The sequence below is a fragment of the Agrobacterium sp. SOY23 genome, from assembly GCF_027212525.1.
Taxonomy (GTDB): Bacteria; Pseudomonadota; Alphaproteobacteria; order Rhizobiales; family Rhizobiaceae; genus Agrobacterium; species Agrobacterium tumefaciens_I.
Genome location: NZ_JAPWDT010000003.1, coordinates 458,321 through 573,663, shown reverse-complemented (window position 1 = coordinate 573,663; position 115,343 = coordinate 458,321). Strand labels below are relative to the sequence as shown.

The following is a 115,343-nucleotide window of genomic DNA, read 5'->3' as shown; positions in this document are numbered from 1 at the left end:
TGCGATATCGGCGTGTCCCCAAAAATAGGCGCGAAAAGTTCGACGGTCCTTGGCTCGATTGTGCTTCCTTGATTGTGCGTTTGGGACACCCAAATTGGGATGGCCCCTTCTCCATCACCAAGCGCGCAGCCATAACCAGTAAACCGAGGGTCTTTTATGGCTTCTATTCTTGCGTACAGGGTTGGAACAGCCTCGAACGCGTGCACATGCGAGGCCCCGGCATCCAGCAGTTCTGCGATGGTTATTCCGATATTGCAACCGGCATCGAGGGCTACGTCCCCCCGCCTGACAAAACGTTGAAAAATGAAGCGATCGATATCGGCTTGTGGATGTGGCGAATTCAAGAAATGGCGAGCGAAGTAGCTTCGTTCATGCCTGTTCCTTAAATCTAATGGCACCGTTAAACCAGCAATTTCAATTGAGGCCCCCCGCGCATCGTGGCTAACCAGCTCAGCCAACCCAAACTGTTTTGAGGCTGGAGCAGGTTGAACTGCCACAGGCTCAGGCTTAGGCTGTTGTTGGCTAACCGCCGCTTTTTCGACTTTCTTACGCCAGAAACTCAACATGGATATCCAATCGTTCTAATATTCAAACCCTGAAGCGGGATTACATCCGCATCTTACCCCTACCGGACGCCGAAATAGCGCTCCGGCTCATCGATGGATGAATCGGGGATTATAATGAAATCTATCCCCATTCCGCGCTCAAGATGGCTTCGCCCCGACAGTTTATCAGGGCTGCGCTTGTGCTAGGACGGTCTGGAGTTCACTCTAACCAAAAACGATCCAGGGTTCAGATCGAGATCATCGCAAATCTCTAGCGGGCAATTCAAGGCCTATAACCGCCTTCCTGACTTTCTCCTTGAAATTCTGTACCGATAGATGTGCTTCAGCGAATTTTAATCCGTTTAACGATAGTCGCTCCCAAAGTTCCTTATCGTTATGAACACGACGAATCTGCTCAGCGAACTCGGCAGACGTACCTGCAAGGAGCATGTTCTCACCTGGCAGAAGCCCCATTCCTTCGGCTGCTATTGTGCTTATTACGCACGGAACGCCGTTACATAGGCTGGACGCAACTTTTCCTTTTGCACCGGCACCAATTCGAAGTGGCGCAACACTTAGTTTGAGCGAGTCGAACCATTCGTCAATTTCCGGCATGGTCCCGAGGTAGGCCACCTCACCTTTAACGTTTTCCAATAGCTCTGTTGGAAAATGTGAGCCTACTATTTCAAATTTTATCGTTGGATCGAGACGTTGAAGCTCTGGCCAAATTTCGCGCAGGAAATACACTACCGCGTCGATATTTGGTTGATGCTCGAAGCCACCAACAAAACCGACGCCAGAACGTCCCTCAAAGCCAGCCTTTGGCCACCTAATTTTCCGCGCTAACGGCAAAACGATCGTATTACTGCCAGGGACGGACGCTTGGACTATCTCTTCCTCAACGCTCGACACAAGAAATGTCGCGTCAGCGTTACCTATTATCAGCTCTTCTCTGTCTCTCGTCCCTTCAGCGCGAGCCATCGCGTCGCGATCGCCGGTAAGAATTGCGGAGCGAGATTCGCGCACATAGTGAAGATCAACCGTGTTAAATATTATCTTCGCATCTGGGCAATTATAACGTATTAACTCCAAGTATTGACCACCAGCGCCTACTCTGCTTAACACAAAAAGATCAATACGCTTCCCCTCATTTTCTATGAATGATTGAATGGATGAAGCGTCATCATCCGTAACGGGGTAAGCTCCTAACCCTCGCAGATTTTGTATGTAACGATCGGGCTGCGGTCGCGTTGATTGTTTGCACACTACAACATGGTATCCGCATTCAACGAAACTAGTGATGAGATTAACGGCGTCAATCGAGCCTGAGTCTCGATCCGGCTCTGGCCATCTATCATCGATTATGGCGACGATTGGCTTTCCGATTCCAGCAAACATTTTCCTTTCGGAAAAGCCGGCGGCGTGCTGCCGTGGTATACCAGTTCGACTGTTATCGTGAACTGATCCATCGCTAACTGCCTTACGCGTGCTCCACTTTGAGGACTTTCTCCGCCAATAGGAAACTGTGAATGGTCGCCTTAGTTCACGCACAATCTTGGATGCGAATGGAGTCGAGGGCTTTAACGATTCATTGCCAAGCGTCGAAATTGCGCGCTCAATCCGCGCTATTCGTGCTTCCCAGACAGCATCTAACCGAGCTGAGTTATCAACACCATGAGAACTCGACGGCGCGTGCTCTGGAGCTCTATTCCAACAAGCTAACTCCGCACTTACTTTTTCTAAGGTTTCCGCAACCTCTTTCTGCTGGCCGACTAGCTGCTCAACTTGAAGCACGGCTCCCGTCAAACTCTCTATTTCATGCTTTATTGACGCGATATTACGAGCAATTGCGGCAGGATTTCTTTCGTCGATCACTGCCGCCGGAAGATTGGTAGCTCTATCTACAGGCCTACCATTGCGTAATTGAAAAACTTTGTTTTCTGCTGACGCCACCAAATTTACGAAGAAACCGTCTTCGTTTGATCCGCTCGGCAAACTTTCAACCAATTTACCAGGGCCATCTGGGGTTAGCTCGAATATGCGATAGCCGATATCCCTTAATTTAGAAAGATATAGCTCCGGCTCGACGCCACTCACATCCCGGAGCCATCTCGGGAAAAACTCTGTTACTATCAATGGTTTGTCGCGCCGCAACAATTCGTTCGCGCCCGCCACCACGACCGCCTCAGCGCCCTCAACATCGATCTTTATAAGATCGACTTTCCGACCAACATTTATATCGTCTAATCGTTTCACAGGGACTTTATGAAGCAATTTTCCGGTCGAGGTGCTTTCATCTCTCACAAGATAGCTATGACCCGGATTTAGCTCCTCGGGGTTTACTGCGATTGACATCATCGCTTCAATTTGACCCAGCGCAATATTGTAAAGCTCACAGCGGGCCTGCAGCCCGTTTGCCGCAACGGAGTCCCTAAGACGTGCGAACAAATCTGGTCTCGGCTCGAAAGCAAGTACATGACCTGTGTTACCGACCCTGTGAGCGCCGAGGATTGTGAACCAACCAATATTTGCCCCAACATCGATAAAACAGTCTCCTGATGAAAGATGCTCGAGTACGAATTTCGTTTCATCAGGTTCCCAGTTATCGCGTAATGCCCCGGCCCCGACCCCCATGTCCATCAAATCCAACCATAAGCGTAATCCGTCGCGAATTTCTGCGCATACCCATCGCTCGGCCGTCACCGGAAGTTCACCCAGAACAGCTCTGCGCCGGAACTCTTCTGATGCGATTAGAGCTAAGCCAAGAGCATCTACCGTCGGAAAATTCCTCATGTGCTCTAGGTTTGCTTCGCTCTCCGGTTCTCGTCCGAGAAGCAATCGATAAGCCGTTATCACTTCGTTACGATCAAGCATGCTTTTTCCCATCCAGAAGCGCCCTTAGCGTAGGTTCGCGTCTCATCCATTCTGCGGTCTGCAATATAGCGTTACGCCACGATGTATTGGGCTGCCAGCCCAACTCCGACCTCGCTCGAGATATATCCAGTACATTCGATGGAACATCAGCCTTTTGTCCAGGCCGATAAACTTTCTTGGGCGACCTAATACCGAGAATATCAGCGACGGAGTCGACGACCGCGTCCACTGATTTCCCCTCACCTGAGCCAATATTGAACGACGTCAGCGCACCACGGTAATTTGCTGCACTAATAAATGCATCAGCAACGTCATCGACATAGATATAGTCACGCCTGACCAAACCGTTTCCCCAAATTTCAATAGGATCGTCGGCCAACAATTTGAAGATCGATGCCGCAACAAGTCCCTGGCGTCCAAACGGGTCCTGATTAGGACCAAATGGGTTCGCAATTCTTAAACTCACATGCTCGATTTTGGTTTGGACACCAAAAAGATAGAGGTATTTTTCAACAGCGAGCTTGTTGATGCCGTACGCACTTATAGGATTGGTCGCGTCGTCCTCCGAAATCGGTATTTGCGCGGAAACGCCGTATACGGTGCCGCCTGAAGAAGCAAAAATAACTCGCCGCACTCCTTCCGCGTTACACACATTCAACAGTTGCACTGTCGCAACAAGACTCGCCTCGATATCCCCGATTAGGGACGCATTAGAACGTTGAGGCGTACTGCCACCTGCCAAATGAAAAACAATTTGAGCGCCTTCGACGGCTCGCGCCAGAGCCGTCTGATCTTGAAAGTCTCCATAAATCCAAGGTAGACTCGTGTCAGGTAATCCGAAACGGCTTACTCGCCCAAATCCGCGCACTATTGCTCCCTCTTGCAATAAGGCCCGGATAATCGCGCGACCGATAAAACCGCCGCCGCCGATTACGACGCAATTGACACCCTCGAGGTTACTAGGCATCGACTAGGCCCGCGCGCGCGTGCAAGTGCGTTAACATGCCTTCGACCATCCTTTCAGCGGAAAATTCCTTCGCTCGTCGAGCTCCGTTTATCTTAACTTCATATATGTGGCTCGGCTGATCGACAAACTCTATTACGGATCTAGCCAAACTCCGGGCGTCTTTCGCTTTGAACAGCAATCCTGTGTCTCTATCTGAGACAATCTCTGTATTACCGCCTATGTCGGATGCGACGGTAGGGATGCCCGCGCCGAGCGCGTGAATTAGCGTTAGGGAAAATGGCTCATAAAGGGACGGAAAAAGATAAATGTCTTTGCTACGAAACAGCTCGTTCAGCTGGTCAGGGGCAACACGGCCGCGCAACGACACGCATTCAAATACCTCTAGATTCTTGGCGAGGCGCATAACTTCTTCAACATAGTTTTTGTCGCTACAGTCGCCGACCAATTCAAGGTTCCAACTGATGTCGGGACGCTCATCTTTAAGAATAGAAAGAGCCTCGACAGCGAGATGAGCACCTTTGATCTCAACCATACGACTTGCAAAAAGCAGGTCAACTTTTTTGGCTTCTCTGGGGCTCAGACTGGGTGCGAGCGAATTTTCCTCTAGAGATACGCCATTATGGACAACAACATCATTCGCAAAATGTATTCCGCTAGCGGAATAAAACCGCTTCATGAAGCGCGAGCCGAATACGGCAGATATATTAGGACTAATATTAAATAATGCTCGGCTTGGCGTGCTTAAGTAGGCGCTTTCGTCAACTGATCCATAGACGGATTCGCGAAAAAAGGTTCCGACATATTCGGGGTTAAGCATAGAAGCTAACCAGTTGTCGGTCAACATCATCACAACTGGAATACCCAAGTCACCAAGGAACTCTAAGACATCTGATTGTAGGCCAAAAAGGTTCCAACAAAAAATGACATCAGGCTTCCGAGCAGAGACGCAGTCTTTTAACGCATGAATGTTCTGATCGACTAGCGCCCGTCGGCGACTTTCGTCGCCGCCAAAATGGTCGTATATCGTTTTTCCAATCAACAGCCTGAGAGTTTGATCCACTTTTTGCCCAGGCCACGACGCAACCTTTCCTCCGTACGCGCTCGTAACAATAGAGACTTCATTACCCAATTCAACAAATCGAGAAGCAACCTGCCAACAAAGCTCCTCATACCCGCCAACCTGATTTGGAGGGTACAAGTTCGTAATAAATGTGACTTTCATTGGGCAGCCTTCGTAATTTGATCGAGAATTTTGCTTTCCACCATAAACTCGTCTGTTAATTGAAAAATGCCAGCGCGTTTGAATGCATCGAGCGCTATCTCAACCATGTCAGACAAACCATGAAGGGAAATAACATCTTTGATATCTGCGTACGCGCTGTCCTCGCTGCGAACCCGATACCTTTGACGCAAGTAGCTAGCGGCACAAAGTGCCCACTCCGCTCGTACTTTGGCATGATTCTCTGAAATCGTATTTGAGCTATGAAAGCGGTATTTGAGCAACGTTTTGTTAATGAAGCAAAACCGTATGCCCTGGGCTCTACACCTGAGGGCGAATTCTAAATCGTGGGCGTACCGCAAATCAGCAAAGAAGCCCACTTTTTCTAAGAGTGAGGCGCGCATGAGGAAGTTCGATGTCGTCATGAGGTAGTTGGCGTCTACAAGTGAGACCGCGATGTCGCGTCTCAAAATGAACTTCTCCAACGCTTTGTCAAACCACTCATTTTGAATATCATCTCCATCTCCGTTAAAAAAACCGATAGATGAAGAAGCCAAATCGGATCCCGCATCTAGATCTAACGCACGTACGAGAGCCACTAATCTACCGGGAACGAAACAATCGTCAGAGTTCAGAATCGCTACAAACTCACCGGTCGCCAAAGCCAAACCCCGGTTTATTGTCGCGTGGGCTCCACAATTCTCCTGCTTGGAGAATTTAATTCTAGAATCGCGAGACGATAGCCCATCCATTATGGACGCAGATCTGTCGGTCGATCCATCGTCGATAACGATTAGCTCTTTAAGCAACTCGCCCTGAACGAGTACGCTCTCTACGGCTTGAGCTATATATTTCTCGTGATTATAGAGGGGTATAATCACAGAAACTCTTCCCACACCTACAGATTCTCTCAATTATCCACTCCAAGTCGCAATGTTGGGTTGATAAGCGGAGGGTCGTTGATAGTCAATTCCCTCGTGCCATAGATGGCAATTCAAACTACTCCGAATTCCAAAGGAACGCTGATTTTTTGAAGCATCAACCTGCTCTGAGCCCCAAGTTTGGAGCGCCGGGAATTGGAGTTTTCCGGCTGTTACCACGATGACGGGCTGGTTGCGCCACCAGGATTATGCATCGCAATCGGGACCTTATACCCGATTGCCGAATGAGGGCGATCCTCATTGTAGTATCGACGCCAAGTCTCCAACTTTTCGCGCGAATCCGCAAGGGTCAGGAACCAATGCGCGTTCAGGCACTCTGCCCGAAGCTTGCTGTTGAAGGCCTCGATGAAGCCGTTATCGGTCGGTTTTCCGGGCCGAGAGAAGTCCAGAGTGACGTTGTTGGCGTAGGCCCAAAGGTCGAGGTCGCGAGAGATGAACTCGCTGCCATAACACCTTCGGAAGTTTGCGCTGATGCGGCTTTGACCAGTTGCGTAGCCCCATCAGGCGAAGCAGGTAGTCATAGCCGGGCCTCAGGTCTCACAGTGGTTTTGCGAAACCACACTGTAAAGGAGACCGGCTATGACCGTTTATGACACTACCGCATCCGCTCCCGTCCTGGCAGCTATCGATGTTTCCAAAGAGCGCCATGAAGTTCTGATCGAAGCGCCGCGCAAAAACCGCCGCCGCGGGTAAGCGTTCTCAATAATCTCGATGAATTTAATCGCCTCATCGGCTTACTCCGCAACTATCAACGTCCTGTTCGCGTTGCCTTTGAGGCAACGGGAAACTATCACCGCGCATTGGCATACCAGCTCGGCTCCGCCGGCTTCGACGTCAAACTGATCTCGTCGATCGCGCTGGCCCGAACCAGAGAGGCATTGTATAATTCCTGGGATAAAAATGATCCCAAGGATGCCCAGGTTATCCTCCACATGATGACCATTGGCGCCGAACAATTTTACCATGACCCATTGATGCGCGGCACCAATGACATTCAGGAACTGTCGAAGACCCACGATATGGTCTCCAGGTCGAAGACCGAACTGTGGCATCGGATCCTGACACATTACCTGCCATTGTATTTTCCTGAAGCGGATCGCTTTCATCGCAGTTCACGCAGCGACTGGTTCTTCCCCTTCCTCGAACTGTTTCCGTCTCCGCACTTCATCGCGGCCATGAGCAAGGAGGCTTTCATCGAAGCTGCCTGGGATGTCGTGGGACGTAAGGTTGGCAAAGAGCGTTTGCTGGCAGATATTTACGCCACGTCCGCCCGTTCAATCGGCCTTCCGGTTGCACCTGACTCCGACGCAATCGGCATGTTCCGTATGGTTTTGGCCCAGGGCAGAAGCCTGATCGCCCACCGTAATCAAATCGAGGCGCGTGCGGTCGCCATGCTGAAGGACAATCCTGATTACCAACTCTTATGCACAATCCCCGGTATCGGCCCGATCAATGCTTTGACGATTTTGGCAGAGGCCGGAGACCTGCGCCGTTTTCAACACCATCGCCAGTTCCTGAAGTTTTGCGGCACGGATCTTTCGACAATCCAGTCAGGAATGTTTCGAGGCCAGACGAAGTTGTCCAAGTACGGCAATGCTCGCCTGAGGCGGACCTTATGGATGGCAACTCAAGTCGCGATTTTGCAGCGCGCCAACAGCTTCCGCGACAAATTCGAGCGATACATCACCAAGGACCGCCACAATCCCCATTTGCGTCGCAAGGCGTCAACAGCAATCGCCGCCAAGATAGCTCGCACCGTGCATGCGGTTGTCAAAAGTGGTGAACCCTATCGCCCCTTCTTTGAAGGGACGATCCACAGCGGAAGGACCCTTCTCTGACAGGGCCGTGGAGGCGCTGAGTGGCTCAGCGACCTCGTAGATAATGTTCAGGCCTTCCGCTCGACGGCAAAAGGATCTCGTCTTAAGGACGGTGAGAGCCGCGATTATGCGTACTCTGTGTTTGTTATGGGAGAGACCGTTCGTTGACGATCGGCCGGGCCTACATCATAATCCAAACGCATAGGGAGACCGATGCGATAACGACCTGCTGCCAAAACGGCGCTTTATTCCGAATATAGGATGTTGTCGACCCTGATCGTTTTGGGATAGCCCGTGCCCTTGCAGATACGCTCCAGCGTCTGAACCACATCCTCACCGCGATAGGTGAACCGTGCGTCGGTGGCGGGGCAGTAGCGCGAGTGCGTGTCGACCACAGTCAGGATGCGTAGCTTCTTGCCGGCCGCGAGCTGGTCGTGAACAAAGTCCATCGCCCAGACATCGTTCGGCCCGACCGCCTCCTGGCGATCGTCTCTGAGCTTTGCCTTCACCCGACGCTTGGGATGCCTGTTGCGCAGCTGAAGGCCTAACTCGCTGTAAATCCTGCGCGTCTTCTTCATATTGATCTTCCATCCATCGCGGCGCAAGTGGACATGGACACGTCGGTAGCCATAGCGCACGCGTGTCTCGCAAATCTCCTTGATGCGTCTCTCGAGTGGGGCCTGTTCGGTGCGACGGGACTTGTAGTGGTAGGTCGACGTGTCGAACTTCAGCGCCTGGCAGGCCCGTCGGATCGATATGCCCCAATCCACCAACATCCCGTCGATCAGCTTGCGCCTCCGGACAGGCCTCAGAGCTTTCGGCGGATGACGTCCTGCAACATCTCGCGGTCCAGTGTCAGATCCGCGACGATCTTCTTGAGCCTGGAATTCTCATCTTCCAGAGCCTTTAATCGGCGCATCTCGTCGGGCAGTAGACCCGCATACTTCTTGCGCCAATTAAAATAGGTCGCCTGGCTAATTCCAGCTTTCCGGCAAATCTCAGCCACCGGCACGCCATCATCACCCTGCTTGAGAATGAACGCCTTCTGCGCGTCCGAAAAATTCGATGCTTTCATTGCTTCCGCTCCTGTTCCCAGCCGGGAATCTAGCGCGAAAAACTCCAATCAAAAACGATCCAGTTTTTGGGGATCAGAGCAAGGAACCAATGTTGGTTCAGGCATTCTGCCCGGAAGCGGCCGTTGAACGCCTCGATGAATGCATTATCGGTCGGTTTGCTAGGGCGTGAGAAGTCAAGTGTGACGGCTTTTGGTTAAGCAGTTTCGCATTAGCCACCCTGGAAGATTCAATGTGATTTGACGTGCGTGCCCTGACATCTTCTAAGAAAGGTCAGCTCGTCATCTCGCTTCGGTTGTCAGTAACGATGGTCTTTGGGGTTGTCGCGCGACGCGATGATGGTATCGAACCCTGCGGCAAGTCGCGGCTTCATTGTTTCACGGGAATTCGCGTCCGCACACTCGACATTGACACGCAAGCGCGACATGACTATTTGCTTCCATGATAAGCTCCCTGCAGCGCACCATAATGGAGCGATGACAAATTGTTGACCTATCACGTCTGCCTTAAAAGCGTTGAATGAGCGGCAAAGATATTAGGCAGAGTTATGTCAGATGGGCGACACTAAGAAGTTTCAGCAAATAAGCGAACAACAACACAATGCGATTTGTTACGACTTCTCTGATTTGTGCAGATGTAACCTGAGCATCGAATTCTTAAGGACGACCCAGTGATTGGATCTTTTTTGTCGCCAGACGACAAAAAGTTGCTTGTGCGACTTTTCAAAGAAAACTTCAAAAAGCACGTCGGATGGTATTCTTTCGCCATTTTGGCGATGCTGGTGGTAGCCGCAACGACCTCGCTCAGCGCTTGGATAATGCGTGATATTGTAAATAGCGTGTATCTAAAGCAAGGATTTGACGTTGTTCTGGAGATAGCATTCGCGGTCGCAGCTATATTCATTGTCAAAGGCATCGCGACATTCGTTCAAAGTTTTTACCTTAGCAAAGCAGGCAACAGCATCGTTGCCGAGCAACAACGTAAGATTTACGATCGATTACTTCTTCAAGGGGTTTCTTTTTTTCAAAATTTACCGTCATCCGAGCTATTGGTGCGCGTTACTTATAACGCGCAAGCGGCTCGAAGCGTTATCGATACGATCGTTACATCGTTCGTCCGTGATCTATTCTCCCTTATCGGGCTCGTTATCGTGATGTTCGCACAAAATTTTCTTCTAAGTGCGATTTCTATGATTATTGGCCCGATCGCTATATTCAGCGTTCGGATCCTCTTGCGTCGCGTTCGGAAAATTATGGAAGCCGAACTTGCTTCTCTCGGTGAGATCGTAAACGTCGTTCAAGAAACGAGCATCGGTGTACGTGTCATCAAGGCTTTCTCCCTAGAGAGATTGATGCGTCAACGCATGAACAAAGCAGTGTCCGATGTGGAGCAACGTTCCAATGGAATCGCAAAACTCGAGGCAGCGACAAGCCCTATCATGGAGACTTTGTCAGGCCTCGCTATTGCCGTTGTCATTGCTGTTTCCGGATATACGGTGCTTGAAAAAGGCGGATCGCCAGGGGATCTAATGGCCTTCATCACAGCACTTCTGCTCGCTTATGAACCCGCGAAACGCCTTGCACGGATGCGCGTACAAATTGAAGGAGGCATGATCGGCGTGCGTATGATGTTCGAAGTGCTGGATGCCCCTCTTACGTTGACCGAGAAGAAAGACGCAGTCGCCCTTCCGAAGGCAAGCGGCGATGTCGAACTCAAAAACGTCAGCTTCGAATATGTTTCGGGCCAACCGGTACTGAAGGATGTGAGTGTTCTTTTCGAAGGCGGTAAGATGACGGCGCTGGTCGGCCCCTCCGGCAGCGGCAAATCAACCATCATCAACCTCATGATGCGTCTTTACGATCCGCAAAACGGCTACGTCGAAATCAACGGTATGGACCTGCGCGATGTCTCCTTCGCGAGCCTGCGGGAACATGTCTCCTATGTCGGGCAGGAAACTTTCCTGTTCTCTGGGACGATCAAGCACAATATCGCCGTTGGTCGTGACGGCGCCACTGAGGAAGAGATCATTGCCGCAGCTAAGGCTGCAAATGCGCATGATTTCATCATGAAGATGCAGGACGGATATGACACAAAGCTGGGCGAAAACGGTTCTGGACTGTCGGGCGGCCAGCGCCAGCGTGTGGCGATTGCGCGGGCAATGCTTCGGGACGCGGATATCTTGATCCTAGATGAAGCGACGAGTGCGCTGGATTCCGAATCCGAGTCTCTCGTGCGCGATGCACTGGAGCGATTGACGCTGAACAAGACTTCAATAGTCATCGCCCATCGCCTCTCCACCATCAATCGCGCCGACAAGATCGTCGTTATGGACAATGGCGAAGTGGTCGAGCAGGGAAGCCGCCGTGAATTGCTGGCGAATGATGGTCTCTACAAGCGGCTTCACAGCATCCAGTTCGACGCGGATGTCGCGTGATCACCAAACCCAAGTGACAACGCGACGCCACTAGCGGCGTCGGTGGATCGCTTGATTGCGGCACAGTGACGGGTGATTATCTGGTTGCTCGGTGGTCCAGTATTAATTAGCCGTCGCCAGCACGGCCTCGGCCTCATAGATGGCGCAGACGATGTGATAAAACGTGCTTGCCGGTGCCGGCTCGTCGAGCATCGGCCTGTCGGCCGGCCATTTGTCGAACCACAGACCCTTGACCGGCGTGTCGAGGAAAGGCTGCAGCGCGCCGATGGCCCTAAGGCCGGAGGTGAGGTAACGCTGTCGCTCCTCGCCATTCGTGACGCTCGCCAGCCGCACCGCCGCCTTCAGCCATTCCGTCTGCGGCCACAGCCGCGCCTGCCCGTCATGCACCGAAAAATCGTCAAAGAGGCTCATCACCGCCACCTTGCGGCGCGGGCAGATGCCATGCCCTTCGCCGATTTCGAACAGTCTCTTGGCCTTTTCAATCGCCTCGCCATTACCGCGCAGGCTGCCCCAGCGCACCAGAAGCCAGGCCCATTCGAACTGGTGGCCCGGCTCCATGATGCGGCCCTTCTCGCCCTCGTAGGGTTTCCAGTCATGGCCGAAGAATTCGCGCAGGCCACCATTGCCGCCATCGATGAAGCGGGTGAGCGCCAGGTCGGCGATCTCGTCGGCCAGCGCCGACCACGGACCATCCGGATCCTGTTCTTCCCATGCCAGCATCGCCTCGAAAAGATGCATGTGCGGATTAGAACAGAGCGGTGCGCGCGGCGGGTTTTCCTCCTCGAAGCCTGCAATGGGGTGTCTGTAGTCGCGCTCGAGAATGGCGAGGATATCAAGTGCCCTGACACGCATCTCGTCCCGGCGTTCAGGAAGGCTCGCGGCCGCCTGTGCTGCGGCGAACAGCGCGAAAGCCTGATTGTAGAGATCGAAGGAGGGATCGATCAGCCGGCCCGTCTGGTCGGCAAGGTTGCCGTAAAGGCCGTTATCGAGGCGGTAGACCTTCTCGAACCAAGTTAAGCCATGCAGGAGTGCGTCTTTCCACGGCCCCTGCCAGCCATGCTGGCCGGCGGCGGCGAAACAATAGGCCTGGCGCGGCTGCACGCGGGCGCGGCGATCGTCGGAAAAGACCGGTTTCGCATCCTGGCCGAGGCGCTCGTAAAATCCGCCATCCGGGCGGGCCGCTCCCGCCTCCCACCACAAAGGCAGGGCGTCCTTGTCCAGCCATTTACGTAATGCTCCGATCTCTCCAGCAAGTGTCTGCGCGATATTCGGAAATTGCACGGTCATGCGGTACTCTCTGTTTGGGTCTTTCCGTGGCACCCATACGACAAGAAACACTGAAAACAAAGGTTCAAACCGTCATTTTGGAGCGGCATCGCTATCCCTCTGTGGAAACGCGGTCATCTGCGCGAACTGCTGGCGAACAGCTACAGATCGTGCCACCATTAGCGACGTAGACAGCAGGGACATATCTGAGAATGACGTCAATCGAAAAACTAGCACGGCGCTTCGCGGAAACAGCTCATGAAGACGCGAAAATTCCTCTTGCAATGCTTGAGGCGGAGAGCCTTATTCCCGGCACCCTTTCAGAGGCTATGGCGGTCCAGCGGGCTTTTGCCGGATCTTGGGGAAAACCGGTTGCCGGATGGAAGCTGGCAATCCGCCCGGATGGCGAGGCCGTCGCGGCACCTATGCTCGATTGCTGCCGTGTCGATGATGCCAATATCGCTTCTTTTCCCCTTGAGGGCACCGAAGGCATCGAGGTCGAGATCTGCTTTACGCTCTCCGCCGATATCCCTGCCTCGGCCGAAGCTCCGCTGAGCAGAGCCGACCTGATGCGCTATATCGACAAGGTGTATCTGGGTGTCGAACTTCTCCGCTACAGATTGGTGGAGAAAAACCAGGTGCCGTTTCCGCTGTTTCTCGCAGACCGCCTTGCCAACCATGGCTTCGTCATCGGCCCGCAGGTCGACAAAAGCATAGTGGAGGTTTTTGCCGGCAACGGCGAGGCCCTGCCGCAGCTCATCGTCACCGAGGGATCACTGGAACTCTTTAATGCCACGGTAAAACACCCGAATGTCGATCCGCTGGCGCCGCTGTTGGCCTTTGCCAATGCGGCACTCAACACGGGCGACATGCTGAAAGCCGGCAACGTGGTGACAACCGGCAGCCTCTGCGGTGCGATACCGGGCACACTTTCTGGCAAGACGCACATAAGGCTGGAATCGGTTGGCGCTCTCACCCTGTCGGGCCCCAAAGAATAGATTTCCTGCCACCGGGTTGCACAATCCCATTTCCCGGATGACCGGGCGTGATACGGAAAACAGGCGCGTCTTTAACCGGCGCCTGTTTTGCGATGCATCATTTCACCCGCCCATATTCACCGAGAAAATCGAGCAATGCCCGGATGCGTGCGGGAAGTGGCCCCCGCTGGCCGACATAAACCGCATGAAACGTCTCCTTTTCACCTGCATCGAGATGATCGAGGACAGATACGAGCCGGCCGGCGGCAATATCCTCCCGCACGGTGAAAGCGGCAAGGCGCACCAGCCCGACACCGGCGAGAGCAAGACGGCGAAGGCCCTCGCCGTCACTGACCTGCACGCGTCCCGTCGCGGGAATGACAACGGTCTTGCCGCCTTCCCGCAAAGGCCATCCGTCGATCGACCGGCTATAACCAAACCCGAGACGATTATGCCCTTCGAGATCGGCTATGCTCTGCGGTACACCGCAGCGCTCCAGATAATCCGGCGCGGCGGCAATGATCATCCCAGTGTCGCCGAGTTTCCGGGCAACGAGACTTGAGCTTTTCAGGGGCCCGGCGCGAACTGCGACGTCCATGCGCTCTGCGAGAAGGTCGACCACCAGATCCGTCTGGACGATATCGAGCGTGATGCCCGGATAAAGCGCCAGGAACCGCGGCAATATGGGCGCAAGAATATGCGTCGCATAGGACGCGCTCGTGTTGATGCGCACGCGGCCAACGGGCTGTTCTCCCTCACCGGCGGCGCGTTCGGCCTCTTCGAGATCAGCGAGAATGCGGGTGGCCCGCTCATAAAAGGCGCAGCCCTCCGGCGTTATCTGCAACTGCCGGGTGGAACGGTTGAGCAGACGCGCCCCAAGGCGTGTTTCCAGCCGCGCGATCAGCTTGCTCACTGCCGAGGGCGTCATGTTTGCCGCCGCGGCCGCGCGCGAAAAACCCCCAAGTTCGATGACCCGCACGAAGATTTCCATCTCCCCTGCCCGGTTGATCTCAAGTCGCGCCATGATGACTTCATCTCACAAGTGATATTATTTTCGGCATTCTATTTCATGTAAGAACGGGCGTCTATCTTCAGATGGCGGTTCAGGACCATAGCAATCCCTCACCTGCCGCACCATGATGGAATGGACGGACTGGCGCAGCCGTGTGCGCGGCGCCGGACCACTCCCGAAGCAAGAAAGGAATGCCCCATGGAATATCGCTCTCTCGGCAAATCCGGCCTGAAAGTGCCGGTCCTGAGTTTCGGCACGGGAACCTTCGGCGGTTCCGGCCCACTCTTCAGCAATTGGGGCACATCGGACGCCACGGAAGCCCGCCGCCTTGTCGACATCTGCCTGGGAGCCGGCGTCAACCTGTTCGACACGGCAGATGTCTATTCCAACGGGGCGTCGGAAGAGGTCCTCGGCGAAGCCATCAGGGGACAGCGGGATGGCGTTCTGATCTCGACCAAAACCAGCCTGCCGATGGGTGATGGGCCAAACGAGGCCGGCTCCTCCCGTTTCCGGCTGGTGCGTGCGGTAGAGGACGCGCTGCGACGACTCCAGACCGATTATATCGATATTCTCCAGCTCCATGCCTTCGATGCCTTTACGCCGGTTGAAGAGGTGTTGTCGACGCTCGATACGCTCGTCCGGTCCGGCAAGGTGCGCTATACCGGCGTGTCGAATTTTTCCGGCTGGCAGGTCATGAAATCGCTCGCGGTGGCCGATCGATACGGTTGGCCGCGTTATGTGGTCAACCAGGTTTATTATTCCCTGATCGGCCGTGACTATGAATGGGACCTGATGCCGCTCGGCGCGGATCAGGGCCTCGGCGCCATGGTCTGGAGCCCGCTGGGATGGGGGCGACTGACCGGAAAAATCCGCCGTAACGCCCCCCTGCCCGAAGGCAGCCGCCTGCATGAAACCGCGAGTTTCGGCCCGCCCGTGGATGAAGACCGGCTCTACCGTGTCATCGACGCACTGGATGCAATCGCGGAAGAAACCGGCAGGACCGTGCCGCAGATCGCCCTCAACTGGCTGCTCAGGCGACCCACTGTTTCCACCGTGATCATCGGCGCACGCAATGAGGAACAGCTTCGCCAGAACCTCGATGCCGTGGGATGGGAGTTGACGCCCGCACATGTGGCAAGGCTGGATGAGGCCAGTGAAACGACGGCCCCCTATCCGCATTTCCCGTATCAGCGGCAGGCTGGTTTTGCGCGGCTTAACCCGCCGGCGGTCACCGGCTAGGGCTTTTTAAGACTGGCGGGTGGCGGTGCTTCGAGCTGCCCCAGCCGCCAGAAACCAACGGGGGGGCGGCCGGTCGTGCAACTGTCGCGGTCAAAAGCGATCGTACAGCGCTTGGTCGCCGTCTCGCTCCCGAGAATGAAAGAGCGGCTCGGATGGCAGATGGCCGCCGTGTGGCAAGACGCGCATACATGGTGAGCATTTGTCCGCAGGGAAGATGCGGGCTCGGCAATCATGAGGGCACTCGAAGAATGGGTCGCCATGGTGAAGGTTGGCGAGCGGTAATCCGCGCCATCGAGGCGCATGTTTTATAGGCCCGCCAGCTGGTGATTTTATCCCTCAAAAACCGCTTGACCTCGACCGTGATTGAGGTCCTAGAAGTATTGTCACCTTGTTTTCGCAAGGCTCTTTCCATGCTCTTGAGCGAACAGTTGACAAAGGATACCCCATGGCTTTCCAGCTTCCCGACCTCCCCTATGCCCATGATGCGCTCGCCTCTTCGGGCATGTCCGAGGAGACGCTGAAGTTCCATCACGATCTTCACCACAAGGCCTATGTTGATAATCTCAACAAGGCGATTACCGGCACAGAATGGGAAAAAAGCAGCCTCGAGGACATCGTGCGGGGCACCTATGAGAAGGGCGCGGTGGCGCAATCCGGCATATTCAACAATGCCTCCCAGCACTGGAACCACAATCTCTTCTGGGAAATCATGGGACCACAAAAACACGCGATGCCCCGGCCGCTGGAAGACGCGCTGACGCAGTCCTTCGGCTCAGTGGCGCTGTTCAAGCAGAATTTCGCCCTTGCCGGCGCATCGCAGTTCGGCTCGGGCTGGGCGTGGCTGGTGATGGATACCGATGGCACACTGAAGATCACCCGCACGGAAAACGGCGTCAATCCGCTATGCTTCGGCCAGAAGGCACTTCTCGGCTGCGATGTGTGGGAACACAGCTATTACATCGACTTCCGCAACAAGCGTCCAGCCTATGTCGAGAACTTCCTCGACAATCTGGTGAACTGGCAGGCAGTGGCAGCCCGTCTCTGATTTGAGCCCCACCGACCCGGCCTGCGCCGCTGCCCTGAGCGGCTGGCCGGGTCAGGCGCAGCCGGACAGCCGCCGTCCGGCTGCAACTCCATTCGAGCATCCCATGCCCTATGTCGTCACCGAAAACTGCATCGCCTGCAAATACATGGACTGCGTGGAAGTCTGCCCGGTCGAGTGTTTTTATGAAGGCGAGAACATGCTCGTCATTCACCCCGATCAATGTATCGATTGCGGCATCTGCGAGCGGGAATGTCCTGCCGCCGCAATCAGACCGGATACCGAGGCAGGGCTGCATGTCTGGCTCGACCTCAATCGCCACTATTCCGGCATCTGGCCGCGCGTGCACCAGAAAAGGACGCCGCCGGACAATGCCGACATCATGAATGGCGCTGCGGCCAAATTTTCCATTTTTTCGAAAAATCCGGGAGCGGGCGGTTAGCCCGGCACTGCATGTCTCATAATCTCAGGCTGATCGATGGCGGTGTGGTCACGCACGCGCATGTTCCGCTGAAAACCTCTGCCGCACCGATGGTCTCGCCACGAGAATTCAAGGACGCGATGGCAGGTCTCGCATTCACCGTGGCCGTGGCCACGGCCTGCCATGCCGGAGAGCGCATCGGACGCACGATCACCTCTTTCATGCCACTCAGCGCCGAGCCGCCGCTTTTGATGATCTCCATCGATGCCTGCAGCCGCATGGTCGATCTCATCGCCGCAAGCCGGGGATTTTCCGTTGCAGCGCTGGCCAGAGGGCAGGAAGATATTGCCGACATGTTTGCAGGAAAGGGAAGCCTGCCGGACCGGTTCTGCCTTGGCGACTGGAGCACATGGCCCTCGGGCAATCCGAAGCTTGCCGATACGCTGCTGTCCATGGACTGCGAACTCGTCGGCTCCATCGATGCCGCAGACCATATCCTCTTCGTCGGCGCCATCACCGAATCGACCTCGAATCCCTCACGCAAGGCCCTGCTCTGGAGCAGCCGCTCCTATACTGGCACAGAGATAAGGAGCTAGCTCGATCCAAGAATTTCCCGTCTGCGAGCTCAGATATACAGCGTCTTTTCATCGGCTTTTAGCGCTTCCACAAAGTGGCGATAACAGCCTGCCCTTGCCGGCAATCGGTTATGGGAGTTTTCGCAACCGGCGGAAGACCGACAGCGACGAAATACCTGTCGCCGCGGATGCTTTACCGAGCCTTCAGGCATATTACCGTCCTGTCGTCGCTGAATTCGCTCGTTGTCGATCCCTTCACCGATGGGTAGTCGCTGAGCTTGTGAAAATCTGCTGCCTCGACGCGGGCAAATTCCGCTTCCCAGTCTGTGACGTCGATGCCGGTGGGCAATGACAGATAACCATCGGAGAAGATTTCGAGGCTGGTGACCGTATCCTTGGCAAGGGACAGATCCACCGTGCCCTCCCCTATCACCTCCCCGCCATTGACCGAAGCGTATCCGAGAACATGGCCCTGTCTGTTTGCATAGTGTGGCTGGACACGAATGCCACCCATCAGAAACTCTTCGACGGCTTCGATATCGTTTTGAAGACCGCTTGCCGCAGCAGCGGCGGCAATGACATTTTCTGCGTCGGGCATAGTCATGATGCCGGCTTTCACAGCCGCGCGCAGGCCGGAAAATATGGTGGCTCGCGTTTTCGCCTCCGCCGCGTCACCGTCTTCGAGTAGAGCGAATAGCTGTTTGAAGACGTGAATGCGGGCCGACGTGCTGACGCGGTCTATGAGCTTGCCATGTTGCAGCAACCGGGTGCCATTGATACGCACGCCGGAATCGCCAGCCAAAAGCAGCCGAAAGCTGTCGCCCATATCGACCACGATTGCGAGAGTAGTGGACGGCGGGTGGTTCGCATTGATGCGCTGTGCCTCCCTTTTCAGTATATCGCTGATGGTCTGGAATAGCGCGGTTGCCTCGCAATTTTGCAAAGTACCTTGGATGCTCATCTCCGCCACTGCATTTGCGGCGGCAAGGGCTGCGATGCGGCCGGAACTCAGCCCGCCGTAATTTGCCCCGGTCGGGTCGGTAGCACCGTCGAAAACGGCCAGAACCTTTCCGGGAAGAAGAATTGCCACGTCGTCCCCCGGCGTTGCCGCGTTCTTGTATTTCGATTGCGAAAAGCTCGCGATATTCATCGTGTCTGTTCCTTGCAGAGGGGAGCAGGCGACGACACGCCGGTCGCCGCTGCTGTGGTCTTTTATGATATGGTCAAGCGGTCAGACGAAGGATGCTTCCTTGTCTTCCGACAGACGGAAAACAAGGAAGACGCAGATACCTGTACTGACCAAAAGAACGGTCGACAGCGCCGCTGCCGTGCCAAATTCCCCGTCAATCACCTGAATGTAGATGAGGACCGGCATGGTAATCGTGCGCGCGGTATAAAGGATGAGCGTCGAGGACAGCTCGTTGATGGCGGTGATGAAGCTCATCAGCGAACCGATGATCAGGCCGGGCATCATCAATGGCACCGTCACAGAGAGGAAGGTCTTTGCAGGTGAAGCCCCAAGATTAACCGCTGCCTCCTCGATCGAAGGCTTGATCTGCCGGAGGATCGATGTTGTGGATCGGACGCCGTAGGGTAGTCGGCGGATAAACACCAGAAGGATGATGATGAGCGCCGTACCGGTAATATCAAAAGGAGGATAGCGGAACGTCGTGACGTAACCGATCGCCATGACGACGCCCGGAATGAGATAGGGTACCATCAATAGCAGATCCAGCGAACCGGAGACGGCGTTGTCGCGCCGAACGACAATGAAGGACAGCAGGCCCGACACGATCGCAATAAGGACTACGGCAGCCAGGGCAAAGGTGAAGCTGTTGGCAATGGCCTGCGGGGAATCCCGCAGAATGCGGGCATAACTGTCCAATCCGAAGCCGCCGGTAAAGACTGGGCCGTTGGTTGCGAGGAACGAGGTGTATATTACAGTGAGCGACGGCAACATGGCGATGAACACCACCAGATAGCAGAAGCCGTGCACCAGGAATGATTTCAGCGGACGCATTGACTGCTTGACCGGTCGGTTGGTCAGTGAACTGGCGTAACGGCGCTTGGCAAGAATGTGCCGCTGCAACAGAAGTGCGGCCATGGAAATCGCGATCATTACCATCGAAATCGTCACGGCCATGGTCGGCGTACCGGCCATCTCTGAAGTGTATTGCGCATACGCTATGGTGGAGAGCGTTCGGATCCCTTTGCCGAGGATTGCCGGCGTTCCGAAGTCGGCGATCGATAGCACGAAGCAGATGATCGCCCCGGTGCTGACTGCCGGAAAGACCAAGGGCAAGGTGATTTTGCAGAAACGCTCGAATGATGTGCAGCCAAGGTTTTCGGCTGCATCCTCATAGGATTTGTTAATGGTGTTCAAAGCGTTCTCCGTCATCAAATAGATGTACGGGAAGAACTTCAGGCTAAAGACCATCACGATGCCCGGGACCCCATAGATCGTCGGCAAAGAAATGCCGGCGAAGGACAACAGGTTGGTGACCGCACCATTGGCACCGAACAGCATGATCCAGGCATAAGCACCAATGAAGGGCGGCGCGCAAAGGACCAGTACCGCAAAGGTGGCGATGAATGTGCGTCCCTTGATGCGATAACGGGACGTGCAAAAGGCAAGCGGGATACCGAGAAGACACGCACCAAGCATGCCCAGCACGCCGATCAGCAGCGTATTCCAGAGTGCGACGGTATAAAAACGCCGCGTGAACACCTCCGCATAGTTGCTGAACCCGAATGCACCGGTTTTGGCGTCGAAGAAACTGATGAAGAACACGCTGAAGATCGGCAGGATCAGGAAGATCGCCAGCAGGATGACGGCAAGTACCGTCACACTGGTCCAGAAACCCGGCAGTCGCAGCTGGAAACTTCGTGGGGTTGAAGTCACAGTCATATTCGTCATGACAGGCGCTCCCCGGTTACACCCTCACCGAACAACTGTGAAACGCTCGCACACCAGGAGAACGTCGTTTTCTCATTCGGTTGAAGGGCGATGATCTCTGGCGATGGCTTGGCGATTGCCTCGATCTCCTCACCCGACGAGAGTACGGCCGCGACATTCATTTCCCGACCGGTGAAACTGACCTGGCGTATGGTCACCGGCAGTTCGATGCGCTCGTCAACAGCGTTCGCGGAAGGACCGACGGAAATCGCCTCGGGGCGGATCGCAGCGACGATCTTCCGTTCCGGCGAAATCGCATCCGCTTGCGGCATTGCAACCTTGTGGCCGGAGATGGATGTCTGCCCGCCCGTGCGATCGAGCGTCAGGAAATTATTGGCTCCAACGAAAGACGCGACGAAACGATTGGCGGGATTGTTATAGACTTCCCATGGTGGTGCGGCCTGCTGAATGACACCGCCATACATGACACAAACCAGATCGGACATGGCAAGCGCCTCTTCCTGATCATGGGTGACATAGACGGTGGTGATGTTCATGGCTTGCTGGATTTCGCGCAGTTCGCGCCGCAGGTCCACGCGGAGTTTGGCGTCGAGGTTGGACAGCGGCTCGTCCATCAAAAGCACTTTGGGATTGATGACGAGTGCGCGCGCCAGGCCTACACGCTGCTGCTGGCCGCCGGAAAGTTCGTGCGGCATACGCTTGGCATAAGGAGCAAGCTGGACGATATCGAGGATCTTGCCGACGCGTTCCCGGATTTCGGCGGACGACGCCTTGCGTTGCTTCAGACCGAAGGCAACATTGTCGAATACGGAAATATGCGGAAAAACCGCATAGTCCTGAAACACCATGCCGACATCGCGCTTATGGGCGGGCACATGCTCGATCGCCTGTCTTTCGATGCTGATGCTGCCGCTGTCCTGCTGGTGAAACCCGGCGATCGTTCGCAAAAGAGTGGTCTTTCCACAACCGCTCGGACCAAGCAGCGTAAAAAATGATCCCGAAGGAATGGAGATGTTGATGTCGGATAGGGCAACGACATCCCGGTAACTTTTCTTGATGCTGGTAATCTCAACGGCGGCCATGTGCTGCTCCATGACAAATCCTGCGCGGCACGCGACCACGGTGGACGGAACGAAAATGCGGATGTGAACGAGGGAAGCGGGGACGGTGCCTGACGCGCCGCCCTCCTATGCTCTTACTGGACGTCGAGAAGGATCTCGTTCCATTTTTCCATCAGGCGCGAGCGGTTGTCCGAAGCCCACTTGAAATCGTATTTCGCATCAGGAACATCCGAAAGCGGAACAAGTGCCACGTTCGCCGGAACATCGGTTCGCACCGAGCGACGGCCGGCTTTCACCACCACTTCCTGCGCTTCCTTGGACACGATGAAGTCGATAAAGGCCTTGCCGTTTTCGGTGTTCGGCGCGCCCTTGACGAGTGCCATGCCGTCAGGCGCAATTGCCGTGCCTTCTTTTGGGTAGACAATCTCGACCGGAGCGCTGCCGAGCTTGTAACGTAGCGCGGCGTCTTCAAGCGTGATGCCGACGGCCTGCTCGCCGTCATTGACAAAACGCGGCACGGCGCCGGAAGAGGTGGATAGGACTGAGTTGCCAAGGATGCCGGTATAAATCTCCCAGCCCTTCTCCTCACTGTCGAAGTCCTGCAAAACAGTTGCCATCTGGATATAGGCGGAACCGGACTGATCAGCACGGGCCGAGGAGATCAGGCCCTTGTATTCAGGCTTGGCGAGATCGGCCCAGGATGTCGGAACCGGTGCGCCTTTCAGAGCGTCCTTGTTGACGATGAAGGCTGTCACGACAGCTGTGAAAGGCACCCAGTTCGCACTTGGCGAAAAAGCTGGGTTGATCGCGGCGGCTTCGACAGGCTTGTAAGGTTCGAAAAGATTCGCGGAGAAATCGATCACCGTTCCATCAACACTCCAGATCACATCACCTGCCGCCTTGCCGCTTTCGGCCTTGATGCGGTTCATCAGCTCGCCGGATCCGGCTTTGACAAGCTCGACCTTGGTGCCGGTCTTCTTTTCAAACAGGGGCAGCAACTCGTCCATGAGCTGCTGCGGCGCTGCCGAATAGACCACGACAGTACCTTCCGCGTGGGCGAGAGCGGCACTGGCCATGAATGCCGCGCCAGCAAAAAGGCGCGCGAAAATAGTGCATGATTGACGCATAAGGGGGCTCCGTTTTTTTGTTCCCTGACAAACGAGACGCTGCGACATGATTTTTTTGCTGTTTTTCCCGTCGCGGCTCGTTGCCTAATATTTATTTTCTTTACGTAAATTAATAAGTCAAGCGTGAATTTTCCACCGAAGTCGGAATACGCTAGATCGCTGATAAACAACGGCATTATAACGAACGTGAGGCTTCGCCCCGAACACTTGGTTTCGCTTAGGCTGGGAAATTTGCTGTACAATCGCGCAGTTTACGCTATTCATCCGGCGTAACGTCTCCCGGGAGAATGGTTTGATCGACCTCGGCTATAATGAGCGACGCCTGCTTGAAATCTTGCGTGGCAAGGGAGGCATGTCGCGCATTGAACTCGCGCGCGAGATGGACGTCTCCGCGCCAACCCTCACCCGCCTGACCGCCAATCTTCTGGAATCCGGCCTGATCCTCGAAGCAGAAGAAGCGCGCAGTGACGGCAAACGGGGCAAACCGTCCACTGCTATCGAAATCAATCCAAACGGGCTTTTCACGCTCGGGGTCTATTTCAATCCAGACGATCTGCGTGTCTGTATCGCCGATCTCAACGGCACGATCAGGCAGGAAATTCGGTCCGAGCTTGAAGGGTACAGTTTCGAGCACATTATGGAAATGGCCGAGACGGCTGCCCACCAAGTGCTGGAAAAGGCTAAAATCAGAAAGAAGGATGTCCTCGGCTGCGGCATCAGCTTTCCGGGCCACTTCAAGCGCGATCGAGGCCATGTCTTTCGCATCAAACAGTTCGAGAACTGGCGCGACATCGACGTCGACAAGGACTTCCAGCCCTATTTCGATTTCCCGGTCTTTCATGAAAACGACGGCAACACCGTCATTCTCTCCGAGCTTTATTACGGAGCGGGCCGCAGTATCCGTAACTTTGCGATGATCTGGCTGACATATGGCATCGGCGGCGCCGTCGTGGTGCAGCGTCATCTCTATCGCGGCACGAATGGTAATGCTGGCGAGTTTGGTGGCCTGTTTCCAAAATCAAATCCGCGTCCCTCCGGACAGGATCTTTGCGACACGCTGGCCGCCCACGGGTTGGATATCCGGCGTTTGAAGGATATCGATGAAAGCTATTGCGACCATCCCGCCGTGGTTACCTGGCTGGAAAGGGCAACGGACCAGCTTCGGTTGCTGGCTCTGACCGTCGCCCGAACGATGGATCCCGGCGCCATCATTTTTGGCGGATCACTGCCCGACTGGATTCTTGACCATATCGTACAGCGCATCGGGTCGCTAGAAATGCTTGGCGAGGATTTCTTCGTAGAGCCCCCGGAAATACGCAAATCGATGATGAGCGACCTGCCGCATCTCGGTGCCGCCAGCATACCGATCTACCGTGCCACGACGCCCAGCTATTATTCAGGCAGGGCCCTGAAGGGATGGGCTTAGCCGCTGTTAGTCGTTAGCCTCTTGCCCAATGACGGATTAAGTTGCCGGATGCCTGCACCCCTGACCCGACAACAGTTTTTATGGGAGTTTTATGCAGGCTGAACCGGTGCAGGTCCCGTGACTTCTTCCGCTGAAAGCCTGCGCGTCTCCGATGATCTCCCCGCGTGAACTCAAGGATTCAATGGCCGGCCTTGTCCTCACGTGGCCATGGCCACGGCCGCCCACGCCGCAGAGCGGGTCGGGCGAACAATCACCTCCCTCATGTCGCGCAGCGCAGAGCCGCCGCTGCTGATGATCTCCATCGACGCCAGCAGCCGCATGGTCGATATCATCGCCGCGAGCAGGCGATTTTCCGTTGCGGCACTGGCCAGAGGACAGGAGGAGATTGCCGATGCCTTTGCGGGAAAGGCAAATCACCCGGACCGGTTCAGCATTGGAGACTGGGATACCTGGCCATCAGGAAGCCCTAAACTTGCCGACGCGCTGTTATCCATGGATTGCGAACTTGCCGGTTCCATCAATGCCGCAGACCATATCCTGTTCGTGGGCGGTATCATCGAGGCCGTCAAAATCCCCTGAGCAAAGCCCTGCTCTGGAGCGAACGCGCCTATACTGGCACAGATCAACGCTACCCCATCCCTCCGTCTCGATAATCCGAAAAGGCTCTCACCGCCATGACCGGCAACCGCTAGAGAAAATCCGCCTGCTTTCGGCGTCTGTCGCCATTGGCGCGGGCAAAGCTGCCCGGAGCGACACCCGTTCTCCTGCGGAAAGCGGTGCTGAATGCGCTGGCGGATTCATAACCGATCTCCTCCGCGATATGATCGAGGGACTTTACCCCGCGCATCAGCGCGTCTCTGGCAAGTGCCATCCGCCAGCGGGCCAGATATTCGATCGGCGCGCAGCCGAGCATTTCATTAAAACGCGCTGCGAAGGCCGAGCGCGACATGCCGGCGATCCCGGCCAGTTCGGCCACGGTCCAGTTCGCGCGGAAATTGGCGTGCATGGCGGACAATGCACGGGCAAGCCCGGGCAAACGCATCCCCTTCACCAGCCCTGCCGGAATTGCCTCACTGCCCGCGTTCGGCCGACGCAGCACTTCAACCAGCAGAACCTCCAGCATGCGCCGGATGACCAGCTCTTTGCCTGCATCCTCGCGCGCGCATTCTTCCGATAGCAACTCGATCAGGCGCGCCAGCCGGGATGCTCCACCCTCACCCGTCGGCACATGGATCAGGTCGGGCATCAACGACAGCAGAAGCGCTGCATTGACCCGCTCGAACGTGAAGCTTCCTCCCAGCGCGACAAAATCAGGCTCCCCTTCCTGTCCACCATGCCGCACCGCCCGGCCTTGCGGCTCGACCGGAATACACTCGACGTCGGTATCGCTGCAAAGCGAGAAGGCGGGCGTGGAGGGCAAAAGCAGGAAATCACCACTCGTCAACCGCAAGGGCTCCCGGCCATCGATCATGACCCAGGCCGCACCGGCCAGAACCACGGCAAAACCCGGTGCGTCATAGGCGCGATAACGCACACCCCATCGACCCCGGCCGGAGATAGGTTTGGAAACGGCGGCACTTGGCCGCAAGAGATCTATGATATCGCTAAGAGGATCCACTGCCTGGACGATCAATAATAAACTTTGGTGTTCAGAGCATATATCATCCAAAACACATGGTCTATCTCCGATCATATCGAACAATGGAGACTTATGATGACCAAGAAGATCCTCATCACCGGCACCTCATCCGGCTATGGCAAGGCGACCGCCGAATTTTTCCTCGCGCGTGGCTGGAATGTCGTTGCGACCATGCGGCGTCCGGAGCCCGATCGCTTCGGCGGCGATAACGACCGGTTGCGCATCCTGCCGCTGGATGTGACGGACGAGCAAAGCGTCGCGGCCCTGATCGATGCGGCAGGCCCGGTCGATGTGCTGGTGAACAATGCAGGCATTGGCATGGTCGGCGCTTTCGAAGCAATGCCAATGCCGGAAATCCGCAGGATCTTCGACACCAACAGCTTTGGTGTGATGGCAATGACGCAGGCGATCATTCCCGAGATGCGAAAGCGCCGGTCCGGCACGATCATCAACGTCACATCCAGCGCCACGCTCGCGCCGTTTCCGCTTGCCGCCGTTTATACCGCCAGCAAGCAGGCAATCGAAGGTTTCTCCGGTTCGCTTGCCCATGAACTCGGTCATTTCAACATCCGCGTGAAGCTGGTGGAACCGGGCTATGCGCCGACCACTCGTTTCACGACAAATGCCATCCTTCCGCTGGAAGAGCTGTTGCCGGACGAATACATGGACTTCGCAGGCCCAATTCTCGAAGGCTTCGCCAAACCGGCCATGACAACCAGCGAACAGGATGTCGCCGAAGCGATCTGGAGCGCCGCCCATGATGTGTCCGGCCAACTCCGTTTTCCCGCTGGCCCTGACGCAATTGCGCTGGCCCGGGCGAAGTGACGCCCGAAAGCGGCGGATGGCAGAGATGTTGCAGCAACATCTGCCATCGACTTTCGCAAGCGCTCACGCAGGTTCCGCCGGCTCTTTTTCTGCGATCTCCGGCCACAATCCCTCCGTCACCGCCATCAGTGCCGGCGTTGCGGCCGCAACCCAAGGGATGCCGCTGCCGGGGCGCGTTCCGATACGGACATCGAGACCCGCTTCCCGTGCGAGAACGACGCCGCCGGCGATATCCCACATGGTCGTCAGCTTCTGCAGATGGCCGTCGAAGATGCCGCGTGCCGCGAAGGCAAGGCCGATCGATGTGGAGCGGATGGACTCCACCACCCAGCCCGCATGCCTGAGCCCGACATTCAGAGCAGCGACTTCTTCCGCATCGGCGGCGGCGCTATCGCCGAGCGACATGACCTGCACATCCTCGAAGGGCACAAGGCGGGCAAGCGGTTTGCCGTTCAGCATCAGACCCGTCCCATCCGCCGTCGCATAAATATCCTTGAAGACCGGCATGGCGACGACGCCAAGTTCGGGACGCCCGTTGCGAACGAAGCCGAGCGAGATGCCCCAGAGCGGCGAGCCACGCAGGAAATTGGCGGTGCCGTCGATGGGGTCGATGATCCAGTAGGCGTCATCGGCCACGCCGCCCATTTCTTCGCCCAGCACGGTTTCACCGGGAAAGGCCGCCGCCAGACGGTCACGGACGAACCTTTCGACCGAGGTATCGGCTTCCGAGACAAAATCCTGAAAACCCTTCGTCCGGGTGGCAATGGCGTCGCGCGCCTCGAAAAAGCGAAGGGCAAGGCCCATCGCTTCCTCGATGATGGCGACGGCGCGGTCGCGACGCTCGCTCATCGTGTCCACGCCCTGCCAGTTGCGCCGGCGCCAGTCTTCAGCCAGCAGGTGAAGGCTTCGACTTCATCCGTCTGGATCGCGCCGACGCCCGCCTCGGCAAGAGCACCCCAGACGGCTTCAGGGTTTGAAAGCGCCCTTGTATCGTTGAAATCGAGGCAATGGGAAACGTCGAGCGAGTTGATCCACAGGCGGATATTCTGGCGCTCCATCTCGGCACGGCCTTCGGCCAGATCGGCAATGTCGGTGAATTTCACCTCGATCATCGGCGCCTTCAACGCCTCAATCCGGCGCAGATCCTCGGCGAACCTGCCCTTTCTGACCGGGAACATCGGCATATGCGGAATCTTTCCGAACCAGTCTGTCTCCAGCACCTCGAAACGGCTCGCTTCAGGATCGATATCGGTCTTGACCAGCACCTGATCCTCGATGCCGAGCCGCAGCACGGTTTCCATGACCTGCGGCAGATCGCGGGTGAATTTGGTGTCGATATTGACGGTGATCCTGCCGCGCGCCTCTTCCAGCAATTCCTCCAGCGTCGGCACGCATTCATCGGTCACGCCAGCGCCGTCACCACCAGCACCGATCTTCAGCTTCGCTGCGCGAACCACCTCGAAAGGCAGCGCGCTCATGGCTCCCTTGCCCGTCGTGGTGCGGTCAAGCGTTTCGTCGTGAATGACGACCAACCGGCCATCGGCCGTCGCCTGCGTGTCGATCTCGATCATCTCGACACCGGCCGTAATCGCGGCGCGGACAGAAGCGAGTGAATTTTCGGCGGTGGCCGTCCAGAAACCGCGATGGGCGATGGTCAGGATGGCCGGATTGTCACGCGAGCAGAGCGCAAGCACATTGCAGGCGTTGGAGGTCTTTGGGGAGGAGGCAAGGGTCTGGTGCATGGTTTTCACTTTCGGACGTTGCAATTACCGGGTTTGGCTGCCCGGATCAGATTTTCCCCATGCCCGCCGCCATCAGGTCGTCGCGCAGGATGCGGCCGGCGATGATGAAGACGACGAGTGCGGGAAGAAGCAGGATGAAGGAGACGATGGAGGCGAGCGGCAGTTGCATCGAATAGGGATCGAGATACATGTAAAGCTTGATCGGCAAGGTCTCGACGACAGGCGCGCCGACGATGAAGGACTTGTCGAATTCCTCGAAGCTGCCGATGAAGGACATCAGCCCGCCGGCGAGAAGGCCGGGCACAGCCAGCGGCAATATGATGTGGAGGACGATGCCGACGGTGCCCGCACCCAGCGAACGGGCGGCATGGATGAGATCGTCAGGAATGGTCTCCAGCGCCGCCGTCATCAGCCGGATCATCAGCGGCAGGGTGCCGACGATCTGCACGAGGATGACCCCCGTTACCGAATAGGCAAGGCCGAAAAGCAGGAACACCTGCCCGATGCCGACGGCGACGACCAGCCCCGGAATGATGATCGGCGCCAGAATAAAAATCTCCACCAGCCGTTTCAGCCGGAAGGGAAACCGCGCCATCGCCCAGGCGGTGGGCAGCGCGATGGCCGCCGTCAGGAAGGTGACGACGATGGCGATGAGGATGCTGTTGATCGCGGCGCGGATGAGGCTTGTATCGCCCAAAATGCCTGCCCAGCGCGCCGTGGTGTAATGCTCCGGCACGACAAGTGGTGGCGACCAGCCGTCGGCAATGCTCCAGAGGAACATCAACGCCAGCGGCACGGCGATGGCAAGCGTCAGCGCGCCATAAAGCCCGATGGAAACGAAAATCCGGTCCTCCGGCGTGAAGGCGCGGCGGCGGGGAGTGATGGTGGGTTCAATGGTGATAACACTCATCATGCGTCTCCTCGGTTTTGGCCGGGGCCGATGCGGGATGTCAGGGAATAATAAAGAATGAGCACGGTGACGGCGAAGAGGCTCAGAACCATGCCCATGGCATAGACCTGATTAAAACGGCCCTGATTAAACTCCTGGATCATCAGCACCGAAAGCGGCCGGGCCGTCGGCGGGCCGACGATATCGGGAATGGCGTAAGAGCCCATGGAACCGATGAAGGTGAGAAGAATGGCGGCGGTGATGCCGGGCATGGCGAGCGGCACCTCCACGAAGAAGAATGTCTTCAGCCGCGAAGCGCCAAGCGTGCGCGAGGCATAACGGATATCCTCGGGAATGGCGGCAAAGGCGCTGGTGATGATCAACGTCATGAAGGGTATCTGCTTCCAGACGCTGGCGAGAATGACGCCAATGCCCCAGTCGTCGCGCACCAGTTTGGGTAGTTCGAGCCTCAGCGGCGCGACCAGCCGGTCGAGAAAACCGCCCCTTTCGAAGACAACGATCACCATCAGGCCGACGATGATGCCGGGCACCGCCATCGGCAACTTGTAAAGGCCGCTGAACAGTTTTCGACCGAGAAAGCTCTTGCGGATCAAAAGCGCCAGCGGCACCGAGGCCACAAGCGAGACGATGACCGGCATGACGCCGTAATAGATTGACGTCGTGAGGCCACGGATCATCGAGGGGCGGGTGAAAATCCGTTGGTAGAACATCAGCGTGAAGCTGCCATCCTCCTGCCTGAAGCTGCCGATCAGTGCCGACAGCAGCGGCCCGCCGAAGAAGACCAGAAGATAGCCTACCCCCGGAGCCAACAGCAGAAGAAGCTGGGCGCGCCTGTCGCGAAGGATCCCGGCCATCATGCCGCCTCCCCCGCCATCCTGTCATCGAGAAGATGGACCGAACCGGGAAACTGCAGGGCGACCTTTTGCCCGACATCGATCAAAGTTTCCGCGCCGGACTGGCTGACCCTTATCTGGCGGCCGCCGATCTCGACCGTATAGAGCGCATTGGCGCCCATGAAGGAAACGGCGGAAACCGTGCCCTCACCGGCTTGATCGGCGCGGATGTGGATGTTTTCCGGGCGAACGGAAATCTGCACATTGCCGGCCACCGCCCGGTCCAGCGTCACCGGCTGGCCCCAGGGCAATTGCGCCTGCTCACCCTCGGCGGAGACGGGCAGAAGATTGGTCTGGCCGAGAAAGCCGGCGGTAAAAGCATGCTTCGGCGCGCGGTAAAGCTCAAGCGGCGTGCCGATCTCGACCACCCGGCCGGCATTCATGACGACGATCCGGTCCGACATCGCCATGGCCTCGGCCTGATCATGCGTCACATAAAGGCTGGTCGCACCGATGCGGCGGTGAAGCTCGGTCAGCTCATGGCGCAACGTGTCGCGGAGTTTGGCATCGAGGTTGGAGAGCGGTTCGTCGAACAGCAGCAGGCTCGGCTGCATGACGATGGCGCGCGCCAGCGCCACGCGCTGCTGCTGGCCGCCGGACAATTGCCGAGGCATGCGATCCACCAGACCGGTGAGATTGCAAATCTCCAGCGCATGGGCGAGGCGCCGCGCCCGCTCGTCCTTCCCAACCTTCTTCATCTTCAGGCCGAAGCCCAGGTTTTTGGCGACCGACATATGCGGGAAAAGCGCATAGGACTGGAAAACCATCGCGATATCACGCGCTTCCGGCGGCGCCTGATCGATGCGCTTGCCTCCGAGCCGGATTTCACCGCCAGAAGGTTGGCTGATGCCGGTGAGGATGCGCAAAAGCGTCGACTTGCCGCAACCGGAGGGCCCAAGAATGGTGACGAATTCGCCCCGTTCCACGGTGATCGATACGGGATGAAGCGCCCGGCTCGCCCCGTAGTCTTTGCTGATATTGCTGATCTCGAGTTCACTCATGGCGAGCCTCCCTCATATTTTTGACCAAGGCTATCCGGACCGTGCATGGCACTTGCGGCCGCACGATCCGGCAATCCCTGATGGCGTTACTGGTTGAGGACTTTTTCATCGAGCGCTTCGGCAAGCGCTGTCGACATATCCCAGAAAGCCGGCAGCGACAGGCGCGGATAGACGCTCTGCGGCAGCACATGTTCCTGCACGGCCTTCGGCATCAGATCATTGGTGACATCGGCGCGCGGAGAGCGGGAGGCCTTGTTTTCCAGCTTCCAGAGCTGGAACTCCTTGCTCATCGCCATATCGATCAGAAGCAGTGCGGAGGCGACGTTCTTGGCGTTAGCCGGCACGAACATGGCGTCGCCAGAGCCGACCTGACCTTTTTCGAGAAGCGTGACGCGGAAACTGTCGGGCAATTGCTTGGTGCCGAGGAAACTCATGACCTGATCTTCCCAGACGGTGCCCATATAAAGCTGCTGGTTGTTGATGAGGTTGAGCGTATCGGCATTGCCGTTGGTCAGTTCGGCCACGGCCAGAAGACGACGATAATAATCCCAGACGGGCGTGAGGCACTCGGACTCCATGGCCCAGTCTTCGGCCTGCTGCAGCGTCTGGTTATAGTCGGTCAGCTGCTTGCGGCAGTCGCCGGTAAGATAATTGAGTGCGACAGAATAGATAAAGCCGCCGCCCGAACCACCCTTGGCCGGCAGGGTAACGCCGAGACGCTTGGGGTTCTTTTCGGCCCAGACAAGAAGGTCCTCGAAGCTCTTCGGCACATCCTCGGCCTTCACGAAGGCAGAGTCATAACCGATAGCCGTCTGGTTGAGATGCACCAGCGGGAAGCTGCCGCCATGCGGCTTGCCGAACACAGTTTCAGCCAGTTCCGGATTGTAATTGGCCATGTTCGGCAGGATTTTCGTCAGCGCAATATTGCCGACAACGCCCTTGGCAGACAGCAGCGGATAGCTGCCGCCACCGGCGAAATAGGCATCGACGGGCGAATCCTGACCTGCCGCCTGTACAGCGATCAACTGCTGGTTCGCCTGATCGCCCTTCGCGTCGCTATAGGCGACCTTGATGCCATATTTGGCTTCGAAGCGGGTGATCAGCTCCTTCCACGTATCGGCGAAACTGCCGGCGAAATTATACATCGTCACCGTACCCTCGGCTTTGGCGGCCGGAACGACGATGTCGTAGAAATTGTCGCGCGTGACCTTCGACAGATCGAAGTCGAGGTTTTTCATATTGCTGTCAGCCGATAGGCACGGCGCTGCCGTCGTCGCCAGCGCAAGCGCGGCGATCGCAAAAAATTTCATGCGCATTGAATGGTTCCTCCTGGGGACCCGTTGTTGACCGGCCCCCTATTAATACACTCTAAGTGTAATATTTGTGACAGTCCAGTGAAAAATGCTGTCGCAACCGGTGGCCCGTGTTGCCGCCGCCCCGCGCAGCCGTTATCCAAGGCCATGAACACAGATCAGACGCCGCAGCTAACCTTCGACCGCCAGCCGCTTGCCAGCGAAAACGAGCGTCTCATTCTGGATATCGTGCGCCGCCACGGCCCCATTGCCCGCGCCTCGATTACCGGCCACACCAACCTCACGCAGCAATCTGTGCACCGGCTGATCGAAGGCCTGCTGGAGCGCGGGCTTCTGCAGACCGGCGCGCCGCTCAAGGGCACGCGCGGCCAGCCGAGCCCCACCATCGAGCTGGTGCCGGAGGCGGCCTATTCGCTTGGAATTTCCATCAACACCGACTCCGTCGTCATCTGCATCGCCGATTTCCGCTGCGACGTGATTGTCGAGGAAAAACTTGACATGCTTCCGGAGGACCGGGAGGAGACGCTTGCTGCCTTGTCGCTGGCCCTCGAACGGCTGCTCTCGGAACACGGCATTCCGCGCGAGCGCCTGCTTGGCCTCGGTTTTTCCATGTCCGGCTTCTTCGTGTCCGAGGACCGCGCCTTCAATGCGCCGGAGCCCCTGCGCGACTGGTCGCTGATGGACCTGAAGCCGATCCTTGAGAAACGGTTCCACCTGCCGGTCTGGCTGGAGAACAACGCCACCACGGGTGCGATCGGCGAAAGCCTTCGCGGTGTCGGCTCCTGGTGCCAGACCTTCGCCTATCTGTCCTTCAACTATGGCTTCGGCGGCGGGCTGATCCTTGGCGGCCAGCCGTTTCACGGCTTTCATGGCAATGCCGGCGAATTCAGCGGCATATACAGCCCGGACGAATCGCCCAAACGGCCGGCCCTGCAATATCTGATCGCCACCCTGCAGAGAAACGGCGTCGACATTCATTCGATCGAACCGCTCTATCAGCAGTTCGACCCCACATGGCCGGGCGTCGAGGAATGGCTGACCGAAACCATGCCGCAGGTGGACAGGCTGGTGGCCAGCCTGATCGCGGTGCTCGATCCACAGGCCATCGTCTTCGGCGGGCAATTGCCGCGCGCGCTTGGCCAGATGATGATCGAACGCACGCACATGCCCTCAGAGCGCGAACATCGTTATGGTGTCGGGCCAAAGGAAGCGAAGCTGGTTCTCAGCGAGACGGTCGGCGATCCCTCCGCCATCGGTGCTGCGCTGCTGCCGCTCAGGGTGCGCTATTTCCTCTAGGTCAGCCCAAACGGCCTGATGTAATCCCGCAACAATCATCACGGAAACGTGAGCCTGATTTCGCCCCCGGTTTTTTACTGGTTGGCAGCTTGCATCCGAAGGCGATAAATATGATTACAACTATCATGTTTATTCTGACATGAAGCGGTGTCTCGGCCCGCCTCATGCGCCAGGCCAATACGCCACCGGGTCGATTGATGAGCAAAGCCCTGTTTGAGGTTCTTGACGCCAAGGAAGAAAACCGCCTGATGCGGTTTTTCCGCCGGCAGCTGCAGAACCGCGAAGACGCCGCCGACGCCATGCAGGAAACCCTGTTGCGGGCGCTGGAAGTCTCGCATGCGACGCTGATCGACAATCCCCAAGCCTATCTCTTCCAGATCGCCCGGTCCGTCGCCCGCCTGACGGTCATCCGCCAGTCGCGCGAGCGGCCGCTATTCGCCCCTTACGAGGCGGGTTTTGCCGTCGCCTGCGAGGACCCCGGACAGGAACGGATCGTCGCCGGCCGACAGCACCTTATTTTAATGGCGCGGGCCATCGAGGCCCTGCCCAAACGTTGCCAGCAGGTCTTCGTGCTCAGCCGTCTGCATGGCCATTCCAATGGCGAGATCGCCGTCCGGCTCGGCATTTCCCGCAACATGGTGGAAAAACACATCATCAAGGCGCTGCTGCACTGCCGTCAGGTCCGCGCGCAAATAAAAATGTAAACCGGCATCAGGTGTTCGCATCCTTTTTCACTCTATAAGGGAAAAGGAATACACATCAGCACGCAACAACGGCAGATCAGGACATGAACAAGCGCCCGGACGGCCTGAAGGATAACGGTTTGACCGATGACGGTCTGGCCGAAGAGGCCGCGCTGTGGGTGGCGCGCATGCAGTCGAGAGATGCGACGGAAGCGGAGCGCGAGGCGTTTCATGTCTGGCTGCGCGCCGATGCCGCCCATGCTAGCGCCTATGAGGACATGCGGAGCCTCTGGGGCGAGCTTGGCGATATCGAGCTTGCGCCGGCCGAACAGCGAAAACGGCGCGGACCTCGCCGGGCAATGCTGGCGGGTGTTGCCGGTCTCTGCCTCATCGGGCTTGCAGCGCTGTTTGCGGAGAAAAGCGGATTGAAGGACCGCTGGCAGGCGGATTATTACACCGAAATCGGCGAAACACGCATGCTTTCGCTGGAAGACGGCAGCCGCATCAGCCTGAACACCGACACGGCAATTGCGGTTCATTATTCGCAAAAGGAACGGCGCATCACCCTTCTTCGCGGCGAGGCCTATTTCGATGTCGCCAAAAACCCGGAGCGGCCCTTCATCGTCGAAGATGGAGCGCTGACGGCAAAGGCGCTCGGTACCCATTATTCGGTGCGCACCGGCAATGGCGCGCTGCCGCAGGAGGTGCAGGTGGAGGAAGGCCGCGTCGAGGTGACCACAGGCGCCGAGATCGCCGTGCTCACGCCCGGAGAGGCGGTGACCCTTGGCGGCGATGGCAGGCTGGTGCGCGCCCGCAAGGATGTCGCCAACAGCATGGCCTGGCGCGAGGGCAAGCTCGTCTTTTCCGGCCAGCCGCTGCGCGAGGTTCTCGATATTCTCTCGCAATATCGCCGGGGCCGCATCGTCATCCTCGATGAGGCGGCGGCAAGGCAGCACGTCTCCGGCATCTTCGACCTGAAGGACACGGATCAGGCGCTCACCATTCTCGAAGAGAGCCTTCCCGTTTCGGTATCGCGGCTTTCCGGAATGCTGGTTTTCGTCCGCTCGCGATAAAATAGCTTTTTTTCGCGAATCCGACGTCAGGAGTCGGCCCGCCTTTTCACTCTAGGCAATCAGGACCCGTTTCTGCGGGCGGCATGAGATCACGAGTGAGAGGGAATGACATGAATTTGGGCAAGCAGGCACGCGGCTGGTTCTGGCTGACGACGACGGCGATCATCGGGGGCATCGTCGCGGCAGGTCCGGGCGCCACGACCGCCAGAGCGCAGACACCGCCTGCCGCAAGCGGTGCGCCCGCCACCGTCACCGTCTCCATTCCCGCCGGCCCGCTGGAAAACGCCCTCCTCACCTTCGGCCGCCAGGCCAATCTGCGCATGGTCTACCCGTCCGCGATCACCAGGGGCCGCAGCACGGCCGGCGTCAAGGGCACGCTCAGCGTATCGGCGGCCGTCAGCGGGCTTCTGGCCGGATCGGGGCTGAACTATGCATTGGCCGGCGGCAACACCGTCCGCATTTTCGATCCCGCCAGCCAGAGCGGTGAAAGCGGCGGCGCGGCTGCCGCCGGCAGCACCCTGCTTGCGCCGGTCACCGTGCAGGGCACCGGCCTTGAAGGCGCCAGGGGCATCATCGAGAGCAATGGCTATGTCGGCAAATCCGGACGCACCGCTACCAAGACCGATACGCCGATTGCCGAAACCGCCCAGTCCATCACCACCGTCAGCCGCAAGCAGCTCGATGACCTGAAACCGCAGAACCTCTCGGAAGCACTGAACTACACGCCCGGTGCGCGCATCGGCCAATATGGCGCCGAGCCGCGCTTCGACGCCTTCAAGGTGCGAGGCACCGATCTCAGCACGACAGGCATTTTCCGCGACGGTCTGCGGCAGGTGAGCAGCCAGAACGGCAGCGCCCGGCTTGAGCCCTATGGCGTGGAAGCGGTTTCCATCCTGCGCGGCCCGGCCGCCTCCATCTATGGCGCCAGCAGCTCCGGCGGCATCGTCGATATCATCTCGAAACGCCCGACCGAAGAGACGCTGCGCGAGGTGGAGCTGCAATATGGCTCCTTCGGCCGCGTGCAGGGCGCTTTCGATCTTTCCGGCGCTGTCGATGACGAGAAGACCATGCTTTACCGCCTGACCGGGGTGGCCCGCGACGGCCGCAACGAAATCAGCGCCATCAAGGACGACCGGCTGTTCATCGCGCCGGCCTTCACCTTCCAGCCGGATGCCGGCACCAAGCTGACGCTGCTCGGCGAATATATGGACAGCACCACCGGCGGCACCTGGGGATACATCAACAAATATGGAGCCAGCGGCACATCCATCGGTGCGACATCGGTCTATGGCGGCGATTCCCGGTTTAATGATTTCGAGCAGAAACAATGGCGTATCGGCTATGAGTTCGAGCACGAAATCAACGACAACGTCACCTTCTACAGCAAGGCGCGTTATTCGGCCCTTTCGGCCGACCAGCAATGGGTCTTCGCCAATTATCCCGGCATCACCATCGAGGACAATGAAGGCGTTTCCGCAGACAATTACCTCAAGACGGAATTCGACACCGGCCCGGCGAAACATACGCTGCTGACCGGTATCGACTTCAGCCATATGTCCTACACATCGAAACAGGGCAGCGGCGCCAGTGCCTTCACCGACACCTTCACCTATGTGCCCGACGTATCGCTTATCCTGACTCAGCGGATGAACACGCTCGGCATCTATGCGCAGGACCAGATCGAGATCGACCGCTGGCGCCTGACGGCCGGCATCCGCCACGACTGGCTGGACACCGAATATCAGGCCCAGACCGTCGGAGACGCAACGGCTCCCACCTATGACGGCGATGAAACCAAGACGACGGGCCGCGCCAGCCTCGGTTATGTCTTTGACAGCGGCGTGATGCCCTATGTCAGCTACGGCACCTCCTTCGTCGCCAATCCGGGCGTCATCATCACCACGGGAACGGTGACGGGCCAGGCGCAGCCGACGGTCGGCAAGCAATATGAACTCGGCGTCAAATATGCCCTGCCGCAATATAACGCCCTGCTGAGCGCCGCCTTCTTCAATCTCGATCAGGACAATGCCACGGTCTACGAGACCTCCTCCGGCATCAACCTGCTGCGCCAGCTCGACCTGCGCTCGCGCGGCGTGGAACTCGAAGCCACGGCCTCGCTCGACAATGGCTGGAGCCTCATCGGCTCTTATTCCTATAACGACGTTGAAATCACCAAACTGACGTCGGAAACGGTGGGCAAGCAGCTCAATTCCTCGCCCTATCACACCTTCTCGCTGTGGGCCGATTACGAGTTCCAGGAAGGCGCGCTGGAAGGCCTCGGCATCGGCGCGGGCCTGCGTTATGTCGGATCGAGCTTCGGCGACAACCAGCACACGCCCATTCTCGACAATGAGGCCCGCACCTTCGTCGATGCATCGCTGCGCTACGATCTTGGCAAGGCCCTGCCTTCGCTGGAAGGCGTGAAACTGCAGATCAATGCCACCAACCTTCTCGACGAGGTGAAACAGGTCTGCACCACGGGCTTCTGCTATTATGACGAAGGCCGCAAGGTCGTCGGCAGCATCCGGTATCGCTTCTGATGCTGCAGCAGAACCCTGCCACAACCAAGCCCTCGCCGGCCGCCGTCTTCGTGGCGGTCGGCGGGCTTTATGTCGGCCAGAGCGTGATTGGCGGGCTGACCTTTCTCGGTCTGCCGGCGGTGCTCAGAACCGCCGGGCTGCCGCTGGACCAGATCGGCCTGCTTTACCTCGTCGTTCTGCCCTGGGCGCTGAAATTCCTCTGGTCGCCACATGTGGAGCGTTACCGGCTGCCGCCCGTCGGCAAAAACCGCTCGCGGGTGATCGTCGGCACGGGCATCGCCGCCTGCGCCTGCGGCCTCGCTGTTCTTGCTTTCACCGGCCCGTCGCCGGTTTCCGTCGCAATCGCCATCCTGTCGGTGATCGCACTGGTGACGGCAACCGTCGACATCGCCTGCGACGGCTACGCGGTCGAAACGCTGGCGGAAGAGCATCATGGCTGGGGCAATGCCGCGCAGGTGGGCGGCTCCTATCTCGGTTCCGCCATTGGCGCCGGCCTGTTTCTGGTGCTGGTGGAACGCGCCGGCTGGATGAGCGCCACGCTGGTCATGGCCGGACTGGTCATCCTGCTTGCGCTCCCCTTCCTGTTCGGCCCTGCGGCAAGAACGGTCACGCAAACACGGGACCACCTGCCATCGATCAAAAACGCGCTCAAGCGACGGGAAGTCCGCACAGGTCTTCTGGTCGCGGCCGTTTATGTCGCCGCGCAGAAATGGGGTCTCGCCATGCTCGGCCCGTTTCTGGTCGACTATGGCTTCGATCTCGCCACCATCGGCGCGCTGAATGGCGTGGGCAGCATGATCGTCGGTTTCGCCGGCGCGCTGCTCGGCGGCACGCTGGTGCGGCTCTACGGGGCGTCACGAATCCTGCTCATCGCCATCTTCGTGCAGACGGCGCTGTTGTGCCTTTTCGCCTATTTCAGCGCCCATCGCGATATTTCGCAATGGGTCGTCATGGCGGTTGCGGTGGCAAGCTCGTCGGGCATCATGTCCATTGGCTTCGTCGCACTTTACGCCTGCTTCATGGGCTGGTCCGACCCCCGGCAGGCAGGCGTCGATTTCACCCTGTTCCAGTGCATGGATGGCGTTGTCGGCATGATCGGCGGGCTGGGCGCCGGCGCGATTGCCGAAAAATTCGGTTATCAGGCCTCCTTCATCATCGCCGCCATCGTTTCGGTGCTTGCCGCACCGGTCATCTTCCTGCTGATGCGACGGCAGAACTCCTGAACCGAAGCACCGGGCGGCTTAAACCACGCCCGGCAGGCCTCTTGCATCGGCCTATTCGACCACCACCGACAGTGCCGAGCCGGTATAGACCGGCCGCACCTTCACATTGCCCGCATCGATCGCGGTGAAGGTTCCGGTCAGGCCGTTGGCGGAAATCACGTCGAACCGTGTGCCCGCGGCCGGCGCGCCGCCATCAAAGGTGAGCTTCAGCGTTGCGCCCTCCAGCACCGCATTGCCCTTGACGTGCAGCGGCGCCTTTTGCGGATCAAGCGCCAGCGTGCCGCCCGACTGCTGATAATCACCACCAATAACGACATCCTTCTCTCCGCCAAGCGAGAGCGTGCCGCCGCTGACCAGCACACCGCCGGTTCCCAGCGCATCGGCAGACGATGCCACCAGCGTTCCGTCCCTGACGATCGTGCCACCGCCATAGCTGTTGTTGCCGCTGAGCGTCAGCGCACCGCTGCCGGATTTGACGATACGCCCTGCCCCGGCAATATCGTTCGTCCAACGGTCCGCCGCATTGAAGCCACCGGTGGCGGCATCCATGGTCACCTCGACATCGCCGTCAAACGCGCCGTAACCACCGGCAGCGGCAACCAGATTGATCCGGCCCCAGCCGTTGCTGTCGTCAAGTAGCGGATAACCGGCCTCGATGCCGGTGGAAAACAGCACGGCGCGGCGCTCTTCGGCATTCAGATAGGGAAGTCGCGTTTCCAGCAGAACCTCTGCCCCCTTCGGCACCACCATCGCCGCGTCACCCGCTGCCTTGTCGCGGCTGAAGGAGAAGGTCATGCGCCGGCGATAATCCGCGCCGTTCTTCACCGCATCGGCAAAACGGTCGACATCCGGCTTTGCGCCATGGGCAAAGTCGATAAGCGACTGGCCCTGTGGCAGGCGTTTGGCGAAATAGGCCTGCACGGCGTCATGCGCGGCCTTCTTCACCTCGGCATTTTTCGGATCCTGCAACATGGCCGCGGCCATGGCGGTTGCGGTGATGCGGCCGCCGATCACGTCGAGCGGCGAATGCATGCCGGCGACGACACGGCTCTCACCGAGTTCGGAAGCTGCCGTCAGCAATTCGGAAAAGCGCTCCGGCACGGCATAGGCATAAGCGATGGCTGCGAGATAGGCGGCATTGGTGTGCCCGCTCGGAAAACCGCCATCCTTGCCGCGGCCGCGATTTTCGCGGGCATATTTCAGCGCCGGTACGATGACACCCGAGCCGCTGTCGTAGCTTTCGAAGCTACGGTCGCCAATCGTTTCCTTGCCGGTCTCGATCACCTCGCCCTTCGCATTCATGCGCCAGGGCCGCGGTGAGGAATAGAAATATTTCGCGGGCGATGTCGTGCCTTCCGGGCCGCGGATCACCTTCATGAAGGCGACGAAATCCTTGAGCTCGCTATCGGCAGCACCGGCCTCGGTGCCCTTGTCGTCTTCCTTGCGGGTGATGACCTCGTTCGGGTCGAAATCGGCAAGCGTATGATTGATCGTCGTTGTCGCACCCGCGCCTTCGCGATACCAGCCGGCAAGCGGGCCCAAGCCGTCGATGACGCTGTAACCCTGCGAACGGCGGTCGTTCATATAGGCTTCGAAAGCGGCGGCGCGGGTGCGGTTGTCGCCGGTTACGGACAGCACATAACGCATGTTTTCCTGCCAGACGGCGGGATCGACGATCTTCACATGGGTGAAATCCGTAGGACCATCGCCATTGGCGCCGCCATCGGCCCATTTTTCATCGCCGAGTGTCCAGATGCGGTTGAAACCGGAGAGAATCTCGATGATCGGATTGTCCCGGTCGTCATAGGCGCGAACGTCCTCGCCTTTGGCATTCTTGCCGGTCTGGTTGCGGTAATTATCGGCAAACGGCAGCGGATAGGACGCGGCAGGCTCCGGCACCGTGATAGCATAACCCTGGCCCGCCGGCCCGTTGCGATCGAATGCCTCAGCTCCTTGAACGAGAACCAGCAATGCGGCAGAGGCAAGCAGGGCCGCGCGTGCGGACGGAAAAGACGACATATTCAGTTTGGCCATGACGAATCCTATGATTTGCAGCGAGTGACGCGCGACGAAACAGTCGACGCGGTTTTCCGCGCGTCTCGTCATCAGGTTTAGACGATGCTTATTTCAGTTTTTCGATGGGGCTGATCGAGAACAATATCCGCCTGCAAGGAGGGGATGAATATGCCCGGAGGGAGACTCCGGGCATGGTCTTCAATGGCTTCGCCTTGCGGCAAAGCCGGATAAATGCCGATTATTTCTTGACCGCGACTGCCTCGTTGATCTTGGCGATATCGTCTTCCAGAACCTTGTAGGTCTGGTCGAGCGTCAGTTCGCCGACGATCAGCTGGCTCATGCGCTGCACGATCTGCTGGTACATGGCGCTGCCGCCCTTGGCGCGCTCGAATTCGCGGGCGGCCTGCGGCACGTTCTTCTTGTTGTCGAGGAAGACCTGCATCGCCGCCTTGGCGTTTTCGCTCTTCAGCTTGTATTGCGGATTGGCGATTTCCGCACCCGTCAGGATGACGTAGTTTTCAGCGATTTCCCGCTGCACCTTCTCGGAGCCGAGAAATTCGATGAAGTGGGCCACGTCTTCCGGATATTTGGTGCGCTTGAAACCGACGATCGCCGTGCCGCCGGGCATGGCGTAGCAACCGGTATCGCCGCAGGGCGCATTGATCGCGGTCCATTCGAAGGTGTCGCCGATCTTGTTCTGGAACGGATTGACCATCCAGTTGCCGGCCAGATAGGTCACGACATTGCCGTTGACGAACTCGTCACCCATGTTCTTGTATTGCGAGCCGCCGGCAGCACCCCACATTTCCTTGGGGAAGCTGCCATTCTGCGTCCATGAATAGATATCGGCGATATATTTCTTCGCCGCATCGTCAGGGAAGCTGAACTTACCGTCCTTCACATAGGTCGAGCCATAAGAGAAGGCGCCGCCGGAGAAACGGTGGCCGGAACGGTCCATGGTGAAGGGGATCTGCACACCCGTCGCCTTGGCGACACGGGCGGATGCCTCGACGATCTCGCTGAATTTTGCGGTCGGGCCGGGCAAGGGTTCACCCGCCTGTTCAAACAGCGTCTTGTTGACGAAGGGCAGGTTGAGCGTCTGCGACGCCATATAACCGTTGATCGACTTCGGATCGTTGATATTGGGCAGGCGAAGCTGGTCGAGGCTGGAACCGTGCAGCTTCGCAAAGGCTTCCGCATCCTTCATGTAAGGCCGCATGTCGAGGTAATAGGGCGCCAGCTGCCAGTCGGTGATCTTGGCGATATCAGGGCCCTCGCCCACTGCCAGCTGCACCGGCAGCTGCTTGGAAACCGCATCATAACCCGACGATACGAAGTTGATCTTCACGTCCGGATTGGCTGCCTCGAACTCCTTGCTGAGCGCTGCCATGCGCTGCACGTAGCCCTGGTCGTCATCCGTAAAAAGAAAGGTGATCGTGCGGGTCTCAGCCTGGGCGGCAGAAAGACCGGCGACGGAGGCAAATACAAGGGCGCTGACCCCCGAAAACAATTTCATCATGCTCATCCTCCCAGTGAAAACATTTTCATAAACCGAACAAAAGCTCCTCTGCCAAATTCGATTTATAATGTTTTGCGGCTTGACAGAATAAACGTCAAGCTGTTTGTTTTGTGTAAATCGCACAAATCGACGTGAAAAAGCGAATGTCGGTTCGTGAAAATAATTTCATTATAGATCGACGGGAGGCGATCCATATGACGGATGCAGCATTAGCGGCAAGCACCTCGCAGCCGACCTACAGTGTCGGCAACGGCGAGACGGTGACGGCATGGATCGTCTCGGATCTGGTGGAGACATCGTTTCCGGGCACGCCGGCACCGGCCGGTGATCGGGTCAATTACCGCTTCATCAACGGTTTCGTCGATGTCGGCGACCTGCCCTGCCGCAAGGCCTTCCAGCAGACCATGATCGGCCGCGACATTGAGCCCGACACGGACTGGCCGGTATCGCATCTCAACCTGCCCGGTTCCAACCGCCGCGTTGAATTCACCGGCTTCTGGCATGTTCCCACCCATGTGCAGCGCTGGCTGAAGGGCACGTTCCGCAGCGACGTGGCAAGGCAGGCTCATCTGCGGCTTCGTACCTGCGGCGGCGTGCGCGTCTGGGTAAACGGCGTCGAACAGCTGCGCTTCGAACCCTTCATCCGGAATGTCGAAAGCAGCCGCGATGTTACGCTATCGCTTGCGGCGGGCGACAATGAGGTGCTGCTGCTCTGCGAGGACCTGGCGGAGCGCGACATCATCTGGTTCTTCGAGCTTGAAGTCATCGATGTCGTGCCGCTGACCGTCGTGCTGCCGGTCCCTCTCGACCGGGAGGAGACGAAGCGTCTGGCCGCACTGGTGCGTGACGTGCACCCTGCCCGCGATGTATTTTCCGGCAGCGCGCTCGAGCTTGTCTTCGGCGCAGCGCCCGCGCATGACCTGCCGGTGCATATCGCTGTCAAAAGCCATGGCCATGAGCGCGCCGCACTCGCCGATGTCAACACCGTGCTCAAGGCCGGGCAATCCTCGCTGACGATCCCCGAGACGATTGGCATTGCCGACGGATATCACGGCGTCAGGATAACCCTCGGATCGGGAGCCGGCACCGTCACCCGTCTCATCGATGCCGCCTTCATGCGCGATATCGCGCCGGAAGCATCCTCTAACGATATCAACGAGCGGAAGAAGGTGGCCCTATCTTTCAGTGCCCGCTTCGGCGCCTGGCGCATCGGCCGCGCGCTGGCGATGGTCGCCACTGGCAGCGATGACATCAAGACGATCGGCGGCATCGTTGATGCCACGCTGCATTCCATCGACCGGCGCGAAGATTGCTCCGATTTCATCATGATCCCACTGCTCTGGCTGGTGCGCGCCTACCGCGACCGGCTGCCGGCGGACATGCGGGCACGCATCAACGCTTCGATCCTCGGTTATCGCTACTGGGTGGACGAGCCGGGCAATGACGTCATGTGGTTCTGGAGCGAAAACCACGTCCTCTGCTTCCATACCAGCCAGCTGCTCGCCGGCGACTATCTGCCGGATGCCACCTTCACCGCCTCTGGCCGCACCGGACGCGAGCAGGCGGCGCTGGCAGCGGACCGGCTGGAGCGCTGGTTCGACAGCGTCGAGGCGCATGGCCTCGCGGAGTGGAATTCGGCCGCCTATTACCCCGTGGATTTTATCGGCCTGCTCGCCATCGAACATTGGGCGGGGCCGGAACTTGCCGCCCACGCGCGCCACCAGCTTGATCTCATTTTTGAAATGATCGCGCTGCATACACTCGGCGGCGTCCCTTCCGGTTCCCAAGGGCGAGCCTATGACAAGGAGTTGCGCGCCGGGCCGCTAACGGAGCTGGCGCCCTTTGCCGAGGTTGCCTTCGGCAAGGGCTGGCTCAACAATGGCGTTGCCTCGCTGCCGATGTTCTGCTGCGGTGATTATTTGCCGCCGGCGCATCTTGCCGCCCTTTCGCAGCTGGAAAACGGCCGCATGGTGGAGGCACGTTATGCGCAGGGGCTAGAGCCCGGCAAGCTCGTGCTGTTCAAGAACGAGGCCGCCCAACTTTCCACCGTTGTCGATCACAAGACCGGCCGCGGGGGGCATCAGCAGCACGTCATGGACATCAAGCTTGCCGGCCACCCGATGGCGCGGCTCTGGGTCAATCACCCCGGTGAAGACGATCCATGGGGCACGCAGCGCCCCTCCTACTGGGCCGGCAGCGGCATCCTGCCACGCGTGGCGCAGCACCGCGATATTGCAATGCTGATCTTTGACACCGGGGATCACCGTAATGACTGGACCCATGCCTATCTCGGGCGCGACGGGCTGGACGAAGTCGTAGTGGACGGCAACTGGCTCATCACCCGTTCGGGGCGTGGTTTTGCCGCGCTCTATGCGACCAACGGGCTTGAACCCGTCACCGCTGGCGCCACCGCCAACCGCGAAATCAGATCGCCTGGCCGTCGCGCCGGCTGGATCGGTGTCATCGGCTGCGGTGACAATCAAGACTTCGCCGGCTTCCGTGAGAAAATTCTCGCCACGCAGGTCACCTTCGATGCCGAAAGCCGGCAGCTCTCGGTCACGCCGCCCGGCGAACCGGACCTGACCCTCACCTGGGACGGCGCCTTCACCATCGGTGGGCAGGCCATGGCCTTTGACCATGACCAACCGCAACCGAAAATCACCTTCGATAGCGCCGATCCCACCTCGGATGGCGCGGCACGCCCCTTTTACTCCTAAGCGGAATGACCAGATGAACCAGCCAAGCATGGAAAAAGACACTCTCCGGACGACCATCGACAATGTCGCCGCCGCCTTCAGCCGCCTCAAGGGCATTCAGGAAGGTCTGGTCAGCGGCAGTTCCGACGGCAAGATCCAGTTCGACGAATGGGATTGGGAAGTGGGTGTGGGCCTTTATGGCTTCCTGCGCCGTGCGCTCGCCGCCAATGACCAGAAGGCGTTGGACGACCTCGTGACATGGTATGGCTGGCAGATCGACCGTGGCCTGCCACCGCGCCAGATCAACAGCTCCGCGCCGATGCTGCCGCTTGTTATCCTCACCGAACATGTCGACCGGCCGGATTTCCGGGCACTGGTGGAAGACTGGGCCGACTGGCTGGTGCATGAATTGCCGAAAACCGAAGATGGCGGCTTCCAGCATGTCGTCAAGGAGCGGCTGAACGAGGGCGAATTATGGGACGACACGCTGTTCATGGCCTGTCTGTTCCTTGCCCGCGCCGGTGTGGTCTGCAAACGTCAGGACTGGATCGATGAGGCCGTCTACCAGTTCATGATCCATGCGCGGTATCTCTCCGACCCCGTGACCGGGCTCTGGTATCACGGCTGGACCTTCAATGGCCGCCACAATTTCGCGGACGCCTTCTGGGCGCGCGGCAATTCCTGGATCACCGTCGCCATTCCCGAGCTTTTCGAGCTGGTACCGACACTTGCCGGAAAGGACAAACGTTTCCTCGCCAATGTGCTTTCAAGCCAGGTGCGGTCGCTGAGGAGATATCAGCGCGAAGACGGCATGTTCCATACGCTGCTCGATGACCCGACCTCGCCGGTCGAGACATCGGCAACGGCCGGCATCGCCTATGGCATTCTGCGCGGCATCGAGGCCGGCATTCTCGGCGAGGAGAACCGACCGCATGCGGAGCGCGCACTGAAGGCCGTGCTTGGCAATATCGATAACGAAGGCGTCGTCCACGGGGTTTCCGATGGTACGCCGATGGGCCACGATCTCGATTTCTACCGCCGCATTCCCAATCTGCCCACGCCCTATGGGCAGGCGCTGACGATGCTGCTTCTGATCGACGTTTTTCTGAAAAGGCCAAAGGCATCGTGAACATCGTGAACATCAATCAGGACATCACAGTCGCGGCAGGTGGCCTTGATGCCACGGCGACCATCCAGCAGGCTATCGATGCCGTGTCATCAGCAGGCGGCGGGCGCGTGTCTCTCTCGGCCGGGCGCCATGTCAGCGCCGGCCTCCGTCTCAAGAGCGGCGTGGAACTGCACCTTGCCGAAAATGCCGTGCTTGCTCCCGTTTCCGATTACGACGCTTATGCGCTCACCCGGGTTTCGGTGATTGCCGAAGATTCCGATCGCGGCATGATCATTGCAAGAGGCGCAAGCAATATCGCCGTCACGGGTCCCGGCCGCATCGAGGCCGGCGGTGAAAACTTCATCATCGGCGATGACGCGGCCATGGGCACCTATATCCCGGCGAAAAAACGCCCGCGGGTGATGGTGCTCGAAGCCTGCCGCAACGTGCGTCTTGAAAACCTGAACGTCAGCGGCTCCCCCATGTGGACGCTGCATATGGTCGATTGCGAAGACCTCCATTTCCGCAACCTGCGCATCGAAAACGACCGCCGCCTGCCGAATACGGACGGCATCGTGCTCGACGCCTGCCGGCGCGCCTTGATCGAGGACTGCTTTATCTCGACTGCCGATGACGGCATCTGCCTCAAAACCAGCGCCGGGCCGGATGGCAAGGCGGTGGGGGTCTGCGCCGATATCACCGTGCGCCGCTGCACCGTTTCCAGCATGAGCTGCGCGCTGAAACTCGGCACCGAATCCTTCGGCGATTTCACCAATGTGGTGTTCGAGGATTGCAAGGTCGTACAGTCCAACCGCGGCATGGGTCTTTTCTCCCGCGATGGCGGCGCCATGCGCAACATCCGCTTTTCGCGGATCGAGACCGAATGCCATGAAACTCCGGGCGGTTTCTGGGGCTCCGGCGAAGCGGTCACTGTCACCGTCGTCGACCGTCGCCCCGAACGACAGGCCGGCCGGGTGGAAAACCTCGTGGTGGAACATCTGGGCGGCTCCATGGAGGGAGCGATCAACCTCGTCTCCACCTCGGCGGCCGGCATTCACAATGTCAGGCTGGAACGCATCACGCTTGCGCAGCAGCCCGGCAAGCTCGGCACCGGCCTGCAATATGACCTGCGCCCCACCAATGCCGATATAGCGCCAAGCGCCGATGCCGCCGGCCGCGCCAATGCGTGGACGCAGGATGCTGAGGGCCGGATCGTCGGCATGGAGGATTATCCCGGTGGCATGCCCGCGATCTTTCTTTCGGGCGTTCACGGTTTTTCGGCGCATGATGTCGCCATCAAAAGAGTGACGCCCTTGCCGGAGGGCTGGAACAGCCAGGAGATCGTCGCGACGACGGGCTCGGATGAAGGGAGCAGGTGATGGGAAGTCTGAAACTCGAAAACCTCAACAAGGCGTTCGGCGCCGTTCATGTGCTGCATGATATCGATCTTCAGATCGAAAACGGCGAATTTGTCGTTTTCGTCGGCCCCTCGGGCTGCGGAAAATCGACGCTACTGCGCATCATCGCCGGTCTGGAAGACGTCACGTCGGGCAGCATCGCCATCGGAAATCGCGATGTCAGCGCGCTGTCGCCGGCCGAGCGCAAGATCGCCATGGTCTTCCAGTCCTATGCGCTTTATCCGCATATGAGCGTGCGCAAGAACCTCGCTTTCGGTCTGGAAAACCTGCGCTTCAAGCGGGAGGAAATCGAAAGCCGCATCAATGAGGCGGCGCGCATGCTCGCTATCGAGCCCTATCTCGACCGCAAGCCGAAACAGCTTTCCGGCGGCCAGCGCCAGCGTGTCGCCATCGGCCGTGCCATCGTGCGCGAGCCTGATATCTTCCTGTTCGATGAGCCGCTGTCGAACCTTGATGCCGCACTGCGCGTGCAGACCCGCGCCGAAATCACGCGGTTGCACCGCAATATCAAAACGACGATGATCTATGTCACCCACGACCAGGTGGAAGCCATGACCATGGCCGACAAGATCGTCGTGCTGCGCGCCGGGCGCATCGAGCAGGTGGGCAGCCCGCTTGAGCTTTTCGACAATCCGCGCAACCTCTTCGTTGCCGGTTTCCTCGGTTCGCCGCGCATGAACATGCTGAAGGGCACCATCACCAAGGGGGAAGACGGCACCATCGCCATCGACGCCGGTTACGGCGTGTCACTCCCCTGCCTCGTCGATCCGGCAACCGTCAGTCCCGGACAGGCGGTTCTCGCGGGCATCCGCCCCTCGCATTTCACCATCGCGGATGCCGGCCTGCCCTTCGAGGTGCAATATCACGAAAGCCTCGGCACCGAGACCTATCTCTACGGCAACCTTCAGGGTGAGAAAGAGCAGATCATCGTGCATCAGGCGGGCCATTTCGCGCCCGCTTCCGGCTCGGTGCTGAAGATCATGCCGGCACGGGAAAAGGTGCATGTCTTCGATCCCGCCACCGAACTGGCGCTGCCGCGCGTCGCGAGCGAAGGGAGAGGTTAGCATGGCCAATCCGACGCTTGCGAGACTGTCCGACCGCGCGCTCGACGCCGTGATGGCGATTGCCGAAGTGCCGCTCAACTTCATCGAGCGGCTGATCGGCAAAAGGCGCATGCCCTATATCTTCCTGATGCCGAACCTCGTTCTCTTCGGCATCTTCACCTTTTTGCCGATTGCGATTGCCGTCGGTTACGCCTTTACCGGCGGCACCGAACTTCTGATCTCTGACCGTCCCTTTGTCGGCCTGGAGAATTTCGGCAAGCTGCTGGATTGCCAGAGCTATATGGACCCCGGAAGCTGCCGGGAATCGCTGTTCTGGACAGCGATCTGGAACACGCTGTGGTTCGTGGCCTTCAACGTCGTCGCCACGCTGCTCGTCGCGCTCATCACGGCGCTCATCCTCAACCGGGCGATTGCCGCGCGCGGTTTTTTCCGCGCCATGTTCTTTTACCCGGTGCTGCTGTCGCCCGTCGTCATCGGCCTCATCTGGAAATGGTTCCTTGACCGCAACGGCCTGCTGAACGCCTTTTTCCAGATGCTCGGCGTGCCACCGGAAATCTTCCTGCTGGATGTCGGCTGGTCGCGTTTCTTCGTGGTGGTGGTTTCGGTCTGGTTCCATATGGGCTTTTATACGCTGATCCTGCTGGCCGGCCTTCAGGCCATCCCGAAGGATCTCTATGAAGCCGCCGCCATCGATGCCGCTTCGCCTCGGCGCACGCTGCTTCGCATCACCCTGCCGCTTCTCGGCCCCAACCTGCTCGTCGTGCTCATCCTGTTGATGATCCGATCCGTGCAAATATTTGATGAAGCTTGGGTTCTGACCAATGGCGGCGGACCGGGCACGGCCAATACCTTCGTCGTGCAATATATCTACCAGATGGCCTTTGGCAGTGATCTGAGGCTGTTCGGCCTTGCATCCGCCGCATCGGTTCTCATGGGCTTTGTGCTTCTCGCACTCACCCTCGTGCAACTGCGTCTCGGCAAGAAGATGGAGTCCTGACCATGTCCAACGCCGTCTCTTTCCTCACACGCACCCGCCGCCCGGGCCGGATCGGCCTCACCGATATCCTCTCCTGGGTCTGGCTCATCGGCGGCACGCTCGCGGTCCTCATCCCGGTCGTCTGGGCCGCCATGTCATCGCTGAAACCGGAAGCCGAGATCACAAGGTTTCCGCCGAGCCTTCTGCCGCGCGCCGCCGTGCAGGTGGAGGTTCAGGGTTACGACAAGCCGCTCAGCCTGTGGAAAGCCCCAATCGACGGCGCGGAGCGGGAAATGGCCATGGTCCGCCGCGTCGGCCTGAAAGCCCAGATGGTCGATCCGGCCAATCCCGGCCCGCCCGTCAGCGTCGACACACGCGAAATAACGCCGGTTCAGAAGCTGACCATCGCGACGGAGAATTTTACCGATCCCCTGACGCAGTTCAGCTTCCTCACCTTCCTCAAGAACTCGGTCTTCGTCACCCTCGTCGCAACGGTTCTGACGCTGATCGTCAACGCCATGGCGGCCTTTGCGCTCTCCAAATACCGCTTCCGCGGCGAGAAGGCGATCTTCGTGCTGATCATCTCGACGCTAATGATCCCGCTCACCGTCGTCATGGTGCCGGCCTATCTCGTCATCGTCGGCGTCGGCCTCGTTGACAATCTCTGGGGCGTCATCATCCCCACCGTCGCAACACCGACGGGCGTGTTCCTGCTCAGGCAATATATGCTGACCATCCCCGACGAGCTGATCGAGGCGGCGCGCGTCGATGCCGCCAGCGAATTCCGCATCTTCTGGCGCATCATCCTGCCGCTGACGGCCCCGGCGCTTGCGGTTCTCGCCATCTTCTCGGTGCTTTGGCGCTGGAACGACTTCCTCTGGCCGCTGATCGTTCTCAGCAGCCGTGAAAACTTCACGCTCCAGGTGGGCCTCAATGCCTTCCAGGGCGAGTTCTCGGTGCAATGGCATTATATCCTTGCCATGACTTTCCTCAGCCTCGCACCCGTCACCGTCGTGTTCCTGTTCCTGCAGCGCTATATCACGACAGGCATTGCCGGCACGGGGATGAAGTAATCCCTGACATCACCTGGGGGGCGGCGCGATGCTGCCCCTCAACACCAGCCGACAACCAAGTTCCAGCCGATGCGCCGGACGTGTCGGATCGGCTGCCACCAGCCGCTGCTCCAGCAGCGCAAGCGCCGCACCGCCCAGCCGGTCGGCCGGCAACTGGATAGTGCTGAGCGGCGGCGCGCTGAAGGCCGCCGGCATGATATCGTCGAACCCCAGCACCGAAACATCGTCCGGCACCCGGATACCCGCTTCCGTCAACGCCTTCAGGCAGCCGAGCGCCAGATTGTCGGCGGCGCAGAAGATCGCCGTTGCGTTTCGAAGCGGACGCTCCTCGGCAAGCAGCCGGCGAATGGCAGCCTCGCCCCATTGCGGCTCATAGCTTTCCACCTCGACAACCATATCCGAAGGCACGGCAAGGCCGGCCGCGAGATACGCATCGCTGTAGCCATCATAACGGCGGCGGATCGTCGTGCGCCCCTTCCAGGTGATATGCAGGATATTGCGATGCCCGAGCGACAGCAGATGCTCGATGCCGAGACGCGCGCCAAAACGGTTTTCCGCCGTCACCGTATCGACGATCATCGCCGGGTCTTCGCCATTGATCAGCACCACCGGCCGGCCGAGCGCCGACAGCGCCTCGACCAGTTGCTGCCTGTCATCATTGAGAACCACGATGCCATCGACATTGTCTGCATCGGCAGCAGCCGCCACAGCGACCGGATCAATCCGGCTCGTTGCACTCACATAAGGAACGATGCGAATGCCGCGCCGCTCGCATTCGCGCCGAAAGCCGTTCAGCATCGTCCAGCTGACCATGTTGAGGTCGCTCTGCGGTGCTGCATCATTGGTCATGGCCAGAAGTACGACACGCAGCGTGGCGATCGTCGCCTTCTGCCGGCGGTTTTCGAGATATCCGAGCGTGCGGGCCGCTTCCAGCACCCGCTCGCGAACCTGCGTGGTCAAAGGCGCGGTGCCGTTGATGGCGTGCGAAGCCGTGCTCAGCGAAACATTCGCCTCCCGCGCCACGTCCTTAAGCGTCGTTTTCCTATCCGCTTTCATATAGGGGAAATTCAACCACTCTTTTTCGGACAGTGCGGGCAGAAAGCCTGCCCCACGCAGTCGATCTGAAGAATACCCGTGCCTGTTTGCTGCTCTCTAGTCTGGGGAAGACTACAGCATCATCCGTAAATGCGGAATTGATTTCTCTGGGTTTTTGCCATCACCTGGCCAAAAGCACCGCCCGCAGCAAGCTGCGGGCGGCAAGGCGGTCAGAGCGCCTGGGAGATATGGTCGATGCTGTCCTTCACGGCAGCCAACGGGTCCTTCAACTCATGCACTTCCGTCGCGAAGGGTTCGAAGCTGTAAGGCCCCTGGTAACCGGCCGCCTCCAGCGTTTTGATCTGGGCGATATTCTCCAGCCGGTCGCCGCCATCTACAAGAACACGGTGAGCGTCGAGCATGTCGGCCACGGATACCGCAAGGTCGGTAACACCGGAAATGTGGACGAGGCCGGTGTGTTCGGGGAAGAACGCCGTCTCGCCCGCGAGGTGATGGTGGAAGGTGTCGTGCACCAGCCTGTAGACATCGCCACCGCCGGCCGCGTCGATTGCCCTGATGGCCTCGGCCTTGGTGCGCAGTGACGAGACCGGGAAGCCGAGCGGTTCGACGAAACCGATCAGGCCGCGTTCTTCGAGGATCGGTTTCATGGCCTTCAGCGCCGTGACGAGATCGTCAAAAGACACCACCGTGCCGTCATTCAGCGGGCACATGACCAGCGCCTTCGCACCGCTTGCCGCGGCATAATCGGCCATGGCAACAGCCCTCAAAGGCAGGTCGCCCGACCAGACGTTGAAGGGGTAAAGCGCATTGATCGAGATGATCGTCACGCCCGCCTTTTCGGCCGCCACCTTCACCGCCGCCGGATCCGTCGTGCCGACAATATCAGGCAGGTCGTTGCGGATTTCGACTTCGGTGAGGCCGAGCCTGCGGGCGGTGGCGAAGAACTGCTCGAGGGAAAGCTTCGGCGCGGTGATGTGGTTGATGGCAAAACGCATGAAAGACCTCACTGGTAAAGAGCAGGACGGGTGGGAAGCTCGATTGCGACGGCCACCCCGTCCGTCTCCTGCGCGGCAACGCAGGCATCGGAGGTGATGGCGGCCACGTAGCCGTCCCAGGAATTGGGCCCCGAGGCCGTTCCCTTCGCCGCCGCGTGGATGAAATCCTGCAATTCCACATCGTAGCTGGCGATGAAGCGATCCTTCCAGTCGGTGAGGATATCGTTCTGCAGCTTGGCGCCGAGGCGTGTCTGCACCGACATCGGCTCCGGCAGGCTGGCAATGCCGTCTTCACCCACCACCTGGCACTGGATATCATAACCGTAATGGCAATTGACGAAGATTTCGACGTCGATGATCGTGCCCTTCGCCGTCTCCAGAATGACGATCTGCGGATCCTTCAGTCTCGCATGGCTGCGCGCGGCGGAGCGGGGGAAGAGCACACGGGCGGAAACATAGTCATCGTCGAGCAGCCAGCGCAGCACGTCGATCTCATGGATCATCGTGTCGTGGATCGCCATGGGCGTCACATATTGCTCCGGAACCGCCGGGTTGCGGTGCGCAGCATGCACCATGATCGGCGCGCCGATCCGACTGTCCACGGCCTTTTTCAGCGCCACGTAACCGGCGTCGTAACGGCGCATGAAGCCCACCTGAACCAGCCGCTTGCCATGCGCCACCTCGGCGTCGACGATGCGTCTTGCGCCTTCCGCCGTGGTGGCCAGCGGCTTTTCGCAGAAGCACGGCTTGCCGGCGGCGATGGCCGCCAGCACATATTGCTCATGGGTTGCGCCCCAGGAGGTAACGAGCACCGCATCAACATCGGGTGACGCGATCAGCTCTTCGCCGGTGGCGAAAACTACGGCATCCGGCGCGATATCTTTTTTGACCGCCTCGGCCGAGGCGCGATTGACGTCGCTCAGCGCAACGATCTTCGCGCCACCCAGAACCTGATTGATACGGCGGGCGTGATCACGCCCGATTGCGCCGGTGCCGACGACACCAATTCTCACAGTCATCTGAAAAACCTCATTTCCAGTATTTGGCGACGTATCGCCGGGTTTCGCTGAGCATGAAACGCGCGCTGTCATCGACGCGGTCTTCCCAGGCAAAGACGCAGTTCGACAGCACCCCATCGAATTTCATGTCGGCGAGCGTCGCAAAGAAGGTCTCCCAGTCGATCTCGCCCTGGCCGAAATCCGTGTGCTGATGCACCCGGACCTTGGAGCCGGGGGGATTGACGATGTAACGCAGCTGCGACGACTTGTTGTGGTCATAGGTATCGGCAAGGCGCACATGCACCAGATGGCCCTCGGTCGCGCGCAGGTTCGCCACCATGTCCGGCCCGTAGAAGAAGGTATGCGGCGCGATGAAGGAGGCCCTCACCGCCTTGGAATTGATGGTCTTGATGATGTCGATGGCCGGCGCGATCTCCTCGAGCCAGTCTTCGGGATGCGCCTCCAGCGACAGCACCAGCCCTTCCCGCTCGAGGATCGGCACCAGAATATCCATGGCGCGGAAGAACTGTGCCTCGCAGGTTTCCGGGCGGTGCAGGCCGGAACGGTCGTTGAGGCTGCGATCCGGCGAGCCGCCACGGCCGAATTCCGAAACGAACATCGGGCATTCCATCTCGACGGCAATCTCGATGGCGCGTTTCCAGTTGTCGATCGCCACCTCCCATTCGTCCGGATAGGGGCTTGCCCAGCGATACATGGGCTGCAGCGTGGCAAGGCCGACACCATGGTCCTTCAACGCCTTTTTGAATTCGGCGACCCGTTCGGGATAGACCTTCGGCCTCGTCCACCAGGAGAGGAAATCCGGGCGCGGCGAAAGTTCGACGTAATCGTAACCGAGGTCTGCGACCTTGCGGCAGGTTTCGGCCAGGGAGAGGTGCCGGAACATGTGGGGATCGAGCGTATGTTTCATGGCTGTTTCCAGTGGAGATAAACGGACCGGGGCCAAAGCCCCGGCTATTTCGCGTAGGCGGACATGTTTTCCGGAGTGACGAGTTCGAAAGGCACCCAGAGCGTCTTTTCGATGCTTTGCCCGGCAGCGGCCTTTACCGCCGTCTGGACGGAGACCTCACCCTGCTTCGTCGCATTCTGGTAAACGGTGATGTCGAGATCGCCGGCCTGCATGGCGGCAAGACCGTCCGGCGTGGCGTCGATGCCGGCAACGACGATATCCTTCATGGAAACGCCCGCCGCTTTGAGCGCCTGTGCTGCGCCGATCGCCATTTCATCATTATTGGCGATGACGGCATCGAACTGGATACCCGCCGTCAGCCAGGATGAAACGAGGTCCTGCGCCTGCGTGCGGCTCCAGTTCGCCGTCTGCTTTTCGAGGATGTCGATCTTGCAGTCCGGCTTGGAAAACACCGTTTCGACATCCTTGGTGCGCACCAGCGCCGCGTGGTTTTCCAATGGCCCCATCAGGATGACGGCCTTGCCCTTGCCGCCCATCAGCTTGCAGGCGGCTTCGGCTTCCATGGTGCCGGAATCGAGTTCGTTGGAACCGACAAAGGCCGTTCCATCAGGCAGGCCGGTTTCCAGCTCGGCCGGCGGATGGTTGACATAAACCAGCGGAATTTTCGCGGCTGACGCGGCCTTTGTGATCGCGGCGGTGGCATCGCCATCAACCGCATTGACGATGATCGCATCAACACCATTGGCGACGAAATTCTGCACCTGATTGAGCTGCTTTGACGGATCAAGCTGGGCATCCTCGACCAGAAGCTCGATGTTTTTATCGCGCCCGGCCTCTGCCCTGATGCCGTTGAGCAGGATCGTCAGAAACGGATTGTCGAAAGACGTCATCGAGACTGCGATGCGCCTCTCGGCAAGGGCCGGTGTCGCGCAGATGCAGAGTGCCGTCGCCATCAATAGTTTTTTCAAGGTTTCCTCCCGCGGAAATCGCCGCTGGTTCAATCATTCCGTGTCGCCGGAGCCGGCCATCTTGCCGGCTCCGGCGCGTCGGCCTGCCCGGCGGCACTCCCCGGGAGCGGAGAAGCCGCCTGGGCAAGGCCATGGCTCAATTCTTGGCCTGATAGTTCTTGAGGTTCGCCGGCGTGACCAGTTCGAAGGGCACGAAGACCTTCTTGTCGATGGCCTCACCCTTGGCGAGTTTCAGCGCTGCATCCAGCGCACCCTTGCCCTGGCCTGCGGCATTCTGGAAAACGCTCACATCCAGATCACCCGCCGCCATCGCCGCAAGCGCGTCCTGCGTGGCGTCGATGCCGGCGATGATGACGCTGTCCATCGACCGGCCGGCCGCCTTCAGAGACTGGATGGCGCCGATGGCCATCTCGTCATTGTTGGAAATGACGGCATCGAACTCCACGCCTGCCGAAAGCCAGTTGGTCATCAGGTCCGAGCCCTGCGTACGCGACCAGTTGGCGGATTGTTCCTCAACAAGCTTGATGAAGCTGCAATCGGGCGTGGCGACCACATCCTTGATATCCTGCGTGCGCATACGCGCCGCCTGGTTGGAAAGCTCGCCCATCATCACCACGGCCCTGGCTTCCGTCTTGCCCGCTTCCTTCAACAGCCGGCAGACTTCCTGCGTCTGCAGGGTGCCCGACTGTTTTTCATCGGAGGCGACAAAGGCCTGTTTGTCCGGCAGGCTGTCGAGATTGACCGGCTGGCGGTTGACATAAACAAGCGGAATGCCGGCGGCGGCGGCGGCCTGTGAAAGCGCTACGGTCGCGTCGGTATCGACCGGATTGACGATGATGGCATCGACGCCGGCAGCGACGAAATTCTGCACCTGGCTCAGCTGCTTGCCGACATCGTTCTGCGCATCCTCGACCTGCAGCGAAACGCCGTTCATGCCCTTGGAATAATCGATCATGCCGTTGCGCAGCACAGTCAGGAAATTATCGTCGAACAGCGCCATCGAAACCCCGACGGTCTCAGCCGACGCGCTCGTTGCCAGCATGGTAGCGAAAGCTGCAATTGCGAAATGTCTTTTCATGTCGTTCTCCTCCAAAACCCTTGAAAAGAACCGGTTGCACCATCTCGCGCATTTCGCGCTTTCATGGCTTTCCGGCAAAAGCTGCCCCTTCGCCGCGAAGGAAAATCCGCGGCGTCAAGCAACCCTGAAATAATCTAATGTCGTGAAGGTCGGCCTCCTGCCCGCTCCACAGGCGGCCAAGATTTCCTAGTCCGGCTGCGGCGTCAACGCGTCAGCAGCAGACAAAACCATCAAGCATGATAGAAACAGGCACGGGATTCATGATTGAATCCATCAAACCATCATAGGCTCTCAGGAACCCACAGATGTGCGGGCACGAAACGCTGCCCCGGCGTTTCCGCCATGCCGTGTTCGATGGTGTGAACCATGGTGGCCAGAAGGTCGGCGCAGAGTTCGCGCAGCGGGGTCTGGAAGACGCCGCTGATGCGCCGTTCCAGGAGCGCTTGACGGGATTCGGGGGTGAGTTCATTCACCAGACAGACGATGTTTTCCTGCTGGTTTTCCTGCTGCAACGCCTCGATCACCCCCTCCATGCCGCCGCCGACGCAATAGATGCCGACGAGATCCCGGTGCTTGGCAATGGTGTCCATGACCAGTTCATAAGTGAGCCGGCGTGTTTCCAGCGTAATCAGCGCATCCATTACCTCGAATTCCGGCGCATATTCGCGCATGTAACTTCGAAACCCGGTTTCGCGCAGGGAATGACCATGGAAACGGTGGCCGCCGAGGAGAAGAAGCACCTTGCCTTTACCGCGCGCCAGCCGGGAGATCATCCATGCCGCCGTGCGCCCGACCTTCATGTTGTTGGCGCCGAGATAGGCTTCCCGCACACCCTGGGCAAAATCGGAGAGCAGCGAAAACGTCGGTATGCCCTTGGCCTTCAGCGCTTCGACGGCAGCCGTGACATCGTGATGGTCGGGCCCGGTTGCGGCCACCGCCTGCACGCGGCCCTTCATGCCGGTCAGCAGCGCCGCAAGCTCGCTCGGCTCGCCCGACTGGGCGAATTCGATGCGCAGATTGAGATGACGATCCCTGACGTTGCGCGCCGCTAGCTCCAGCTCGTCAGCAAAGGTCTGATAAAAGGCATGCCGTTCCTTGCGCAGGATGATGCCGAGACTATAGGACGGCATATCGGCCAGCATGCGCTGGCGAATGATGTTGGTGGCGTGAAAACCGATCTTCTCCGCCGCCTCGAACACCCGCCGAGCGGTCTCCTCCCGCACCGGCAGGCGGCCGTTCAGCACCCGGTCGACAGTGGCGACGCTGACGCCGGCGGCTTTTGCGACATCGGTGATGGTTGGACGCTTCATATTGGCTCCCGCAGGCGGAAAGATTCCTGTCATGTCTTGCAAAACATGTCACGGATGATGATGGAATCCAACATGGGCGAAGGAATATGGCAGGGAGTACCGTGGTCCGAATGCTGAGGCGGCATCTCTCGGGTGGCGCCTGCTTTACCAGCGACACGACTAGTCCGCCACGCCTCCTCCCCTCATCCCTGTGCTTGTCACAGGGATCCAGCTAGCCCAAGTCCTTGGGCTAAAAGAAGTCTCTCCGCCGCGCGGACGCGTGTCGGCTGAATTCCTGTGACAAGCACAGGAATGAGGGGAAATGGGGTGGGTTGGTATGGGCCAAGAAAATCGTTGGCCAGCGGCCTGAACGGCCCAACCATCATGATGAAACCGCGCCAGCAGTATTCATACCCTCTTACAGCGACATTCGTGCCGTTTGACAGCAGCATCCGTACCGCCTCACGACGGCATTCGCCCATATCCCGATACCGAATGCCGCTATCCCGTCAGACCCGCTCCAGCGCCACGGCAATACCCTGCCCGACGCCGATACACATGGTGGCGAGCGCAAGCCGCTTGCCGGTGAGCGAAAGTTCAAGCGCCGCCGTGCCGGCAATGCGGGCACCCGACATGCCGAGCGGATGGCCAAGCGCGATCGCGCCGCCATTGGCATTCACCCGCGCATCGTCATCGGCAATACCAAGTTGGCGCAAAGTCGCAAGGCCCTGGCTGGCGAAGGCCTCGTTCAGCTCGATCACGTCAAGCTGCTCCTGCTTCAACCCGAGCCGGGCCAACAGCTTCGCAGAGGCCGGGGCCGGGCCGATGCCCATGACGCGTGGCGGCACACCGGCGGCGGCGCCACCGAGGATGCGGGCGATGGGGGTGAGGCCATATTTCTTCGCCGCTTCTGCTGAAGCGATGATGAGGGCGGCCGCGCCGTCATTAACGCCCGATGCATTGCCCGCCGTCACCGTCGCGCCATCACGTTTGTTCACCGGCTTCAGCTTCGCCAGCGCTTCGAGACTGGTCGCCCGCGGATGTTCGTCCTTGGCGACAACCAGCGGATCGCCCTTGCGCTGCGGGATCGTCACCGAAATGATTTCCTTGTCGAGACGGCCATTGGCCTGCGCATCCGCCGCCTTCTGCTGGCTGCGCACGGCAAAGGCGTCCTGATCCTCACGCGAGACCTGATAATCGACCGCGACGTTGTCACCCGTCTCCGGCATGGAATCGACGCCATATTGCGCCTTCATCAGCGGGTTGACAAAACGCCAGCCGATGGTGGTGTCGTAAATTTCGGCATTGCGCGAAAAGGCGCTTTCCGCCTTTGGCAGAACGAAGGGCGCGCGGCTCATGCTTTCCACGCCGCCGGCGATCATCAGTTCCGCCTCGCCCGATTTGACGGCGCGCGCAGCTGCGATGACGGCATCCATGCCCGAACCGCACAGCCGGTTGATGGTCGTTCCGGTGACGGAAACCGGCAGGCCGGCAAGCAACAGCGACATGCGCGCCACATTGCGGTTATCCTCGCCCGCCTGGTTGGCGCAGCCGAAGATGACATCCTCGACGGCTTCCCAGTCGACGGAAGGATTGCGTTCCATCAGCGCCTTCAGCGGCACCGCGCCGAGATCATCGGCGCGAACGGAGGAGAGCGCGCCGCCGAAGCGGCCGATGGGCGTGCGGATATAATCGCAGATATAGGCTTCGGTCATCGGTGTTTCCTCAAAGTTCCGGTGCGACGAGATCGGCAACTTCGCTATGCACATGAAGTGGTGCGCCGGTCATGGCCTGCAATTCCTCAAATGTCATCGCCGGCAGTTTTTCGCGCAGCACAAAACGGCCGTCCACCACGTCGATCACCGCATGGCTGGTATAGATGCGGGTGATGCAGCCGACGCCGGTCAGCGGGAAGGCGCATTTCTCAACCAGCTTCGGCTCGCCATTCTTGGTGACATGTTCGGTGATGACGAAGACCTGCTTGGCGCCATGCACCAGATCCATGGCCCCGCCGACGGCCGGCACGCCCTTGGAGCCGACGCGCCAATTGGCGAGATCGCCATTCTGCGCCACCTGATAGGCCCCGAGGATCGCCACATCCAGATGCCCGCCGCGCACCATGGCGAAGCTGTCGGCATGGTGGAAGAAGGCGGCACCCGGCTTCAGTGTGACGGCCTTCTTGCCGGCATTGATGAGGTTCCAGTCCTCTTCACCTTCCGGCGGGGCTTCACCGAAATTCAGGATACCGTTTTCGGTGTGGAAGATCGCCTGACGGCCGGGCGGCTGGTAGCGCGCCACCATTTCCGGAAAGCCGATGCCAAGGTTGACGTAAGCGCCGTCCTCAATGTCCTGCGCGGCGCGCCAGGCGATCTGGGCGTTGGAGAGCTTGATGTCTTCGCGGTTGTCGATGGTCTGGGTCATGCGTAGGCTACTCCCGCACGAATGAGGACTTCTTCCTGTTGCGGATCGGGGATTTCCACGACGCCGTTCACAAAAATGCCTGGCGTCACGACATGCTCCGGGTCGATCTCGCCGGCGGCGACGATCTTCGAGACCTGCGCGATGGTGGTCTTCGCGGCCATGCACATCAGCGGGTTAAAATTACGGCCTGCCTTGTTGTAGGTGAGGTTGCCATAGGTATCGCCAAGCTCGGCCTTGACGATGGCGAAATCCGCCTTCAGCCAGCGTTCCTGTACGTAGGAGCGGCCGTCGAATTCCGCGATGACCTTGCCTTGTGCCAGTTCCGTTCCGAAGCCGGTCGGGGTGTAGAAAGCCGGAATACCGGCGCCGCCAGCGCGGATGCGCTCCGCGAGCGTGCCCTGCGGCACCAGTTCCAGCTCGATTTCACCGGCCAGATAGCGGTCTGTAAAGGCGCGCGGATCGGAAGAGCGCGGGAAAGAGCAGATCATCTTCCTGACCATGCCGGCATCGATCATCGCGGCGATGCCGATGCGGCCGTTGCCGGCATTGTTGTTGATGACGGTCAGGTTCTTTGGTCCCCTGTCGATCAGCGCGTGGATCAGCTCGATGGGCGCGCCGGAGCCGCCGAAACCGCCGATCATGATCATCGCACCATCGCCGATGCCGGCAAGCGCCTCTTCCGCGCTCTTGATTGTCTTGTCCATTCTCAAAACCTCCATCCAGCCGAGCGGATGGAACCGGCAAGGCTGCGTGGCCATGAGGTAAAGCCGAAATTGCCTCGACGGCAAGGATTTTGTGCGTTATATGATTTTTGTTCGTATATCGCACAAATGGAGCTTGGGTATGGCCGTCAGCGAAAGAGACATGATGGGCGGTCTCGCCAAGGGATTGCGGGTGATCGAGGCTTTCAGCGCCGAGCGGCCGCGATTGTCCATCTCCGATGCGGCAGAGATCGCCGGCCTGGACCGCGCCACCACGCGCCGCTGTCTGCTGACACTTTCGGAGCTTGGATATGCCGCCTATGACGGCAAGTTCTTTACCGTCACGCCAAAGGTGCTGCGGCTCGGCACCGGCTGCCTCGCCACCATGCCGCTGCCGAAGATCGTGCAGCCGCTCATCGACCGCCTCTCGGAAGAGATCGGCCAAAGCACCTCCGTTTCTATCCTGGACGAGACCGAAATCGTTTATGTCGCCCGCGCCGCCCAACAGCGGGTCATGTCGATTGCGCTGATGCCAGGGTCACGTTTGCCCGCCTATTGCACCTCGATGGGCCGGGTTCTTCTTTCCGCACAAACACCCGAGCGGCGGCGTGACATTCTCGAAACCTCCCGGCTGGTTGCCCGCACGGAAAAGACGATCACCGACATGGACGCCCTGCTCGCCGAAATCGAGGTGACCGCTCATCGCGGTTATGCGCTGATCGATCAGGAAGTTGAAATCGGTCTTCGCTCCATCGCCGTGCCGCTGAAAAGCGTGCGTGGCCAGACGGTCGCCGCCCTCAATGTCGGGCTCGCCGCTTCGGTCGCCTCGATGGAATATCTGGTGGAGCGATATTTGCCGGCGCTTCTTTCCGTTCAGCGGGAGCTGGCGCGTATGCTGGTCTGAGGCGGTGTCAGCCGCGCGCCGGTATCGCCCATTTTGCGCTGTTCGGCGAGACGCCAGGCGCGCGGCGTCATGCCGGTCTCCCGCCTGAAGAAGCGGTTGAAATAGGCGGGATCGGCAAAACCCAGCCCTTCCGCAATCATCTGCACGCTGGAGACTGTAAAGATCAGCTCCTGCTGGGCGATCTCGATCTGACGCTTGGCGATCAGCCTTTGCAGGCTGAGGCCGGAGACCGAACGGACGAGCCGGTTGAGATGCGTCTCGGAAAGGCCGAGCTTCCCTGCATAAAACCCGGCTTTCTGCGGCTCGCGAATATGGCGGGCAATCAGCGACAGCAACCGTTCAAAACGCTGTTCGGCAAGGCCTTCGCCGCTGGTTTCCAGAAGCGGCCGCGCCGCCCGTGACAGAAGCGAAACCACAGTGGCGAGCTGGCCTTCGATCATCGCGTCGCGACCGATCTCGCGGGCCTCATATTCCGTGGAAATCCGTTCGAAACCGCTGCGTAGGCCTTCTTTGTCAGCAAAATCCCGCAGGGGCAGAAGCACCGGCTGCTGGAAATTCCGCAGCAAAAGCGCCTGCACCGATGCCGGCAAGGCACCCGGCAGCATGGTGACGATCACCCCGCCAATATCGCGTGAGAAGCGGAAGCCATGTTCGAAACCCGGCGGCACGATGATGGCGACCGGCGGGCGGATCGGCTCGATGCGACCCTCCAGCAACGCATCGCCCTCACCGCCAAAAATGTACAAGATTTGCAGAAAGGCGGCATGACGGTGCAGGCCGATTTCAAAGCGGTGCAGACTGCTCCGCGAAAAAAGCGTCTCGCAATGGAAGCGAAAATCGGTGCCCTGCGCGGCTTCTTCGCCGTAAAGCCCTTCATTGGCAGTTACCCGCATCTCACCCCACTCCTCCGCCTGATGGTCGGATTGTGCAATTTACGGACCGGAAAGTCCATTGAGCTTGTGACCCGCCTTGGTCAATTTCTTGACCGGAGACAAGTTCGGGAGGAAACAATGCGTACACAGGTCGTCATCATCGGCTCCGGCCCATCGGGGCTTCTGCTTGGCCAGCTTCTGGCGAGAGCCGGCGTCGAGACCGTCATTCTTGACCGGGTCAGCAAGGATTATATCCTCGGCCGTGTCCGCGCCGGCGTGCTGGAAGAAGGCACCGTGCAGCTGATGGAAAAGGTCGGCGCGGATAAGCGTCTACACCGGGAAGGCCTGCCGCATGACGGGTTTTCGCTGACCTTCGATGGTCGCGACCACCGTATCGATCTCTTCGATCTGACGGGCGGCAAACGTGTGATGGTCTATGGCCAGACCGAGGTGACGCATGATCTGATGGATGTACGCGAGGCGGCAGGCCTCGTCACCATTTACGACGCCGGAAATGTCGAGCCGCATGATTTCGATGGCGCAAGTCCCTATGTCACCTATCAGAAAGACGGCGTAAGCCACCGGATCGATTGCGATTTCATCGCCGGTTGCGATGGTTTCCACGGCATCAGCCGCAAATCCGTGCCTCAAGGCGCGATCAAGGAATTCGAGAAGGTCTACCCCTTCGGCTGGCTCGGCATTCTCGCCGATGTGCCGCCGGTCAACCACGAACTCATCTATGCCAACCATCCGCGTGGTTTTGCGCTCTGTTCCATGCGCTCGCACACGCGCAGCCGTTATTACATCCAATGTTCGCTGGATGACCGGCCGGAGGACTGGAGCGACGAGCGCTTCTGGGATGAAATCCGCCGCCGCCTGCCGGAAAACCATGCGGATGAAATGGTGACCGGCCCATCCTTCGAAAAATCCATCGCGCCGCTCCGGTCCTTCGTCAGTGAACCCATGCGGTTCGGACGGCTGTTTCTCGCGGGCGACGCTGCCCATATCGTGCCGCCGACAGGAGCCAAGGGCCTCAACCTCGCCGCCAGCGACGTGCATTATCTGAGCGAGGCGCTGATCGAGTTTTATCGCGACAGGTCTGAAGCGGGCATCGATGCCTATTCGCAGAAGGCGCTTTCCCGTGTCTGGAAGGCTGTGCGTTTCTCCTGGTGGATGACGACGATGATGCACCGTTTTCCCGATACGGAGGATTTCGGCCAGCGTATTCAGGAGGCGGAGCTGGATTACCTCGTACAATCGCGCGCCGCTTCCACGGCGCTTGCGGAGAATTATGTGGGACTTCCTTATTAGGAGTTGCCCGAGACAAGCGACGTTATTTGTACCGTTCCCCACATCCGTCACCCCGGACCTGATCCGGGGTCCAGCGCGATCAAGTCTTTGATCACAAAAGACTCTATTCCGGCGCAGACGCGCCGTGGCTGGATGCCGGATCAAGTCCGGCATGACGGAGGAAAGCCTCTTAGATTTTCCGACCGTCGCCCCTCGTATCAGGAACCGGCCTCCGCCCTCCCATCCAGCAACTCACCTGCCGCCTCGCGGATGGCCTGCATCAGCAGCGACAGCGGTAGCGAGGGCTGCGTGTCGGCGCGGACCGTCAGCCCCACCGGGCCGCTGGTATCACCGGTCTCGACCGGCAGGATCGCCAGAATGCCGTCGGCCACATCCGCCGCCACAACACCTTCCGAGATGATCCAGATCGCATCGCTAGTGCGCAGGAAGGCGCGGCCGAAGGCATCCGACACGGTTTCGATGCGGATCGGCAGGGCCGGCACGCCGTTGGCGATCAAAAACTGCTCGACGACAGGCCCGATGACCGATTGCCGTGTCGGCATCAGTACGGGATATTCATGCAGATGGTCGAACACCGAAAGGCCCGGTGACAGCAACGGGTGGCCGGCGCGCACTACGAAGCGCACCTTTTCCGAATAGAGATGCTCGAAGGAAAAACCCGCCATTTTCTGCGGCGCGGCGAGACGCCCAACGACGAGATCAAGATCGCCGACGCGCAATTGCTCCAGCAGCACGGCGTTTTCGCCTGTCACGATCTTCACCGGGCTGCCGGTCTTCTCGGCCAGAAAACCGGCCATCGCCTTCGGCATGATGCGGACCGAAACCGTGGGCAGAGCACCGACCCGCACCGGCGGCCCGGCGCGCGCCGCCTCCTGCGAGACCGAATCGACCGCCTGGCGCAACGCCGTCATCGTCGCACCGGCATGACGCAGAAACACCTCGCCATAGCGGCTGATGCGAATGCCGCGCCCTTCCCGGTCAAACAGCGAGACGCGGAGAATCTCTTCCAGCTCGCGGATCGTCTTCGTCACCGCTGGCTGGCTGACATGCAGGATTTCCGCAGCGCGAATGACGCTTTTCTGGCGCGCCACCTCCACGAAGGTTTGCAGGTGCCGGAACTTGATACGCTGATCGACCATCGCTCATATAATCCACAGGTTATGATTTTCATCGATAATGTCATTTTACTTAACCGGAACCGGCTTGCAATATCCTTCACAGGAGGAGCATGCCATGCATTTTCTGCGCTGCGGCGAGACTGTGATCCATTATCGCGTCAAGGGATTGGACAGCGGCAAACCTGTGATTGCCTTCATCAATTCGCTCGGCACCGATTTCCGAATCTGGGATGCGGTGATCGAGGCGCTCGGCGATGACTATGCCTATGTGCTGCACGACAAGCGCGGCCATGGCCTTTCCGATGTCGGGCGCGCTCCCTATTCCATCGACGATCATGCCGGTGACCTGATCGCACTTCTCGATCATCTCGGCGTCAAAAGCGCCGTCATCTGGGGCCTGTCGGTCGGCGGACTGATTGCGCAGGGGCTTTATGCCCGCCGGCCCGATCTCGTCCGCGCTTTGGTGCTCAGCAACACCGCTCACAAGATCGGCACGACTGAGATGTGGAATGCCCGTATCGACAAGATCGCCGCCGATGGCCTCGCCTCGCTGATCGACCCCGTCATGGAGCGCTGGTTCACGCCCGCTTTCCGCCAGCCTGAGAATGCCGCCTATGCCGGCGCGCGCAACATGCTCTCGCAACAGCCGGAAGCCGGCTACAGCGGCACCTGCGCCGCCATCCGCGATGCGGATTATACCGAAGAGGCCGGGCGCATCGCCGTGCCGACGCTCTGTGTTGCAGGTGATCAGGACGGTTCCACGCCACCGGAACTGGTGCAATCGCTGGCGGGCCTCATCCCCGCGAGCCGCGTCGTCACCATTGCCGGCTGCGGCCACATCCCCTGCCTTGAACAGCCGCTCGTCTACGCACAGGCGGCCTCCATTTTTCTCAAGACCTTGCCGGAGCATTGACCGATGGCGGACCATATCGACAAGAACGAACGTTTCGAACAGGGCATGAAGACCCGCCGCTCCGTGCTGGGCGATGCCCATGTCGACCGCGCGCAGACGGTGACGACCGGTTTCGACCAGCCCTTCCAGCAGCTCATCACCGAAGCCGCCTGGGGCACCGTCTGGTCCGGAAATCACTGGACGAAGCGCGAGCGTTCGATGGTCACCATTGCCCTGCTTGCCGCGCTCGGTCAGGATGAGGAACTGGCCATGCATGTGCGCGCCACCGTCAATACCGGCGCCACCGAGGCGGATATCCGCGAGGCGCTGCTGCATGTGGCGATCTATGCCGGTGTTCCCGCCGCCAACCACGCTTTCAAGATCGCCAAGCTTGCCCTTGCCAGCATGAGGACCGATAGTTCCCCTGATAATTCTGGCGATGGGGAGGAGACGAAATGAGCAACCAGCCGCCCGAAACGGGACCCTTCTTCGCGCGCAATCGCGACATCCATCCGCTGGCCTATGCGCCCGGCTACAAGACCTCGATCCTGCGTTCACCGCAGCGCGCGCTGATTTCGCTGGAAGGCACGAAAAGCGAGATCACCGGCCCCGTTTTCGGCCACGGCATGCTGAACTCGCTGGATAACGACCTCATCCTCAACTATGCCCGCCCGGGCGAAATGCCTGTCGGCCCGCGCATTCTGGTGCACGGCCGGGTGCTGGACGAGCGTGGCCGTGGCGTGGACGGCGCACTGGTGGAGTTCTGGCAGGCCAATGCCGGCGGCCGTTACCGCCACAAGAAGGAAAGTTATCTCGCCGCCATCGATCCGAATTTCGGCGGTGTCGGCCGCACGATCACCGATGAGAACGGCTATTACTGGTTCAAGACCATCCAGCCCGGCGCTTACCCCTGGCCGAACGGCGTTAATGACTGGCGCCCGGCCCATATCCATTTCTCGGTCTTCGGCCACGGTTTTGCCCAGCGGCTGATCACCCAGATGTATTTTGAGGGCGATCCGCTGATCTGGAAATGTCCGATCGTCAAGACCATTCCGGATGAGGATGCCATCAGGCGGCTGATCGCGCCACTCGACATGAATGCGACACTGCCGATGGACATGCTGGCCTATAAATTCGATATAGTCCTGCGCGGTCGCCGCTCGACCCTTTTTGAAAACCGCATGGAGGGCAACTGACCATGGTTCAGCCGCTCAACTATTTCAAGGAAACCGCCTCGCAGACGGCAGGCCCTTATGTGCATATCGGCTGCACACCGAATTTCGTCGGCATCGAAGGTGTCTTCGAAAAGGATCTCGGTTCAGGTGCGCTTTATAACGACAAGGCCCGTGGCGAACGCATCAGCGTGCGCGGCACGGTCTATGACGGTGCGGGAATGGCGCTGAAGGACGCGCTGATCGAAATCTGGCAGGCGGATACCGACGGTTATTACAACAGCCCCAGCGAAACCCGCGGCAAGGCCGACCCGAATTTCATCGGCTGGGGCCGCTCGCCGGGTGACATGGATACCGGCGAATTCGTCTTCGAGACCATCAAGCCCGGCAAGGTGCCGTTCCGCGATGGCCGGCCGATGGCGCCGCACATCACCTTCTGGATCGTTGCCCGCGGCATCAATATCGGCCTGCAGACCCGCATGTATTTCCCGGAAGAACAGGAGGCCAATGCGGCCGACCCGGTTCTTGCCCGCATCGAGCAGAAAAGCCGCATCGCCACGCTTGTCGCCAAAAAAGAGGAAGGCAACGTCTATCGTTTCGATATCCGCCTTCAGGGCGACGGCGAAACCGTGTTCTTCGATATCTGAGCGAGACGGAAGATGAGCCTTTCCCCCTTCGAGCATCCGTTTCTCTCAGGCCTTTTCGGCGACAGCGAGATCGTCGAACTGTTTTCGGCAAAAGCGGATATCGACGCCATGATCCGCTTCGAGACGGCGCTGGCGCAGGCACAGGTTGGGACCGGTATCATTTCCGAGGACGTGACGGAGGCGATCGTCTCGGGACTTTCGGACTTTGCTGCCGATTTGACCGCCCTTCGCCAGGGTGTCGCGAAAGACGGCGTTGTGGTTCCCGAACTTATCCGGCAGATGCGGGCAGCCGTCGCCGGCAAGGCGGCGGAGAAGGTGCATTTCGGCGCCACCAGCCAGGATGTCATCGATACGAGCCTGATGCTGCGGCTGAAGGCTGCGACCGAAATCATCGCCGCCCGGCTCGGCCGGCTCATCGACACCCTGGGCGACCTGGCCTCCCGCGATGGCCATAACGCGCTTACCGGTTATACCCGCATGCAGGCCGCCATCGGAATAACGGTGGCCGACCGCGCGGCAAGCTGGATTGCGCCGCTAGAGCGCCACCTTCTCAGGCTCGAAACCTTCGCGCAGAACGGTTTTGCCCTGCAGTTCGGCGGTGCTGCCGGCACGCTGGAAAAGCTTGGTGACAATGCCGGAATCGTCCGCACCGATCTTGCCAGGCGGCTCGGCCTTGTCGACAGGCCGCAATGGCAGAGCCAGCGCGACGGTATCGTCGAATTCGGCAATATTCTCTCACTCGTCACCGGGGCGCTCGGCAAATTCGGGCAGGATATCGCGCTGATGGCCGAGCTCGGTACGGAAATCCGCCTCTCCGGCGGCGGCGGTTCTTCCGCCATGCCGCACAAGCAGAATCCGGTCAATGCCGAAACGCTGGCGGCGCTCGCACGCTTTAATGCCGTGCAGATCTCCGCGCTGCACCAGTCGCTCGTGCATGAGCAGGAACGGTCCGGCGCGGGCTGGATGCTGGAATGGCTGTCGCTGCCGCAAATGGTGACGGCAGCGGGTGCCTCGCTGCTGATCGCCGAACGGCTGGCAGCGCAGATAGACAGGCTCGGAACGAACGAAAACTAGCCGCAGGGCGGTTCGTTTTGATCATATAAAGAGATTTCCGGCACGGCCAGACAGCATGCCGGGAGCGGGTTGGCCGCGCGTGGAAAGCACTTGCAACTTCATGCATTAGCCATTGATAAAAAACACTTTATTGGAAAATGCAGGAAATGAAAAAACAGCGCGAAAGCTGTTTTTTAACCGGACATAATGCTTGACACAAAAATGAACTAACTGGTACAAACATTATGATTAACACTATGCTGGCGAGGAAGGCTCAAAGCCTGTGGCGGCGGGAACGGATAAAAATGGAGGGCTTTGGCGCCGCAAGGTTCCAGAGCGATGCGGACAAGGCCAAACGCCTGTTCGGACCCGAACGGGTTGGGAGGAAGTATGTCTTACAGTCTCGATTTTTCGACGGTCATAGAACGCCTGCCCGAGCTGCTTTTGGCCTGTCTTGCGACAATCGGCCTGGCGATTGCCGGCATGTCGCTCGCCACCGTCATCGGCGTTCTGGGCGTCGTTGCCCGCCGTTCGCGCTTTAAACTGCTGCGCGGGCTCGTTATCGGCTTCGTGGAAGCCATCCGCAATACGCCGTTTCTGGTGCAGATATTCTTCATCTTCTTCGCCCTGCCGCAGATTGGCATCAAGCTCAACCCGACGGTCACCGCCATCATCGCGCTCGCCCTCAACGGCGGTGCCTATGCGATTGAAATCATTCGCGGCGGCGTCGATTCCATTCCCAAGGGCCAGGTGGAAGCGGGGCTGGCACTCGGCCTGCACCGCGCGCAGATCTTCCGTCATATCATCTTAAAGCCGGCATTGAGGGCGGTTTATCCCTCGCTCACCAGCCAGTTCATCATGCTGACGCTGACCACCTCGGTCTGCACGTCGATCGCGGCTTACGAACTGACCTCGGTGGCGCAGAAGATCGAGGCGGATACATTCCGTTCCTTCGAGGTCTATTTCTCGATCACGCTGCTTTATCTGGTCATTTCCTCGCTGATGATGGGCATTTTTGCACTCATCTCGCGTGCGTCCTTCAGCTATCCGGTCAAGTGAGGAAAAGACAATGGCATCCATCGGTCCCAACGAACTTTTCTTCCTGATGCAAGGCCTGAAATGGACCCTTGCCCTGACCATTATCGGCTTTATCGGTGGCGGCATTTTCGGCCTTTGCGTGGCGCTTGCCCGCGTCGCGGACAGCCCGGCGATCCAGCGGGCAAGCACGGCTTATATCGCCGTCTTTCAGGGCACGCCGCTCCTGATGCAGCTGTTCGTGGTTTATTACGGCGTGGCGCTTGCGGGCCTCAACGTCGATGCCTGGATTGCGGTCGCCATCGCCTTTACCCTGCATGCCAGCGCCTTCCTTGGCGAAATCTGGCGCGGCGGCATCCAGGCAGTGCCGAAGGGCCAAACCGAAGCGGCCAATGCGCTCGGCCTGCATTACATATCGCGCATGAAGGACGTGGTTCTGCCGCAGGCCTTCAAGATTTCGCTGCCGGCCACCATCGGTTTCCTCGTGCAGCTCATCAAGGGCACCTCGCTTGCGGCCATCGTCGGCTTCGTCGAGCTGTCGCGCGCCGGCCAGATCGTCTCCAACCAGACGTTTCGCCCGCTAACCGTCTTCGCCATCGTCGGCATCATCTATTTCCTGATCTGCTGGCCGCTTTCGCTATGGGGCGCCGGCGTCGAAAAGCGGCTGCAGGCCGCGTCCCGCTAATTGCCAAAAATCATCTCATCAGCTTTGTAAGGAGGAGCAAAAGATGAAAACCACCAATACGAAATTCTCACGCCGCGCCCTGCTCGCGCTCGCCGCGGCAACGGTTGCCCTGCCCTTCGTCGCACCGGTCGATGCTTTCGCCGGCACGGTGGAAGAAGCCAAGGCCAAGGGCAAGGTCGTCATCGGCATTCAGGGCGACAACTCGCCGTGGGGCTTCGTCAATTCCAGCGGCGTGCAGGATGGTCTCGACGCCGATATCGGCAAGGCCTTTGCCGACTATCTCGGCGTCAAGGTGGAATTCGTGCCGCTCGCCGTGGCCAACCGCATCCCGGCACTTTTGACCGGCAAGGTCGACCTCTTGTTCGCGACCATGGGCATGACCGCCGAGCGCGCCAAGACCATTCAATATTCCAAACCCTATGCCGGCAACGTGCTCTCCGTTTATGGCCCCAAGGACAAGAAGATTACCGGCTACGACGATCTGACCGGTGTGGCCGTCGGTGTGCCGAAGTCGAGCGCTATGGACACCTCGATCACGGCAGGCGCCGGCTCGAAAGCAAACATCCTGCGCTTCGACGATGATGCCGCCAATATTCAGGCACTCATCTCCGGTCAGGTCGAGGTCGTCGGCGGCAACCAGTTTTATGGTGATCGCCTGAACAAGGCTGCGGAAGGCAAATACGAGCCGAAATTCGATCTGACGACGCTTTATAACGGCGCCGGCACCCGCCCGGGTGAAAAGGACTGGAACGAAACCGTCAACGCCTTCCTCGACAAGATCAAGTCGGACGGCCAGCTGGCCAAGATCTACGACAAGTGGATGAAGCGCGAAGTTCCCGCTTTCCCGGAAAGCCTGCCGGATATTCCTTTCACCGTGAAGTGAAGGATTGGACGAAACTGACATAGGCAGGCGCGCCAGTGAGAACCTTCGTGATGAGCACTGGATGGCGCTGAGCCCTTGCGATCGGATTGGCAGCCCTGCTGCCAATCCTGACGCCGGCCAGGTCTGACGCCAGGGCGCGGATATCCCCTGCATCACCAACTAAACGCTGCTGCAAAGCATGAAGGAAAGTTCCATGTCGCAATCCTCCGCCGCACAGGCTCCGCTGATCGCCCTTGAAGGGGTTGGAAAGTGGTATGGAGCCTTTCATGCGCTTAAAGGCGTCAACATGACAGTTCGCAAAGGCGAAAAGATCGTTCTTTGCGGCCCGTCCGGTTCGGGAAAGTCCACCCTCATCCGCTGCATCAACCATCTGGAGGAAATCCAGGAGGGCAAGATCACGGTCGAGGGAACCACGCTGTCGGATTCCAGCCGCGCCATCGATGCGGTTCGCCGCGAAGTGGGCATGGTGTTCCAGAGCTTCAATCTCTTCCCGCACAAGACCATCATGGAAAACTGCACCCTCGCCCCCATGCGGGTGAAAGGTCTTTCAAAGGCCGATGCCGAGGCGACGGCCCGCAAGTATTTGGAGCGCGTGCGCATCCTCAACCAGGCCGACAAGTACCCGGCACAGCTTTCCGGCGGCCAGCAGCAGCGTGCGGCGATTGCCCGGGCGCTGTGCATGGAACCGAAGGCCATGCTGTTCGACGAGCCAACCTCGGCGCTCGACCCGGAAATGGTGAAAGAAGTGCTCGACACCATGATCGGCCTTGCCCGCGACGGCATGACGATGATCTGCGTGACCCATGAAATGGGTTTCGCCCGGCAGGTGGCCGACCGCGTGGTCTTCATGTCGGAAGGCGAGATCATCGAGGAAGGCCCGCCGGAAGAATTCTTCCGCGATCCCAAACATCAGCGTACGCGCACGTTCCTCGGCGAAATTCTCGCCCACCACTGAGGTTCGCGCGCTCACACAGACAGGCGGGATCGCCCCGCCTCTCCCACACCGTCCGATGAGCGACACCTGATCATGACAGAAAAAACCGCCTACAAGGTCGGCCTGATAGGCGCCGACATCCAGCTTTCCAAATCGCCCGCGCTGCACATGCGCGAGGGCGCGGCCCATGGCCTCGACTATTCCTACGAGCTTGTGGATGTCACCGCCCGCAAACTGCCGCAGAGCGCCCTTCCGGCTCTTCTCGACGAGCTGGAGGCGCGCGGTTTTGCCGGAACGAACATCACCCATCCCTTCAAGCAGGCCGTTATTCCGCATCTGCATGAACTTTCCGATGATGCCCGCATGCTGGGCGCGGTCAACACCGTTGTCTTCCGGGATGGCCGCCGCATCGGCCACAATACCGACTGGTACGGTTTTTACGAAAGCTTCGTGCGCGGCCTGCCGGATGCAAAGCGCGACCGGGCACTTCTGGTCGGCGCGGGTGGGGCCGGCGTTGCCGTGGCCCATGCCGCGTTGAAGCTCGATATTATCAGGCTCGATATCTTCGATCGGGATTTTCCAAGAGCCGAACGTCTCGCCGACGAGCTCAATGCCCGTTTTGGTGAAGGCCGCGCCTTCGCGGTCAAGGAACCGGCCGACTCATTGTCCTTTGCCGATGGGCTCATCCATGCCACGCCGATGGGCATGCCCGCCCATCCCGGCATGCCGGTTACGGCCGAGCTGATCGAACCAAAGCACTGGGTGGCCGATATCGTCTATATGCCGCTGGTGACCGAGCTTCTGGCAACCGCGGCCCGCAAAGGGTGCCGCACCCTGCCCGGCGGCGGCATGACCGTGTTCCAGGCCGTCGGTGCGTTTCGCCTTTTCTGCGGCCGCGAGCCGGATGCGAAGCGCATGACGGCGCATTTTACCGAACTTTGCATGGCGGAGGGCGTGGCATGAGCCTTTTTACGATCCTGAACGGTCCGAACCTCAATCTGCTCGGCCAGCGCCAGCCGGAGATTTACGGTTACGAGACGCTCGCCGATGTCGAGGCCGATTGCAGTGCCATCGCCGAAGCCGCCGGCCACGAACTGTTTTTTGCCCAGAGCAACCGGGAATATGAGCTGATCGACTGGATCCACGAAGCCCGCGGCAAGTCCTCGGGCATCGTCATCAATCCCGGCGCCTTCACCCACACCTCGGTAGCGATCCTCGATGCGCTGAACGCCTTCGAGGCACCGGTCATCGAGGTCCATATCTCCAACATCCACAAACGCGAGGTCTTCCGGCACCATTCCTATGTGTCGACCCGTGCCGAAGGCGTGATTGCCGGTCTCGGCATCGAAGGTTACGGGGTGGCGTTACGCCACCTCATCAACCGTCTTTCCCGATCCGCGTAATATGCTCGGGCTTCAGCACATAGCGCAGCAACATTTCCGCCACATGCGCGGAAAGCGCTTCCTGGCCGGCCTCACTGAAAAGCGTATCGCCAAAATTGAACGAAAAGGTTTCGGTGTTCGAGACATTGTAAAAAGACAGTGCGCTGATCTGCCAATGCAGTTCAAGAGCGTCCAGCCCGGGACGGAACAGGCCGGTATCCTGCCCGCGCTTCAATATTCGACGCATGATCTCGATGGCCGGCCGGTTGACGTTGCGGATCGCTTCAGAAACCCTGATGTGCCTCCCGTGGTGAATATTTTCCGTCATGACCATGCGGACGAAAGCGGGGTTGCGGCGATGATGCTCGAAGGTGAAGCGACAGAGCTTCTCGAGTGCGGCAACCGGCTCCAGATCATCCAGCTCAAGGTTGCCTTCGCCGCCGCGCACCTGCGCATAGGCCTCTTCCAGCACGCGCTTGTAGAGGCCTTCCTTGTCGCCGAAATAATAATAGATCATGCGCTTGGACGTGCGCGTGCGCGCCGCGATCTCATCGATGCGCGCGCCGGAGAGGCCGTTCTGCGAAAACTCCTCCATGGCGACGGAAAGAATGTCGCGGCGAACCCCTTCCGGATCACGCTTCGCCTGCCGGCTTTCTCGGGTTGCGTTCGAAGTCGCGCTTTTGGTCATCATCCATTCCATCGATGCGGCGGCGGCCTGCGGTCACGCCCTGCTTATTAACCAATTAGTACATAAGGCTGAAAAGGAAGGCAATATGGCGAGCTATGACACAGGAAGACACGGCATGCCAATGCGCACATCCATTGCAACCGTGTCCATCAGCGGCGAGTTCCCGGAAAAGCTGGCGGCCATCGCCAAGGCCGGCTTTTCCGGCGTGGAGATTTTCGAGAATGATTTCCTGACCTACGACGCCTCCCCGCGCGAGGTTAAGGCGCTGGCCGCCGATCATGGTCTCGATATCACCCTCTTTCAGCCGTTCCGTGATTTCGAGGGCATGCCGGAGCCGCACCGGACCCGCGCTTTTGAGCGCGCCCAGCGCAAATTCGATATCATGGGCGAACTCGGCACCGATCTGATGCTGATCTGCTCCAATGTCTCACCGGTGTCGCTCGGCGGCATCGACCGCGCGGCGACCGATTTCCACGAGCTTGGCGAACTCGCCGCAAAACATGGCGTGCGCGTCGGTTACGAGGCGCTGGCCTGGGGCCGCCATATCAGCGATCATCGCGATGCCTGGGAGGTGGTGCGCCGCGCCGATCACGCCAATGTCGGCATCATCCTCGACAGTTTCCACACGCTGTCGCGCAAGATCGACCCGAATTCCATCCGCTCCATTCCCGGCGACAAGATCTTCATCGTACAGCTGGCCGATGCGCCGCTGATCGACATGGACCTCCTCTACTGGAGCCGCCATTTCCGCAACATGCCGGGCGAAGGCGATCTGCCGGTCGTGGATTTCATGCGCGCCGTGGCCGCGACCGGCTATAGCGGGCCGCTGTCGCTGGAAATCTTCAACGACCAGTTCCGCGGCGGCTCCGCCCGGCTGCTTGCCGAAGATGGCCACCGTTCGCTGATCAATCTTATGGACCAGGTGCGGCGTCTCGAACCCGATATCCGCATCGACGTGCCTGCGATGCCGGAACGGGTTGAGACACAGGGCGTGGAATTCGTCGAATTTACCACGGCGCCGGAGGAAAAGGCCAATCTGGAAGCGCTGCTCGCCACGCTCGGCTTTGAAAAATCGGCGCAACATCGCAACCGCACGGTCGATCTTTATGCGCAGGGCGATATCCGCATCGTCATCAATACCAGCGATGACGGCGACAGCTTTGCCGGTGCTTCCTATTCGATCCACGGCACCAATGCCTATGCCTTCGGGCTGAAGGTCGACGATGCCAAGGCGGCGCTGGCACGTGCCGAAGCCCTCGGCGCACCGACCTTCGCAGAACCGCGCAAGACGGGTGAAGTCGCCGTTCCCGCCATTCAGGGCGTGGGCAACGGCGTCATCTATTTCCTCGATGCTTCGCCGGCGCTTGCCTCCATCTGGGACAAGGAATTCGTACCGACGCAGGGGCAGAAGGTCATCGGCGATGCCGGACTGACGCGCATCGATCATCTCGCGCAAACAACGCATTATGATGAAATGCTGACCTGGCTTCTGTTCTACACCTCGCTGTTTTCCTCCCGCCGCACGCCGATGGTGGATGTGGTCGATCCGGGCGGGCTGGTGCGCAGCCAGGCGATTGAAAGCGTGCCCTCACCGCATTTTCGCCTGACCATGAACGGTGCCGACAACCGCAAGACCTTCGCCGGCAAATTCCTGGCCGAAGGTTTCGGCACCAGCATCCAGCACATCGCCTTCGCCACCGACGATATTTTCGCCACGGCCAAGGCGATGCAGGCGCGCGGTTTCCAGGCCCTGCCCATCTCGCGCAATTATTACGACGATCTCGAAGCCCGCTTCGGGCTGGAGCCGGAATTTTCCGATGCTCTGAGGGCCGCGAGCATTCTTTATGACCGCGACGACAATGGCGAATATTTCCAGATCTACAGCCGCACCTTCGGGGAAGGTTTCTTTTTCGAGATCATCGAAAGGCGCGGCGCTTACGGCGGATATGGCGCCATGAACGCCCCCTTCCGCATTGCCGCGCAACGACGCCTTGCGCCGCCGGTCGGCATGCCGAAGGAATAAGTCCCGGCACAGCAATCCTATCGGGCCGCAGCCGGCAGAAATGCCGCTGCGGCCCGTTTTCATTCAAGGCAAGGTCGTTATTTCATAGTCGCGTGGAATGGCGGCGGTCACTGTGAACCAGGCAGACGTCCGCGTCCGCTGCTGATGAAAATCAAAGGCATGACGATCGGCAAAAAGCTCCTCGACCCGCCAGATCAGCGGATCTTCGGTCTGGGACACCTCGAATGAAATGCAACCGGGTTCCGCTCTGGTCAGGCGAATATGTTCGGGAAGATAGGTTTCCACAAGCTGGATATCCTCCACCGATGCGCAACGTAGGAAGCCGGATAATCTGACCGCGCCCGTTCTATTCGACATGTTCGGTATCCTTGTTGAATTATTGATTATCCGCCTGTGACACGGGCAACGATACAATCGTCCTCCATTGCGACATCGCGATAAAGTTTGCCCGCTTATCCTTGCGCCGTCATCCTCGGGCTTGACCCGAGTATCCATCGACTTCAACGGGTTATGGATCCTCGGGTCAAGCCCGGGGATGACGTCGACCATATCGGAGCCATCACCTATCTTCGACACTCGCCGACCGCCAACAGTCTTCCCCGACAATAAGCCCTGAAGAAGCGTGGTACGCGCCCCACACATTCAGGCATACCCGCGCTTAAAATCGATGCACTTGCGCATTTGTAGAGCAGTACACAAAAATTGTTCAACACTCTGGACATGATTGTTCTGTTTTGTTAGCTTTTTCCACAAAACAGGGGTGGGGGAGAATACAGTTTCATGCGCATTGTCGAATCTGCGTCCGACGCAAATTATCCGGCTGGTACCCGTGAGGTCATCAGCCGCGCTTCTGCGGCATTGCGGGCTTCGAATTGCCGGGCCCCTTCCGCCGGCACAGCGGCCTGAAACATGCAGCCCCTCGTGACATTCCCGTCCTGTCCGCATGACGCCGCCCGGCGCATGCCTGCCCGCGACCTTTTCCCCCTTTCCATTTCAGGTGACTGCGCCAGAATTGCCGCGCAGGCCATGCCGGAGACGATGATATGACTGCCGCAAACGCCCTCCTGTCCGTCGAAGGCCTGAGCGTCGAGTTTGGTAACAGCCGCGTCGTGGACGATATTTCCTTCCGCGTCGAGCCCGGCCGCACCGTTGCGATCGTCGGGGAATCCGGATCGGGAAAATCGGTCACCTCGCTCTCCACCATGCGCCTTGCGGACATGATGGGCGCGACCTACCCCACCGGCAAAATCGTCTTTGAAGGCAAGGACTTGCTGAAGGCTTCGCAGAAAGAGATGCGCTCGATCCGCGGCAAGGAGATCGCCATGATCTTCCAGGAGCCGATGACCTCGCTCAACCCCGTCTTCACCATCGGCGATCAGATCTGCGAAGTGCTGATATTGCATGAGAAGCTCGGCAAGACGGCTGCCATGGCGCAGGCCCGCGAGCTTCTCGAAATGGTGCGCCTGCCCGATGCCGCCGAACTCCTGAAACGTTATCCGCATCAGCTTTCCGGCGGCATGCGCCAGCGCGTGATGATCGCCATGGCGCTCGCCTGCCGGCCGAAGCTTCTGATCGCCGACGAGCCGACGACGGCGCTTGACGTCACCATTCAGGCGCAGATCCTCAACATCATGCGCGACCTGCAGAAGAAACTCGGCATGGGCATGGTCTTCATCACCCATGATATGGGCGTGGTGGCGGAAATGGCCGATGACGTCGTTGTCATGTGGAAGGGCAAGAAGGTTGAGGAAGGCCCGGTGAAGGATATCTTCGCCAACCCGCAGCACCCCTATACGCGCGCCCTGCTTTCCGCCGTACCGCGTCTCGGCAGCATGGAAGGTGAAGAGTTTCCGAAGCGCCTGCCGCTCACCGTGTTGCAGGATGGCCAGCCGGTCGTGGTCGGCGAGGAGCGTGTGCAGAACACCGCGAAATATGACGCCAAGCCGCTATTGTCGGTGAAGGACCTGTTCGTCCGTTTCGATATCCGCAAAAACCTGTTCGGCAAGGCGACGCACCGTTGCAGCGCGGTGCAGAAGGTCAGTTTCGATATTCACGCCGGCGAAACGCTGGCGCTGGTGGGCGAGTCCGGGTCCGGCAAATCCACCATAGGGCGTACCATCCAGCAATTGCAGACGGCCGTGTCGGGCGAGATTGCCTTCAACGGCCGCAGCTATTCGCAGATGTCGGCGGCGGAACGCTTCCGCATGCGCCAGGAAGTGCAATATATCTTCCAGGACCCCTTCGCCTCGCTCGATCCGCGCAAGACGGTCGGGTTCTCGATTGCCGAGCCGATCAACACCCATGGTTTGATCAATGATCAGAAGGCCGTACGCCGGCGGGTGGACGAATTGTTGGAGCGTGTGGGCCTGAGCTCCGAACATGCCGCGCGTTATCCGCACGAGTTTTCCGGCGGCCAGCGCCAGCGTGTCTGCATTGCCCGTGCGCTCGCTTCCGATCCGAAGCTCATCATTGCAGACGAAGCGCTCTCGGCGCTCGACGTCTCCATTCAGGCGCAGATCATCAATCTGTTCATGGACCTGCAGGCCGAGCGTGGCCTCGCCTATCTCTTCATCAGCCATGACATGGCTGTCGTGGAAAAGATGAGCCATCGCGTCGCCGTGCTTTATCTCGGCCAGATCATGGAAATGGGCAGCCGCCGGCAGGTCTTCGAAACGCCGACGCATGATTATACCCGCCGGCTGCTTTCGGCCGTGCCGGTTGCCGATCCGACCATCGAGCGCCGCATCGCCATGATCGAGGGAGAAATACCCAATCCCGTGCGCCGTGTCGGCGATGAGCCGGCCATTCTCGCCCATGAGGAAATCAATCCGGGCCACTTCATCGCGAAGAGCGCCTGAATAACAACCAGAACCGCAACCATCTGAAGAGGAACAGGTAGATGACAATAATCAAGAAGGGGATGACGACAACGTTCGTCGCGCTTGCCATGGCCGCCACGGCCTTTACCGCCGCGCCGGCCCTTGCCGCCGGCAAGATGACCATTTCCAGCCCGCAGGACCCGGGCAGCTGGGACCCGATCGATACCTTCCTGGTGCAATGGGCGGCTGTCGCTACCAATATCTTCGACGGCCTGACCTATCGCGGCCCGGACCTGAAGGTTGTGCCCGGCCTTGCCGAATCCTGGGAAGAGCTGGATGAGGGCAAGCGCATCCGCTTCAAGCTGCGCCAGAACGTCAAGTTCCACAATGGCGAGCCTTTCAACGCCGCCGCCGTCAAGTTCACCTTCGAGCGCCTTCTCGGCGAACAGGGTGCCAAGGGCCCGCAGCGCTCCAACTATGTTGCCATCGAAAGCGTCGATGTCATCGACGACTACACCGTCGACATGAAGCTAAAGGCGCCGGATCCGGTGCTTTTGACCAAGCTCGCCGGTTATGGCGGCATGATCGTTCCGCCTGAATATATCAAGGAAAAGGGCGAGGATAATTTCAACCTCAACCCCGTCGGCACCGGCGCATTCAAATTCGTTTCCTACGCGCCGAAGACCAATATCAAGCTGGAAGCCAACCCGGATTACTGGGGCGGCGCGCCAAAGCTTTCCGAACTGGAATATCGCTTCATCGCCGAGCCGGCGACCGCCGTTGCCGAATTGCAGGCAGGCCGCGTCGATCTCGTCATTCCGCCCACCATCCCGATCGGCATGATCCCGGTTATCGAAGGCGATTCCAAGCTTCAGATCGTCAGCGTTCCCGGCCCGACGGTCGACGCGCTGCGTTTCAACACCCGTGACGGCATCACCGCCGATCCGAAGGTGCGCAAGGCGATCATCATGGCCGTCGATCGCGGCACGATCGTCAAGTCGATCCTTGCCGGCCAGGCATCGGAGATCGCAAGCTTCCAGAGCGCGCTGTCCTTCGGTTACGACCCGGAACTGAAGCCGCTGCCTTACGATCCTGAAGGTGCGAAAAAGCTGCTTGCGGAAGCCGGCGTCAAGGCAGGTGCGGCGCTGCAGATCGATATCCGCGGCAATGACGCGACGATGAACGAAGTGGCGCAGGTTATTTCCAGCTACCTCTCCATGGTCGGCATCACCGCCACCATCAAGCCCTATGAAACCAACGTTCTCTTGAACGACATCATCCCGCAGGGCAAGACCGGCGCGATGTTCCAGCAGAAATGGGGCGGCTGGACCTTCGATTACGACAACACGGCCTATTCCATGTACCACTCGGGTGAAAAGTGGAACCCTTACGACAAGGACGAAAAGCTGGACAAGCTCTTGGAATCTCAGCGTCCGCTGACCGACCGTGCCGAGCGCGAAAAGATCCTCAAGGAAATCGGCAGCTATACCGCCGAACGCGCGCTGGAAATCCCGCTTTACAACACCAATGCCATTTACGGCATCAACAAGCGGGTCAAGGGTTTCGTGGCGCCGCCGGATAACCGCCTGAAGCTGACCGACGTGACCGTCGAATAAGCGGGTTGCCCCTTTGACACGCCGCCTTGCCCGTCTCACGGGCAAGGCGGGATTTCTCTTCCCCGTTTCCTCGCAAGGTAAAAAACGTGGCCGGTTTCCTCATCAAGCGATTGCTGCAGGCGATTTTTGTCGTCATTGCCATCACCCTTCTCGTGTCTTTCGCCATTCGCCTGACGGGCGATCCCGCTGTGACCATGTTCCAGGGCGGCGGCGGCATGACGGAAGACGATCTGGCGCGCATCCGTGCGGCGCTGGGCACAGACCGGCCGTTCTTCGTGCAATATTTCAGCTTCCTGAAGGGCCTTGTGACGCTCGATTTCGGCCGCAGCTTCACCGGCAGCACGCCGGTTTCGCGCCTCATCGCCGATGCCCTGCCCGCTACGCTTTTGCTCGCCTTCATCTCCATGGCGGTGTCGATTGCGCTTTCCATCCCGCTCGGCATCAAGGCGGCGACCTCGCGCGGCAAGACGGCCGATCAGGTGATCCGTATCTTCTCACTCATCGGCCTGTCCTTCCCGAATTTCTGGCTCGCCACCATGCTGGTGCTGTTGTTCTCCATCACGCTCGGCTGGCTGCCGCCCAGCGGCATGGGCGGTTTCGCCAGCTACATCATGCCATCGGTCACCATGGGTGTGATCCTGACGGCAACCAATGTGCGCCTTGTGCGCACCGCCATGCTCGATACGCTGCGTTCACAATATGTCATGGTGGCACGCGCCAAGGGCCTCAGCGAAAGCAAGGTTCTCTACAAACACGCGCTGCGCAACTGCGCCATTCCGCTCATCACCTATTTCGGCCTGCAATTTGGCGGGCTGCTCGGCGGCATCGTTGTCATCGAGCGCGTCTTCAACTGGCCGGGCCTCGGCACGCTGGCTTTCGATGCGGTCGGCGCGCGTGACTACCCCGTGCTTCAGGCCGTCATCACCGTGCTGTCGCTGATGATCGTCGGCATCAACCTTCTGGTCGATATCGCCTATGGGCTTGTCGATCCGCGCATCCGCACGGAGTAAGTGACGATGGCTGCCAAAACCTCGCGTCTCGCGCGCTTCACCAATCTCGAATTCGTCCTCGGCGCGTTCCTCACCACGGTCATCTGCCTTGCCGTCGTCTTTTCCGACGTGCTGTTTCCGGGCGGTGCGGACAAGATCGACCTGATGGCCCGCCTTGCCAAGCCCTTCGCCAATGCCGCCCATCCGCTCGGCACCGATCCGCTCGGCCGTGACGTGCTCGCCCGTGTTGTCGCCGGCGGCAAGATTTCGCTGCTGGTCGGTTTCACCTCGGTCATCGGCGCGGTCATCTTCGGTGTCGCGGTTGGCCTTGTCGCCGGTTATTATCGCGGCTTCTGGGATATGCTGGTCATGCGCTTTGCCGATATCCAGCTCGCCATGCCCTTCATTCTTCTGGCCATCACCTTCATCGCCATTGTCGGCGGCAGCCTCACCAACACCATCATCCTCTTGATCGTCTCGCAATGGGTGCAATATGCCCGCCTCGTGCGCGGCTCGGTGCTGACGCTGAGAGAACGCGAATTCATCCTGTCTGCCCGCGCCATCGGTGTGAAGGACTGGCGCATCATTCTCCAGCACCTGCTGCCAAACCTCATCGGCCCCGTCATCGTGCTGATGACGCTCAATGTCGCCAACAACATCCTGCTTGAAAGCAGCCTCACCTTCCTCGGCCTTGGCGTTGATCCGACCATTCCGAGCTGGGGCGGCATGCTGGCGGATGGACGTACCTATCTGCAGACGGCATGGTGGGTCAGCGTCTTCCCGGGTCTTGCGATTCTTCTGACTGTGCTTGGCCTCAACCTTCTCGGCGACTGGCTGCGCGACAGCCTTGACCCAACAGGCAGAACCTCGAGGTAATCCAGATGAGCCAGATTTTCGACCAGACTTTCGAACGCACGCTGGATACGCTTCTCGCCAATGCCGAGCCCGGCCAGTCCTTTGAGGCATGGACCTTCGATGACGCCAAAAGCCGCCGCGAAGCCGAAGAGAGGCTAAAGAAAAAAGGCGTCAGCGCTCGCATCCGCAGCGCCTACAAGCCGCTTCTCTTCACCTTTCTGGAAGAGATCAATCTGGATGGCGTCGACACCATCGAGGTGCGTTACCCCGTGCACGCCAATGCGCCCGCCAACCGTTTCCGGCTGGAGGCCTATCCGCTGTCGGCGCTGGTGGGTGATGCGAAGATCGACTTCATTGCCCGCGAAGACGACGCCTTCCACTATGACGTTGCGCTGAGCCGCAACGGCAAGAAGGAAACCCTGAAGGTTCTCGCCCCAAACCGGGTTCATACGGATATCGTCGGCGAAACCAATGTCTCGCCAACCGGCTGGTTCCGGCCTGCCGGTAATGCTGCGGGCGAGCGGCTGGAGACGGATTACGAGCAGCTTTTCGAAGCGGCAATCAGTGCCGTCGTCAACCACGGCTGGGGCGATGAAGAGCCCTATTTCGAGGAACTGAACATCCGCGTCGCGCATCCGGCCGAAGATTTGCCGCTCTCCCTCGGCGATGAGGTCGTCAGCCTGCGCGAAGCCCTGCATGAGGATTTCTACTTCTCGCTGCTGGAGTTCTTCCAGAAAAAATCCGGCCGGCCGCTGGGTGACCGGGGCCTGAAGCCCGGCCAGATCGTGCCGGAAATCGTCAAAAGCGAAGGCGAAGTCTCAGTCCGCATCGAGGCACGCACGCTCACCACCGCCTTTCTCGATGGCCGCGAACAGCAGATCGATACGGCCAGCGAACCGGTTGCGGCAGGCCAGCTCGCGAAGCTGCTTGAAGAGATCGGCGGCGAGGCCTTCGAAGCCCGCTCCCGTTCCGGCCGTATTCTTGCCGCCCGTTATGTCGCCGGCAGCGATGCTGCCGTGATGGTGAGCGGCGGCCAGCACCCGAACGAGACGACAGGCATCGTCGGCGCAATCCGTGCCGCCCGCAAACTCGCGCGGCGCAAGGGCGCGCATTTCACCATCTCGCCGCTGGAAAATCCTGACGGTTACGCCCTGCACCAACGCCTGCGCGTCGACAATCCGCGTCACATGCACCATGCGGCGCGTTACACCGCACTTGGCGACGATCTCGAATATCGCACGCGGGAAAATTCGGGAGTCCATCTCAACGAGAAGGAAATCCGCTTCAAGGCGCAGGAGATCAGCGGCGCGAGCCTGCATGTGAACCTGCACGGTTATCCCTCTCACGAGTGGACCCGGCCTCTATCCGGATATGTGCCGCGCAATTTCGCCATGTGGACGTTGCCGAAGGGCTTCTTCCTCATCATCCGCCACCATGCGGATTGGGAAAGCCAGGCGGAAGCCCTGCTCGACAAGGTAACCCGCCATCTCGGTGCGATTCCCGGCCTGCTCGACTACAATAACCGCCAGATCGCGCTTTATGAAATCCACGCCGGCGAAACCGGTTTCCGCATCATCAACGGCTTCCCGTGTCTATCGTCCATCGATGACCGCCACACCGTGCCGATGACGCTGATCACCGAATATCCCGATGAAACCATCTATGGCGACGATTTCATCACCGGCCATACCGCGCAGATGGAGACGGTTCTTTCCGCCTATGAGGCCTGGCAGGAAATTCTGTCACCACAGGTCGCCTGATATCTCTGCTGGAAACGGCACTGCCGGCGCGCCCGCTTTTCCGGGCGCGCTATCATGAAAACGAAACGGCGGGAATGAAAACGGCCTAGCGGTTCCCAGACCGGTTCAAGGTCCTCCTGTATTGTTGGCCGCGCACGCGATAACAAGTCAAACCCGATCAAGCAGGAAGCGGAACGGTTTTGCATGGTGCGGGCGTGAACCACAGGAGACCCCATGCCCGCCCTGGACAAGCTCATCTGGCAGATCGAAACCGATCTGCATAAAAACCTGACATTGACAGCCCTGTCCGACCGCTGCGCGATCAGCACACATCACATGTGCCGGTTGTTTCAGCTCGCCACCGGCCTGTCGATCATGTCCTATGTTCGGGCTCGTCGACTATCCGAGGCGGCCAAAACGATGGCAAGATGCGATGGTGACATCCTCACTGTCGCGCTTGATGCGGGATACGGGTCCCATGAGGCGTTCACGCGAGCCTTCGCGAATTATTTCAACATATTACCAAGCACTGTTCGCAAGGCCCGATCAACCTCATCCCTTGATCTCATGGAGCCATTAAAAATGAAGAAAGACATGTTCATCGAAGTCCAGCCGCCGGAAATGCGCCGGTGCGACGCCTTTATGGTGGTCGGTCTCAGCACCCCGTGTTCACTGGAAAACAACGGTGCCATTCCAGCCCTGTGGCAGAGCTTCAATATACGCGAAAGCGAGGTCGAAGAAGCGGTGGCCGGAGCTGCTTACGGCGTATGCAGCATTGCCGATGAAGCCGGCAACTGCAAATATCTCGCCGGCGTCAAAGCACTGAAGAAAACATCAGGCATGGATCACATTGAAGTACCCGTGCAATCCTACGCGGTTTTTGTCCACAACGGCCACATCTCTGATCTTCCCAAAACGGTTTATACGATCTGGAACAAGGCGCTGGCGGATGCCGGACTGAAAACCGCCCCCTCCCCTGATTTTGAGCTGTACGACCGACGCTTCGATCCACAAACGGGGCGGGGAATCGTGGAAATCTGGATACCAGTCGCCACCTGAGGCAGGTGGTGATCAAGAGCCTGTACCCCAACCGGATGTTGGGGCATATCTTTAATCGCAGCCAGCAAAAGACAGAGAAAGGGAAGCCTATTTCGCCGGCGTGATGGCGGGCTTCTGTTCCCGCTGCTTCTGCAACAGCTGTTTGCCCTTGCTGAGAATATGCAGGTTCGCCGCATCGAGCTTGTTATAACCCGCCTGGATAATATCGAGATCGGCAACGTGCCCGATCGCCGCGAGCTTGTACATGACGTCGCCGACGGCCACGTCGATGGTTGGCGCCGGCGCGGCCGCCGCATCCTTCACCGCAGCCTGGATGTCACCTGCCGTCCCGCCCATCGCATAATAAAGCGTGAGCGCCTTGCGCAGGAAGCCTTCACGACGCTCGATCCTGTTGTTGAGCATATTTTCCCCGACGCGATTTCGCATCAGCTCAACAGCTTTGTTCTGATATTCGCCCATCAAGACACCAAATAAAGTTCCAAAATATGCTTTGCGAGACTACGAACAATCCCCTTAGAACTGGTTAAGGCAGGGGTTCGCCTCGGCATGGGCACTATCGCGCGCCGAGTTTGCCCGAAGCTGATTTCGCGACAGGAATTGCCAGCCCGATTTGAGAATCGCCAGAGCGACGCTTATGCTCGATCCGGCATGGGTAGAACGAAACGACGCGGTATTGATAACCGTCAGGTTATTTATTGCCGCCCTTATTTCATTTTACTTTAATGATCGCACTCACCAATCTTGCAGACTGGATCGGTGGATGGGAGCCACGGATCAATTGGGAGGAAGTCATGAAATTACGGATCACCGCCGCAATCGCGGCCATCTGCTTCAGTTCCGCTGCTTATGCCGAGACGATCAAGGTCGGCGTGGTCGGTCCGTTCTCCGGCCCGTTTGCGCTGCAGGGCAAGAACTTCAAGGCCGGCATTGACGCCTGGTTCGCCCTTCACGGCAACAAGGTCGGCGATGACACGGTCGAGGTCGTTTATCGCGATGTGCCGCAGGCGGATCCCGCGCAGTCCAAGGCGCTGGCGCAGGAACTGGTGGTGAAGGAAGGCGTGCAATATCTCGCCGGCTTCTATTTCACCCCTGATGCCATGGCCGTCACGCCGCTGCTCAAGCAGGGCAATGTGCCGATGGTCATCATGAATGCCGCCACCTCGGCCATCGTGACCAAGAGCCCCTATGTGGTGCGCACCTCCTTCACCACCTGGCAGACCTCCACCCCCATCGCCAAAGTGGCCTTTGACGGCGGCGTGAAGAAGGTCATTTCGCTGGTCAGCGATTACGGCCCGGGCGTCGATGCCGAAAACGCCTTCAAGGCGGCATTCACCGCCGCCGGCGGCGAGGTGGTGGAAACCATCCGCATGCCGCTTTCCACCAACGATTTCAGCCCGATCATGCAGCGCGTGAAGGATTCCGGCGCGCAAGGCGTCTTCGCCTTCCTGCCGTCGGGCCCGACCACGCTTGGTTTCGTCAAGGCCTTCAACGATAACGGCCTGAAATCCGCAGGCGTCAAGCTCTTCGCACCGGGTGACCTCACGCAGGAATCCGACCTGCCGGCGCTGGGCGAAGCCGCACTCGGCATGCAGACGACCTTCCATTACGCCGTCTCGCATGATTCGCCTGAGAACAAGACCTTCGTGGAAGCCGCCGCCAAGGCGATCGGCAATCCCAAGGAACTGTCCTTCCCCGCAGTTGGCGCCTTTGACGGCATGTATGTCATCAGCAAGATGATCGAGGCCACCGGCGGCAAACAGGATGCGGAAAAGGCGGTGGACGCGGTGAAGGGTCTTTCCTGGACAAGCCCGCGCGGCCCTGTCAGCATCGATCCGGAAAGCCGCCACATTACCCAGAACATCTATCTGCGCGAAGTGGCCAAGGCCGATGACGGCAGCTATTACAACAAGGAAGTCCAGACCTTCGAAAAGCAGGGCGATCCGGGTCTTGCCGCCGCGAAATAACCGGCGACACCGGCCTCGCCGCCACCATAGCGGCCATTCTTGAAACGGTCGAACCGCCCCTATGGCGGTTCGGTTCCGGCCCGGACGGGCGTTGCAGCACCGGGAGGAGTTTTTTCAGCATGCAGACGGTCTTCAGCATCCTCATCGATGCGCTTGCCTATGGCATGGTCCTGTTCATCATCTCCATCGGCCTTTCGGTGACGATGGGGCTGATGCGGGTTGTCAATCTGGCGCATGGCGCCTTCGCCATGATCGGCGGATATCTCGCCTCCTACGCCGCCCATGGCCTCGGCCTCGGTTATGCGGCGGCGATCCTTGTCGCCATTGTCGGTACCATCGTCATCGCCATTCCGCTTGAGCGTTTCCTCTATCGCCGCATCTATGGCGCGCCGGAGCTGACACAGGTGCTGATGACCATCGGCATCACCTTCTGCATCATCGGCATCGCCAATTTTGTGTTCGGGCCGACACTCAAAACCATTCCCTTGCCGCAACAATTGGCCGGCCCCACCGATCTCGGCTTCCGCACCATCGCCACCCACCGCATCTTCGCCATTGCCTGCGGTCTGGCCGTGGCCGGCGCGCTGTGGTTCACCTTCGAAAAGACCGCCTTCGGCATCAAGCTGCGGGCGGCGGTCGATAATGCCGCCATGGCGGCGGCACTCGGCGTACGCACCGAGATTATCTACGCCGTCAGCTTCGCCATTGCCGTCGGCCTTGCCGCCATGGGCGGGGTCATCGGCGCGGAGCTGCTGCCGGTGGAACCCTATTATGCGCTGCGCTACATGGTCACTTTCCTCGTGGTGGTCTCGGTTGGCGGCGCGGGCTCCATTCCCGGCGCGTTGATCGCCTGCCTGCTGCTCGGCGCCATCGATACGACCGGGCGATATCTCGCCCCGGAATATGGCGAATTCTTCTTTTATCTGGCGGTCATCGTGATCATCACCTTGTTCCCGCGCGGCCTTCTCGGAAGGGCGAAATGAGATGGCGGTGCTCATGAACGACGTGACTGAAACGGCAGACACTCCGAAGACGCGCTCGCCGCTGCGCACGCTTGCGGGACCGCTCATCATCATCGCCGCCGCGATTGCCGGTTATTACCTGTTTCCGGATAATCTGGCGCTTCTGACCCGCATCATCGCCATTGCGCTCCTGGTGCTGTCGATCGATCTCGTCACCGGCTATTGCGGCGTCGCAACGCTTGGCCATGCCGCCCTCTTCGGCGCGGGCGCTTATGCGGCCGGCATCGCCGCTGCCCATTTCGAGATCACCGATCCGCTTTTGATGACCGTGATCGGCGCGGCGGCGGGCGGCGTGGCGGGGCTGCTTTCCGGCACGGTGCTGCTGCGCGCCCACGGCCTGCCGCAGCTCGTTCTCTCCATTGCCGTCATCCATTTGTTCCACGAGGCGGCCAACAAGGCATCCGGTTGGACCGGCGGCAGCGACGGGCTATCAGGCGTTTCCCCGGACGCGCTGTTCGGCACCTTTGAATTCGATCTTTTCGGCCGCACCGCCTATATCTACGGCGTCTGTTTGCTGCTCCTCGTTTTCCTCGCCCTCAAGGTGGTGGTCAATTCGCCCTTCGGCATGTTGTGCCGCGGCGTCAAGCAGGACAGCGTCCGCATTCAGGCCATGGGCGGCTCCGTCAACGGCACGATTTTGAAGATGTTCGTGATATCAGGCATCGTCGCCGGCATTGGCGGTGCGCTCAACGCCATTTCCACCCAGGTCGTCGGCCTCGACAGCCTCAGCTTCACGCTTTCGGCCGAGGGGCTGGTCATGCTGGTGCTCGGCGGCGCGGGCTCGCTTTACGGCGCGCTGATTGGCACCGTCACCTTCATGTGGTTCGAGGATGTCGTTTCCGCCGCCAATCCGTTCCACTGGCTCACCATAGTCGGCCTGCTGCTGATTGCCGTCGTGCTCTTCGCACCGCGCGGGCTTTATGGCGCGGGTGAGCAGATCATTGCGCGCATCCGTGGAGGTCGCAAATGAGTGCCATTTTCGAAGTCTCCGGCCTGCAGAAGAATTTCGGCGGCCTCGTCGTCACCAACAATGTCTCGCTGTCGCTTTCGCCGGGAGACCGCACGGTGCTGATCGGCCCGAATGGCGCCGGCAAGACGACCTTCGTCAATCTCGTCACCGGCAATATCAAACCCTCGGCAGGCACGGTGCGCATCGCCGGCGAGGACGTGACGGGTCTCAGCGCCAGCCAGCGCGTGAAGCGCGGCCTCGTGCGCTCCTTCCAGGTCACCCGGCTGTTTCAGGACATGACGCCCGAGGAACATGTCGCACTCGCCATCCTCCAGCGGGAAGGCAAGACGGGCCGGATTTTCGGCCGTTACCGCGCCATGCCCTCGGTCATGAGCGAAGCCCGCGACATTCTCGGCACGCTTGGCCTTCTGCCGCTTGCAGAAACAAGGGTGCGTGAAATCGCCTATGGCCAGCAGCGGCTGATCGAAATCGCGCTTGCCATGGCGCTTCGCCCGAAAATTCTGCTTCTCGACGAACCGGCGGCCGGCGTGCCTTCCACTGAGACGGCGCGCATCGAACAGGCGCTCGACCGGCTGCCCGCCGACCTCGCGATCCTGATGATCGAGCACGACATGGATCTGGTCTTCCGTTTCGCCAGACGCGTCATCGTTCTGGCTGCCGGCGCCGTCATTTTCGACGGTTCGCCGGAAGACGTCACCAGCAATGCGGAAGTCCGCCAAGCTTATCTGGGAAGTTACGCCGATGCCCGCAGCGCCGCTTGAAATCGTCAATCTCACCGCCGGTTACGGGCCGACAAGGGTCATCGAGGGCCTGTCGCTTTCCGTGCCGTCGGGCTCGCGTTTTGCCGTGCTCGGCCGCAACGGCGTCGGCAAGACCAGCCTCTTCGCCACGCTGGCCGGCCAGACGAAACGTTTTGCCGGCGATATCCGCATCGGCGGACAGGACATCGCCGCTCTGCCGAGCGCTGCCCGTGCCAAAGCCGGCCTCGGTTACGTGCCGCAGACCCGCGATGTGTTTCCCACCCTCACAGTCGAGGAAAACCTCTTCGTCGGCCTCAAGACCCGGCCGAAATCGGCCATCGAGGAAGCCTATACGCTGTTTCCGCGCCTGAAGGAGCGCCGCCGCAATCTCGGTTCGCAACTTTCCGGCGGCGAACAGCAGATGCTCTCCACCGCCCGCACCATTCTCGGCCAGCCGCGCGTGTTGCTGCTCGACGAACCGCTCGAAGGCCTCGCCCCCGTCATCTGCGAAGAACTGATGGCCGCCTTCTCCAAACTCGCCCAATCCGGCGAAATGACGATTCTCCTCGTCGAACAGCGCATCCAGATGGCCATCGACTTCGCCGACCACGCCATCATCATGGAACGCGGCCGCATCGTCTGGGAAGGGCCGTCGAGCGAACTGGCGGAGAACCCGGATATTGTCGATACGCATCTCGGGGTTGGCGGGCTGCACTGAGTGCATCGGAGTGAAACCAGAAGGGGTTTGCCTGTCACAGGCATGAGAAAAGAGAGCGCATCGGAAAGCCTAGCCCCCAACCTCTTCCAAATCTGGAAAGGCCCCGCCTCGCCGTCGCGCCGCCTGGCGATAGGCACGCGGTGAGCTGCCCAGCATCCGCCGGAACATGGTGGTGAAGGCCGGGATGTTTTCGTAGCCGGCATCCAGCGCCACATTGGTCACCGCCTCCCCTGCGGCCAGTCGCGGCAGGGAGGCGAAGATGCAGGCCTGCTGGCGCCAGGTGACAAAACTCACCCCGAGTTCCTGACGGAAAAGCCGCGTGAAGGAGCGGCGGCTGATGCCCATGGCGGCGGCCCAGTCATCGATTTCCACCCGCGCCACAGGCTTATTCAGGAAATCGCGACATAATCCGGCAAGACGCTGATTACCGGGAAACGGCAATCCGAGCGGGCGTTCCGGCAAGCGGTTGATTTCATCCAGCAACAGTGCCCGCACCAGACCTCGCCGATGGAAGGCGACCGGCTGATGCTCTTCGCACAGCAACTCCGCAATCAGGCTGGAGGCAAGTGCGGTGATTTCCACCACTCTCGGCACCTCGGCCTGAAACAGATCGGGATGCACGTAGATCGAATGCATTTCCACCGTCGAGATGGTCTCCGATTCGTGTTCCAGCCCGGCGGGAATAATGAGCCCGTGGCCGGGCGGTATCATCCAGCGGCCATCTGCGGTGCTGACCAGAACCACACCGCGATGGGCGTACCAGATCTGCGTCCTGCGATGGCTGTGGATCGGGCCCCGGTGCCCCTTGGAGTAGGTACGGCAAAGCGCCAGCACCGGTTCGTTGGTGCCATCGATCAGGTTCAGCATATAGTCGTGGTCTTCGGCCGAGAAGGAGCCGTAGGTCAACGATTTGATTTTTGCCATTTGGCCCACTCACAAAGAAAATCGTCCAGAACACAAATGCAGGCCAGAAACAATATGAATAAAAGCGGGAAGAAAGAAAGACATGTTTCCCGCTGATCGGGCGGGAATCTCGAGAGGATTCATCATGGCCACCGTCACCAGCGCCGGCTTCAACCCGCAACGCACGGCGTTTTCAATCATCGCAGCCGCCAGCTTCTGCCACATGCTGAACGACATCATGCAATCGCTGCTGACGTCGCTTTATCCATTGCTGAAAGCCAATTACGCACTCGATTTCATGCAGATCGGCCTGCTCACCTTCGCCTTCCAGGTCACCGCATCGCTGCTGCAGCCGGTCGTCGGCATGGTGACGGACCGCTGGCCCATGCCATTCTCCCTGCCGGTTGCCATGCTGTCCACCTGCGCCGGCCTCATCACGCTCGCCTTCGCGCACAGCTTCGCCGTGCTGATCGCTGGCGCCTGCCTCATCGGCGTCGGTTCGGCGATTTTCCATCCGGAAGCCTCCCGTGTCGCCCGCTTGGCATCCGGCGGCCGCCATGGACTTGCCCAGTCCTTCTTCCAGGTGGGCGGCAATACCGGTACGGCCATCGGCCCGCTGCTCGCCGCCTTCATCGTCATCCCGCTCGGCCAGTCGAGCCTCAGCTGGTTCTCGCTGATCGCACTCCTCGGCTTCGGCGTGCTTTCCTGGGTCAGCGTCTGGTATACCCGTCACCGGCGCGCAACCGTCGGCAAGGCACCCGTCAGCCGCGCCCTGCCGCTGGCACGCGGCACGGTCATGATGACGCTTCTGGTGCTGGTGGTTCTGACTGCCACCAAGAACGCCTATCTCGCCAGCCTGTCCAGCTACTTCACCTTCTACACCATCGACAAGTTCGGCCTTGGTGTGCAGGATGCGCAGGTTCTGCTGTTCCTCTTCCTCGGCGCCTCGGCACTGGGCGTGTTCTTCGGTGGCCCGATCGGTGACCGCTTCGGCTCCCGCGTCGTCATCTGGTTCTCGATCCTCGGCGTCATTCCCTTTGCGCTGATGTTGCCCTATGCGAACCTGTTCTGGACAGCGGTTCTGGTCGTCGTCATCGGCTTCGTCTTCTCCTCCGCCTTCTCGGCCATCGTCGTGTTCGCGCAGGAGTTGGTGCCGGGACGGGTCGGCCTGATTGCCGGCATGTTCTTCGGCTTCGCCTTCGGTTTCGGCGGCATCGGGGCTGCGGTTCTGGGCGTTTATGCAGACAAGGAAGGCATCGAATTCGTCTACCGCATCTGCTCCTACATGCCGCTCCTCGGCCTGCTCACGGTGTTCCTGCCAAAACTGCCGAGCCACCGCTAAAAGCCTCGCGTTCAACGCTTTCCATCAAGGTGGTCACCTGTGATATTCAGGTGACCACCTTGATCCGTTTAGCGAAGACTTAACCATGCAAATCCCGATAAAATCGATCCTCGTTTTCCACGTTGCGGCAAGGGCAGGCAGCATTTCGCGGGCGGCGGAGGAACTGAGCGTCACGCCTTCGGCCGTTTCCCAGCAGATCCAGTTGCTGGAAGGCCAGCTCGGCACGACGCTAATGGCGCGGACCGGCCGCAAGGTGACGCTGACCGAAGCGGGCGAGCGGTATTTCTCGATGATCACCGCCCAGATCGAACAGATATCCGACGCCACCGACAATATTCGTGGCTTCCGCTCGATAACCACGCTGACGGTCCGGGCAACACCCACCGTCTCCAACAAATGGCTTTTGCCGCGTCTCGGCTCCTTTCTAGAAGAACATCCGGAACTGGAAGTGCGCCTCGACGGCACCAACGAGCCCACCGATTTTTCGCAGGAGCTTGTCGATATTGAATTGCGCCATGGCGATGGCCGCTGGCCGGGCCTATTCGTGGAAGGGCTGGTGGAGGAGGAATTCCTGCCGGTCTGTTCACCGAATTATCAGGGAGCAGGAAAGTTTCTGCCGGAAGAGCTGCAGAATGAGCGGCTGATCCATTCGGTCAAGGCACAGGCGCAATGGAACCATTGGTTTCCATTGGCCGGAGTAACAGCCGAAAAGCGCTGGCGGCGTGTCCTGTTCGACCGAAGCCACATGGCAATTGACGCCGCCGTTCTCGGTATCGGCGTGGCACTGGAAAGCACCTTGATGATGGAGCGGGAGCTGCAAGACAAAATGCTGGTCCCGGCCGTGGCGGATGCGCCGCGTATAAGGCTCGTCACGCAATGGATCGTTTGCCCGCATTCCCATCTGCGGCAGAGAAAGGTCTCGCTGTTTCTGGAGTGGATGCGAAAACAACGCGACGAGTGGCAAACCCGTCGCGTTGTGTGAGGTTTCAGGCAATCCGTTTTCTCGTCAATAAAGCCCCATAAGCCTGATCGGCCCGAGCGTCAGCACCGGGAAAAGCACCAGCGCGAAGATGGCGAGCGTCAGCACCGTCATCGGCGCTAGCGAACCGCGAATAACATCCTCGATCTTCATATTCGCCACCTGTGCCGCCGCAAACAGGCAGACCCCCACCGGCGGCGTCACCAGCCCGAGCGTCAGCGTCATGACAGTCACGATCAGGAAATGGATCGGATCGATACCCAGCGCCTCAACCGGCGGCATCAGCACCGGGATGAGGATGAACATGGCCGGGATCGCTTCCATAAAGATGCCGATGATCAGCAGGAAGACGAAGATGACGAGCATGCCGGTCATGGGACCGAGGTTCATGGCCTTCAAAAGCTCGGCCACCTGTTCGGGCAGCCCATCGAAGGTGAAAACCCAGGCGGCAAGCTGCGAGGTGGCGGCGATGAACAGGATGGTGCCGGAAATGCGCGCCGTGGAAATCAGGATTTCCGGCAGTTCCCGCGCCGGCAGGGTGCGATAGACCAGCACACCCAGCACCGCCACATAGACCACCGCGATGGCTGCTGCTTCCGTCGGCGTGAACAGGCCGCTGGCGATACCGATGATCAGGATAAGCGGGGTCAGCATCGGCAGGATGGCACGCAAACCGGTGACGACGACCAGACGGAAATTAAACGGGGTCGGCGGATTGTAGCCGTAATGCACCGAATAGAAGTGGTTGAAGACCAGAAACGCGAGGGCGATGAAAAGGCCGGGCACCAGGCCTGCGATCAGCAGCGTGCCGATGGACACATTGGCGATCGAGCCGGCAATCACAATCAGAATCGACGGCGGAATGATCGAGGAGAGCGTCGAGGTGCAGAGCGTCATGCCGACGGCATAACCCTTCGGAAATCCATGGCGCTCCATCGCCTTGATCTCGATGGCCCCAACCGAGGCGATATCGGCGACGGATGAGCCGGAGACGCCGGAGAAGATCACCGAGGAGATGACGTTGACGTGGCCAAGCCCGCCGGGAAGCCAGCCGACCATGGCCTCGGCGAAATCGAAGATGCGTTCCGCCACCCGCCCCCGCTCCATGACGGTACCGACGAGGATGAAAAGCGGCACGGCGACGAGGAGGAAGGAGTTCATCGATGAGAACATTGTCTGAGACAGCAGGTCCATGGGCATGGAGGTGAAGAGCCAGAGTGTGCCGACGCTGGCGAGCGCCAGCGCAATGGCAAGCGGCACACCAAGCATGCTGAGACCGAAAAAGGCGATGAGAAGAAAGACCGACATGGATCAATGTCCTGCTGAAATGGAGATATCGGCATGGGCGATCTCGTCCGCCGGCAGGCCAAGCTCGGGAAGCGCTATGAGCTCCCGGCGGCTGCGTAGCGATTCGATGATCGCGAGCACAGCGATGATGGCGGAGACCGGCAACACGATGCCGATGGCCCACATCGGGATCGGCAGGGTGGCGGCAGCCTCGTTCATCATGATCTGCTGGCGCACCAGTGTCAGGCCCGTCCAGCCCATCATACCGAAGAAGAACACGGATGAACCGACATAGATCGGCACCGCCAGCCGCCGGAAGAAGCGGTGAAACAACACCAGAAACACTACGACACGGGCGCTTTCAACGGTGCGAAAACCGGCGGCAAGGCCGAGGAAGACCATCCAGATGAAGAGAAAGCGCGTCGCCTCCTCCGTCCAGGGAAGCGGACTGCCGACGAGGCGGCCGATGACCTGAAGAAGAACGACGATGAGAATGCCGGCACAGGCCGCCCCTGCGGCTACATCGGCGATGAGTTTGATGATGGTGCCGAGCACCGAAGGTTTCGTATCGTTCATGACAATACCCTTCCACTGCTGAAACCGGATACCCGGTAAAACGAATGCCACCCTGCCGTAACCACAAGGCAACCTTGCATGACGTCGGGGAAGGCCGGATCAAAATCCGGCCCTCCATGCGCGAAAACGTCAGTTCGTCTTAAGGAAAGCCTGCGTCTTGTCGAAGAACGCCTGGTCTTTCACCAGTGCGGAGAACTTCGCCGAAAGGCCGGCCGCCACCGCCACGAAAGCCTTGCGCTCATCGTCGGTCAGCGTGTTGACCTCCATGCCGTTCTTCTTCAGCGTTTCGAGCGACTTGTCGATATCGGCAGCGTCGTTCTGGGCCTTCCAGGCTTCCGTCTCAACGGCCGCTTCCTTAAGCGCGGTCTTGAAGTTCTCGTCGAGACCTTCGAAGCGGCCCGGGTTCATGCCCAGCACCCAAGCGTCGGCAATGTGATTGCTGATCGTCAGATACTTCTGCACTTCGTAAAGCTTGGCGCTGACCGGCACGTTGACAGGGTTTTCCTGGCCATCGACGACCTTGAGCTGGAGCGCATTATAGACTTCGGCAAAGGCCATCGGCGTCGGGGCGGCCCCCATGGCGCCGAAGAATTCGACCCAGAGCGGGTTGTTCGGCACGCGCAGCTTCATGCCCTTCAAATCGGCTGGCGATTTGATCGGTGCCTTGGAATTGGTGATCTGGCGCAGCGGCCGCGACCAGAGATCGAGCCCGAGAATGCCGATCTTGCTCAGATCGGTGGAAAGCTCCTTGCCGAGATCGCTGTCGAGATAGACCCGGAGCTGGTCGATATCGCGGAACTGATAGGGAATGGCGATGGCCGTGAACTTCGGATTGAACGTCGCGTAAAGCGAGGTCGAGTTCAACAGCATGTCCAGCGAGCCACCGGCCAGCTGCTTGACGCCCGCGGAGGGATCGCCGCCATAAAGCGTACCGTTCGGAAACACCTTGATCTTGAGCTTGCCGTCCGTCTTTTTCGAAACGATCTCGGCAAACTTGTTGGCCGCGAGAGTGATTTCGGAATTGTCCGCGTCCGGTGTCGAAAGCGTCAGCGTCTCGGCATGTGCAATCGATGCGACCAGCATGGTGGCGGCCAGAGCCAGCCCGTAAAATTTTGAAATTTTCATGTGTTCCTCCCTTTGTTGTCTCTAGATGGTTTCGAGCGTTCCTCCGAACGCATTCATGCGCTTAATTTCAAGGATCACACCGCTGTGATCAAGCTCGCCCGCGCCATGCTCGACCATGGAGCGGAACAGCCGGTCAACCTCCTCGCCGACCGGTAAACCGAGGCCAAGGCTTCTGGCGAAGGCCAGTGCCGTGGACGTATCCTTCACCTGATATTTCGCCGGCCCGCCGGGGCGAAAATCCCCCTCCACCATGCGTTTTCCGTGCTGGCGGAAAACGGTGGAATCGGCGAAGCCACCAAGCAAAGCTTGCCGCACCTGCGCCGGGTCGGCTCCCCCCGCTTCAACCAGCGTCAAAGCTTCGGCGACAGCGCAGATCGTCGAGGCGACGATCAGCTGGTTGGCGAGCTTGGCGAGAGAGCCGCAACCCACCGGACCGACATGGGTGACGCGGCCGAGGCAATTGAGGAGTGGCCGCAATGCATCCACATCCCGCTGTTCACCACCAGCCATGATGGCGAGCGTTCCTTCGATCGCCCCTTCTTCACCGCCGGAAACCGGAGCGTCGACATAAGCGACGCCATGAGCCTTTGCCGCCTCCGCCTGTCCCCGCGCGCTATCGACGGGAATGGAACTCATCACCAGCAGGATAGCACCGGGCTTCATGGTGGAAACGACACCAGAAGCACCGAGCAGAACCTCGTCGCAGACCGGCCCGGAACTCAGCATGCAGAGCACGACATCGGCCACGGCCACGGCCTCGGCAGCCGTTACCGCCGGCTGCACGCCCTTTCCCGCCAGAATCGCAGCCTTTTCAGCGCTACGGTTCCAGGCCTTGACGGAAAAACCGGCCTCCGCCAGACGCCCCGCCATGGGGGCACCCATAATACCCGTTCCGATAACGGCGATCTGGCGAATGTCAGCCATCGTTTCCATCTTTCAGAGCCATTGCCGGTTTAAAAAGCGCACCGGCAGCTCTTCTTCGATAAGAGCGGGAAAAGCCTCGCGAAACCGGTCGAGATGCGGTGTTTTCAGGTGGTTGTCGAAAGCGTGACGACTGTCATAGACCTCATAAAACACCACGTTGTTTCCAGTTTCCGGCCGCACCACATCGAATTGTCGGCAACCCGGTTCGTCCTGAACCGAATGGGTAGCATCATCGCGCGCCGCATCTAGAAAGGCGTCCATCAATTCGGGCTTCACCCGAAATTCTGCGATCACCACGAAAGCTCCCTTCGACATCGCTTGTCCCCCGTCAATCACGCCGCAGCGTCTTTTTGCGGGCGAAAGCGGTTTTCCATATCCTGGCGCAGCTTCACCACATCGAGATCATTGACCAGCTCCACATCGTCGAAGCTGACGATCTGGTCCTTCTTGATGGCGCGCTTCAGCTTAACATTATGGGCAAGGCCGATCGGCAGCGCCTTGATGTCGAGGCTGCGAGTGGCCGGAATGGCGTTTGCCCAGACCGCGTAACCGCCCTCGCCGTCGAGCATCTCGCCCGGCGCCATGTCCTTTTTCGCCGTGGCCACGGCATCGCCGCGGAACTCCTTGGAGCAACCGGTCGCTTCGTTGCGCAGCACGGCGGAAAGTACGCTGATCGAGGTTTCCAGCCCGATGATGTGAAACGGACGCCACATGGAGGCGTACCAGCCGGAGGGATCGGTCAAGAGGCCATATTGCTTGAAGCAGGCGCGGGCATATTCGTTATGCGCCTTGAAGGTGACGAAAACGCCGTAACGGATGTTGTTGAACACCTCGCGTCCGTCTGGCTCCTGGCTCGCGGCAATATCGACCAGCCCGGAGCGCGACATACGACCGCCATCGGCAGCGGGGCGGAAGACGCGGGCAAGATCGTGCAGGCCGGCTGGCGGGAAGGCCAGACCTTCATCCGGGCAATCCAGCCCCGTGCCGTTGGCGACGGCCGCCATTTCGATGGCCGCCTTGGTACCGTCGGTGAAGGAATTGTACATTTTCGGATTGAAGTCGCCCTTGGCCACTTCCTCGTCCGTCCAGCCGAAATAACCCCAGACCGTGTCCGGTGTCGAATAACGGTAACGCGGCTCGAAATTCATGCCCTTACCGGCGGAAACCACCTCGAAGCCGCTGGCGCGCGCCCAGTCGACCAATTCGCAGATCAGCGCCGGCTGGTCGCCATAGGCCATGGAATAGATCAGGCCCTTGGCCCGCGCCTTTTCGGCAAGGATCGGGCCGACCATGACGTCGGCTTCGACATTGACCATGACGACATGCTTGTTGTGATCGATAGCGCCGAGCGCATGGCGCGCACCTGCAAGCGGATGGCCGGTCGCTTCGATCACGCATTCGATCTCGCCGCAGGCGAAAAGCTCGTTTACGTCGTCGGTCACATAGGTCTTGCCGCTCTTCAGCGCATCGGCGCAACTCGTCGCGTCATATCGCTCCTTCGGCCAGCCGACGCGCTCAAACGATTCCCTAGCTTTGCCGACATTGAGATCGGCGACGGCGACCATATGGAAACCGGCGATGCGCTGCGCCTGCGCCAGCACCATGGAGCCGAACTTACCAGCACCGATGAGACCCACCCGGACAGGTTTGCCGCCGGCTGCACGCGCTGACAGAAGAGAATAGAGATTCATGTTTTGACATCCTTCGCTGGGGAAATTGCTGGCGAGAATGTCCAGACTGCCCGGCGAAGGCCATGCGATACCCATGCTGCGAAGGTTCACCCCTCGCGGCGCTGGCCACATGACGTTTCTGCGTTCCTCCCGGATCCCGGCACGCCTTTGCGCCGGCTCTCGCGGTCGCCTCCCAAAGCAACCTTGAGACCAGAGTAGGAGCGTTCAAATATTAGTTCTATTTAGAAAAAAAGATTTTTTATTTAGTTTTTCTAACAAGCCATCAGGCCGATTTACGCAGCATCAGATCGGCGCTGAGAAGAATGCGTTCACGCATCCGCGTCGTGTCATCTGCCTCTTCGTTCAGCTTCTGCAACAGAAGCTCGATCGACAGCCTGCCGATCTCGTTATAATTCTGCGCGACGGTGGTAATCGGTGGGCAGGCGTAACGCGACAGCGGATGATCGTCATGGCCGGCAACCCGGAGGTCATAGCCAGCGCCATGGCCGACCCTGATGCCCTTCTGGAAGGCGGCGGCGATCACACCAAAGGCAATACGGTCATTGGCGCATAAAACGGTGCGCGACGGCAATAGATCCGCTTTCTCGAATAACCGACTGGCTTCGTCGAACGCAAACCGTTCGAAATCCCAACGTGCAGGTTTTGCGACATCAAGCAGCCTTGGCTCGAAGCCCAAACGCTGCATCGCCCCCACATAAGCCATACGGCGCGTCACGGAGTTGGTGTTGACCTGTGGCATATCAAAATAGCTGGGCGGCTCACCCGAGCGACAGAGATAGTCAACGATCAAGTCAACGCTCTGGCGATTGTCGGTGCCGACAAAGGCCGACCGCTCATCGAGCGGCGAATCGACATAAACGATGGGGATAGTGGCGGCGAGCTCTTGGAGCGTCGAACAGTGGGATGTGACACCAAGCGGTGCGATGATGGCCCCGGCCACATTCATTGACTTGAATGTGCGGATGGCGCGGTTTTCGATTTCCGGCTTACCGTCGGATGACAGCACAAAGGCAAGAAAACCAGCCTCGTTAGCTATCAATTCGATGCGGTTTGTCAACGCCATATAGAATGGATCGGCATAGTTGGGAATGATGATGCCGATAATATTACTGCGGCGGCGATTGAGATTGACCGCAAAAATATTCGGCCGGAATCCCGATTTCTTGAGCGCCTCCTCTATGGCATCCCGTGTTTTCTTGCGCACCGAAGCCGGGTCATTGAAGTATTTCGAGACCGTGGGGCGGGAAAGTCCGACGAATTCAGAAAACTCTTCCATCGTCCTGATAGTTTTGGCCAAGTGCTTGCCCCCATGAAGATTACATGTGGCACTTTATAACGACCAGCCTTCGATGGAAAAGCCGGTCAACCGCGGTTATCAACCGCCAAAAGATCATTCGGTCGCAGATTGTATTTTCACTGCCCACGGATTGGATGGGCGTCACGCCTCTCCGATCCTTACCCCATTGCTGTCAAAGACATGCAGCCTTTCCTGCGGGAAGCCGACCCGCAGGGACTTGCCCGGCTGCAACAATGCCCGGTCTGATGAAAACAGCTTGAAGGGCAATCCGTGCACGGTGAGATGCAGGATGACACCGAGGCCGGTCGGTTCGACGAGATCGACAGTCGCTTCCACACCGCCTTCAGCCGACGCAACGACCACATGTTCCGGGCGGATGCCGAGCGTGACCGGCTCGCCATCGGCAAGCTTCACATCGCGGCCGAGAGCAAGGCGCGTGCCGTCACCCAGCACGACGAAACTGCCGCCACTCTCCTGACCGAGCCGTCCTTCGAGAAAATTCATGCCGGGCGAACCGATGAAACCGGCGACGAAAAGATTGGCCGGGCGGTCGTAAAGATCGAGCGGCGCGCCGATCTGCTGCACATGCCCGGCATTCATGGCGACGATACGCGAGGCAAGCGTCATCGCCTCGATCTGGTCATGGGTCACGTAGACCGAGGTTGCGCCGAGATCGGCATGCATGCGCTTGATTTCGGCGCGCATCTGTTCGCGCAGCCGGGCATCGAGGTTTGAGAGCGGCTCGTCGAACAGGAAGGCCTTTGGCTGGCGCACGATGGCGCGGCCCATGGCGACGCGCTGGCGCTGGCCGCCGGAGAGCGCCTTCGGGCGGCGGGCGAGATAGGGATCAAGGCCGAGTTTTGCGGAAGCACCCGAGACCGCCGCCGCAATTGTTTCTTTCGGGCTGCGGCGCAGGCGCAGGCTGTAACTCATATTGTCGGCGACGCTCATATGCGGATAAAGCGCATAGGACTGGAATACCATGGCGATATCCCGGTCTTTCGGCCTGCGATCGTTGACACGTTCGCCGTCGATGGACAGGTCGCCCGACGAGATTTCTTCCAGACCGGCGATCATGCGCAGCAGCGTCGATTTCCCGCAGCCTGAGGGGCCGACGAGGACGATGAATTCGCCATCCTCGATCTTGAGATCGACGCCGTGCAGCACGGCGAGATCGCCATAGGTCTTGCCGACATTCTTCAGCTCGATGGAAGCCATGGGATTATCCTTTCACCGCGCCGGCCGTCAGGCCCTGCACGAGATAACGTTGAATGAGCAGGAAGAAGAGGCAGGCCGGAATGAGCGCCAGAACGCCCGCCGCCATCATCTGCCCGAAATCGACGGAGAATTTGGAAACGAAGGTCAGAAGGCCAACCGGGAAAGTGGCGCTCTGATTGCCGGAAATCAGCATCAGCGCAAACAGAAGTTCGCTCCACGCGGCTGTGAAGACAAAACCGAGCGTCGCGGCAATGCCCGGCAGCGTCAGCGGCAGGATGATCTGGCGGAAGGCCGTAAACCGGCTCGCCCCGTCGATCATCGCCGCCTCTTCCAGATCCTTCGGAATGCCATCGAAGAAGGACTGCATCAGGAAGGTGGCGAAGGGAACGTTGAAGGCGGTGTAGACGATGACGAGGCCCGTCAGGCTGTTGGTGAGGCCGAGCGGCGACAGCATCTTGAAGATCGGTGCGACCAGCATGACCAGCGGGAACATCTGGGTGATCAGCATCAGGGCGACGATCCAGTATTTGCCCTTGAAACGGAAGCGTGACAGCGCGTAACCCGACAGCGACGAGAGTATCGTTACGGCAATTGCCGTGGAGCCCGCGACGATGACGCTGTTCTTAAAAAACGTCGGGAAGGCACTGTTTTCAATGACGAAACGATAATGATCCCATGTCGCCCGCGATGGCCACATCCTGACACCTTCGCTATAGAGCAGATCATTCGGCGTGACGGAAACCTTGAGCAGCCAGAACAGTGGGAACAGTGCAAAGGCGATATAGGCAAGGATCGCCAGACGATGGGCAAGGGTCAAAAATATCCTTGATGTCATCGGTCAGTCCTTCTCGATCAGGCGCTGGCGCAACAGCACGATCAGCATGGAATAGGCAAGCAGCAGCACCAGAAGCACCAGCGCAATGGCCGAGGCATAACCGAAATCCAGACGCCGGAAGGCCTGGGTGAAGATGTAGCTGGCGACGATCTGGGTGCGGTCGGCCGGTCCGCCATTGGTCATGACGATGATGAGATCGGCGAAATTGGCGATCCAGACGGTGCGCAGCAGGATGGTGATGGCGATGGTGGGCGCCAGAAACGGCAGGGTGATGGAGGTGAAACGCTGCAGCGGGTTTGCCCCGTCAATTTCCGCCGCCTCGTAAAGATCGCGCGGGATGGCCTGAAGGGCCGCAAGCAGGGTGATGGCGAAGAAGGGAATGCCCCACCAGACATTGGCGATGATCGGCCCCCACATGGCAAGCTGCGGATCGGCGAGGATATTGTTGGGTGCGGATAACAGCCCGAGCGAGACCATCCAGTGCGGCAGCGGCCCGATGACCGGGTTGAACAGCCATGCCCAGTTGAGACCGGCAAGGAAGGTCGGCACGGCCCATGGCAGGAATACCAGCGCCTGCGCCAGCCCCCTGCCCGCAAAGGGTTTATCGAGCAGCAGCGCCAGAATGAGGCCGAAGAAGAATTGCAGGAAAACCGAAGCGCCGGTCCACCACAGCGTGTTTTTCAGCGCCCGGTAAAAGGCCGCATCCTGCGACAGCGCCTCCAGATGTTTGAGACCAACAAAACCGCCGGAAAACGGATTGAGCAGCTGCACATCGCGAAACGCATAGGAGAGGCCAAGCACCAGCGGCACCAGCATGACGGCGACGATGAGCACCAGCACCGGCGCGCTGTAGAGCCAGGGTTCGGCCCAATCGGCAAACCGCCGCATCGCGGGCTTGCCAGCCGGTTTGCGCGCAGCCACCGGCCCGGCGCCATGGGCATAGGACATTGTATCGCTCCCTGATCGGACGACGGAACGGACGGGTTTTCCAGCCTCTCGGCTTACCGATCCGAAAAATTGCGAGGAAAAGGCCTGTCGCAGCGAAGGCCGGCAAGACCGCCGCACGGGCATTTGCGCCCGCACGGCCGGTCAATGTCGTTACTTCGAGGCCAGGAACTTCTGCTGCGCCTTGGTCATGTAATCAGCCCATTGTTTGGCAAGGTCTTCCGGCGTGATATCGCCGAGCAGCGCTTCCTGCGAAGTCTTGATCACAAGCGAATCCTTGAAGAAGGCGAATTCCTCAAGATAGGTCGGCATCGTCGTCGGCACGGCGTTCTTGTCGGCCAGTTCGTCGAACCAGCCCTTGAACTGCTCGCTGGCATAGAAGGGGTCCTTCTCCGCCGACTTGTGCACCGGCAGCGCCCCGGTCTTCTTGTTCCACTCGATATTGCCTTCCGGCCCCTCGAGTGTTTCGATCAGCTTCCAGGAAAGGTCCTTGTTTTCGGATTTCGACATCATCGACCAGCCGGCGAAACCGATCGTCGGGAAGGTCTTGCCGTCGGGGCCCTTGGGCATGGTCATGACGCCGAAATCTTCCGGCTTCATGCGCTGGGCAATGGCGATCAGCGCATCCGGGTCCTGATCGAGGAAGGCGCAGGTGCCGGAATAAAAGCCAGCAACGATCTCGTTGAAGCCCCAGTTGACGCTGTCCTTCGGCGCATAACCGTTCTTGTAGAGATCGATCACATAGGTCAGGCCCTTCACCCAGCCGGGGCTGTCGAAGGTGGAGGTGCCGTCCTTGGTGAAGAATTCGTTCGAGCCCGCCATGGAAGCGCCGAACATGACCCAGCCGTTGAGGCCGCCCGGGCCGCCGCGCAGGCAGTAGCCATATTTGCCGGGAAGGGCTGCGACCTTCTTGGACGCATCGGCAAATTCATCGAGTGTCTTCGGCGGTTCCTTCACGCCGGCTTCGGCCAGCAGTTTCTTGTTGTAGAACATGGCACGCAGGTAAAAACCATAGGGCAGCATATAGGCCGTGTCCTTGACATCGCGGCCGAGTTCAAGCGTGCGCTCGCTCAGGCCCGCGGTGTGCTCCCACTTGGCGAGATAAGGCTCAAGGCTTTCGAGCATGCCGTTATTGGCGTAAAGCGACAGCCAGGTGTCGGGCATTTCCATCACGTCAGGCACATCGCCGGCCGAGACCATGGTGGCGAATTTCTGGAAGGCTTCACTCCACGGCAGAGAGATGATCTCCACCTTGGTACCGGGATTGGCCGCTTCGAACTTCGAAACGATGCCCTTCAAAGTTTCCGTCCGCTCCGGGCTGGTGATGACCTCCACCAGCTTGAGGGTCGTGTCCGCCAGCGCCGTTCCGGTCATCAGGGCGGTGAAGATTGCTGCTGTTACCAGTTTTTTCATGTCGTTCTCCCCTTTTTGTGGTCAGTTTAAAAACACGTCAGGCGGCGGTGGCTGCCTTTATCGCGGGTTCGAGATCGTTCCAGAGCGCTTCCGTGCCCTCCAGCCCGACATGCAGGCGCACCGAACGCGCGCTGATGCCGAAGGTGTGGGCGGAGTTCGGCTGCGCCTTCTGTTCGAGCACCACTTCACCGGGAACGATCAGGCTTTCATGCCCGCCCCAGGAAACACCCAGTTTGAAAAGCTTGAGGCGGTCGGCAAAAGCGCGCACATCCACCCCTTCCTTAAAGATGAAGGAAAACAGGCCGGAGGTGCCGTTGAGGCCCGGCGGCAGGCGGTTCGCCAGTCCCGGATGGCAGACCGTTTCCACCACATCCAGCGCATGAAGACGGGTTGCGATATCCAGCGCCGAGGCCTGATGCGCCCTCATGCGCAGCGGCAGGGTGCGAAGCCCGCGGATAAGCAGCCAGGCATCGAAGGGCGACATCTTGCCACCGAGATAGGGATAGGTTTCCGCCCGGATGCGATCGATCATCGCCTTGGAACCGGCCACCACGCCGGAGACCACGTCGCTATGGCCGCCCAGATATTTCGAGGCGGAATGCAGAACGAGATCGACGCCGAGCGAAATCGGCTGCTGGAAGACCGGGCTCGCCCAGGAATTGTCAATGACGGTGACGGCACCGTGCCGTTTGCCGATGGCGGCCAGCGCGCCGACATCATGGGCTTCCATCACCCAGCTTGTCGGGCTTTCCATGTAGAAGAGCTTCGCGCCCGGCATCGCCTTTTCAACCGCCGCCTCGTCGCGGCCGTCGACATAGACAACCTCGATATTCATGCGCTGCATGAAGGTGCCGAACAGGCGGAACGCATCGGGATAGACATGGCGCACCGCGACGATCCGATCACCCGGCGAGACGAAGGAAAGCACGGTGGATGAGATGGCCGACATGCCGCTTGCAAAACCCAGCGCATCTTCCGCACCTTCAAGCTTGGCCAGCATTTCTTCGAACAGTCGAACAGTGGGGTTCAGCCCGCGCGTATAGACCGGTCGCATCTTCTCGCCGCGATAGGTGGAGACCATTTCATCATAGCTGGAAAAGGTGAAAAGCGAGGTCTGCACGATGGGCGGCACCACGGCCTCGAAGGCGTGAGCTTCGTCATGGGCGACGATCAGGGAGGCGGGATCGAAGAGATCGTTGCCATGGTTCATTTCGACATGTCCTTGATATCTTCCTCGACAACGGCGAGGATTTTCAGTGTTTCTTCCCGCGCCGTTTCCGCATCACCGGCGGCGATCGCGTTGAACAGGGTGCGGTGAAAGGGAAAGGAGCGACTTGCGAAATCCGGCCGGTCGAAGGGCTTCAGCCAGAAACGTTCGAAACCTTCGCGCATCTGCTCCAGCAGCTGCTTGAACAGCGAATTATGCGTGGCGTCATAAATCGAAAGATGGAAGGCAAGGTCGGCCTTGCCGGAGGTGCCTTCGGCCAGATGCACGCGCTCCATCTCATCGAGCCGCGCTTCCATGGTGGCGATATCCTCCGCCGTGCGGCGGCGGGCGGCGGCCATGGAGGCCTCGACCTCGATGCCGCGCCGCACTTCCAGCGTCATCAGCAGCGCGTCACGCAGGCTTTCGGCATCGATGGAAATAGGCATATGCACGGTGGCGGCGGAAATCGGCTTCAGCAGATAATTGCCGCTGCCCTTGCGGCTGTCGATGACGCCGAGTGCCTGAAACTTGCGGATGACTTCGCGAATGGTTGACCGGCCTACAGCCAGCGCCGCCATCAGTTCGCGCTCCGCCGGCAACCGATCTCCCGCCTTCAGTCCGGCCCGCTCGACATAATCGGACAATGCGGCCTCGACCTGGCGCACACGGTCGCTCGGCGGAATGGGCTGCATGAGTTCGCGGTTGGGCCTGTCCAAGACGCATCCCCTAAATTGGTCTGACATCTTACCATTTCAAACGGCAAATCGATTGTCAACCGTCAACAAAAGGGGTGACGCGCCACGCCCCAGGCGCGGGGTCTGAAACGACCTCCAAACCCCTAAAACAATTCAGGCAATCCCGCGCGTGGTCATGTGGGTTCACGGTCCGGGACAAGTATCGGCGCAATCGCCCGATACGGAAAAGGTCGAGACCGCGGACGGCTGAAATGAATAATTTTAGGCGTGAATGACGGTGACTGGCGACCGGCGGTTAAGTCGCCGCCCTACGGGCGACATCACGCGCCAATGCATCGGCACGTTCATTGCCGGCTGTGCCGGAATGCCCTTTGCACCATTCCACGACCACATGGGGATGCCGCTCGAGCAGCTTGTCGAGCTGCTGCCAGATTTCCCTGTCGGGGATCGGTCTTCGGCGGGCGCGCTGGTTGGGCGTGATCCGCTTCCAGCCGTTGTTGCGCCAGATCGCCCTATAACGGCGGCAGCCCTCAATCACATGAACTGCATCCGTCCAGAGCGTGACTGCGCGCGTTGGCGCCTCGGCGGCGATCCAGGACATTGCGTTCAGGACGGCGAGCACCTCGAAACTATTATTCGATGTGCCAACCGTCTTGCCCGAGGCGGAATGGACTTGGTGCCCTGCCTCATGAACGACGAACGCCCATCCTCCGGATCGGGAGGCATCATCGAATGAGCCGTCGGTGAAGATGTGAAGCGCATCGGACATGAAGGGTGTGTAGCATCGAAATGGAAATCGTTAAAGGAAACAGGCGATTGTGAAGGGATCGCTCGTTTCACAAAAGCAAAGAGGGCGGCGCAAGCCACCCTCCCCTGGTTCAGGCTGAAACTTCGCCTTTTACTGGCCGAGAACGGCGGCCGTAATCGTCTGCATGTTGTGGTTGACCATATCGATATAGGTCGCAGCCGGACCTTCGGCTTTGGAAAGCGCATCGGAATAGAGCGTGCCGCCAACCTTCAGGCCGGTTTCCTTGGCGATCTGGTCGATCAGCCGCTTGTCGGTGATGTTTTCGACGAAAATGGCCGAGGCCTTGTCGTGTTTTACCTGATCCACCAGCTTGGCGACATCTGCGGCCGAGGCTTCGGATTCGGTCGAGATACCCTCGGGCGCGAGGAAATTCAGGCCATAGGCATGCTCGAAATAACCGAAGGCGTCATGCGAGGTGATGATGACACGTTTTTCCGGCGGGATGGCGGCGATTTCGGTCTTCACCTTCTCGTTCAGAGCGGCAAGCTTGGCGACATAGGCATCCGAATTGGCGGTGTATGTGGCGCAACCGGCCTTGTCGACCTCGCAAAAGGCACCGGCAATGTTCTTCACGTAGATTTCGGCGTTCTTGATCGACTGCCAGGCATGTGGATCGTATTCACCGTGATGGTGGTGACCCTCGTGGTCATGGTCGTGGTCATGGGCCTCGGCGGTCTCATGCTTGTGGCCGGCTTCTTCCGCTTTATGGTCGTGGCCTTCCTCTTCTTCGGCTTCCGGATGGGCGTGACCTGCCGGCTCGTCGGAAAGCTTGAGCGGTTCCACACCCTTCGTCAGCTCAACGACGGGGGCCTTGGTGCCGCTCGTTTCGATCAGCCGCTTCAGGAAACCTTCAAACTCCAGGCCGTTGACCAGCACCACATCCGCCTTGCTGACGGCGACGGCATCGGCCGGGCGCGGCTCGTAGACATGGGCATCACCATCCGGGCCGACGAGCGTGGTGATGTCGACACGGTTGCCGCCGACATTCTTCGCGAAGTCGGCGATGATCGAGAAGCTGGCCACGACTTTAAGTTCGGCAGCCGAAGCCTGCGCCATCACGACCGGGGAAAGGGAAAGAAGGCTGACGCAGGTGGCAAGACGGAAGGTTTTGAACATTGGAAGTTCTCCTTTTTTCAGAGGCTGTTTTCAGGCCGTTCTGTGGCGACCGGAACCGAGAAGATCGACGAGCACGCCACGCGTGCCGAAGAGGATGGACAGGACATAGATGACGCCCGCCGCAAGGATGATCGCCGGACCGGAGGGCAGCGACGCGTGGTAGGACAGGAGCAGGCCGACAAAACACGAGACCATGCCGATGCCGATCGAGATGAAGCACATGGGTGCCACGCGGTTGGACCAGAAGCGGCTGGCGGCGGCGGGCAACATCATCAGCCCGACCGAAAGCAGGGTTCCGAGCGCCTGAAACCCGCCAACGAGATTGAGCACGACGATGGCGAGGAAGAGGAAATGCACGGGGCTGCCCCAGTTACTGACCGAGCGCAGGAACAGGGGATCGAGGCATTCCGCCAAAAGCGCCCTCCAGAACACCACCATCACCAACAGCGTCACGATGCAGATGCCGCCGATCAGACCGAGCGCCTCATTGTTCAGCGCCAGCACGGTGCCGAACAGGACATGCATGAGATCCACGCTGGAACCGCGCCATGAAACGAGCAGCACGCCGAGCGCCAGCGAGATGAGATAAAAGGCGGCAAGCGACGCGTCTTCCTTCTGAATGGTGAAACGCGACACCGCACCGGCACCCAGCGCAACCAGCAGGCCGACAACCAGCCCGCCAATGGTCATCGGCAGGATTTCCAGCCCGTAAAACAGAAATCCGACGGCCGCCCCCGGCAGAATGGCATGCGCCATGGCATCGCCCGTCAGGCTCATGCGGCGCAGCATCAAAAACACGCCGACCGGGCCACAACTTGCGGCAAGGATCAGCGCACCGGCAAGCGCCCGTTGCATGAAGACGTACTGGATAAACGGTTCGATAAAGATATCAGCCATGGGCATTCAAATTCGGGTGGGAATGGACGGGGCAATCTGCGGGCCTGCCCCGATTGCATGAAGCGAAGGCGTGTCGGCGGGCTCGCACCACGGCGCATTTTCCTCCCAGGCCTCGTGGAAGTTTCGCGCCTGCCGCAGGTTTTCGGCCTTGAGCACATCTGCCGTCGAACCAAACCCGACAAGTCTGCGCGCCAGAAACAACGTCTGGGGGAAATGCTGCCGCACCAGCTGGTGGTCATGCAGCACGGCCAGCACCGTGCGCCCCTCCGCCACCCATGCCTTGATGAGCACCATAAGATCGGTCACGGTGCGCTCATCGACCGCATTAAAGGGTTCATCCAGCAGGATCAGCCGGGCATCCTGAAGCATGGCACGGGCGAAAAGCGCGCGTTGCATCTGGCCGCCGGAAAGTGAATCGATATTGCGCTTTTCAAAGCCGGAGAGGCCGACCGCCTCCAGCGCGCGGGCCATCGCTGCCCGATCATCGGAACGGTGACGGCCGAGCAGGCCGCGCTTCGGCCACAGGCCAAGCGCAACCAGATCGCGCACCTGCGCCGGGAAGGACCGGTCGAGCTCCGATTGTTGCGGCAGATAGGCAATGGAGACTTCGGGGCTGACCCGGCATTCGCCGCCGAGCGGCCTCAAAATGCCGGCAATGCCCTTCATCAGCGTCGATTTTCCCGAGCCATTGGCGCCGACGACCGCCGTGAGCGAGCCGCGCGCGACATCGCCATTGAGATGATGCACCGCCGCGCGGCCGGCATATCCAAGCGTGAGATTTCTGAAGATAAGGCACGGATCGTCCATCGATCCCTCCGGGCAGGTGTCATTCGATGGCTCTTGATATGTAATGTTATTACATTCGTCAAACAAATATGTAATGAAATAACATTAATCATTGGAAATGATCGGACTCGCCGCATACGAGCCGTCACACCTGCCCTCGTCCAGAGAAGAGTTTTTGCCGTCGCCAGTTGACATGATGTGATCATGTAATGTTATTACGTTACAAGAAAAACACGATGCAGCATCCTCCATCGTCTCCAATCCGCCTGCAGCGGCCGTCGTGACGGCCGCCCGACCGCTGCCACAGAACGAGGTTCCAATGTCGAAAAAACTCCCCGTCACCGTGCTTTCCGGCTTTCTCGGCGCCGGCAAGACGACGCTTCTCAACCATATTCTCGCCAATCGCGACGGGCTGCGCGTGGCGCTGATCGTCAACGACATGAGCGAGATCAATATCGATGCGGCACTGGTGCGAGATGGCGGTGCCAATCTTTCCCGCACCGAGGAACAGTTGGTGGAAATGACCAATGGCTGCATCTGTTGCACGCTGCGCGACGATCTCCTGACGGAAGTGCGGGCGCTGGCCGAACAGGGCCGTTTCGATTATCTGCTGATCGAATCCACCGGCATTGCCGAGCCCCTGCCGGTGGCTGCGACCTTTGATTTTCGCGATGAAAACGGCCGCAGCCTATCCGATGTCGCCAGGCTCGACACCATGGTGACGGTGGTGGATGCCGCCAATCTTCTCAGGGATTACGGCTCTTCCGATTTCCTGGCCGACCGGGGCGAAACAGCCGGAGACGGCGACAACCGCACCATCGTCGACCTGCTGGTGGAGCAGATCGAATTTGCCGATGTCGTCGTCCTCAACAAGATCGGCACGGCCACGCCGGATGAGCGGGATGCGGCCCGCAAGATCATCGTCGGGCTGAACCCGGATGCGAAGCTCATCGAGGCCGATTTCGGCAAGGTGGCGCTGAAGGAGGTTCTCGGCACCGGCCGCTTCGATTTCGCGAAAGCCGAAGAACATCCGCTCTGGTTCAAGGAACTGCACGGTTTCAAGGACCATATTCCCGAAACCGAAGAATATGGCATTCGCTCCTTCGTCTACCGCGCCAGAAAACCCTTCGACCCCGTGCTGTTCCAGCGTTTCATAGACCGTGCCTGGCCGGGCGTGGTGCGCGCCAAGGGTTTCTTCTGGCTGGCAACCCGGCCGCGTTATGTCGGCGAGATCAGCCAGGCGGGTGCCTTGGTGCGCACCGGCAAGATGGGGCTCTGGTGGTCCGCCGTGCCGAAGGAGCAGTGGCCGCGCGAAAAGCAGTTCCTCGACATGATGAAGCCCTACCTCGACCCGATCTTCGGCGACCGCCGGCAGGAAATCGTCTTCATCGGCTCCGATCCGATGAGCGAGGCCCGTATCCGGGCGCAGCTAGACGCCTGCCTGATCGATACCGAGGCCTTCACGCCGGATGCATGGCGGCACCTGCCCGATCCTTTTGCAAGCTGGGACCGGCAGGCGGCCTGATTGTCCTCACCGCCCGTATTTTGGGCGAGCGGCAGCGGTTTTTACCTTCTCCCCGCCGGGGAGAAGGTCGCGGCAGCGGGATGAGGGGGCAAGGGTAGAGATATTCGGCAGCGTTCCCCCTCATTCGACCCTTCGAGCCATCATCTCCCCGGCGGGGGAGAAGAATGGGGGGCACCCTCTCGCGAAAATACGCAATTGAAAAATTATAGAAAATTCAACGTCACCAGCGCCAGAACGACATATCTCCCGACCTTGGCAATGGTGACCAGCAGCAGAAACACCGGCAGCGGCTCCTTCATGATCCCGGCTGCCACGGTCAGCGGGTCGCCAATCAACGGCGCCCAGCTGAGCAGCAGGGACCATTTGCCGTAACGCCTGTACCAGTTCTGCGCCCGCTGCAGCGCAGCTTCCCCGGCCGGAAACCAGCGTTCATGCCGGAAACGCTCGATGCCGCGGCCAAGCAGCCAGTTGGCGAAGGAGCCGGCGACATTGCCGGCGCTTGCCACGGCGACCAGCAGCCAGACAGGTTGGGATTTCAGCAGGATGAGACCGGCAAGCGCCGCCTCCGACTGCATGGGCAGGATGGTCGCCGCGATGAACGCCGTCAGAAACAAACCCGCATATACCGCCAGATCGGCCATTGCCCGCCCTTCATCATCCGCGAATCCCGCCGCTGTCCTTGAAGTGGCGGATGACGGCAGCGGCGGTCAAGCGCCTCTGCCGCTTGGAGGCGGTTTCTCAAGCCGAATTTGGGGCTATGGCACGCACGATATCGTCATGATCCACCTCCAGCAGCGCCTTGTGGATGGATATTTGCCGGGTTTCGCCCGAGGTAAACAGGACGACAATCACCGTTTCCCGCGGCGGGCAATCCGGCAGCACACAGGAAAGCTCGCTGACGGTGACGATGTCTTCGGACTGAAGATGCAGCAGATCGCGGGACCATTGCTTCAGGAGACGGGCCTGCGAGATGATCGCGGAGCCGCTGCGCGCAAGCGGGTTGTTCATGCCCTGCCCTTTCGCCCAGCCTGCGCGGCCAATGTGTCGAACAGATCGCGGATCGGCTGCTGCGGCATATCCATGCCGATCAGGACGATGCGGGTCGAACGATTGCCATCCGGCCAGCTTTCCAGCCGGGTCAACGGATAAAGCCGGTGCTGTACGGCATGGGCGACAACCGGCCGCTCCGGGTCGTCAGTCGCGCCGAAAATTCCCTTGAGCCGCAGCAGGCCGGAATGCACGTTGCTGGTGACGAGTTCGAGAAAGGTGACGATCGCCTGCGGATCGAGCACGCCATCGAAGGTGAGAT

General features: G+C 59.4%; 102 protein-coding genes and 7 pseudogenes (2 of these 109 running past the window's edge). 50 read left to right on the top strand and 59 right to left on the bottom strand.

Annotated elements, in window-relative coordinates; genetic code table 11:
• Nucleotides 1-566, bottom strand: the 5' portion of a protein-coding gene (locus O3S81_RS11465; protein WP_269343227.1) for an FkbM family methyltransferase. 322 nt of this gene lie to the left of the window's left edge; only the first 566 of its 888 coding nucleotides appear in the window; its start codon is at nt 564-566; the stop codon falls past the left edge of the window.
• Nucleotides 567-586: 20 nt separating this feature from the next.
• Between O3S81_RS11465 and O3S81_RS11460 the strand changes: the two are divergent.
• Nucleotides 587-739 (top strand): annotated as a pseudogene (locus tag O3S81_RS11460) (IS3-like element IS426 family transposase); the annotation flags it as partial.
• A gap of 64 nt (nt 740-803) precedes the next feature.
• Here the strand turns inward: O3S81_RS11460 and O3S81_RS11455 are convergent.
• The 5 genes and pseudogenes from O3S81_RS11455 to O3S81_RS11435 form a co-directional block, all read right to left on the bottom strand.
• Complete coding sequence (locus O3S81_RS11455; protein WP_269343226.1) at nt 804-3,419, bottom strand: FkbM family methyltransferase; 2,616 nt, start codon at nt 3,417-3,419, stop codon at nt 804-806.
• Nucleotides 3,412-4,386, bottom strand: coding sequence for an NAD-dependent epimerase/dehydratase family protein (locus tag O3S81_RS11450; protein ID WP_269343225.1), 975 nt, complete (start codon nt 4,384-4,386; stop codon nt 3,412-3,414). Before O3S81_RS11450 ends, O3S81_RS11455 begins: the two co-directional genes overlap by 8 nt.
• Nucleotides 4,379-5,608: a glycosyltransferase family 4 protein gene (locus O3S81_RS11445; RefSeq protein WP_269343223.1), complete on the bottom strand. Its 1,230-nt coding sequence runs from the start codon at nt 5,606-5,608 to the stop codon at nt 4,379-4,381. Before O3S81_RS11445 ends, O3S81_RS11450 begins: the two co-directional genes overlap by 8 nt.
• Complete coding sequence (locus tag O3S81_RS11440) at nt 5,605-6,519, bottom strand: glycosyltransferase family 2 protein (RefSeq protein ID WP_269343221.1); 915 nt, start codon at nt 6,517-6,519, stop codon at nt 5,605-5,607. The genes O3S81_RS11445 and O3S81_RS11440 overlap by 4 nt, the downstream gene beginning before the upstream one ends.
• A gap of 179 nt (nt 6,520-6,698) precedes the next feature.
• Nucleotides 6,699-6,992 (bottom strand): annotated as a pseudogene (locus tag O3S81_RS11435) (integrase core domain-containing protein); the annotation flags it as partial.
• Between the two features lie 133 nt (nt 6,993-7,125).
• Here O3S81_RS11435 and O3S81_RS11430 point away from each other — a divergent pair.
• Nucleotides 7,126-8,384 (top strand): annotated as a pseudogene (locus O3S81_RS11430) (IS110 family transposase).
• A 245-nt stretch (nt 8,385-8,629) separates the two neighbouring features.
• Here the strand turns inward: O3S81_RS11430 and O3S81_RS11425 are convergent.
• Both O3S81_RS11425 and O3S81_RS11420 read right to left on the bottom strand, forming a co-directional pair.
• Nucleotides 8,630-9,438: pseudogene (locus O3S81_RS11425) on the bottom strand (IS3 family transposase); the annotation flags it as partial.
• A gap of 74 nt (nt 9,439-9,512) precedes the next feature.
• Nucleotides 9,513-9,623, bottom strand: a pseudogene (locus O3S81_RS11420) (integrase core domain-containing protein); the annotation flags it as partial.
• A gap of 483 nt (nt 9,624-10,106) precedes the next feature.
• On the opposite strand from O3S81_RS11420, the gene O3S81_RS11415 reads away from it, so the two are divergent.
• Entirely contained in the window at nt 10,107-11,870 is a 1,764-nt protein-coding gene (locus tag O3S81_RS11415) for an ABC transporter ATP-binding protein (RefSeq protein ID WP_269343220.1), read from the top strand.
• 102 nt (nt 11,871-11,972) lie between these two features.
• Here O3S81_RS11415 and O3S81_RS11410 read toward each other — a convergent pair whose 3' ends face one another.
• Nucleotides 11,973-13,157: an AGE family epimerase/isomerase gene (locus tag O3S81_RS11410; RefSeq protein ID WP_269343218.1), complete on the bottom strand. Its 1,185-nt coding sequence runs from the start codon at nt 13,155-13,157 to the stop codon at nt 11,973-11,975.
• Nucleotides 13,158-13,348: 191 nt separating this feature from the next.
• Between O3S81_RS11410 and O3S81_RS11405 the strand changes: the two genes are divergently transcribed.
• The gene (locus O3S81_RS11405; RefSeq protein WP_269343216.1) at nt 13,349-14,134 is read left to right on the top strand and encodes a 2-keto-4-pentenoate hydratase; all 786 of its coding nucleotides are present in this window, start codon (nt 13,349-13,351) and stop codon (nt 14,132-14,134) included.
• A 97-nt stretch (nt 14,135-14,231) separates the two neighbouring features.
• Here O3S81_RS11405 and O3S81_RS11400 read toward each other — a convergent pair whose 3' ends face one another.
• Complete coding sequence (locus tag O3S81_RS11400; protein WP_269343214.1) at nt 14,232-15,137, bottom strand: LysR family transcriptional regulator; 906 nt, start codon at nt 15,135-15,137, stop codon at nt 14,232-14,234.
• Nucleotides 15,138-15,323: 186 nt separating this feature from the next.
• On the opposite strand from O3S81_RS11400, the gene O3S81_RS11395 reads away from it, so the two are divergent.
• The 4 genes from O3S81_RS11395 to O3S81_RS11375 all read left to right on the top strand — a co-directional run bounded on the left by O3S81_RS11395 (nt 15,324) and on the right by O3S81_RS11375 (nt 18,423).
• Nucleotides 15,324-16,364 carry an aldo/keto reductase gene (locus O3S81_RS11395; protein ID WP_269343212.1) on the top strand — a complete coding sequence of 347 codons (1,041 nt, stop codon included), beginning with the start codon at nt 15,324-15,326 and terminating at the stop codon, nt 16,362-16,364.
• Between the two features lie 445 nt (nt 16,365-16,809).
• Nucleotides 16,810-17,409, top strand: a complete 600-nt coding sequence (locus O3S81_RS11385) for a superoxide dismutase (RefSeq protein WP_269343210.1) — start codon at nt 16,810-16,812, stop codon at nt 17,407-17,409.
• Nucleotides 17,410-17,512: 103 nt separating this feature from the next.
• The gene (gene fdxA, locus O3S81_RS11380) at nt 17,513-17,848 is read left to right on the top strand and encodes a ferredoxin FdxA (RefSeq protein ID WP_065116941.1); all 336 of its coding nucleotides are present in this window, start codon (nt 17,513-17,515) and stop codon (nt 17,846-17,848) included.
• A gap of 11 nt (nt 17,849-17,859) precedes the next feature.
• Nucleotides 17,860-18,423 carry a flavin reductase family protein gene (locus O3S81_RS11375; protein ID WP_269343208.1) on the top strand — a complete coding sequence of 188 codons (564 nt, stop codon included), beginning with the start codon at nt 17,860-17,862 and terminating at the stop codon, nt 18,421-18,423.
• Nucleotides 18,424-18,595: 172 nt separating this feature from the next.
• Here the strand turns inward: O3S81_RS11375 and O3S81_RS11370 are convergent, their stop codons facing one another.
• The 4 genes from O3S81_RS11370 to O3S81_RS11355 all read right to left on the bottom strand — a co-directional run bounded on the left by O3S81_RS11370 (nt 18,596) and on the right by O3S81_RS11355 (nt 23,507).
• Entirely contained in the window at nt 18,596-19,552 is a 957-nt protein-coding gene (locus tag O3S81_RS11370; protein ID WP_269343206.1) for a hypothetical protein, read from the bottom strand.
• 81 nt (nt 19,553-19,633) lie between these two features.
• Complete coding sequence (locus O3S81_RS11365) at nt 19,634-21,319, bottom strand: ABC transporter permease (RefSeq protein WP_269343201.1); 1,686 nt, start codon at nt 21,317-21,319, stop codon at nt 19,634-19,636.
• Complete coding sequence (locus tag O3S81_RS11360; RefSeq protein WP_269343200.1) at nt 21,316-22,401, bottom strand: ABC transporter ATP-binding protein; 1,086 nt, start codon at nt 22,399-22,401, stop codon at nt 21,316-21,318. Before O3S81_RS11360 ends, O3S81_RS11365 begins: the two co-directional genes overlap by 4 nt.
• Nucleotides 22,402-22,514: 113 nt before the next feature.
• The gene (locus O3S81_RS11355) at nt 22,515-23,507 is read right to left on the bottom strand and encodes an ABC transporter substrate-binding protein (RefSeq protein WP_331284192.1); all 993 of its coding nucleotides are present in this window, start codon (nt 23,505-23,507) and stop codon (nt 22,515-22,517) included.
• 292 nt (nt 23,508-23,799) lie between these two features.
• Here O3S81_RS11355 and O3S81_RS11350 point away from each other — a divergent pair, with 292 nt between their 5' ends.
• Both O3S81_RS11350 and O3S81_RS11345 read left to right on the top strand, forming a co-directional pair.
• Entirely contained in the window at nt 23,800-24,933 is a 1,134-nt protein-coding gene (locus tag O3S81_RS11350; RefSeq protein WP_269343197.1) for an ROK family transcriptional regulator, read from the top strand.
• Nucleotides 24,934-25,084: 151 nt separating this feature from the next.
• Nucleotides 25,085-25,586 (top strand): annotated as a pseudogene (locus O3S81_RS11345) (flavin reductase family protein).
• A gap of 35 nt (nt 25,587-25,621) precedes the next feature.
• On the opposite strand, the gene O3S81_RS11340 reads toward O3S81_RS11345, so the two are convergent.
• Nucleotides 25,622-26,551, bottom strand: coding sequence for an AraC family transcriptional regulator (locus O3S81_RS11340; RefSeq protein ID WP_269343195.1), 930 nt, complete (start codon nt 26,549-26,551; stop codon nt 25,622-25,624).
• Nucleotides 26,552-26,647: 96 nt separating this feature from the next.
• Here O3S81_RS11340 and O3S81_RS11335 point away from each other — a divergent pair, with 96 nt between their 5' ends.
• The gene (locus O3S81_RS11335) at nt 26,648-27,397 is read left to right on the top strand and encodes an SDR family oxidoreductase (RefSeq protein WP_269343193.1); all 750 of its coding nucleotides are present in this window, start codon (nt 26,648-26,650) and stop codon (nt 27,395-27,397) included.
• A 63-nt stretch (nt 27,398-27,460) separates the two neighbouring features.
• Here the strand turns inward: O3S81_RS11335 and O3S81_RS11330 are convergent, their stop codons facing one another.
• The 6 genes from O3S81_RS11330 to O3S81_RS11305 all read right to left on the bottom strand — a co-directional run bounded on the left by O3S81_RS11330 (nt 27,461) and on the right by O3S81_RS11305 (nt 33,259).
• Nucleotides 27,461-28,246, bottom strand: coding sequence for an inositol monophosphatase family protein (locus O3S81_RS11330; RefSeq protein WP_269343191.1), 786 nt, complete (start codon nt 28,244-28,246; stop codon nt 27,461-27,463).
• Nucleotides 28,243-29,139 carry a glycerophosphodiester phosphodiesterase family protein gene (locus tag O3S81_RS11325; protein ID WP_269343190.1) on the bottom strand — a complete coding sequence of 299 codons (897 nt, stop codon included), beginning with the start codon at nt 29,137-29,139 and terminating at the stop codon, nt 28,243-28,245. Before O3S81_RS11325 ends, O3S81_RS11330 begins: the two co-directional genes overlap by 4 nt.
• A 46-nt stretch (nt 29,140-29,185) precedes the next feature.
• Nucleotides 29,186-30,052: an ABC transporter permease gene (locus tag O3S81_RS11320; RefSeq protein WP_442864907.1), complete on the bottom strand. Its 867-nt coding sequence runs from the start codon at nt 30,050-30,052 to the stop codon at nt 29,186-29,188.
• The gene (locus O3S81_RS11315) at nt 30,049-30,903 is read right to left on the bottom strand and encodes an ABC transporter permease (RefSeq protein ID WP_269343516.1); all 855 of its coding nucleotides are present in this window, start codon (nt 30,901-30,903) and stop codon (nt 30,049-30,051) included. Before O3S81_RS11315 ends, O3S81_RS11320 begins: the two co-directional genes overlap by 4 nt.
• Nucleotides 30,903-31,943 carry an ABC transporter ATP-binding protein gene (locus O3S81_RS11310; protein ID WP_269343186.1) on the bottom strand — a complete coding sequence of 347 codons (1,041 nt, stop codon included), beginning with the start codon at nt 31,941-31,943 and terminating at the stop codon, nt 30,903-30,905. Before O3S81_RS11310 ends, O3S81_RS11315 begins: the two co-directional genes overlap by 1 nt.
• Before the next feature lie 86 nt (nt 31,944-32,029).
• Entirely contained in the window at nt 32,030-33,259 is a 1,230-nt protein-coding gene (locus O3S81_RS11305; RefSeq protein ID WP_269343184.1) for an ABC transporter substrate-binding protein, read from the bottom strand.
• Between the two features lie 144 nt (nt 33,260-33,403).
• On the opposite strand from O3S81_RS11305, the gene O3S81_RS11300 reads away from it, so the two are divergent.
• The 5 genes from O3S81_RS11300 (at nt 33,404) to O3S81_RS11280 (ending at nt 40,071) form a co-directional block, all read left to right on the top strand.
• Nucleotides 33,404-34,552 carry an ROK family transcriptional regulator gene (locus O3S81_RS11300; RefSeq protein WP_269343183.1) on the top strand — a complete coding sequence of 383 codons (1,149 nt, stop codon included), beginning with the start codon at nt 33,404-33,406 and terminating at the stop codon, nt 34,550-34,552.
• A gap of 197 nt (nt 34,553-34,749) precedes the next feature.
• Entirely contained in the window at nt 34,750-35,256 is a 507-nt protein-coding gene (locus tag O3S81_RS11295; RefSeq protein WP_269343182.1) for an RNA polymerase sigma factor, read from the top strand.
• A gap of 83 nt (nt 35,257-35,339) precedes the next feature.
• Nucleotides 35,340-36,308, top strand: a complete 969-nt coding sequence (locus O3S81_RS11290; RefSeq protein WP_269343180.1) for a FecR family protein — start codon at nt 35,340-35,342, stop codon at nt 36,306-36,308.
• 110 nt (nt 36,309-36,418) lie between these two features.
• Nucleotides 36,419-38,848 carry a TonB-dependent siderophore receptor gene (locus tag O3S81_RS11285; RefSeq protein ID WP_269343178.1) on the top strand — a complete coding sequence of 810 codons (2,430 nt, stop codon included), beginning with the start codon at nt 36,419-36,421 and terminating at the stop codon, nt 38,846-38,848.
• Entirely contained in the window at nt 38,848-40,071 is a 1,224-nt protein-coding gene (locus O3S81_RS11280) for an MFS transporter (protein ID WP_269343176.1), read from the top strand. Before O3S81_RS11285 ends, O3S81_RS11280 begins: the two co-directional genes overlap by 1 nt.
• Before the next feature lie 51 nt (nt 40,072-40,122).
• On the opposite strand, the gene O3S81_RS11275 is transcribed toward O3S81_RS11280, so the two are convergent.
• Together O3S81_RS11275 and O3S81_RS11270 are read right to left on the bottom strand one after the other, a co-directional pair.
• Nucleotides 40,123-42,105 carry a phosphatase PAP2 family protein gene (locus O3S81_RS11275; RefSeq protein WP_269343174.1) on the bottom strand — a complete coding sequence of 661 codons (1,983 nt, stop codon included), beginning with the start codon at nt 42,103-42,105 and terminating at the stop codon, nt 40,123-40,125.
• A gap of 220 nt (nt 42,106-42,325) precedes the next feature.
• On the bottom strand, nt 42,326-43,606 hold the full coding sequence (locus O3S81_RS11270) for an ABC transporter substrate-binding protein (RefSeq protein WP_269343172.1): 1,281 nt from the start codon (nt 43,604-43,606) through the stop codon (nt 42,326-42,328).
• Nucleotides 43,607-43,800: 194 nt separating this feature from the next.
• On the opposite strand from O3S81_RS11270, the gene O3S81_RS11265 reads away from it, so the two are divergent.
• From O3S81_RS11265 to O3S81_RS11240, 6 genes are read left to right on the top strand one after another with little or no spacing between them, the layout of a single operon-like run.
• Nucleotides 43,801-46,323 carry a hypothetical protein gene (locus O3S81_RS11265; RefSeq protein WP_269343170.1) on the top strand — a complete coding sequence of 841 codons (2,523 nt, stop codon included), beginning with the start codon at nt 43,801-43,803 and terminating at the stop codon, nt 46,321-46,323.
• 13 nt (nt 46,324-46,336) lie between these two features.
• Complete coding sequence (gene bglB, locus O3S81_RS11260; RefSeq protein ID WP_269343168.1) at nt 46,337-47,431, top strand: beta-galactosidase BglB; 1,095 nt, start codon at nt 46,337-46,339, stop codon at nt 47,429-47,431.
• Nucleotides 47,428-48,789 carry a polygalacturonase PglB gene (gene pglB / locus O3S81_RS11255; protein ID WP_442864906.1) on the top strand — a complete coding sequence of 454 codons (1,362 nt, stop codon included), beginning with the start codon at nt 47,428-47,430 and terminating at the stop codon, nt 48,787-48,789. Before bglB ends, pglB begins: the two co-directional genes overlap by 4 nt.
• On the top strand, nt 48,789-49,892 hold the full coding sequence (locus tag O3S81_RS11250) for an ABC transporter ATP-binding protein (protein ID WP_269343166.1): 1,104 nt from the start codon (nt 48,789-48,791) through the stop codon (nt 49,890-49,892). Before pglB ends, O3S81_RS11250 begins: the two co-directional genes overlap by 1 nt.
• 1 nt (nt 49,893) lies before the next feature.
• Nucleotides 49,894-50,889 carry a carbohydrate ABC transporter permease gene (locus O3S81_RS11245; RefSeq protein WP_269343164.1) on the top strand — a complete coding sequence of 332 codons (996 nt, stop codon included), beginning with the start codon at nt 49,894-49,896 and terminating at the stop codon, nt 50,887-50,889.
• 2 nt (nt 50,890-50,891) lie between these two features.
• Entirely contained in the window at nt 50,892-51,941 is a 1,050-nt protein-coding gene (locus O3S81_RS11240; protein ID WP_269343162.1) for a carbohydrate ABC transporter permease, read from the top strand.
• 9 nt (nt 51,942-51,950) lie between these two features.
• Here the strand turns inward: O3S81_RS11240 and O3S81_RS11235 are convergent, their stop codons facing one another.
• The 10 genes from O3S81_RS11235 to O3S81_RS11190 form a co-directional block, all read right to left on the bottom strand.
• Complete coding sequence (locus tag O3S81_RS11235; RefSeq protein ID WP_269343160.1) at nt 51,951-52,997, bottom strand: LacI family DNA-binding transcriptional regulator; 1,047 nt, start codon at nt 52,995-52,997, stop codon at nt 51,951-51,953.
• A 209-nt stretch (nt 52,998-53,206) separates the two neighbouring features.
• Nucleotides 53,207-53,992, bottom strand: a complete 786-nt coding sequence (locus O3S81_RS11230) for a TIM barrel protein (RefSeq protein ID WP_269343158.1) — start codon at nt 53,990-53,992, stop codon at nt 53,207-53,209.
• A gap of 8 nt (nt 53,993-54,000) precedes the next feature.
• Entirely contained in the window at nt 54,001-55,011 is a 1,011-nt protein-coding gene (locus O3S81_RS11225; RefSeq protein ID WP_269343156.1) for a Gfo/Idh/MocA family protein, read from the bottom strand.
• A 10-nt stretch (nt 55,012-55,021) separates the two neighbouring features.
• The gene (locus O3S81_RS11220; protein ID WP_269343154.1) at nt 55,022-55,918 is read right to left on the bottom strand and encodes a sugar phosphate isomerase/epimerase family protein; all 897 of its coding nucleotides are present in this window, start codon (nt 55,916-55,918) and stop codon (nt 55,022-55,024) included.
• A gap of 44 nt (nt 55,919-55,962) precedes the next feature.
• Nucleotides 55,963-56,871, bottom strand: a complete 909-nt coding sequence (locus O3S81_RS11215; protein WP_269343513.1) for a substrate-binding domain-containing protein — start codon at nt 56,869-56,871, stop codon at nt 55,963-55,965.
• Between the two features lie 151 nt (nt 56,872-57,022).
• Nucleotides 57,023-57,964 carry a sugar ABC transporter substrate-binding protein gene (locus O3S81_RS11210; RefSeq protein ID WP_269343152.1) on the bottom strand — a complete coding sequence of 314 codons (942 nt, stop codon included), beginning with the start codon at nt 57,962-57,964 and terminating at the stop codon, nt 57,023-57,025.
• Nucleotides 57,965-58,245: 281 nt separating this feature from the next.
• On the bottom strand, nt 58,246-59,274 hold the full coding sequence (locus O3S81_RS11205) for a LacI family DNA-binding transcriptional regulator (RefSeq protein ID WP_269343151.1): 1,029 nt from the start codon (nt 59,272-59,274) through the stop codon (nt 58,246-58,248).
• Nucleotides 59,275-59,762: 488 nt separating this feature from the next.
• Entirely contained in the window at nt 59,763-60,968 is a 1,206-nt protein-coding gene (gene pcaF / locus O3S81_RS11200) for a 3-oxoadipyl-CoA thiolase (protein ID WP_269343149.1), read from the bottom strand.
• Between the two features lie 10 nt (nt 60,969-60,978).
• Complete coding sequence (locus O3S81_RS11195; RefSeq protein ID WP_269343147.1) at nt 60,979-61,674, bottom strand: CoA transferase subunit B; 696 nt, start codon at nt 61,672-61,674, stop codon at nt 60,979-60,981.
• Complete coding sequence (locus O3S81_RS11190; RefSeq protein WP_269343145.1) at nt 61,671-62,378, bottom strand: 3-oxoacid CoA-transferase subunit A; 708 nt, start codon at nt 62,376-62,378, stop codon at nt 61,671-61,673. The genes O3S81_RS11195 and O3S81_RS11190 overlap by 4 nt, the downstream gene beginning before the upstream one ends.
• 139 nt (nt 62,379-62,517) lie before the next feature.
• Between O3S81_RS11190 and O3S81_RS11185 the strand changes: the two genes are divergently transcribed.
• Nucleotides 62,518-63,279 (top strand): IclR family transcriptional regulator, encoded by a 762-nt coding sequence (locus O3S81_RS11185; RefSeq protein ID WP_269343143.1) that lies wholly within the window; start codon nt 62,518-62,520, stop codon nt 63,277-63,279.
• Here O3S81_RS11185 and O3S81_RS11180 read toward each other — a convergent pair.
• Nucleotides 63,249-64,172, bottom strand: coding sequence for a helix-turn-helix domain-containing protein (locus tag O3S81_RS11180; RefSeq protein WP_269343141.1), 924 nt, complete (start codon nt 64,170-64,172; stop codon nt 63,249-63,251). The genes O3S81_RS11185 and O3S81_RS11180 overlap by 31 nt on opposite strands.
• A gap of 117 nt (nt 64,173-64,289) precedes the next feature.
• Between O3S81_RS11180 and pobA the strand changes: the two genes are divergently transcribed.
• A complete protein-coding gene (gene pobA, locus O3S81_RS11175; protein ID WP_269343139.1) occupies nt 64,290-65,462 on the top strand; it encodes a 4-hydroxybenzoate 3-monooxygenase in 1,173 nt (390 codons plus the stop codon).
• A 197-nt stretch (nt 65,463-65,659) separates the two neighbouring features.
• On the opposite strand, the gene pcaQ is transcribed toward pobA, so the two are convergent.
• Complete coding sequence (pcaQ, locus tag O3S81_RS11170) at nt 65,660-66,601, bottom strand: pca operon transcription factor PcaQ (protein WP_269343137.1); 942 nt, start codon at nt 66,599-66,601, stop codon at nt 65,660-65,662.
• A 94-nt stretch (nt 66,602-66,695) separates the two neighbouring features.
• On the opposite strand from pcaQ, the gene pcaD reads away from it, so the two are divergent.
• From pcaD to aroQ, 11 genes are all read left to right on the top strand, one after another.
• Nucleotides 66,696-67,493, top strand: a complete 798-nt coding sequence (gene pcaD, locus O3S81_RS11165; RefSeq protein ID WP_269343135.1) for a 3-oxoadipate enol-lactonase — start codon at nt 66,696-66,698, stop codon at nt 67,491-67,493.
• Nucleotides 67,494-67,496: 3 nt separating this feature from the next.
• Complete coding sequence (gene pcaC, locus O3S81_RS11160) at nt 67,497-67,931, top strand: 4-carboxymuconolactone decarboxylase (protein WP_269343133.1); 435 nt, start codon at nt 67,497-67,499, stop codon at nt 67,929-67,931.
• Nucleotides 67,928-68,668 (top strand): protocatechuate 3,4-dioxygenase subunit beta, encoded by a 741-nt coding sequence (gene pcaH, locus O3S81_RS11150; protein ID WP_331284191.1) that lies wholly within the window; start codon nt 67,928-67,930, stop codon nt 68,666-68,668. Before pcaC ends, pcaH begins: the two co-directional genes overlap by 4 nt.
• A 2-nt stretch (nt 68,669-68,670) precedes the next feature.
• Nucleotides 68,671-69,291: a protocatechuate 3,4-dioxygenase subunit alpha gene (gene pcaG / locus O3S81_RS11145; protein WP_269343132.1), complete on the top strand. Its 621-nt coding sequence runs from the start codon at nt 68,671-68,673 to the stop codon at nt 69,289-69,291.
• A 12-nt stretch (nt 69,292-69,303) separates the two neighbouring features.
• The gene (locus O3S81_RS11140) at nt 69,304-70,365 is read left to right on the top strand and encodes a 3-carboxy-cis,cis-muconate cycloisomerase (RefSeq protein ID WP_269343130.1); all 1,062 of its coding nucleotides are present in this window, start codon (nt 69,304-69,306) and stop codon (nt 70,363-70,365) included.
• Nucleotides 70,366-70,734: 369 nt separating this feature from the next.
• On the top strand, nt 70,735-71,403 hold the full coding sequence (locus O3S81_RS11135) for an amino acid ABC transporter permease (RefSeq protein ID WP_269343128.1): 669 nt from the start codon (nt 70,735-70,737) through the stop codon (nt 71,401-71,403).
• 10 nt (nt 71,404-71,413) lie between these two features.
• Complete coding sequence (locus tag O3S81_RS11130) at nt 71,414-72,064, top strand: amino acid ABC transporter permease (RefSeq protein ID WP_269343126.1); 651 nt, start codon at nt 71,414-71,416, stop codon at nt 72,062-72,064.
• A 43-nt stretch (nt 72,065-72,107) separates the two neighbouring features.
• A complete protein-coding gene (locus tag O3S81_RS11125) occupies nt 72,108-72,947 on the top strand; it encodes a transporter substrate-binding domain-containing protein (RefSeq protein WP_269343125.1) in 840 nt (279 codons plus the stop codon).
• Nucleotides 72,948-73,140: 193 nt separating this feature from the next.
• Nucleotides 73,141-73,902, top strand: coding sequence for an amino acid ABC transporter ATP-binding protein (locus tag O3S81_RS11120; RefSeq protein WP_006316555.1), 762 nt, complete (start codon nt 73,141-73,143; stop codon nt 73,900-73,902).
• Nucleotides 73,903-73,974: 72 nt separating this feature from the next.
• Complete coding sequence (locus O3S81_RS11115) at nt 73,975-74,844, top strand: shikimate dehydrogenase (RefSeq protein WP_269343121.1); 870 nt, start codon at nt 73,975-73,977, stop codon at nt 74,842-74,844.
• Nucleotides 74,841-75,284, top strand: coding sequence for a type II 3-dehydroquinate dehydratase (aroQ, locus tag O3S81_RS11110; RefSeq protein ID WP_269343118.1), 444 nt, complete (start codon nt 74,841-74,843; stop codon nt 75,282-75,284). Before O3S81_RS11115 ends, aroQ begins: the two co-directional genes overlap by 4 nt.
• Here aroQ and O3S81_RS11105 read toward each other — a convergent pair.
• A complete protein-coding gene (locus tag O3S81_RS11105; protein ID WP_269343116.1) occupies nt 75,259-75,951 on the bottom strand; it encodes a TetR/AcrR family transcriptional regulator in 693 nt (230 codons plus the stop codon). The genes aroQ and O3S81_RS11105 overlap by 26 nt on opposite strands.
• A 121-nt stretch (nt 75,952-76,072) precedes the next feature.
• On the opposite strand from O3S81_RS11105, the gene O3S81_RS11100 reads away from it, so the two are divergent.
• A complete protein-coding gene (locus O3S81_RS11100) occupies nt 76,073-77,974 on the top strand; it encodes a bifunctional sugar phosphate isomerase/epimerase/4-hydroxyphenylpyruvate dioxygenase family protein (protein WP_269343509.1) in 1,902 nt (633 codons plus the stop codon).
• A 63-nt stretch (nt 77,975-78,037) separates the two neighbouring features.
• On the opposite strand, the gene O3S81_RS11095 is transcribed toward O3S81_RS11100, so the two are convergent.
• Nucleotides 78,038-78,331, bottom strand: a complete 294-nt coding sequence (locus O3S81_RS11095; protein WP_269343115.1) for a putative quinol monooxygenase — start codon at nt 78,329-78,331, stop codon at nt 78,038-78,040.
• Nucleotides 78,332-79,017: 686 nt separating this feature from the next.
• On the opposite strand from O3S81_RS11095, the gene O3S81_RS11090 reads away from it, so the two are divergent.
• The 6 genes from O3S81_RS11090 to O3S81_RS11065 all read left to right on the top strand — a co-directional run bounded on the left by O3S81_RS11090 (nt 79,018) and on the right by O3S81_RS11065 (nt 87,051).
• Nucleotides 79,018-80,832, top strand: coding sequence for an ABC transporter ATP-binding protein (locus tag O3S81_RS11090; protein WP_269343114.1), 1,815 nt, complete (start codon nt 79,018-79,020; stop codon nt 80,830-80,832).
• A gap of 41 nt (nt 80,833-80,873) precedes the next feature.
• Entirely contained in the window at nt 80,874-82,409 is a 1,536-nt protein-coding gene (locus O3S81_RS11085) for an ABC transporter substrate-binding protein (protein WP_269343113.1), read from the top strand.
• Nucleotides 82,410-82,495: 86 nt separating this feature from the next.
• Nucleotides 82,496-83,419: an ABC transporter permease gene (locus tag O3S81_RS11080; RefSeq protein WP_269343112.1), complete on the top strand. Its 924-nt coding sequence runs from the start codon at nt 82,496-82,498 to the stop codon at nt 83,417-83,419.
• Between the two features lie 6 nt (nt 83,420-83,425).
• Entirely contained in the window at nt 83,426-84,274 is an 849-nt protein-coding gene (locus O3S81_RS11075; protein ID WP_020811984.1) for an ABC transporter permease, read from the top strand.
• A gap of 5 nt (nt 84,275-84,279) precedes the next feature.
• Nucleotides 84,280-86,013, top strand: a complete 1,734-nt coding sequence (locus O3S81_RS11070) for a M14 family metallopeptidase (protein WP_269343108.1) — start codon at nt 84,280-84,282, stop codon at nt 86,011-86,013.
• Between the two features lie 213 nt (nt 86,014-86,226).
• On the top strand, nt 86,227-87,051 hold the full coding sequence (locus tag O3S81_RS11065; RefSeq protein ID WP_269343106.1) for an AraC family transcriptional regulator: 825 nt from the start codon (nt 86,227-86,229) through the stop codon (nt 87,049-87,051).
• Nucleotides 87,052-87,138: 87 nt separating this feature from the next.
• Here the strand turns inward: O3S81_RS11065 and O3S81_RS11060 are convergent, their stop codons facing one another.
• The gene (locus O3S81_RS11060; RefSeq protein ID WP_269343104.1) at nt 87,139-87,510 is read right to left on the bottom strand and encodes a hypothetical protein; all 372 of its coding nucleotides are present in this window, start codon (nt 87,508-87,510) and stop codon (nt 87,139-87,141) included.
• A gap of 332 nt (nt 87,511-87,842) precedes the next feature.
• On the opposite strand from O3S81_RS11060, the gene O3S81_RS11055 reads away from it, so the two are divergent.
• From O3S81_RS11055 to O3S81_RS11035, 5 genes are all read left to right on the top strand, one after another.
• Entirely contained in the window at nt 87,843-89,015 is a 1,173-nt protein-coding gene (locus O3S81_RS11055; protein ID WP_269343103.1) for an ABC transporter substrate-binding protein, read from the top strand.
• 119 nt (nt 89,016-89,134) lie between these two features.
• Nucleotides 89,135-89,998, top strand: coding sequence for a branched-chain amino acid ABC transporter permease (locus O3S81_RS11050; RefSeq protein ID WP_004445147.1), 864 nt, complete (start codon nt 89,135-89,137; stop codon nt 89,996-89,998).
• Between the two features lies 1 nt (nt 89,999).
• Entirely contained in the window at nt 90,000-91,007 is a 1,008-nt protein-coding gene (locus O3S81_RS11045; RefSeq protein ID WP_269343099.1) for a branched-chain amino acid ABC transporter permease, read from the top strand.
• Nucleotides 91,004-91,768, top strand: coding sequence for an ABC transporter ATP-binding protein (locus tag O3S81_RS11040; protein ID WP_269343098.1), 765 nt, complete (start codon nt 91,004-91,006; stop codon nt 91,766-91,768). The genes O3S81_RS11045 and O3S81_RS11040 overlap by 4 nt, the downstream gene beginning before the upstream one ends.
• Nucleotides 91,749-92,465, top strand: coding sequence for an ABC transporter ATP-binding protein (locus tag O3S81_RS11035; RefSeq protein WP_269343097.1), 717 nt, complete (start codon nt 91,749-91,751; stop codon nt 92,463-92,465). The genes O3S81_RS11040 and O3S81_RS11035 overlap by 20 nt, the downstream gene beginning before the upstream one ends.
• Before the next feature lie 69 nt (nt 92,466-92,534).
• Here O3S81_RS11035 and O3S81_RS11030 read toward each other — a convergent pair whose 3' ends face one another.
• A complete protein-coding gene (locus O3S81_RS11030) occupies nt 92,535-93,389 on the bottom strand; it encodes an AraC family transcriptional regulator (protein ID WP_269343095.1) in 855 nt (284 codons plus the stop codon).
• A gap of 124 nt (nt 93,390-93,513) precedes the next feature.
• On the opposite strand from O3S81_RS11030, the gene O3S81_RS11025 reads away from it, so the two are divergent.
• Both O3S81_RS11025 and O3S81_RS11020 read left to right on the top strand, forming a co-directional pair.
• The gene (locus O3S81_RS11025) at nt 93,514-94,710 is read left to right on the top strand and encodes an MFS transporter (RefSeq protein WP_269343093.1); all 1,197 of its coding nucleotides are present in this window, start codon (nt 93,514-93,516) and stop codon (nt 94,708-94,710) included.
• A gap of 85 nt (nt 94,711-94,795) precedes the next feature.
• Nucleotides 94,796-95,692 (top strand): LysR substrate-binding domain-containing protein, encoded by an 897-nt coding sequence (locus O3S81_RS11020; protein WP_269343091.1) that lies wholly within the window; start codon nt 94,796-94,798, stop codon nt 95,690-95,692.
• Between the two features lie 24 nt (nt 95,693-95,716).
• On the opposite strand, the gene O3S81_RS11015 is transcribed toward O3S81_RS11020, so the two are convergent.
• The 17 genes and pseudogenes from O3S81_RS11015 to aztA form a co-directional block, all read right to left on the bottom strand.
• Nucleotides 95,717-96,997, bottom strand: coding sequence for a TRAP transporter large permease (locus tag O3S81_RS11015; protein ID WP_269343090.1), 1,281 nt, complete (start codon nt 96,995-96,997; stop codon nt 95,717-95,719).
• 3 nt (nt 96,998-97,000) lie between these two features.
• Nucleotides 97,001-97,552: a TRAP transporter small permease gene (locus O3S81_RS11010; protein WP_269343088.1), complete on the bottom strand. Its 552-nt coding sequence runs from the start codon at nt 97,550-97,552 to the stop codon at nt 97,001-97,003.
• A 129-nt stretch (nt 97,553-97,681) separates the two neighbouring features.
• Nucleotides 97,682-98,677 (bottom strand): DctP family TRAP transporter solute-binding subunit, encoded by a 996-nt coding sequence (locus O3S81_RS11005; protein WP_269343086.1) that lies wholly within the window; start codon nt 98,675-98,677, stop codon nt 97,682-97,684.
• Between the two features lie 21 nt (nt 98,678-98,698).
• Complete coding sequence (locus O3S81_RS11000; RefSeq protein WP_269343085.1) at nt 98,699-99,601, bottom strand: NAD(P)-dependent oxidoreductase; 903 nt, start codon at nt 99,599-99,601, stop codon at nt 98,699-98,701.
• Between the two features lie 12 nt (nt 99,602-99,613).
• Nucleotides 99,614-99,916 (bottom strand): putative quinol monooxygenase, encoded by a 303-nt coding sequence (locus tag O3S81_RS10995; RefSeq protein WP_269343083.1) that lies wholly within the window; start codon nt 99,914-99,916, stop codon nt 99,614-99,616.
• Between the two features lie 17 nt (nt 99,917-99,933).
• Nucleotides 99,934-101,292 (bottom strand): NAD(P)H-dependent oxidoreductase, encoded by a 1,359-nt coding sequence (locus tag O3S81_RS10990; RefSeq protein WP_269343081.1) that lies wholly within the window; start codon nt 101,290-101,292, stop codon nt 99,934-99,936.
• A 262-nt stretch (nt 101,293-101,554) separates the two neighbouring features.
• Nucleotides 101,555-102,568 carry a LacI family DNA-binding transcriptional regulator gene (locus O3S81_RS10985; protein WP_269343507.1) on the bottom strand — a complete coding sequence of 338 codons (1,014 nt, stop codon included), beginning with the start codon at nt 102,566-102,568 and terminating at the stop codon, nt 101,555-101,557.
• A gap of 162 nt (nt 102,569-102,730) precedes the next feature.
• A complete protein-coding gene (locus tag O3S81_RS10980; RefSeq protein ID WP_269343079.1) occupies nt 102,731-103,807 on the bottom strand; it encodes an ABC transporter ATP-binding protein in 1,077 nt (358 codons plus the stop codon).
• Nucleotides 103,808-103,811: 4 nt separating this feature from the next.
• Nucleotides 103,812-104,642 (bottom strand): carbohydrate ABC transporter permease, encoded by an 831-nt coding sequence (locus tag O3S81_RS10975; RefSeq protein WP_035228147.1) that lies wholly within the window; start codon nt 104,640-104,642, stop codon nt 103,812-103,814.
• 3 nt (nt 104,643-104,645) lie between these two features.
• Entirely contained in the window at nt 104,646-105,590 is a 945-nt protein-coding gene (locus O3S81_RS10970; RefSeq protein WP_003525091.1) for a carbohydrate ABC transporter permease, read from the bottom strand.
• Between the two features lie 150 nt (nt 105,591-105,740).
• A complete protein-coding gene (locus O3S81_RS10965; protein ID WP_174022843.1) occupies nt 105,741-107,000 on the bottom strand; it encodes an ABC transporter substrate-binding protein in 1,260 nt (419 codons plus the stop codon).
• Nucleotides 107,001-107,037: 37 nt separating this feature from the next.
• Complete coding sequence (locus O3S81_RS10960) at nt 107,038-108,210, bottom strand: PLP-dependent transferase (protein WP_269343074.1); 1,173 nt, start codon at nt 108,208-108,210, stop codon at nt 107,038-107,040.
• Nucleotides 108,207-108,899: a FadR/GntR family transcriptional regulator gene (locus tag O3S81_RS10955; RefSeq protein WP_269343506.1), complete on the bottom strand. Its 693-nt coding sequence runs from the start codon at nt 108,897-108,899 to the stop codon at nt 108,207-108,209. Before O3S81_RS10955 ends, O3S81_RS10960 begins: the two co-directional genes overlap by 4 nt.
• Nucleotides 108,900-109,197: 298 nt before the next feature.
• Nucleotides 109,198-109,671 carry a ribonuclease H family protein gene (locus tag O3S81_RS10950; protein ID WP_269343072.1) on the bottom strand — a complete coding sequence of 158 codons (474 nt, stop codon included), beginning with the start codon at nt 109,669-109,671 and terminating at the stop codon, nt 109,198-109,200.
• A 129-nt stretch (nt 109,672-109,800) separates the two neighbouring features.
• Nucleotides 109,801-110,826 (bottom strand): zinc ABC transporter substrate-binding protein AztC, encoded by a 1,026-nt coding sequence (gene aztC / locus O3S81_RS10945; RefSeq protein WP_269343071.1) that lies wholly within the window; start codon nt 110,824-110,826, stop codon nt 109,801-109,803.
• A 30-nt stretch (nt 110,827-110,856) separates the two neighbouring features.
• A complete protein-coding gene (gene aztB, locus O3S81_RS10940; protein ID WP_269343069.1) occupies nt 110,857-111,723 on the bottom strand; it encodes a zinc ABC transporter permease AztB in 867 nt (288 codons plus the stop codon).
• Nucleotides 111,716-112,530 (bottom strand): annotated as a pseudogene (aztA, locus tag O3S81_RS10935) (zinc ABC transporter ATP-binding protein AztA). Before aztA ends, aztB begins: the two are co-directional and overlap by 8 nt.
• A gap of 298 nt (nt 112,531-112,828) precedes the next feature.
• On the opposite strand from aztA, the gene zigA reads away from it, so the two are divergent.
• Nucleotides 112,829-114,034: a zinc metallochaperone GTPase ZigA gene (zigA, locus tag O3S81_RS10930; protein ID WP_269343067.1), complete on the top strand. Its 1,206-nt coding sequence runs from the start codon at nt 112,829-112,831 to the stop codon at nt 114,032-114,034.
• A 203-nt stretch (nt 114,035-114,237) separates the two neighbouring features.
• Here zigA and O3S81_RS10925 read toward each other — a convergent pair whose 3' ends face one another.
• The 3 genes from O3S81_RS10925 to O3S81_RS10915 all read right to left on the bottom strand — a co-directional run.
• A complete protein-coding gene (locus tag O3S81_RS10925) occupies nt 114,238-114,675 on the bottom strand; it encodes a YqaA family protein (protein WP_269343066.1) in 438 nt (145 codons plus the stop codon).
• A 97-nt stretch (nt 114,676-114,772) separates the two neighbouring features.
• Nucleotides 114,773-115,042 (bottom strand): hypothetical protein, encoded by a 270-nt coding sequence (locus tag O3S81_RS10920; RefSeq protein ID WP_269343065.1) that lies wholly within the window; start codon nt 115,040-115,042, stop codon nt 114,773-114,775.
• Nucleotides 115,039-115,343 carry the end of a CobW family GTP-binding protein gene (locus O3S81_RS10915; RefSeq protein WP_269343064.1) on the bottom strand. It continues 802 nt past the right edge of the window, so only the last 305 of its 1,107 coding nucleotides appear in the window; its start codon lies off the right edge, out of view; the stop codon is at nt 115,039-115,041. Before O3S81_RS10915 ends, O3S81_RS10920 begins: the two co-directional genes overlap by 4 nt.

Bases quoted from the DNA above. Each gene is read 5' to 3' on its own strand.
- O3S81_RS11455 (WP_269343226.1), bottom strand. From the start codon at position 3,419: ATGCTTGATCGTAACGAAGTGATAACGGCTTATCGATTGCTTCTCGGA.
- O3S81_RS11450 (WP_269343225.1), bottom strand. From the start codon at position 4,386: ATGCCTAGTAACCTCGAGGGTGTCAATTGCGTCGTAATCGGCGGCGGC.
- O3S81_RS11445 (WP_269343223.1), bottom strand. From the start codon at position 5,608: ATGAAAGTCACATTTATTACGAACTTGTACCCTCCAAATCAGGTTGGC.
- O3S81_RS11410 (WP_269343218.1), bottom strand. From the start codon at position 13,157: ATGACCGTGCAATTTCCGAATATCGCGCAGACACTTGCTGGAGAGATC.
- O3S81_RS11405 (WP_269343216.1), top strand. From the start codon at position 13,349: ATGACGTCAATCGAAAAACTAGCACGGCGCTTCGCGGAAACAGCTCAT.
- O3S81_RS11400 (WP_269343214.1), bottom strand. From the start codon at position 15,137: ATGGCGCGACTTGAGATCAACCGGGCAGGGGAGATGGAAATCTTCGTG.
- O3S81_RS11395 (WP_269343212.1), top strand. From the start codon at position 15,324: ATGGAATATCGCTCTCTCGGCAAATCCGGCCTGAAAGTGCCGGTCCTG.
- O3S81_RS11385 (WP_269343210.1), top strand. From the start codon at position 16,810: ATGGCTTTCCAGCTTCCCGACCTCCCCTATGCCCATGATGCGCTCGCC.
- fdxA (WP_065116941.1), top strand. From the start codon at position 17,513: ATGCCCTATGTCGTCACCGAAAACTGCATCGCCTGCAAATACATGGAC.
- O3S81_RS11375 (WP_269343208.1), top strand. From the start codon at position 17,860: ATGTCTCATAATCTCAGGCTGATCGATGGCGGTGTGGTCACGCACGCG.
- O3S81_RS11370 (WP_269343206.1), bottom strand. From the start codon at position 19,552: ATGAATATCGCGAGCTTTTCGCAATCGAAATACAAGAACGCGGCAACG.
- O3S81_RS11365 (WP_269343201.1), bottom strand. From the start codon at position 21,319: ATGACGAATATGACTGTGACTTCAACCCCACGAAGTTTCCAGCTGCGA.
- O3S81_RS11360 (WP_269343200.1), bottom strand. From the start codon at position 22,401: ATGGCCGCCGTTGAGATTACCAGCATCAAGAAAAGTTACCGGGATGTC.
- O3S81_RS11355 (WP_331284192.1), bottom strand. From the start codon at position 23,507: ATGCGTCAATCATGCACTATTTTCGCGCGCCTTTTTGCTGGCGCGGCA.
- O3S81_RS11335 (WP_269343193.1), top strand. From the start codon at position 26,648: ATGACCAAGAAGATCCTCATCACCGGCACCTCATCCGGCTATGGCAAG.
- O3S81_RS11330 (WP_269343191.1), bottom strand. From the start codon at position 28,246: ATGAGCGAGCGTCGCGACCGCGCCGTCGCCATCATCGAGGAAGCGATG.
- O3S81_RS11325 (WP_269343190.1), bottom strand. From the start codon at position 29,139: ATGCACCAGACCCTTGCCTCCTCCCCAAAGACCTCCAACGCCTGCAAT.
- O3S81_RS11320 (WP_442864907.1), bottom strand. From the start codon at position 30,052: ATGATGAGTGTTATCACCATTGAACCCACCATCACTCCCCGCCGCCGC.
- O3S81_RS11315 (WP_269343516.1), bottom strand. From the start codon at position 30,903: ATGGCCGGGATCCTTCGCGACAGGCGCGCCCAGCTTCTTCTGCTGTTG.
- O3S81_RS11310 (WP_269343186.1), bottom strand. From the start codon at position 31,943: ATGAGTGAACTCGAGATCAGCAATATCAGCAAAGACTACGGGGCGAGC.
- O3S81_RS11305 (WP_269343184.1), bottom strand. From the start codon at position 33,259: ATGCGCATGAAATTTTTTGCGATCGCCGCGCTTGCGCTGGCGACGACG.
- O3S81_RS11300 (WP_269343183.1), top strand. From the start codon at position 33,404: ATGAACACAGATCAGACGCCGCAGCTAACCTTCGACCGCCAGCCGCTT.
- O3S81_RS11295 (WP_269343182.1), top strand. From the start codon at position 34,750: ATGAGCAAAGCCCTGTTTGAGGTTCTTGACGCCAAGGAAGAAAACCGC.
- O3S81_RS11290 (WP_269343180.1), top strand. From the start codon at position 35,340: ATGAACAAGCGCCCGGACGGCCTGAAGGATAACGGTTTGACCGATGAC.
- O3S81_RS11285 (WP_269343178.1), top strand. From the start codon at position 36,419: ATGAATTTGGGCAAGCAGGCACGCGGCTGGTTCTGGCTGACGACGACG.
- O3S81_RS11280 (WP_269343176.1), top strand. From the start codon at position 38,848: ATGCTGCAGCAGAACCCTGCCACAACCAAGCCCTCGCCGGCCGCCGTC.
- O3S81_RS11275 (WP_269343174.1), bottom strand. From the start codon at position 42,105: ATGGCCAAACTGAATATGTCGTCTTTTCCGTCCGCACGCGCGGCCCTG.
- O3S81_RS11270 (WP_269343172.1), bottom strand. From the start codon at position 43,606: ATGATGAAATTGTTTTCGGGGGTCAGCGCCCTTGTATTTGCCTCCGTC.
- O3S81_RS11265 (WP_269343170.1), top strand. From the start codon at position 43,801: ATGACGGATGCAGCATTAGCGGCAAGCACCTCGCAGCCGACCTACAGT.
- bglB (WP_269343168.1), top strand. From the start codon at position 46,337: ATGAACCAGCCAAGCATGGAAAAAGACACTCTCCGGACGACCATCGAC.
- O3S81_RS11250 (WP_269343166.1), top strand. From the start codon at position 48,789: ATGGGAAGTCTGAAACTCGAAAACCTCAACAAGGCGTTCGGCGCCGTT.
- O3S81_RS11245 (WP_269343164.1), top strand. From the start codon at position 49,894: ATGGCCAATCCGACGCTTGCGAGACTGTCCGACCGCGCGCTCGACGCC.
- O3S81_RS11240 (WP_269343162.1), top strand. From the start codon at position 50,892: ATGTCCAACGCCGTCTCTTTCCTCACACGCACCCGCCGCCCGGGCCGG.
- O3S81_RS11235 (WP_269343160.1), bottom strand. From the start codon at position 52,997: ATGAAAGCGGATAGGAAAACGACGCTTAAGGACGTGGCGCGGGAGGCG.
- O3S81_RS11230 (WP_269343158.1), bottom strand. From the start codon at position 53,992: ATGCGTTTTGCCATCAACCACATCACCGCGCCGAAGCTTTCCCTCGAG.
- O3S81_RS11225 (WP_269343156.1), bottom strand. From the start codon at position 55,011: ATGACTGTGAGAATTGGTGTCGTCGGCACCGGCGCAATCGGGCGTGAT.
- O3S81_RS11220 (WP_269343154.1), bottom strand. From the start codon at position 55,918: ATGAAACATACGCTCGATCCCCACATGTTCCGGCACCTCTCCCTGGCC.
- O3S81_RS11215 (WP_269343513.1), bottom strand. From the start codon at position 56,871: ATGGCGACGGCACTCTGCATCTGCGCGACACCGGCCCTTGCCGAGAGG.
- O3S81_RS11210 (WP_269343152.1), bottom strand. From the start codon at position 57,964: ATGAAAAGACATTTCGCAATTGCAGCTTTCGCTACCATGCTGGCAACG.
- O3S81_RS11205 (WP_269343151.1), bottom strand. From the start codon at position 59,274: ATGAAGCGTCCAACCATCACCGATGTCGCAAAAGCCGCCGGCGTCAGC.
- pcaF (WP_269343149.1), bottom strand. From the start codon at position 60,968: ATGACCGAAGCCTATATCTGCGATTATATCCGCACGCCCATCGGCCGC.
- O3S81_RS11195 (WP_269343147.1), bottom strand. From the start codon at position 61,674: ATGACCCAGACCATCGACAACCGCGAAGACATCAAGCTCTCCAACGCC.
- O3S81_RS11190 (WP_269343145.1), bottom strand. From the start codon at position 62,378: ATGGACAAGACAATCAAGAGCGCGGAAGAGGCGCTTGCCGGCATCGGC.
- O3S81_RS11185 (WP_269343143.1), top strand. From the start codon at position 62,518: ATGGCCGTCAGCGAAAGAGACATGATGGGCGGTCTCGCCAAGGGATTG.
- O3S81_RS11180 (WP_269343141.1), bottom strand. From the start codon at position 64,172: ATGCGGGTAACTGCCAATGAAGGGCTTTACGGCGAAGAAGCCGCGCAG.
- pobA (WP_269343139.1), top strand. From the start codon at position 64,290: ATGCGTACACAGGTCGTCATCATCGGCTCCGGCCCATCGGGGCTTCTG.
- pcaQ (WP_269343137.1), bottom strand. From the start codon at position 66,601: ATGGTCGATCAGCGTATCAAGTTCCGGCACCTGCAAACCTTCGTGGAG.
- pcaD (WP_269343135.1), top strand. From the start codon at position 66,696: ATGCATTTTCTGCGCTGCGGCGAGACTGTGATCCATTATCGCGTCAAG.
- pcaC (WP_269343133.1), top strand. From the start codon at position 67,497: ATGGCGGACCATATCGACAAGAACGAACGTTTCGAACAGGGCATGAAG.
- pcaH (WP_331284191.1), top strand. From the start codon at position 67,928: ATGAGCAACCAGCCGCCCGAAACGGGACCCTTCTTCGCGCGCAATCGC.
- pcaG (WP_269343132.1), top strand. From the start codon at position 68,671: ATGGTTCAGCCGCTCAACTATTTCAAGGAAACCGCCTCGCAGACGGCA.
- O3S81_RS11140 (WP_269343130.1), top strand. From the start codon at position 69,304: ATGAGCCTTTCCCCCTTCGAGCATCCGTTTCTCTCAGGCCTTTTCGGC.
- O3S81_RS11135 (WP_269343128.1), top strand. From the start codon at position 70,735: ATGTCTTACAGTCTCGATTTTTCGACGGTCATAGAACGCCTGCCCGAG.
- O3S81_RS11130 (WP_269343126.1), top strand. From the start codon at position 71,414: ATGGCATCCATCGGTCCCAACGAACTTTTCTTCCTGATGCAAGGCCTG.
- O3S81_RS11125 (WP_269343125.1), top strand. From the start codon at position 72,108: ATGAAAACCACCAATACGAAATTCTCACGCCGCGCCCTGCTCGCGCTC.
- O3S81_RS11120 (WP_006316555.1), top strand. From the start codon at position 73,141: ATGTCGCAATCCTCCGCCGCACAGGCTCCGCTGATCGCCCTTGAAGGG.
- O3S81_RS11115 (WP_269343121.1), top strand. From the start codon at position 73,975: ATGACAGAAAAAACCGCCTACAAGGTCGGCCTGATAGGCGCCGACATC.
- aroQ (WP_269343118.1), top strand. From the start codon at position 74,841: ATGAGCCTTTTTACGATCCTGAACGGTCCGAACCTCAATCTGCTCGGC.
- O3S81_RS11105 (WP_269343116.1), bottom strand. From the start codon at position 75,951: ATGACCAAAAGCGCGACTTCGAACGCAACCCGAGAAAGCCGGCAGGCG.
- O3S81_RS11100 (WP_269343509.1), top strand. From the start codon at position 76,073: ATGCGCACATCCATTGCAACCGTGTCCATCAGCGGCGAGTTCCCGGAA.
- O3S81_RS11095 (WP_269343115.1), bottom strand. From the start codon at position 78,331: ATGTCGAATAGAACGGGCGCGGTCAGATTATCCGGCTTCCTACGTTGC.
- O3S81_RS11090 (WP_269343114.1), top strand. From the start codon at position 79,018: ATGACTGCCGCAAACGCCCTCCTGTCCGTCGAAGGCCTGAGCGTCGAG.
- O3S81_RS11085 (WP_269343113.1), top strand. From the start codon at position 80,874: ATGACAATAATCAAGAAGGGGATGACGACAACGTTCGTCGCGCTTGCC.
- O3S81_RS11075 (WP_020811984.1), top strand. From the start codon at position 83,426: ATGGCTGCCAAAACCTCGCGTCTCGCGCGCTTCACCAATCTCGAATTC.
- O3S81_RS11070 (WP_269343108.1), top strand. From the start codon at position 84,280: ATGAGCCAGATTTTCGACCAGACTTTCGAACGCACGCTGGATACGCTT.
- O3S81_RS11065 (WP_269343106.1), top strand. From the start codon at position 86,227: ATGCCCGCCCTGGACAAGCTCATCTGGCAGATCGAAACCGATCTGCAT.
- O3S81_RS11060 (WP_269343104.1), bottom strand. From the start codon at position 87,510: ATGGGCGAATATCAGAACAAAGCTGTTGAGCTGATGCGAAATCGCGTC.
- O3S81_RS11055 (WP_269343103.1), top strand. From the start codon at position 87,843: ATGAAATTACGGATCACCGCCGCAATCGCGGCCATCTGCTTCAGTTCC.
- O3S81_RS11050 (WP_004445147.1), top strand. From the start codon at position 89,135: ATGCAGACGGTCTTCAGCATCCTCATCGATGCGCTTGCCTATGGCATG.
- O3S81_RS11045 (WP_269343099.1), top strand. From the start codon at position 90,000: ATGGCGGTGCTCATGAACGACGTGACTGAAACGGCAGACACTCCGAAG.
- O3S81_RS11040 (WP_269343098.1), top strand. From the start codon at position 91,004: ATGAGTGCCATTTTCGAAGTCTCCGGCCTGCAGAAGAATTTCGGCGGC.
- O3S81_RS11035 (WP_269343097.1), top strand. From the start codon at position 91,749: ATGCCCGCAGCGCCGCTTGAAATCGTCAATCTCACCGCCGGTTACGGG.
- O3S81_RS11030 (WP_269343095.1), bottom strand. From the start codon at position 93,389: ATGGCAAAAATCAAATCGTTGACCTACGGCTCCTTCTCGGCCGAAGAC.
- O3S81_RS11025 (WP_269343093.1), top strand. From the start codon at position 93,514: ATGGCCACCGTCACCAGCGCCGGCTTCAACCCGCAACGCACGGCGTTT.
- O3S81_RS11020 (WP_269343091.1), top strand. From the start codon at position 94,796: ATGCAAATCCCGATAAAATCGATCCTCGTTTTCCACGTTGCGGCAAGG.
- O3S81_RS11015 (WP_269343090.1), bottom strand. From the start codon at position 96,997: ATGTCGGTCTTTCTTCTCATCGCCTTTTTCGGTCTCAGCATGCTTGGT.
- O3S81_RS11010 (WP_269343088.1), bottom strand. From the start codon at position 97,552: ATGAACGATACGAAACCTTCGGTGCTCGGCACCATCATCAAACTCATC.
- O3S81_RS11005 (WP_269343086.1), bottom strand. From the start codon at position 98,677: ATGAAAATTTCAAAATTTTACGGGCTGGCTCTGGCCGCCACCATGCTG.
- O3S81_RS11000 (WP_269343085.1), bottom strand. From the start codon at position 99,601: ATGGCTGACATTCGCCAGATCGCCGTTATCGGAACGGGTATTATGGGT.
- O3S81_RS10995 (WP_269343083.1), bottom strand. From the start codon at position 99,916: ATGTCGAAGGGAGCTTTCGTGGTGATCGCAGAATTTCGGGTGAAGCCC.
- O3S81_RS10990 (WP_269343081.1), bottom strand. From the start codon at position 101,292: ATGAATCTCTATTCTCTTCTGTCAGCGCGTGCAGCCGGCGGCAAACCT.
- O3S81_RS10985 (WP_269343507.1), bottom strand. From the start codon at position 102,568: ATGGAAGAGTTTTCTGAATTCGTCGGACTTTCCCGCCCCACGGTCTCG.
- O3S81_RS10980 (WP_269343079.1), bottom strand. From the start codon at position 103,807: ATGGCTTCCATCGAGCTGAAGAATGTCGGCAAGACCTATGGCGATCTC.
- O3S81_RS10975 (WP_035228147.1), bottom strand. From the start codon at position 104,642: ATGACATCAAGGATATTTTTGACCCTTGCCCATCGTCTGGCGATCCTT.
- O3S81_RS10970 (WP_003525091.1), bottom strand. From the start codon at position 105,590: ATGTCCTATGCCCATGGCGCCGGGCCGGTGGCTGCGCGCAAACCGGCT.
- O3S81_RS10965 (WP_174022843.1), bottom strand. From the start codon at position 107,000: ATGAAAAAACTGGTAACAGCAGCAATCTTCACCGCCCTGATGACCGGA.
- O3S81_RS10960 (WP_269343074.1), bottom strand. From the start codon at position 108,210: ATGAACCATGGCAACGATCTCTTCGATCCCGCCTCCCTGATCGTCGCC.
- O3S81_RS10955 (WP_269343506.1), bottom strand. From the start codon at position 108,899: ATGCAGCCCATTCCGCCGAGCGACCGTGTGCGCCAGGTCGAGGCCGCA.
- O3S81_RS10950 (WP_269343072.1), bottom strand. From the start codon at position 109,671: ATGTCCGATGCGCTTCACATCTTCACCGACGGCTCATTCGATGATGCC.
- aztC (WP_269343071.1), bottom strand. From the start codon at position 110,826: ATGTTCAAAACCTTCCGTCTTGCCACCTGCGTCAGCCTTCTTTCCCTT.
- aztB (WP_269343069.1), bottom strand. From the start codon at position 111,723: ATGGCTGATATCTTTATCGAACCGTTTATCCAGTACGTCTTCATGCAA.
- zigA (WP_269343067.1), top strand. From the start codon at position 112,829: ATGTCGAAAAAACTCCCCGTCACCGTGCTTTCCGGCTTTCTCGGCGCC.
- O3S81_RS10925 (WP_269343066.1), bottom strand. From the start codon at position 114,675: ATGGCCGATCTGGCGGTATATGCGGGTTTGTTTCTGACGGCGTTCATC.
- O3S81_RS10920 (WP_269343065.1), bottom strand. From the start codon at position 115,042: ATGAACAACCCGCTTGCGCGCAGCGGCTCCGCGATCATCTCGCAGGCC.